Genomic DNA, 115343 nt, shown 5'->3' with positions numbered 1-115343 from the left:
TTGAGAAAGTGGCCGTTTTACCCGAGCAGAGCGTCTGGTTTAAAGACAGACTGCCCGGTAGCAGAAGAATGGGTATGATGGGCAGACGTGTTCCAAACGCGGTTCCCAAAAGAAGAGTCTGGCTTGTTACAGGTGAGCTTGGCAAGCCAAAATGCGTAATCAATCCTAAAGGGACTTTCTATACTGTAGATACCGAAGGTGTCGTAAAAGAGGTGGAGCCGAAAAAAAGAGGATGCATAAGTGTCAGTTTTGAAATGCCTAAAAGCGGTTACTACAGCGTCTATTATCTGCAGGATATAAAAACTCCTCGAAAAGAGTATATAAAAGTAGCCAAATACGAATTTAAAAGATTCGATCACAGCTCACACGCGGTTTACGACAAGAAAAAGATGGCGGCAAAAACGATAAAAGAGGTTCCCTTTGATATTTTGAGGCTGCGCCCAGAAAATGAAACTTTTTATTCCAGACTTCATACCGGCGAAGAGGTGAAATTCATGGTTTTGAAAGATGGCAGACCGCTTGAAGGGGCCAAAGTGGTACTCGTGACGCAGTTTGGCTGGCAAAAAAGCCAAAAGAGTGACGAAAACGGTATAGCGAAGTTCAAACTCATAAAAGATTACTACCCCGATTGGGAAAAATACAATAAAAGATTCAGGGAAAAATTTATTGTAGTTGCGAGTTTTGAGGAAGAGGGAAAAGAGTATGAGACAACCTATATAGGTACATATTCTCCCTCAAGAAATGAGTATCAGTCATATGCCTACGGGCTTTTGACAGCTATCATAATTCTAATCGCAGCAAGTGCCGGGATTTTTGTATACAGATACAGAACCCAAAAGCCGTTCAAAGAGGTAAAAATAGATGAGCAGGATTAAATATTTCATAAATCGGTCGGATATCCGCAAATTCAGGTTCTGGATACAACTGCTTACGTTTGTACTCTTTATTTACGGCGGATATCTGGCTATAGACCTTGGCAGAGAGATACCGGTCTTTTCTTGCGGCTACAATGATAAAACAGGTGGAATGTGCTATTTTATGCCTCTTCAGCATCAGTTGGCAAGACCTTGGGAGAGGCTTTTCAGTGCTGCAAGTATAGGTGTTTTGACAAGTTTTCTAGTCTTTTTGCTCTGGTTTATCATATTCAACAAGGCCTGGTGCGGATATGTATGTCCCCTTGGTACTATGCAGGACTGGATAACCGCTATAAGAAAAAAGTTGGCTATACCTTATGGAAGATACAGCCAAACGCAGTTTGAATCTCTGAAGAAAATAAAATATATATTTCTTGTTATTGTGATAATTTTTCCGTTACTGATAGGTGCGGGTCTTCTTGATACGGAATGGAGAGCCGCTTTTTGCAAGATGTGTCCCGGAAGGATCATAACGCCGATGTTTGTTGGTGATTTTAGCCAGTGGGCTATCGATTTTTCATCCAAAACGGCTGTTTTCCTCACCGCTTTCGGTATCGTTTTTACTGCACTGTTTTTTGTGGGCTCATTTATAAAAAAGAGATTTTTCTGCTTTTTTTGTCCGATGAGTGCGATGCACTATATTTTCAGTCCGTTTGCGTTTCTGAAACTGAAAAAAGATGGTGAAAAGTGTACCAGGTGCGGGGACTGTTACAGGGTCTGCGATATGCAGATAAAAGATATAGCCGATGATGTGGATAGCAGAAATATTTTGAGAGATGACTGCATATTCTGTATGAAATGCGTTGCGGCATGTCCCGAGGAGGATGCTTTGAAGGTGGATATTGTAAAATGGACGATTTTCAAATCTACAAAAGGGGGCTTTGCCAAAAGAATGGGGATAGATGATGAGAAAAATTGAAACAAATACTGCTGTTCAAAGAAAAAGAGAGATCGAAGATCCGCAAAAAAGGCATAGTAGGCATGAGGCTATGGAAGCCGTCCAGATGCTGGATAAGCTGAAATACGATTTTCCACACTCTTTGGAATCTATGAAATATTTTTACGATCTTTACGAGAGGGTCTACTGCAAAGGTGAAAAGATTCACAGCGATAAGCCGCTTGTAGGTACTTTATGTATACAGGTTCCCTATGAGATTATCTATGCAATGGATGCTGTGCCGGTGAGACTTTGTAACGGGTTTCATACCGACGAGCAGCTTGGTGGAGAATTTATGCCCACCAAGTCCTGTTCACTGGTCAAAGCTACGCTTGGAATGCTTCAGAGCAGAGATATTCCTGCTGCTGACAAACTCGATATCATTGTTCATCCTACCACTTGCGATCAGAAAACAAAGGCTATATCCATTATAGAGGATATGAGTTACGATATGTATCATATGGAGTTTCCAAGAGTAAAAGAGAGCGAAGAGAGCAGAGAGTATTGGAGGAGGACAGTCAGAAAGTTTACAAAAGATATCTCAAAAGAGCTTGGCAGAAAAGTGAGCAGGAGATCTTTGAAAGAGGCTATCAGAAAAGTTGGAAGAGCCCAGATGGCTTATCATAAGCTGAATGAGCTAAGAAGAGTCACTCCATCTCCGATACTCGGAAAAGATATGTTTCTTATAACCAATGCATTTTTCTTCGATGAGATAGAGCGCTGGACAGAGGCGGTGGAAAATGTCTACGAGGAGGTCAAAAAGAGAGTTCAAAGCGGTTTTAATGCAGCCGGAAAAAGGTCGCCCAGGATTTTGTATACCGGTTCTCCTCCCATTTTCCCAAATCTCAAACTTCCGGTAATGATAGAGGAGGCTGACGGCATAATAGTGGCTGATGAGAGCTGCTCAGCAAACAGGCTTTTAAATGATATGGTTTCGGTTGACGAGTGGTTTATGTATGATATGGTTGATGCCATTGCAGATAGGTATCTCAAGGGTTGTACATGCCCCATATTTACAAAAAATGAAGATAGAAAAAGAAGACTCAGAGAGCTTATTGAAGAGTATTGCGTTGACGGGGTGGTATATCAGTCTTTTGCCGGATGTCAGGTATATGAGATGGAACAAAGAAGCATTATGCAGGAGATGGAAAAAATCAACATACCGATGCTTTATGTGGAAACCGACTACAGCCCCGGGCAGGGCGGGCAACTTTCAACGAGAGTAGAAGCATTCATAGAATCTTTGAAAGTCAGAAGGAGAAAAAGATAATGGTCTATTTTGCAGGAATTGATATAGGATCGACTGCCATAAAGATAGTTGTAATAGATGAAAATGAGATCATAAAAGGGTATAAAGTATCAGGCAGCGGAAGTATGTTTTACAAATATGCAAAAGAGAGTTTTGAACTGCTTCTCAAAGATATAGGAATCTCTTCCCAGGATGTGGCATATATAACTTCGACGGGATACGGAAGAAAACTTTTTAAGGAAGCTGATGAGACAATAAGCGAGATTACCGCAAATGCAGTCGGTGCCAGAAAAGCCGGGGAAGAGTTCGGAACTATCAGAACAATAATCAATATCGGCGGTCAGGACTCAAAAGCCATTGCTCTTGATGAACACGGAAACGTTGTCAATTTTGCAATGAACGACAGATGTGCTGCCGGAACGGGCAAGTTTTTGGATGTTGCCGCTGCAAAACTTGAAATTGATGTAGAAGAGTTGGGCGATTATCATTTCAGATCCATCGGGACACCACTCTCCATAAACAGTACATGTGCTGTATTTGCAGAGTCGGAAATAATAGGACTTTTGGGAAATGAACATACAAAAGAAGATATTGTTGCCGGTATCCATTTCTCTATTGCGAAAAGAATCATACGTCTGGCAAAACGGGTGGGGCTGAATGAAGTTATCTATTTTGACGGAGGTCCCGCTTTAAACAAAGGGCTGGTTTCTGCCATAGAAGATGAGCTTGGGCGTGAGCTTGCTATTCCACGTTATCCTCAGATAACCACTGCTTTAGGTGCCGCACTGCTTGCGAAAGAGGCTTGGGAATATGAGTTGAAAAATGCAGATGCAGTTTGAAACAGCACCGAACAGGTGCTGTTTTTAAAATCTATATGCAAGTCCCACAGAGAGAACAGGCCACCATCTGTAATCTTCTATATCGTCGTTAAGCCTGGATTCTTCAACACTCACGTCATATTGAAGCTGTGCACACTCTGCCGAGGTGAGTCCCGGTCCGCAGACTGCGGTTAGATTGACTTTTGGTTTGCCCTGATACATAGCGCCTGCTTTTGCCGTAAAAAATATATTTCCCTCTTTAAATAAAGAGCTATCATACCCTATCCCTATATAAGGAGCGAATTTGTTTAGGTCGCTTTCTCCGTTTACGTAACCAATATCTGAAGCGTTGTATGTATTTCCGTTAAAGGTGTATGTTCCTGCACTTGGCGTAGCGTCAAATTTGAATTTGTTACCATTATAATATCCGCCCCCACTTAAGTAAAAACCTCCTGAAAAGGGATGATAATCGAGTGTTAATCCGACTCCCAGAAGTCTTAAATCGACATCATAATCTACATTGTCAACGGTTGTGGAGTAGTCGTATTTAAATCCGCCTGCACTCAATTTAACTGAAATCTTTTCGCCCACTTTCTTTTGATAGTCGAGTACCACTCCCATAGTGCCGGCCTGTATACCGACAGAAGTATCTTTTGTCAACCACTCTTCGGCTACAGCAAGATTGGCTGTAGCGGCAATTAATGCTATAGATATTAGTTTTTTTCTCATGGTAATCCTTTAAAAATATTTGGTTTGTCACACTTTTATTACAAGATTATAGGAGCAGTTTACTTAAGAAAAAATTATAATGTAAAGAAAACAAAAAAATTTGTTTAAGATCAATTATTATTGTTTAGTAGTTGCTATTTATATGCTAAAATATTTTATTATTGTGTTATATAAATTAAAGGAGAAGAGATGAGAGCTTTAAAAAGAGTGCTTGTAGGAATAGATCCCTTTTCGGATTATGAAGATATATTAAAAAGGGCTCTCATGATCGCAAAAAGTAATGGAGCTGTTCTGTATATTGTATGTGCAGTTAAAGTTCCCTGGTTGGAATTGCCGATATTTGAGAATAAAGAGATACTCAACAAAGAGATTCTGAAACAAGAAGTTGAAGAGAGACTGGAAAAACTTGAAAATAGTGCCGAAATCACATCTGCCATTGTAGTAGAAGAGGGCAATCCGGATGAGGTGATACTGCATGCAGCAGTGCAGGAGAGTGCAGATATGATTATTATGGGAACTAACAGGGAGTATAAAGTTTCAAAAAATATAATAGGAAGCACTGTGCAAAAGGTTGTTCACAAAAGCAGGCTTCCTGTTTTAATTGTGAAAAATAACGCTGATAAAAAATATAAAAATATTCTTGCACCGACTGATTTTGAAGAGGAATCAAAAAAAAGTATACTGTTTGCCAAAGAGATTTTTCCTGATGCCGATATAAAACTCCTTCATGTTTATGAGACATTAAGTGAGATAGCTTTGCACTTTTACTCTCTAAAAGACAAAGAGATTGAAGAGTACAACAAACTGGTGGCACATTATGCAAAAAATGAGATGGAAAAGTTTTTAAAAGAGGTTGGCTTGGAACAAGGAGAAGTGATTGACGGAAACAATACCCCAAAGAAGGTGCTTATAGATTATATAACCAAATGCGGTAATGATCTTACGGTAATAGGTTCAAAAGGGACGGCGGGTATAAATAAACTTTTAGGCAGTATGGCGCTTTATATAATGCGAGAATCACCTACAGATGTTTTGGTATATGTTTCATAACCGGTCTATTTTATTGAGTTGTTGTACTCTTTATAAAACTCCTCGAACTGTTTTGCAGGCAGAGGTCTGGAAAAAAAATATCCTTGCGCTATATCGCAGTTTATCTCTTTTAAAAAATCAAACTGTTCTTTTGTTTCCACTCCTTCTGCTATGGTTTTCTTTCCCAGACTTTTGGAGAGCGATATTATCGCTTTAGTTATGCTTGTATCATCTTCATCTGTAGGGAGATGTTTGATAAAAGTTTGATCAATCTTAAGTGCATGTACGGGCAGTTTTTTGAGATAATAGAGTGACGAATAACCTGTACCGAAATCGTCAATGGCGGATTTTATTCCGTATTCTTTTAAAAGTTGAAGACCTTTTTCAACCTTATCTATATTCTCCATAATTAGTGACTCTGTTATTTCAACGTGTAAAAGTTTTGGATTGATTCTGTTTTTTGCAACTATTTCTATCAAGTCTGAAAAGAAATTGTTATTTCTGGAAATCTGCTTGGCAGAAATATTTATTGAAACTGCGATAGGAATTTCAAGTTTTTGTTTTTGCCAAACAAGAATTTGTCTACACGCCTCCTCTATTACCCAAAGACCTATCTCTTCTATTAGATAGGACTCTTCTAGAATCGGAATAAACTGAGCAGGACTCACTAGACCTTTTTTTGGATGTCTCCATCTTATTAATGCCTCTGCACAGCAAATTTTCATTTTTACCAGATCGATTTGAGGCTGATAAAATAGTTCAAATTCACGGTTTTTGATAGCCTTTTTCAACTCATTTTGAAATCTTATTTTAGATTGTGCCATTGTATTCATCTCTTCGGAATAGAAGATATAAGTATTTCCGCCATGATTTTTGGCTGCATTGAGTGCAGTTTCGGCTATTGTTCTTAGATCATCGGCATTATGTGCATCTTTGGGAAAAAGCGAGACGCCGATGCTTAAAGTTATAAAAAGTTCTTCACCGTTTATTTCAATAGGGGTTGATGATAGTTTGTTGATTTTTTTGATAAAACGGATTATCTCCTCTTTGTTTTTTATATTGAAAAAGATAAGTGCAAACTCATCGCTACCGTAACGTGAAAGAATATCTTGTGGACGGATAATCTGTTTTAGATGTTCCGCAACTTTTAAAATAACTTTGTCGCCAAAACCGTAGCCGTAAGTGTCGTTTATCAGTTTAAACTGATCGATATCAATTAATACTACTGCAAATACCTCTTTTTGAAAATTTGCGCTATAGACTGCAGTTTCAAGTCTCTCTTCATAAAAATGGCGGTTTGGCAAGCGGGTTAAAAGATCGAAATTTGTAAGAAATTCTAAATGTTTTCTATTTTCTATTGTTGTAATTGCATAAGATATATCATCGGCTATCTCTTTAAACAGGTGTATCTCTTCATTACCGAAGGAGTCCACTTCATTTGAATAGATTTTGAGGATAGCGCGAATTTCTGTACCCTTATAGAGAGGAATTCCAACCTGTTCTTTTTCATGCCATATAGGTATAGTCAGCTTTTCATGGACGAATTTACCGTTTCCTGTTTGTGTTTTTGTATCATAGCCTTTAGTTTTGAGCTTTTCAATAATCTCTTTAATGTTTTCTTCTTCGGACAATTCACTCTCAGTTCCGCTCTCTTCATAAAAAAAAGCCATTTTTGAGTAGGCAACAGGATTGATAAACTCTTCATCTTCTATCTCCGCAAGCCAGGCAAATTTAAATCCTCCCTCTTCGACTATTATGCGACATATTGCCTGATAGAGCTCATCTTTTTTGGTAGAACGGATTATCTGTTCGTTAACAGCGCTTAAAACACGATATAATCGATTTAAACGGGAGAGCTTTTTCTGTATGGATAGACGATCTTTTATATCTCGCACTATTTTAACTATATAGTTTTCATCATCTAGTTCAAACTTTGCGTAAGTTACTTCAACCGGTTGATATTCGCCACTTTCTTGATTGACAATATATAGTTCCGGAATCAGTCCATACCGCTCTTTTTTAGCTTTTTCAAGGGATGTTTTAATAATTTTTTGAAATTCGGCCGGATGAAGTGTAAATATATCTTTTCCTATCAGATTTTTACGCTTTCTAGCGGTAAACTCTTCTATTCGGTGATTAACTTCAACTATTTTGAAAGTATCAGCGTCTATAACGACAACGCCGTCACGCATAGCATCAATAACGGTACTGTATTTGCGATAAAGTTTTTCGAATCTTTTTTTGTCTTCATGAAAATATGTTTCCATAAAAAGATTTGTATCTAACAGAAGCATTTTGTTCAAAACAGCCGTTACCGCACCCATGCGACCTTTAAAATATGGCTCTATTGCCGAAACAAGCGTACTGTAATATTCGGCGAATGCAGCTATATAACATTTTGGTTTTATATCTGCATGATAAAATATATATCCGATTTCCACACGGCTTTTGGCGTATTCTATATCGTATGGACCTTTGAGCATACGAGCAAAATAATCTTCTTGTTTAACATTTAGCTCTTTTTTTATACGATCGTAAGTTTTAGAAGATATCATCAATTTGAGTGTGTCTAAAAATGAGTATTTTACTTTATCTCTAATTTTGTCATATACTGAAAAAATCTCTTTTAAAAGATCTTTTTCCTTTTCTCCGATATGTAATGCTTCAAGTCGTCTCTGTATCTCTGCACTGTCGATTTTCAACTCTTTCATAATCACAACGTCTCCCTGGAGATTTAAACCGTAAAATTATAGGTTTAAACTAATGATTATTAGAAAATTGTAGCGTTTTAGTATTTTAAAAAATTTAAATATTGAGTCTTAATATTCCTTATTCTATAAACTATGTCTATAAATTATATATTTGCAATCTTTATAACAATTTTTATTTATTGTTATGATAAAGAGAATACAGTTTTTTCAGTCTAAAAAGATAATATGAGGATTCAATTTAAGAATAATCTGAAATTACACGACTGAAATCTTTCTTGATTTTAAATATGTTAAAATTAACTTATCAAAAATGCAGAGCGCAATATTTTTAAGAGGTGTCCCATTTTAAAAGATATCGTATTTATTATACTGGCTGCAGTCTTTATATATCTTGGCCTTTCAACGATTATTTACAATCCCGAATATATAGGCAGTGTAGGATATGAATTTGCCCGTGTAAACAGAGAATATTTCGGATATATCTCTTTTGTATATCTTTTTGCCCTGTTGCTGCCTCTTTATAAAATATATTCAAACTCCAAAGAAGTGAAAGAGGTATTTGAGACCGCCCTTTCATCTATGCTGCTTCTGCTTTCTCTTCTGATTTTACAGGCACTTCTTGTAGACGGTGAGTTTGCCGGGAAAATCGGCAGCAGTGTGGTTGTTTTTTTAAAACCGTATCTGGGAAGTGCGGGAGTATGGATATTTTGGCTTGTGACTTTCATTATCTCACTGGCAATCTTTTTCGATAAGAGGCTTGAAGAGTTTTTTAAAGATAAATTTTCAAAAAGCAATCCTTTACTTTTAAGACCATCTAAAAAAGTAAAAAAAGAGAAAACTTCTTTGCCTGCTAAAGAGGTTTTGTCATATGAAGAAAGTGTAAGAATCCCGCAAGAAAGTGTTGCCCCGGAAAATTTGCATAGCACCCGAATGGAGACAAAAGAAACTGAAAAAGCTCAGGAGAATCAAAATCTCGACGAACCTGTTACGCTTGACGAATCATCAAAAAAAGAGCAAAAAAGGTCGCTTATAACAGAAATAGTGGATGAGTTGGAAGAGAATAAAAAGCTTTTGGAAACCATAGAAAAAGGTGAACTTGAAAAACCTAAAGATTTCAGACTTCCCTCAACTTCCTTGCTGCAGAGACCTCCAAAAAGAAAAAATGAAATAAATGAATCGGAAATTGATGAAAAGATAAAAGAGCTTATCGAAAAACTCCAGAAGTTTAAAATAGAAGGAGATGTGGTCAGAACATACACCGGTCCCGTAGTAACGACTTTTGAGTTCAAGCCTGCACCACATATAAAAGTATCCAAAATATTAAATCTCCAAGATGACCTTGCAATGGCTCTAAAAGCCCAGACTATCAGGATACAGGCTCCGGTACCCGGCAAAGATGTGGTCGGTATAGAGATACCGAACAAGAAATTTGAAACCATATATTTAAGAGAGATACTAGAAGACGAACTTTTTGCAAAAGCGGCTTCACCTCTTACTATTGCTCTTGGTAAAGATATAGTGGGCAAACCGTTTGTAACTGACCTGAAAAAACTCCCGCATCTGCTTATAGCTGGAACTACCGGAAGCGGAAAGAGTGTAGGGATAAACTCTATAATTGTCAGTCTTCTTTATAGAAATTCACCCGAGAATCTGAGACTACTGATGATAGATCCGAAAATGCTGGAGTTTTCCATATATAACGATATTCCGCATCTATTAACACCAGTGATTACTAAGTCGAAGCAGGCAGTTGTTGCACTTAACAATATGGTATCGGAAATGGAGAGGCGATACCATATGATGAGCCAGACAAAGACGAAAAATATAGAAGGGTATAACAAAAAGGCAAAAAAAGAGGGGATGCCCATACTTCCGTATATAATTGTAACTATTGATGAGCTGGCAGATTTGATGATGACCAGCGGAAAAGAGGTGGAATTCTCCATTGCAAGACTTGCCCAGATGGCAAGAGCTGCGGGAATACATCTCATAGTTGCTACTCAGAGGCCAAGTGTTGATGTTGTTACCGGGCTTATCAAAGCAAATCTTCCTTCGAGAATAAGTTTCAAAGTCGGACAGAAAATCGACTCGAAAGTTATCCTTGACAGTATCGGAGCCGAAAGTCTGCTTGGACGCGGAGATATGCTCTTTACGCCTCCGGGAGCCACAGGCCTTATCAGGCTTCATGCCCCTTGGATTAGTGAAAATGAAGTTGAAAAGGTCGTAGAATTTCTAAAATCCCAAAAAGCACCAGAATATGATGAAAAATTTCTATTAGAAGAGAACAGTACATCAGGTTCTGTTGAAGGTGCAGGTGGCGAAGAGCTTGACGAGCTTTTTGAAGAGGCGAGAGATATAGTACTAAAAGAGAGAAAAACATCTATAAGCTATCTGCAAAGAAGACTGCAAATAGGCTACAACAGAGCTGCTAGAATAGTCGAACAGCTTGAACAGATCGGCGTTCTTTCTCCTCCAAATGCCAAAGGAAACAGAGATATTCTTGTTTGATGGGTATTGGTGGTATAATAGGGCAGAAGAGAAATTTTGATTAACGGGAGCCCTGAAAAATCGCCATGGAACTGGAGTTTGCAAAAGGTCTGAGCATTTCTGTTCTTCTTGGATTTATGATCGGTCTTCAAAGGGAAGTACAGGTATATCACGAAAAGTCGCAGGAATTTGCAGGAGCCAGAACTTTTGCAATAATCGCTTTGATAGGATATCTTAGTGCCTATCTGACTCAATACTCCCAGTGGCTTATGCCTCTTCTTCTTTTCGGATTTGTCATATTTCTTGCTTTGGGGTATATAAAAAATATAAAAATTACAAAAGATATTGGTACAACTACCGAATTTGCAGCAGTGGCTACTTTCCTAATAGCAGCACTTATCTATTTTAAAAATTATGAGATGGGTGTTTTTGCAGGAATTTTACTTCTTTTTCTTCTGGAACTGAAAGCCAGAGTAAGAGTAGTAAAAGGGCGAATAAGCAGAAAAGATATAGATGCTGCCGTTCTGTTTTTTATAATGACCTTCGTTGTTTTGCCGGTTTTGCCAAACAGACCTGTTGATCCGTTCGGTGTAATAAATCTGTATAAAATCTGGCTTATGGTTGTTTTGATTGTGGGGATATCTTTTGCCGGATATATAAGTGTTAAAAGTATCGGTTTGCAAAAAGGATTGCTGGTTACAGGATTTTTCGGCGGCATTGTATCCTCAACAGCTGTAGCAATAACACTTTCAAAGAAAGCAGTAGCTGACGAAAATATCTTAAAGTATCTTACTGTTGCCATAGGTCTTGCGTCAAGTACAATGTTTTTTAGAGTAGTAATCGAAGTTCTTTTTGTAAATGAGGCTCTTTTAAAACATGTATTGATGCCTTTTATTGGAGCTACAATAGCGGGGTATATCTATCTTTTTGTTGTATATAAAAAGAGCAGCTCCGTTGTCACTGTTCCTGCCGATTTTGGATTTAAAAATCCGCTTGAACTCAAAGAGGCCGTAAAAGTAGGTGTTTTATTCGGCATAGTTTTCGGGGCTATACATGTTGTTTATGAAAAATTTGGCGAAACAGGTATTTATGCACTATCTGTTATATCCGGTTTGACAGATGTGGATGCTATAACACTTTCTCTTGCAAGTATGAGCAGATCTGAAAACCTGACGGAGTATGCCGCATCACTGGGAATCATACTAGCATCAGTTTCAAACTCTTTGACAAAGCTCTTTATAGTCTACTTTCTTGGAGGCAGAAAACTTGGGCTATATATGGCCGGATTTTATATATTATCTCTTGCCGTTTTGGTTCTATTACTTTTTTTAAACAATTTCTTTTGAAACATTTATGTAACCTTATTACACATAAGCTAAATTTACCGTTACTTAAAGTAACTGTTTTGTGTATGCAAAGGGCTCTTTTGATAAAATTCATATATCGGTTACTGTAGCTTTTTGCAGTAACAAAACCTCATAAGGAGTTTAAATGGGATTTATAGAAGAGTATAAAAAACATGTGGAAGAGAGAAAAAAGCTGGGAGTTCCGCCACTTCCTTTGAATGCCGAGCAGGTAGCAGAAGTGATTGAACTTTTAAAGCAGATACCAATTATAGAAGAAGAGTTGTTGATGGATCTTCTTTTAAACAGAGTACCGCCCGGCGTTGATGATGCTGCGTATGTAAAAGCTGCATTTTTGAATGATATTGTTCAGGGCAAAGCCGAATCGGCTGCGATAAGCCCGAAGCGTGCAGTAGAGATTTTGGGTACTATGCTTGGAGGTTTTAACGTAAAACCTCTTATTGACGCTTTGAACCATAAAGATGAGGAAGTAGCACAGACGGCTGCGAATATGCTTAAAAATATCTTACTTGTTTATGATGCATTTAATGATGTTGTTGAACTTGCAAAATCAAACAAGTTTGCCAAAGAGGTTTTAGAGTCCTGGGCAAATGCCGAATGGTTCCTGAACAGAGAACCGCTTCCTGAAAAACTTGTAGTAACGGTTTTCAAAGTTCCGGGAGAGACAAACACAGACGATCTTTCTCCTGCAAGTGAAGCTTTTACAAGAAGCGATATACCACTGCATGCTCAGAGTATGCTAAAAGCTAAAATGCCGGATGCTCAGCAAACCATCGAAGAGTTGAAGAAAAAAGGACATCCTGTTGCATTTGTTGGTGATGTAGTGGGAACAGGAAGTTCCAGAAAATCCGGAATCAACTCTGTTCAGTGGTGGATAGGCGAAGATATTCCTCACGTTCCGAATAAAAGAACGGGCGGGGTTATCATAGGTGGTATCATAGCTCCTATTTTCTTCAATACTGCAGAAGACAGCGGAGCGCTTCCTATAGAAGCTCCTGTTGAAAATCTTGAAACAGGAGATGTGATAGAAATTTATCCGTATGAGGGTAAAATTGTTAAAAACGGTGAAGTTGTAAGCGAGTTTAAGTTAAAACCGAATACACTGCCGGATGAGTATAGAGCAGGCGGTAGAATACCTCTTATTATAGGAAGAGGTTTAACAAGAAAAGCCAGAGCCGCTTTGGGACTTCCTGAAGAAAACATTTTTGCAAGACCTGAACAGCCAGAAGGAAAAGAGGGTGTAGGCTATACTCTTGCACAGAAAATGGTAGGACGTGCATGCGGTATGGAAGGTGTTAGACCAGGTATGTATATAGAGCCTGAAACTCTGACTGTCGGTAGCCAAGACACTACAGGGGCTATGACAAGAGACGAGATAAAAGAGCTTGCGGCATTGAGTTTCGGTGCAGACTTCGTTCTGCAGTCTTTTTGTCACACAGCAGCTTATCCAAAACCTGCCGATATAAAACTTCAACATACTTTACCGGAATTCATAACTTCAAGAGGCGGTGTGAGTTTGAAACCGGGTGACGGGGTTATACACTCATGGTTAAACAGATTTGTTTTGCCTGATACTGTAGGTACCGGTGCCGATTCTCATACTAGATTTCCTATAGGTATCTCTTTCCCTGCAGGGTCCGGACTTGTTGCCTTCGCTGCGGTTACAGGAACGATGCCTCTTAATATGCCTGAATCTGTTCTTGTAAAATTCAAAGGAGAACTTCAGCCCGGAATTACCCTTAGAGACCTTGTTAACGCAATTCCATATTTTGCTATTAAACAGGGACTTTTGACTGTTGAGAAAAAAGGGAAGAAAAATATATTTGCTGGACGTGTTTTAGAGATAGAAGGGCTGCCTTTTCTAAAATGTGAGCAGGCATTTGAGCTCTCCGATGCGTCTGCGGAAAGAAGTGCGGCGGCATGTACCGTAAGACTTGACAAAGAGCCTGTTATTGAATATCTCAAATCGAACATTACGCTTATAGAAAAGATGATAGAAGCCGGATATGAAGATAAAAGAACACTTCAAAGAAGAAAAGAGAAGATGGAACAGTGGCTTGAAAATCCTGTACTTCTTGAGCCGGATGAAAATGCGGAATATGCTGCGGTTATTGAGATAGATCTAAATGAAATTACAGAACCTATAGTTGCGTGTCCGAATGATCCGGATGATGTTGCAACACTTAGTGAGGTGCTTGCCGATCCTAACAGACCGCATAAAATCGATGAAGTGTTTGTAGGTAGCTGTATGACAAATATCGGTCACTACAGAGCGCTTGCCGAAGTTCTTAAAGGAGAAGGACAGGTTCCAACAAGACTCTGGATAGCACCTCCTACAAAAATGGATGAAGAGAAACTCAGAGAAGAGGGGTATTACTCTGTTTTTGCGGCTGCAGGAGCGAGAATGGAGTTGCCAGGATGTAGCCTCTGTATGGGTAACCAGGCAAGAGTGAGAGACGGTGCAATAGTCTTCTCTACTTCTACAAGAAACTTTGACAACAGACTTGGAACCGGTGCAAAAGTCTATCTAGGAAGTGCAGAGCTTGCTGCTGTTACGGCTATGCTTGGAAGGATACCGACTAAAGAAGAGTATCTTGATATTGTTCCGAAAAAGCTTGCAGGCAAAGAAGAAGAGGTCTATTCATACCTTAATTTCAATGAGCTTGAAAAAGAGCTTCTTGATGAAATGATTCACAAATATCTATAATATAATCTCCCGCATTCGCGGGAGATTATTGATATATCACATCAAACGTCGGATCGATTCTGTATTCGAAAATTTTTTCATCTATATCAATGTTTTTTTTGGGATTTAAGAAGACTATTTCAACACTGTTTCCCAGCTTGTCTTCAAACTCTATTTTTTTAAGATTGCCGCTCTCATCGGTAAAGATTTCAAATTTCTGTTCATTATAACTGGCTTGATATCTGTTTTTGTCGATTTTCTTGGCGTTTTGTAAAATCTCTATAATATTGATAGCTTCTCTGAGTCTGCTTATTGTAACCTGTTCCAGTTCCGGTTCTATAATTACAACTTCATTTCTAAGTATATAAATCTCTTTTTTCAGAGGCTGTTTGTATATCCATAGAACTTTCATAGGTTTTTTGAAATAGAGTTTTCCTTTATATTCTATTATTTTTCCGCTTTCATCTTTTACCTTTTGAGAAAAGTCGCTTTTGAAAGTAAAAATATTAAGTGAAGCGAAGAGAAAATTCGCAAAGAGTATAATAAATAGAAAATATTTCATATTTTTGCCTTTATAATTGTTTAGATAATTCAAATCATAAATGAATTTTATTAAAGATGGATTAAAATTGTGATAAAATCTCATCCAGTATTTACATAGTCAAAGGAATTTTATGATCAAAGGCGTTTTGCAAAAAGTTTTCGGTACGAAAAACGAAAGAGAGCTAAAAAGATACCAAAAAGTTGTAAATCAGATCAACGCCCTGGAACCAAAATATGAAAAACTGACGGATGAAGAGTTAAAACAGGCTTTTTCTGAATTGAGAGAAAAGGTAAAAAACGGCGAAGCCAAAATGGATGATGTTTTAAAAGACTCTTTTGCAATTACGAGAGAGGCGAGCAAAAGAGTTCTCGGTATGAGGCATTACGATGTGCAGCTGATTGGAGGTATGGTCCTTCATGAAGGGAAGATAGCAGAGATGAAAACAGGGGAGGGTAAAACACTTGTTGCAACTCTGGCTGTTGTGCTGAATGCTATGACTGGTAAGGGTGTTCATGTGGTAACGGTCAACGACTATCTTGCCAGGCGTGACGCTCATGATATGGGAAAACTTTATAACTTTTTAGGATATAGCGTAGGTGTTGTTACAAGTGATATTCATGATGATTTTGAAAGAAAGAAGCAGTATGCGGCAGATATCACATACGGTACCAATAATGAGTTCGGATTTGACTATCTAAGAGACAATATGAAATATTCTCTCGAAGAGATCGTGCAAAGAGGACACAACTATGCGATAGTAGATGAAGTGGACTCTATACTTATAGATGAAGCGAGAACACCTCTGGTAATTTCAGGTCCTACAAACAGAAAACTGGATAACTATATAAAAGCCAATGAAGTTGCCAAACAGTTGATAAAAGATGAGGATTTTACAGTTGATGAAAAAAACCGGGTAATTATGATTACCGAAAAAGGTATAGAAAAAGCCGAGAAACTTTTTGGTGTAGACAATTTGTACAAACTTGAAAATGCAATACTTGCGCACCATCTTGATCAGGCTCTTAAAGCAAACTATCTATTTCAGAAAGATGTTGATTATGTGGTAAAAGACGGTGAAATCGTCATAGTTGACGAATTTACCGGAAGACTCAGTGAAGGAAGACGTTTCAGCGAAGGACTTCATCAGGCTCTCGAGGCAAAAGAGGGTGTGGAGATAAAAGAGGAGTCCCAGACACTAGCCGATATTACATTCCAGAACTATTTCAGGCTTTACAAAAAACTTGCCGGTATGACGGGTACCGCTCAGACTGAAGCTACAGAATTTGCTCAGATATACAACCTTGATGTTATATCTATCCCTACAAACAGACCTGTTATCAGAAAAGATATGGATGATCTTATATATAAAACGGAAAAAGAGAAATATGAAGCGGTAGTTAGGAAGATAAAAGAACTTCACAAGAAAGGGCAGCCTGTTCTTGTTGGAACAACTTCTATAGAAAAAAACGAACTGCTTCACAAACTTCTAAAAAAAGAGAAGATTCCTCATTCTGTTCTTAATGCAAAACAGCATGAAAAAGAGGCAGAGATCATTAAAAATGCCGGTAAAAAAGGAGCTGTGACCGTTGCAACAAACATGGCGGGACGCGGTGTAGATATAAAAATAGATGAGGAAGTAAAAGCTCTTGGCGGTCTTTTTATACTGGGAACCGAGAGACATGAATCCAGAAGGATAGACAATCAGCTAAGGGGCCGTGCCGGAAGACAGGGAGATCCAGGTGCCAGTCAGTTTTTCCTGAGCCTTGAAGACAACTTGCTCAGGATATTCGGCGGTGACAGGATAAAAAACATTATGAACAGGCTTGGAATCGAAGAGGGTGAACATATCGAATCCAAAATGGTGACAAGAGCCGTTGAAAAAGCTCAGAAAAAAGTGGAAAATCTCCATTTTGAATCGAGAAAACATATACTTGAATATGACGATGTGGCAAATGAACAGAGAAAGACTATATACACTTTTAGACAGGAGCTTTTAAACCCAGAGTTTGATATCGACAGTAAAATCAGAGCCAACAGAGAGGAGTATGTAGAAAATCTTCTCGCAAGATGCGAGATATTCCCGGGAATGCCAAAAGAGGACTACAATCTTGAAAAAGTGATCTCTATACTCAGAGAAGAGATGCACTCTATTTTTTCTCAGGATGAACTAAAAGATAAAGATTATGAAGATATCAAAGAGTATATACTAAAAAAACTTACCGAAGAGTACGATAAAAAGATGTCCGTAGTAGATGAAAAACAGAGACGTGAGATAGAGAGGATACTATATCTTCAGGTTCTTGACAGTGCCTGGAGAGATCATCTTTATCAGATGGATATTTTAAAGACAGGAATCGGACTCAGAGGTTACAACCAAAAAGATCCTCTGGTAGAGTATAAAAAAGAGAGTTATAACCTTTTTATGGAGCTTGTAAACAGTATAAAATTTGAAACACTCAAAACTCTTCATACAATTCAGCTTAGAAGCGAGGAAGAAGAAGCTGAGATAAAAGCTCTGGAAGAGCAGCTTGCCAAGATGGATGAGGAGATAAAAAGCCAGGCAGTTTTAAGTCATGGAGAAGAACAGAAAACCGTATCGGGCGTAAAGAAGAAAAAACCGGCCAGAAATGAACCTTGCCCATGCGGTAGCGGTAAAAAATACAAACATTGCTGCGGCAAGAGCGGACCTAAGAAAGGTATATTGGCTAGTTAAAGAGTGCAGCTGGTGAGAAGTTGGCTAGTCTTTGTGAAGCAAGATAAATGATGGATAAAAATTTTATTTTTTATATTGTAAAACGCTATCTTAGATTTGACAAAGAGCAGCCGTTTATATTTCTTTCCGCTCTACTCGCATTTTTGGGTATAGCTGTGGGCGTTATGGTTCTTATAGTCGCTATGGCTATAATGAACGGTTTTGACAAAGAGTTTGAGAAAAAACTCTTTACTATGAATTATCCTCTGACAATTTATCCAAAACTTCCCGGTGCTGTAAATAGTGAGCTTTTGCAAAAACTGGAAAAAAGTTTTCCTAATCTTAAATTCAGTCCCTATCTCTCATCCCAGGTTATTGTTAAAAAAGGTGATTCTATGGAGGGAGGGATACTTTTTGGTGTCGATTTTGAAAAAGAGGTGGAGATAAACGATGTTTTGCAAAAGGCTGTCAAAAACAAAAAAGTTGGCAAATTTGAAGCTATAGTAGGAGCGGAACTTTATAAAAATATGATGCTTGAAGAGAATGAAAAAGTCATTTTTATATTCACGAAAAGTGAGCCGGGCGGGCTTGTCTTAACTCCTATGATAAAAAGGTTTACAATAAAGGGATTTTTCAAATCAGGACTTATAGCATACGATAAAGCATATATATATACTACTATAGATTCACTCAAACCGATTTTGAGGACAGCAGAGGGGGAATTTAGTGGAATACATATATATTCCAAAACTCCTCAAAAAGATATAGAGAAACTTAAAAACTTTGTTCCTTCAAGTGTAGGAATTGTCGGCTGGTGGCAGCAAAACGGAAACTTTTTTGCAGCATTGCAGATGGAAAAAAGAGCACTTTTTATTGTTTTGATGCTAATTATTTTGATAGCTTCGCTGAACATAGTCAGTTCGCTTTTAATGACAGTTATGAACAGAAGAAAAGAGATAGCACTTCTTCTTTCTCTCGGTGCGTCCCGTAAAGAGGTGAAACATATATTTTTCTATCTGGGTTTCATCATAGGAGGATTTGGTGTAGCGGCTGGAGTTGCTCTCGGACTTTTTGGTATATATCTGCTAGGAACGTTTGATATAGTCTCTTTGCCGGCAGATGTGTACGGTACTTCCAAACTTCCGCTTGAACTGAGCATAATCGACTTTTGGTCTATAGTAACGGGAGCGATAGTTATTACACTCCTCTCTTCGTACTATCCGGCAAAAAAAGCTACAGAAGTAAATGTGATAGATGTTTTAAGAAACGAGTAAAACTTTAAAAAGTATACTAAAACCGTAATCTATTTAAAAAGTTTGAAGGGAAGTTCAAGAGTCCTTTTGATGATATTCAATGGGGCTTTTATAGTCTCTTCAGGAAGTTTCGACTCGATTTTCGGTTTCATAAGATCGCCTCTGATTTTTAGAACCGTGCTGATAGAGCCATCTTCTCCCAAAAGTATATAACCGGCAAGAGGGATTTTGCTTACAACTGTACTAATTCTTTTAAAAGTTTTCAATTTTAATCGCATATCGATAGTGTTTCTGTTAAGATCTAAAATTCCGGAACCTTCGATATTGGTACTTGAACCTTCAAATTTCAAAGAATCTATATATAAGACTTTGTTGACTAACCTGAAGTTCATAACCCCCTTTTTTACCTTGAAACCGTGTTGACTATATCCGGGATCAGAAAAAGTTATGAGTGCAGGTACGGTATTTAGAAATGCAAGAATATTATTTAAAAGGGCAAAATCTTTCAAAACCGCATTGTAAAAAGTTATTTTTCCGGTTAGATTTTTTGTGTTGCCATTTGCCTGTAAATTGTATAGTCCACCGTTTATACCATAAAAGTCAATAAATCTACTGACAAGCTCTTCTTTGAGATTTGAACCTGTTATTTTGAAATTTTTTGTTGTTCCTGTCAAAATAACTTTACCGCTTTTGTAGGTTGAAAGAAAATCTATAAGACTTCCCTTTTTTACAAGAATATAGTTTTCACATAGAAGAAGATGATTGTCTATAATGATGTTTGAATTTTTTCCGTTTAATCTTATATTTTTAAGGGCTGAGTCAGAACCGGTATCGTTTTGATCAAACATATCAGATTTTATGTGGATATCATAATCTTTAAGTGAAATATCCAATATATCTTTATAAAAGATTTTTATTTTTTCGTTTATATCTACAGTTGCGCTTTTTTCTAGGATTTTACCTTTAAAATAGAAATCACTAACATAGGCTCCTTTAAAAGTAAGGATTTCGTTTTTTTTGACCACAAAACCATCGATATCAAAACTTTTGAAATTTTGGGTAATGATATTTAGATGGCCTCTGTCTATTTTTATGTTTTTGAGAAAATCAGAATACTGCTCTAGTTTTTTCAGTTCTTTAATATAAATATATTTTTTTTCCGGCTTCATAACCATTTTTATTCCCATATTTTTAAATAGCAAAGTTGTAGTGTTTTGATCTTTAAAATCTATCAGCAGATTTTCTTTTATATTTTTTGCATAAAGAATATCTCTTTTCAAAGAAGAGATTTTTATCTCGTCTATTCCCAAATGAAATTCGGCTTTTTTGTTATCTGTATCTATAGCACCTTTGATTGAACTTTTCAGTATATCATCCAAAGCGATTTTTGAAGGCTCAACGGTAACTTTTGTTCCATCAAGCTTAACCGTAGCATCTTCCATATAAAAATCGATACCTTTTATACTCAAAACAGAATTTCGGGTTACAAAAACGCCTTTTATTTCGGGTTTGGGTTCTCTAAACAGAATATGTATTTTTAATACAGCTTTTATCTTCCCTTTTTTCTGATAGAGAGGAAGATCCACATCGTAGGTTTTCAGCAATGAGAGTATTTCATCATCAAGAGGGCTTTCGGTTTTTATAATGATATCAATATTTGCATTGCGATAAATGATATCGTTTATCTTGACACGGCTTCCGTCGAGATTTTTATTCAGGTATCTGGGTTTTTCTATATCAAAAGAGAGAGTACTCTTTTGGTACGTTGCAGTAACTTTTTTACATATAACGGGGGGTGTTTTTTCATTGAAAAATATTTTTGTATTGTATCCGTAAGCTATACCTTCGATAGAGTCAGGAACTACAAGATATTTGAGTTTCAGGTCTATAATCGCACTTAGATATTTTAGTCTATATTTTTTTGCAACGATATTTTTATAAATCCAACTTTTTATAATCTCTTCTAGATCGAACTTTTCTACCACTTTTTTCAAATCCTCATTTTTAAAATAGCCGCTATCGATTTTGGTGAAGATTTTATTTCCTCTTTTTTTTGCTAAAATCTTTCCTTCTATACCGTATATAAAATATTTTCCTTTGAATTTAGCGTTTTCCGTTTTTAGGTCGAGTTTCAGTAGACCTTCGAAAAAAAGATCAAATCCTTTTATTTCCAGTTGAGGAATATCTGCAAAGAGAGTATGGTCAACAATATTAAGTTTTGCGGCGAAACGGTATTTGTCGGTATCTATATAAAAAACGTCATCTTTGTATAGAAAAGTAACATGATAATTTAGGAAATTGACACGTTCTATCTCTATTTTTTGAAAAATAAGCGGCAGATAATGAAAAGAGTCGATAAATTTTTCTATATCTTTTTCTCTTTTCGCATGTTTCTCTTTTTTAATATTGAGTTCTTTGATATTGACAATTAGTTTTTTATCTAGTTTCAGATACAATTGCTTTGCGTTAATAAAAGGTAATTTTATTTCGTCGATTTTTATACCTTCTGTTAGAAGGAAATAGAAAAACCCGAAAAGCAGCAAAATGGCTATAAAAAAACTTAATATTATCTTATTTATTGCAGAAATCGTTTTAGTTATCATTACAGTTCTCGTCTATTATTTGGCAAATCCTATAAATTCTTCAAAAGTTGTCTATATTCCGAAAGGCCCTATTAACAAGATTATATCATACCTTGAGGATAAAAGTTTTTCGCTTAGCGGTATAGATTCATATATAGTTAGATTTATAGGAAAACCTCAGTCTGGCTGGATAGATATCGGGCAAAAGAAGCTTTCTCGTGGAGATTTTCTCTACAAGCTTACAACTGCAAAAGCTCCGTTGATAGAGATAACGCTTATTCCAGGTGAGACAACAACTCTTTTTTTAAAAGAGGTTGCCGAAAAACTCGGTCTTTCATATGAAAAACTAAAAAACGAATTTTTTATCCAGTCTCCTTTCAAAGAGGGTGTGATACTGCCCGAAACATATCATATACCAAAAGGTATAGATGAGAAACATCTAATATACTACCTTGTAAACAATTCACTGAAAAGACATAAAGAGATAGCGAACAAAATATTTGGCAGATATGAACAGGATAAATGGTTTGGAAAGTATATAACTATTGCTTCTATTATTCAGAAAGAGGCTGCAAACGAAAAGGAGATGCCGCTGATCTCCTCCGTAATTTATAATCGTCTGAAAAAAGGAATGCCTCTGCAAATGGACGGGGCATTGAATTATGGTGACTATTCGCATACTAAAATAACAAGAAAGAGGATACAATCCGATTTGACAAGATTCAATACCTACAAATTCAAAGGACTGCCACCGTATCCTGTATGCAATGTGAGTTTGAGCGCTATAAAGGCGGCTGTTTTCCCCGCAAAAACCGAATATCTATATTTTGTAAAGTCCGGAAAAAAGAGACACAAGTTTAGTAAAACTTATAAAAATCATATCAATAACATAAAATCTGTGAAAAAATGAAACATATTTCGACAATCGAAAGAAAGTTCTGTAAAGTTTGAGAAAAAATAAACTTATAGAGTGTTACTATTAGAATGTTAATTCAGGTAGTGAAAGGGTAAAGCCTGTTAAGAGACAAGACCTTTAAAGGGTCATTAACAGGCTATAGTCTATAAGGTATATCCTAGTAGATTCAAAGTTATTAAAGAAAATAGAAAGAGGAGAAAACATGGCACAAACACCAAAAATAGTCTGGACAAAAATAGATGAAGCTCCAGCATTGGCGACATATTCGCTTTTACCTGTGGTAAAGGCTTTTGTCAAGGAAGCGGGAGTAGATATCGAACTAAGGGATATCTCTTTGGCCGGAAGAATCATAGCAGAATTTTCCGATAAACTTCCGGAAGATAAAAAACAGTCTGACGAACTTGCTTATCTGGGTGAGCTAGTTTTGAAGCCGGAAGCCAATATTGTAAAACTTCCAAATATCTCAGCATCAATTCCTCAGTTGGTAGCGGCAATTAAAGAGTTACAGTCTCAGGGATATGATATACCCGATTTCCCTGAAGAGCCAAAAACTGCTGAAGAGGTTGCTCTTAGGGAGAGATTTTCAAAGCTTCTAGGAAGTGCTGTTAACCCTGTTCTAAGACAAGGTAACTCAGACAGAAGACTTTCTGAAGCTGTTAAGCAGTATGCGAAAAAGCATCCTCATAAAATGAGAGATGTAAGCCCTGACAGTAAAAGTTATGTAGCTCATATGGATAAAAACGATTTTTACCAAAATGAGCAATCTTTCATAGCTCCGAAAGATATGAAAATCAAAATGGTTTTTGAAGGCAATGACGGAAAGGTAGAAGAGCTTAAAGAGATTGATCTTCTTGAAGGTGAAGTATTTAGTGCAGCATCTCTTAACAGATGTGAACTAAAAGAGTTTTATCAAAACGTTATAGATGATGCTAAAAAGAAAGATATTCTTTTCTCGCTACACGTGAAAGCTACCATGATGAAAATCTCTGACCCTGTTTATATCGGAGATGCTATAAGAGTCTACTATAAAGAGCTTTTTGATAAATTCGGAAAAGAGCTTGAAGAGATAGGATTTGATCCAAACAACGGTCTTGTCGATCTTGAAAACAAAATGTCCAAACTTCCTGAAGGTGTTCAAAACGAGATCAAAGAGTGCATCAATGAAATCTATAAAAAACAGCCAAGAATGTATATGGTTGATTCAGATGCAGGTATTACAAACCTTCATGCGCCAAACGACGTTATCATAGACGCCTCTATTCCGGCAGTTATCAAAAACGGACTTAAAGGATGGGGACCAAGCGGTGAAGTAGAAGATTGTGTAATTACAGTTCCGGACAGAACATATGCAAGAATGTATAAAGAGATAGTTTCTGATATCGTTAAAAACGGACAGTTTGATCCTGCAAAAGTAGGAACAGTACAAAATATCGGTCTTATGGCCAAAAAGGCTGAAGAGTACGGAAGCCATGACAAAACTTTCTTCCCTCCAAGCGACGGAGTTATCAAAGTCGTAGATGAGGAAGGTAATACACTACTTTGCCACAGCGTACACGAAGGAGACATCTATAGAGGATACAGTGCTAAAGATGATGCTATCGTTGACTGGGTAAAACTTGCGGTAAGAAGATCTAAAGAGAGCGGATATCCAATCGTATTCTGGCTTGACAGCAACAGAGCACATGATGCGAACTTGATCAAAAAAGTTGTTGATGTACTTAAGGGCGAAGATCTCAATGGAGTAGAATATCATGTAATGGCTCCAGAACAGGCTATGAAGTTTACATTGAAAAGATTTAGAAGCGGACTTGGAACAATTGCTGCTACAGGTAACGTTTTAAGAGACTACCTCACTGACCTTTTCCCGATAATTGAAGTTGGAACAAGTGCAAGAACACTATCTATCGTTCCGTTGCTAAACGGTGGTGGTGTGTTTGAAACAGGTGCAGGCGGCTCGGCTCCAAAACATGTGGAGCAGTTCTTGAAAGAGGGACACCTAAGATGGGATAGCCTTGGAGAGTTTATGGCACTTGTCGAATCATTCAAACTTGCAAATAAACAGGGCGCAAGCGATAAAGCGGTAATAATAGCCGATGCACTTGATAGAGCCGTTGGCCAGTATCTTGATAAAGACATGACTCCGAAAAGAAAAGTTGGTGAGCTGGATAACAGAGGAAGCCACTACTATCTTGCCACTTTCTGGGCAGAAGAACTGGCCAAATGCGGTGATAGCGAATTAGAAGCGATTTTTGCACCTGTTGCCAAGTCTTTAAAAGAGAATGAGCAAAAAATTCTCGACGAGATAAGAGCAGCAGAAGGGAAACCTCAGGATGTTGGCGGATATTTCCATCCAGATGACGAGAAAGCTGAAAAAGCAATGCGTCCAAGTGCCACATTCAATGCGATTATAGACTCAATATAGTTTTAATATCCTAAACTTTGTTAAATAAAGAGGAGGTCTTCTCCTCCTCTATAAAATATTAAAGAAAGGAGTGTGATGATAGAGCAAAGTAAAGTTGCGATTATCGGAGCCGGCAATGTGGGAAGTACCGTTGCATATTCATTAGCGGTGCAAGGTGTATGCCATGAAATAGTATTGCTAGACAGAGACAAAGAGAGAGCAAAAGGGAAAGCTCTTGACATGAGTCAGGCTGCAGCCGCAATCAGAAGTCATACGGTTGTAAAATCGGCGGACTCATATGAAGATATCAGAGATTCCAGAGTTGTTGTGATAACAGCAGGGAGTCCTAGAAAACCTGGAATGAGCAGAGATGATCTGCTGATGATTAATGCGGAAATAACCAAGGAAGTAGCAACAGAGGTAAAAAAAGTTGCTCCTGATGCAATATTGGTTATGGTATCAAATCCCCTTGATGCTATGACTTATGTTGCATTGAAAACAGCCGGTTTTTCTACAAAACAGGTTGTTGGAATGGCGGGAATACTCGATAGCGCCAGAATGGCACACTTTATTCATGAAAAACTGGGATTTGGTGCAGGACAGATCAGAGCAAGTGTCATAGGTGGACATGGAGACGATATGGTTCCTCTTCCCAGATACTCCACAGTAGCTGGAATACCTCTGACAGACCTTCTTTCAGAAAAAGATATCGATGATGTTGTGGAAAGAACCAGACACGGAGGAGCGGAAATAGTTGGATATCTAAAAACAGGCTCTGCATTTTACGCACCTGGAAAATCTACAGCAATAATGGTGGAGGCAATTTTAAAGGATACAAAACAGATATATCCTTGTGCAGTCTATCTTGACGGAGAATACGGCTATAGAGATATTGTAAACGGAGTTCCCGTAATGCTTGGAAAAGAGGGTGTTGAGAAGATTATCGAGGTGACTCTCAACGAAAAAGAGAAAGAGATGTTTGCAAAAAGTATTGACTCTGTTGCGAGATTGATAGAGACACTAAAGAAGAATAACTTTTTCGAGGATACGAAATGAGAGAAGTTTTATATGAAGATGTAGTGAATGCTATAAAAAACATGATTATACATACTGCTACAAATCTTCCCGAAGATGCGTTAAAAGCTTTGAAAAAGGCAAAAGAAGAAGAAAAAAGTCCTGTGGCGAAAAAAGTTCTTGAGCAGATACTACTAAATGCTGAGATTGCTAAAACAGAAGAGAAACCTCTTTGCCAGGATACCGGTTTAGCAGTATTTTTCGTTAAAGTCGGAGAAGATGTAAAAGTTGTTGGCGGAACTCTTAAAGATGCTATAAATGAAGGTACGCAGAAAGGGTACAAAGAGGGGTATTTGAGAGCTTCGACTTGCGACTGTTTTACAAGAGAAAATCTAAAAGATAAAATCGGTTACAATCTTCCTGCAGTTATACATTTTGATCTTGTTGAAGGCGATAAAATAGAGATAGAGTATGCTGCAAAAGGTGGTGGCAGCGAAAATGTAAGTCGTGCGACAGTATTGGCACCTGCCCAGGGTAAAGAGGGAGTAATCGACTTTGTTAAAAAAGTCATATCTGATGCAGGTCCAAATCCATGCCCTCCTATAATTGTAGGTATAGGTATAGGAGGAACTTTTGAAAAAGCCGCTATATCGAGCAAACATGCACTTTTCAGGGAAGTTGGCACGGAAAACCCCGATCCGGATATGAGAGAATTTGAAAAAGAGATTCTTTATGAACTTAACAAACTAGGAATTGGGGCTATGGGTATGGGCGGTACCCAGACTGTTTTAGCGGTTCACATAGAAAAAAACCCATGTCATATTGCCAGTCTGCCTGTAAGTGTCAATGTTCAGTGCCATAGCAGCAGGCATACACATATTGTTATTTAAGGTTGGTTGTATGAGTAACGTATATTATATGAAAACACCGTTAAGTGAAGATGATGTAACAAAACTGAAGGCCGGTGATATTGTCTATCTTACCGGAACAATTTATACAGCAAGAGACGCTGCTCATAAGAGGCTCGTTGATCTTATAGAGAGAAAAGAGGAGTTGCCTTTTCCTCTCGAAGGAGCAGTAATTTATTTTGTAGGACCTACTCCTCCGAAGCCTGGAGAGCCAATAGGGAGTGCAGGACCCACTACAAGCTATAGAATGGACAAATACTCTCCTACTCTTATCAAACATGGGCTCAAAGGTATGATAGGAAAAGGAAAAAGAAATGAGGAAGTAAAAGAAGCCTGCAAAAAATATAAAGCGGTCTATTTTGGTGCTACCGGTGGAGCGGGGGCGCTTCTTAGCAAGACGATTACTGAATCGGTAATCATTGCTTATGAGGAGCTTGGTCCTGAAGCTATAAGGATGCTTAAAGTAGAAAATTTCCCCGTAACTGTTATAAACGATACTTACGGTAACGATCTTTACGAAGAGGGAAGAAAAAAATACGAAGTCAAAGAGTGAGAAATTTAAAATCAAGAAAGGATAGCTATGAATATACATGAATATCAAGCTAAAGAGATATTTAGAAGCTACGGTGTACCTGTTCCGAGAGGATATGTGGCATTTACGCCTGATGAAGCTGTAAAAGCGGCAGAAGAACTTGGTGGTAACCTATGGGTTGTCAAAGCGCAGATACATGCGGGCGGCAGAGGAAAAGCCGGCGGTGTGAAGCTTGCAAGGTCTTTGGATGAAGTCAGAGAGATCGCTTTGCAACTTTTGGGAATGACCCTTGTTACGCATCAGACAGGACCGGAAGGCAAAAAAGTTGAAAAAGTATATGTGGAAGAGGGCGCAGATATACAAAAAGAGTATTATCTAGGTATGGTTCTTGACAGAGCATCTGAGATGCCAGTTATGATGGCTTCTACGGAAGGTGGTATGGAGATTGAGGAGGTAGCGGCTAAAACTCCCGAAAAGATAATTAAAGTAGCCATTGATCCTGCTATTGGATTTCAGGGTTTCCACGGAAGAAAACTGGCCTTTGGACTTGGATTGCCGAAAGAAGAGATAGGAACTTTTATAAAGTTTGCAAAAGCTCTTTATGATGTATACATGGATAAAGATGCCAATATGATAGAGATAAATCCTCTTATTAAAACAGGAAGTGGAGAATTTATAGCTCTTGATGCAAAAATGGGATTTGATGATAACGCTCTTTACAGACATCCCGATATTCAGGAGATGAGAGACCTAAGCGAAGAAGATCCTGTAGAGGTAGAGGCGGCAAAATACGGTTTGAGTTATGTTAATCTTGACGGCAATGTAGGTTGTATGGTTAACGGTGCAGGTCTTGCGATGGCTACAATGGATATAATCAAACATGAGGGCGGTGAACCGGCAAACTTCCTTGATGTGGGAGGTGGAGCGAGTCCGGAAACTGTTGCCAAAGGATTTGAACTTATACTTCAGGATAAAAACGTAAAATCTATTTTTGTCAATATATTTGGCGGGATTGTCAGATGTGACAGAGTAGCAAACGGTATACTTGAAGCTACAAAAATAACTGAAGTTAATGTTCCTGTTGTAGTCAGACTTGACGGAACAAACGCAGATATAGCGGCTGATATTTTGAAAAATGCAGGTATCAAAAATATCATTTCTGCTACAGACCTTGAAGACGGTGCCAAAAAAGCGGTTGCGGCAGCAAAAGGAGAGCTATAATGAGTATTTTGGTAAATAAAGATACAAAAGTAATAGTACAAGGCTTTACAGGAAAAGAGGGAAGTTTTCATGCTGAACAGTGTATAGAATACGGTACTAAGATAGTAGGCGGTGTAACTCCCGGAAAAGGTGGTCAGACGCATCTTGACAGACCCGTTTTTAACACCGTAGAAGAAGCGGTAAAAGAGACCGGTGCGACAGTAAGTCTTATTTTTGTTCCTCCTGCATTTACCAGTGATGCAGTGATGGAGGCTGCAGATGCGGGTATTGAGCTTGCCGTCATTATAACGGAAGGCGCGCCTGTCAAAGATATGATGTATGCAAAAGCTTATGCAACTAAAAAAGGTATGATGACAATTGGTCCCAACTGTCCGGGTATTATCACTGCGGAAGAGTGTAAGATAGGTATCATGCCTGGATTTATATTCAAAAAAGGAAATGTAGGCCTGATAAGCAAGTCAGGTACACTTACATATGAGGCTTCGAATCAAGTTGTAAAACAGGGACTTGGAATCACCACTGCAGTCGGTATAGGCGGTGACCCTATCATTGGACTAAGTTATAAGCAGCTTCTGCCTATGTTTGAAAACGATCCTGAAACGGAAGCGATCGTTATGATAGGAGAGATAGGCGGAACTCTGGAGATTGAAGCTGCTGAATATATAAAAGAGAATATTACAAAACCTGTTATAGCATTTATTGCCGGTCAGACTGCGCCTAAGGGTAAAAGAATGGGTCATGCCGGTGCTATAATCTCTGGAGGACAGGGTACGGCAAAAGAGAAGATGGATGCATTGGCGGCTGCAGGCGTTCATGTGGTTGTTTCACCGGCTGATATCGGTAAAACAGTTGCTGAAGCACTGAAAAAATGAAGAAAAGTTTTGAAGTTTTAAATATTAGATGCGAAGGATGTGCAAACACCATTGATAAAAAACTCAGGGATAAATTTCCGGATATTAAGATTGATCTTGGATGTGAGCCCAGAATAGTAACAGTTGATATTAAAAGCGAAGAGGATGAAGAGTTTTTAAAGGAAACGTTAAGAACTCTTGGTTATCCTCTAAAAGATGATAAAAAAGATTTGCTTAGCAGTACTGGAATGTTTGCAAAAAGCCTTGTTTCATGTGCTGTTGGCAAAATAACTTTGGAGAAAAAAGTTCCTAATCAAACAAAGGAGTAGACATGGCGGCAAATGCACCCGTATGGGTAATTGAAGATAATTGTAAGGCATGTGATTTATGTGTTTCGGTTTGTCCTGCAGGCGTTTTGGCAATGGTTCCAGACCCTCACAGGGTTTTGGGTTCAATGGTAAAAGTTCTCTATCCTGAGAGCTGTATAGGTTGTAATGATTGCGAACTTGAGTGTCCTGATTTTGCAATTTATGTTGCTGACAAAAAAGAGTATAAATTTGCAAAATTGACAGAAGAGGCTAAACAAAGAGCGGAAGCAATCAAGAAAAATCATTTTAGAGCTTTAAGTGCTTAAGGAGAAAAAATGGCAAGAGAAGTAATATCAAGCGGTAATGAATTGGCGGCAATGGCTGCTATCGATGCCGGATGTAGATTTTTTGGAGGATATCCAATTACACCATCAAGTGAAGTTGCACATGAATTAAGCGTACTTCTTCCGAAAGTTGGCGGCAAATTTATACAGATGGAAGATGAAATAGGAGGTATTGCTGTTGCTCTTGGTGCTTCAATGAGCGGCGTTAAGTCGATGACAAATACCTCTGGACCTGGTATGTCGTTGAAGGCTGAGCAGATTGGTCTTGGATTTATGACCGAAACACCGATGGTCATAACAAACGTTATGAGAGGCGGCCCTTCAACCGGTCTTCCAACAAGAGTTCAGCAAGGTGATATTCTTCAGGCAAGAAACCCGACCCATGGTGATTATAAATCTATAGCTTTTTGTCCGGGAAGTCTTGAAGAGTGTTATACTGAAACTGTTAGAGCATTTAATGTTGCTGAAGAGCTTATGACAACTGTTATCGTTCTTCTTGATGAAACTCTTGGACACATGCACGGAAAAGCTGTTTTGCCAGACAAAGAAGAGATTGAAAAGTCTATTGTAAACAGAGCCAGATTTGATGGAGATCCGAAAGATTATAAACCTTTCGATGTTCCTGAAGACAAACCTGCTGTACTAAATCCATTTTTCCAAGGTTATAAATACCATCTAACAGGTTTACACCACGGTCCTACCGGTTTTCCAACAGAAGATGCAGAAGTGTGTCAAAGACTTATAGAGAGATTACATAGAAAGATAGAAGTTAGAAGAAAAGACCTTTTAGAAAGCAACGAAGAATATCTTCTTGATGATGCAGATTATCTTATAATTGCATACGGCTCTGTTTCTAGAGCTGCCAGGGAGGCTATAAACAGATTGAGAGCGGAAGGTAAAAAAATAGGAATGTTCAGACCTATCACTCTATGGCCTAGTCCGGAAGAGAAGATAAAAGAACTTGGCGAAAGATTCCCTGCTGAAAAGATTCTTATGCCGGAACTTAATATGGGGCAATATATTCTTGAAGTAGAGAGATTGATGGGCAAAAGACCTGAAAGTCTTAACAAAGCCAACGGAAGACCTATTAGTCCTGCAGAAATTATAGAAAAACTCAAGTCTATGGGCATATAAAAGGAGAAAACAATGGCATTTAATTATGATAAATATTTAAGAACTGATAAGATGCCCACACTATGGTGCTGGGGATGCGGTGACGGCATAATCTTGAAATCTGTTATCAGAGCTATCGATAAACTTGGCTGGGATATGAATGATGTGTGCGTAGTGTCCGGAATAGGATGTTCAGGAAGATTCTCTTCTTATCTTAACTGTAACACTGTTCATACTACGCACGGAAGAACTGTTGCGTATGCTACAGGTATCAAACTTGCAAATCCGGATAAACATGTTATTGTTGTAGCGGGCGACGGTGACGGTCTTGCAATAGGTGGTAATCATACTATTCACGGATGTAGAAGAAATATAGATCTTAACTTCATTCTCATCAACAACTTTATTTATGGTCTTACAAACTCTCAGACATCTCCTACTACTCCTGAGGGAATGTGGACAGTAACTGCGCAGTACGGAAATGTAGATCCGACTTTTGATGCTTGCAAACTTGCAGAAGGAAGCGGTGCAACATTTATAGCGAGAGAGACAGTAATTGATCCTAGAAAACTTGAAAAAATGTTTGTTAAAGGTTTCCAACATAAAGGTTTCAGTTTCTTTGACGTCTTCAGTAACTGTCATATTAACCTCGGTAGAAAGAACAAAATGGGTGAAGCTGTTCAGACTCAGGAATGGATAGACTCTATTACGGTTTCCAAGAAAAAATGGGAAGCTCTTCCAGAAGAAGAGAGAGTTGGTAAATTCCCGACTGGCATCCTTAAAGAGGACACATCAAAAATAGAGTATTGTGAAGCTTACGACAAAGTCATAGAAGCGGCACAAAATAAAACCAGAGTGCAACTATAGTAAAGTGAAAAATAGAAGATGAAAAGCAAAGGCAGGTTTTCTGCTTTTTGCTTCTCTCTTAATTTTCACTAGACTCATAGTTGTTATTCAAAGAAATAACACAACATACTCAAAGGAAGTAGACTATGAGACATCAATTGAGATTTACAGGCGTTGGCGGACAAGGTGTTTTGCTTGCGGGAGAGATTCTTGCGGCTGCGAAAATAAAAGAGGGCGGATACGGTGTTAAAGCTGCAACATATACTTCACAGGTCAGAGGTGGTCCTACAAAAGTTGACATAATTCTTGACGATGAAGAGATACTTTTTCCATATGCAAATGAGGGCGAGATAGAATTTATGCTTTCTACTGCACAGGTGAGCTATGACCAGTTCAAGGGCGGAGTAAAAGATGGCGGTATAATAGTATTTGAACCAAATCTAGTTACTCCTTCTGAAGAAGATAAAAAAAGATGGAAAATGTATTCAATTCCTATTATTACAATAGCAAAAGAAGAGGTCGGTAACGTTGTTACACAGTCTGTTGTAGCACTTGCCGTAACAGTTACTATGACAAAATGTGTTGACAGAGATCTTGTATATGATACTATGATTTCGAAAGTTCCTCCTAAATTTGTAGAACTTAACAAAACAGCATTTGAACTGGGCGAAAAATATGCAAATGAAGCTTTGCAACAAGGTCCAATAAGCTAATATTCTTGTTATCAGGTGTATTGGTTTTTTCCCAATACACCTTTAACATCTTTCTTTTCTCTACTTTACTTTCAGTAAAATTTAAGATATAATTACGCAGGTGCAGCAGGCGGATGCTTGAGAGAGTATCAAGAGGAAAGTCCGAGCTGCAATGAGGCAGGGTTCCGCCTAACGGGCGGCCGGCGAAAGCCGAGGGAAAGTGCAACAGAGAGCAGACCGCCGATGGCCGGCAATTGCCGGATCAGGCAAGGGTGAAACGGTGGTGTAAGAGACCACCAGCGCAGTGAGCAATCACAGCGGCTATGTAAACCCAACCCGCAGCAAGAAGAACCTGGTTGGCGCCTCATATTACGAGTTCTTCGCTTGAGCTTTGTCGCGAGACAGAGCCTAGATAAATATCCGCCAAATACAGAACTCGGCTTACAGCTGCACCTGACTTCTACTACTTTCTTCTATGCGGTTAATCATCAGATAAGTATCAAAAAGATATACTAAAATGTATTATTAAAAAGTTTGTAAGCCCTTGCAATTGCCGCAAATTGCGCTTATAAAACGTCATGTAAGAGGGGTACAATGAAAGATATTATATTTATAGGTGGCGGGCTTAATTATGCAGGTGCGATAGTTGCGGCAAAAAGAGGCTTTAATGTTGCACTCATAGAAAAAAATATAAATCATTTGGGAGGGGTGTGTCTGCATAACGGATGTATTCCTTCAAAACACTTTCTTCATCTATCAAAAATAAATCTTGAACTAAGAAACGAAGCTTTTAGAATAAAAAAAGACAAAATTAAACTGGATATTGTCCAAAAGCAGCTTGACAACCTTTTGTCAAAGGCGACAAAGTCCATAATTTTGCAATGCGAAAATGCAGGAGTAGAGCTGATTGAAGGTGATGGGTACGTTGTTGACGAGGGAAAGATAAAATTTAACAGTGAAATACTTGAAGCTGAACATATCGTTATAGGTACAGGTTCGTCTCCTTTTATACCGGAGGGGATAGAGTATAACGGTGAGAGTATCGTAACAAGTGATGAAATACTGAAACTAAAAAACTTTCCGGAATCTATTGCAATATACGGTTCAGGCGCTGTAGGGCTTGAGTTTGCCGGTTTTTTTGCCGCAAACGGTATAGATGTAACTCTTTTTTATATTGAAGAAAATATTTCAAATAAAATGCATCCTTTTATAAATAAAAATATAGAGAATGGACTTACCAAAATAGGTGTGAAACTCATGCCTTCCACAAGGATTTACGAGGCAAAAGATTTTGAAAGAAAAGCCAGAGTTACTACCGACAAAGGGATATATGAATTTGACAAACTGCTTGTAGCTACAGGTAGAAAACCCAATACTGAAGTGATAAAAACAGACAAAATAGAGGTATCAAATGCTATTGTTACGGATGATTTTTTTGAAACTACACTAAAAAAACATTTTGCCATCGGAGATTGTAATGCCAAACAGATGATTGCACACTCTGCAAGGGCACAGGTTTTAAATGTGATAGACAGGATTACGGAAAAAAAATCAAAAAAGCTCAGTTTGATAAATATACCAAAATTCATCTACTCTTTGCCTCTAGGATATGCTTCTGTAGGTTTGACAAAAAGTTATCTGGAGACTCAGGGTATCGTATATAAAGAGACAGTTTTTTCATTAAGCGCATTTTCACACTCCTACAGCCATAATGCAGCAGACGGAATGGTTATACTATATGCAGACGAGAAAGAGTCAATCAAAGGTGCTGAAATACTTGCTCCCAATGCGGAAGAGCTTATATCAGTAGCTACAACTGCCGTTACAGCAGGATTGGACAAGGAGAGTTTTTTGGATATCGTTTTTGCACATCCTACATTTTCAGAAGCTTTTGAGAGAGCTGCGAGAAGACTGTAAGGGAAGAGAGGATAACAGCAATGAAATATATAAAATGGTTCAAAGAGATAAGCGCGAAAGATGTGTCAAGTGTTGGCGGAAAAAATGCAAATTTAGGTGAAATGTACAGACATTTAGCACCGCTCGGCGTTAAAATACCGAATGGTTTTGCCGTAAATGCCGATGCCTATAGATATGTACTGAGCTATAACAATGCTTGGGAAAAACTTCATAAGATACTAGATCCTCTCAATCCGGAGGACGTGGAAGATCTTCAAAAAAGGGGAAAAGCTGCAAGAGAAGTAGTCTACAACTGTAAAATACCTGATGATCTTAAAAAAGAGATTTTAGAAGGCTATGAAAGTTTGAAAAAAGAGTACGGAAAAGATCTTAGTCTGGCTGTCAGAAGTTCTGCCACTTCGGAAGATTCGCCGGAAGCCTCTTTTGCCGGACAAAATGAAACATATCTCAATATAAAAGGTGAAGAGGCGCTTTTAGATGCTTATAAAAGATGTCTTGCCTCAAACTTTACAGATCGAAGCCTTCACTACAAATACGACAACGGATTTGACTATTTTAAAGTCTACTTGTGTGTTGTCGTTATGAAAATGGTTAGAAGCGATATAGGCTCAAGCGGTGTAATGTTCAGTATAGATACAGAAACCGGGTTTAAAGAGGCGGTTTTTATAAATGCTGCATACGGACTTGGAGAAAATGTTGTACAAGGGACTATTGATCCTGATAGTTTTTATGTGCATAAACCGACCTTTAAAAAAGGGTTTCGTGCTGTTTTGAAAAGAAGACTCGGAAGCAAAGAGTTGAAAATGGTATTTTCCGAAGAGATTTCAGTTGCTAATCTTGCCCAGGAATATACAAAAAATGTACCGGTATCAGAAGATGACAGAAAAAGATTTTGTATTAGTGACGATGATGTTATGGTTTTGGCCGATTATGCGATAAAGGTGGAAGATCACTATTCTAAACTTGCAGGGTATTTCAAACCGATGGATATGGAATGGGCAAAAGACGGTATAGACAACCAGATATATATGGTACAGGCAAGACCCGAGACGGTAGAAAGCCGTAAAAGAGGAGCTATCCTTGAGATATATCATCTTCTTGAAAAGAGCAGGGTTCTTGTAGAGGGACAGGCAGTTGGTATGAAAATAGGGGCCGGAAAAGTGCAGGTAATAAATTCAGTAGAGGAGCTTCCATCTTTTAGACCGGGTAATGTACTTGTAGCTGAGACAACAACGCCAGATTGGGAACCGGTCATGAAAACATCTGCAGCTATCGTTACAGCAAGGGGCGGCAGAACATGCCATGCGGCCATTGTTTCCAGAGAACTTGGAATCCCTGCCATTGTAGGTGCCGACAAAGCAACCGAAATACTTAAGGATGGAGAAGAAGTAACTGTAAGCTGCGCTGAAGGTGAAATAGGAAAAGTATATGAAGGCATTTTGAGATATGAGGTAAAAAAGATAGATTTGAGTTCTCTACCCAGACCTAAAACGAAAATCATGATGAATCTGGGCAATCCTGATATGGCTTTTTCACTCTCACATCTGCCGGTCGACGGTATAGGTCTTGCAAGAATGGAGTTTATCATAAACGAATATATAAAAGCTCATCCAATGGCGATAAAACATCCGGAGAAAACAGACGATTATACACGAAAAAAGCTTGATGAACTATCATATGCATATAAAAATTATGAAGATTTTTTTATAAAGACACTTAGTGAAGGAGTCGGGACCATTGCTGCCGCTTTTTATCCAAAACCGGTGGTTGTAAGGATGAGTGACTTCAAATCCAATGAATACGCTTCACTTCTGGGAGGGAAATTTTTCGAACCTAAAGAAGATAATCCTATGATTGGATTTAGAGGGGCTGCAAGATATTCTCACCCTCTTTATGAAGAGGGTTTTGGACTCGAATGTGCCGCGATGAAAAGAGTTAGAGAGGTTATGGGGCTTGAAAATGTAATATTGATGATTCCTTTTTGCAGACGGGTTGACGAAGGGAAAAAAGTTATAAAAACAATGGAAAAATATGGTCTTAAAAAAGGTGAAAAAGGCCTAAAAATATATGTTATGTGTGAAATACCGAATAATGTGGTTCTTGTAGATAGATTTGCCGAAATTTTTGACGGTTTCAGTATAGGTTCAAATGATCTGACACAGCTGACTCTGGGTGTAGATAGAGACAGCAGGATAGTTGCCTTTGACTATGATGAAAAGGATGAGGGAGTGCTGGAGATGATAAAGGCTGCAGTTGAAGGTGCAAAAAGAAATGGACGTCATAGCGGAATATGTGGTCAGGCACCCTCTGACTATCCTGAAATTGCAGAGTTTCTTGTCAAAATAGGTATAGATTCGATCAGTCTGAATCCAGACAGTGTTTTAAGAGTATTACAGTTTATAGTTGAGCTTGAAAAAAAACTTTAAAGCCGTTTTTTTAACTCGTATTTTGCAGGCTTCTACTTTAAAAAAAGGATTTTTGTGAACAAAAAGATAGAGTCAATAATAGATAAAATGAAACTCCTTGAAAAAGAACTTTTGGATGAGATAGAAAAGGAGGAGAAAAAATTTGGTTTCAAAGTTGAAACTGAAGGGATTGTCTTCAACAAAGAGATACGAAAAAGTCACAGAAAATATGCTAAAAATCTTTTCAGATATATTTTGGATGCGCCCTTTCTTTATATTCTTACTGCTCCTGTCATATACGGTGCAATTTTTCCGGCAATTTTTTTGGATCTTTATCTGTTTTTGTATCAGATGATAAATTTCAGAGTTTACGGTATAAAAAGAGTTAAAAGAAGCGATTACATAATTTTTGACAGGCAGTATCTGGAGTATCTAAATCCCATAGAAAAACTCAATTGTATGTACTGCTCATATTTTAACGGTCTTATGGCTTATGCAACGGAAGTATCTGCAAGAACCGAACTTTTCTGGTGTCCGATAAAACATGCCAAAAAAGTGCCTTATATTCATCGATACTATACTATGTTTATCTCATACGGCGATGCAAAAGAGTATAGAGAAAAACTGGAAAAACTCAGAAGGGCTATAAAAGAGGAGGGATGAGGTTTTTCTCAGCAGAGATTTATAAATCGAAGCCAATTTTTATCTTTTATCAGAGTTGTATTTATATCTGCGCTGTGAAGAGACCGGAACAAAAAGAGAAACGAACAAAAAATTCATGATTTTTATTATATCATTTGTAAATGAGATATTCAGATTTATAAACGGAAGGTATCGATATGAAAAGTATTGTAATAAGAAGCATCAAAGACGTTCTGAGTTGGGAAATTGTGAAATTCTCTTTGATGATCGGTATACCGCTTGCAATTTTATGGATATTTCTCGGTTATATTTTTTGGCCTGTGATGGTCTCTTTTGCATACAAAAGCATATCATGGATTCCCTTTTCGATTGTGAAGGCAAATGGAGCTTTTATAACCTTGTTTTTTATATGGTTTCAGGCAGTAACCGTCTCTTTCGCTCTTATAATGGCTTTTTTCAATGTTCCAATATACAGATATGTGAGCAAAAGACGGTATGAATATCTTATTATAAGTATTATTGCCGGACTTGCCGTTTTTTGGGCAATAGTGATTGTTTTGAACTGGCACACTCTTTTTGTGGGAATAGAGAAAATTCTCACCTGGTTTCCGTTTCAGACCGTAGATGAAGCTATATCCTGGCTATTGGCGATATTTCTTGTATACAACTTTTACATTCTCTCTTTTTTCCTGCTTGTTCTTGTCTATATAGATCCTTTTTTAGATGCGATGAGAGAGAAACATTATCCAGATTTGAAATCGGTACCCGAAAGCAGTCACATAGCAGTTTTGGGAACTGCCGTAAGGGATGCAGCTCTTTTTGCACTTTTTATATTGATTTTTCTTCCTTTTTTGTTTATACCTTTTTTGAATATAGCACTTCAGCTTTTTCTTTGGACATGGCTCTACAAAGAGTCTTATTTTCTTAGTGTATGTGCTAAGTTTTGTACAAAAGTTGAATATAAAAAGATAAAAAGTCATAAATTTTCTATATGGATGATAGCTCTTTTCGCCTCGCTTCTAAATTTTCTTCCGGTAGTTAATATTTTGGCGCCGTTTTTTGCTATAAATATGTATTTTCACTGGATTGTGAAGCAAAAAGAGAGGGATTAGCTCTCTTTTTTCTCTTTTGAGCACTCTTTGCAGATACCATATAAATTCATGTCATGCGAAACAATTTTGAATCCAAATTTTTTGGCGATTTTTTCCTGAAGTAGTTCAAGCTCTTCATCAAAGAATTCTATTATTTTTCCGCATTCAAGACATATCATATGGTCATGATGGGATCCTCTGTTGAGTTCATATTTTTTTCCTTCCACTCCAAAGGATATAGAGTTTATAAGCCCCTCTTTTTCCAAAAATGACAATGCCCTGTATACTGTCGCAAGTCCTATATTCTTTTGTGATTTTTTAACTTTATAGAGTATCTCTTCAGGAGAGAGATGCTCTTTGGCTTTATATAAGATTTTAAGTATCTCTTCTCTTTGCAGAGAGTATTTCAGTCCTCTCTTTTTGACAAGTGAATGCAGCTCGTTTTTATAATATTCAAAATTTCTGAAATCCTGAATGTTTTTGGACATTGTAATTCTCTTTTTCAGCATTCGGCAAGAGGATTGGCTTTGAGTTTTTCTATGGGGAGTTCTGTTCCGTCTTTACATTTTCCGAAGGTTCCGTTTTCTATCCTGACAAGGGCTTTTTTTATCTGTACGAGTTCCTCTTCGAGTCTTTTTAGAAGAGCAACGTCGTCCATATCAAGATTTTCTAGCTGTGCCATATCTTCCATATCATCAATTGCATCTTCGGCAATAAAACTTTCAAGTTCATTTCTAAGATTTTCTATCTCTTTTTCAACCTGAGCTTTCCTTTTTTCCAAAATCTCTTTAAATTCGTTTAACTGCTCTTTTGTCATATTATCTCCTTGCAATATTGTTTATACGGTAATTATAACTTATTTTGAACATATTTCTGTTTGGATATAATAAAATCAAAAAAAAACGAATGGCAAAAAGGGGTATTTATGTATCTTTTCACTTCCGAGTCCGTATCTGCCGGTCATCCTGATAAATGTGCCGATATTATAGCAGATTACATTGTCGATTCTTTGCTAGAGTTGGACCCGAATGCAAGGGTTGCAACTGAAGTTTTTGTAGTCGGAAAACATGTGATAATCGGAGGTGAGGTCAAAATCAACAGTACTCTTGAAAAAGAGTTTTATATAGATATAGCAAAAAAAGCTTTGAAAAAGATAGGATATCCTGAAAGCGGTTTTAAAATAGGTGAGACTTTAAATCCAGAGGAATGTATATATGAGGTGTATATAAGTCGTCAATCTCCCGACATAAGTATAGGTGTTGATAGAAACAACAAAGAGATTGGAGCGGGGGATCAGGGTATGATGTTTGGTTTTGCGACCATAGAGAGAGATGATTTTATGCCTTCTGCTTTGATGTTTGCAAGAGAGATAAGAGATATTCTTTATAAAAATGCAAAATCAAATCCTGATAAATTTGGTGTAGATTTGAAAACCCAGGTAACTCTTGATTATGGTACAAAAGAGAATTTTGATAATTGCAGACCGCAAAGAATAGACAAAATAGTAGTAGCACAGTCTCATACAGGTGATATTTTACCCGATGATGTCAGAAAAAGAGTAAAAGAACTAATTTTCCAGAAAGCCTCTTTTGCCGATAAATATCTTGATGAAAATACGCAGTTCCTTATAAACGGCACAGGCAGATTCGTTACACACGGTCCTATTGCAGACTCCGGACTTTCTGGCAGAAAAGTGGTTGTGGATACTTACGGAGGATATGCACCGATAGGCGGAGGGAGCCAAAGTTCAAAAGATTATACAAAAGTGGACAGAAGCGGACTGTACGCTGCAAGATGGATAGCCAAACATATAGTAGCTGCTGGACTTGCAAAGAAAGCTCTTGTAGAGATAGCATATGTGATAGGTGAACCAAAACCTGTGTCTGTTACGGTAAATACACTTGGATCGTCTTCTGAAAACATAAGTGATGAGGAGCTGAGCATAAAAATTGCCGAAAAATTTTCTTTGACACCCAAATGGATAACTGAAAAATTCGGTCTGGACAAACCATCTGCTGATAGTTTTTTGTATCATGAAATTGCCGCAAAAGGACAGATAGGATATGAAGAGTATCCTTGGGAGAAAATTGACGAGATAGAGTGGTTCAGAGCTCTTGTTTGAGCACGAGCCATAAAACCGGAAATTTTTATTAAAAAGGCTTCAAATCCTTTTTTTCGGGTTTGCAAAACTATTTTACAATATCACTGAAAGAGCATAAAACTGCTCCTTTTTGCATCATAGCATCTATTGCATTTTCGGTGTCGCCCGGATTTATGTCTACTCCTTTGATGCCATCTTTCAATAAAATTGTAAAATATCCCAGATTTACAGCTCCCAAAAGAGTATTTTTGACACAGTAGTCCGTTGCAACTCCGCATATAAAAACACGTTTTATTCCCTTCTCTTTTAATAGCTCATTCAAAACAGTTCCCTGAAAGCCGGAATAGGCATCAAACTCTTTTAAAACACCTTTTGATATGACAAATTTGTTATCAGCCGGAATATAGAGATTTTCATCAAACATTGCACCTTCACTATCCTGAATACAGTGTGGCGGCCAGATGCCACCTTGCCCTTTGAAAGAGATATGCTCTTTCGGATGCCAGTCCCTTGTAAAATATACTGGATTGGAATTTTCTTCGAAAAGTTTTATGTACATGTTGATATTTGGTATGATTTTATCGGCGCCGCTAACCGGCAGAGCACCGCCCGGTAAAAAATCTTTTTGCATATCGACAACTATAAGAGCATCGTGGTCTGTTATTTTTATCTTCATCTCTTATCCTTTAGGGGCTTTTTATAAAATTGTACTAAAATTTAACAATATCAGTTAATAAAAAGGAATAAAATGACTTTTGGATTTGTTAACAAGGAAAATATGAGTCTTCTTACAGATATGTACGAGCTAACTATGGCTCAGGTCTATTTCAATGAAAATATGAACAAAACAGCAATTTTTGATTTTTTTACGAGAGAGATAAAAAACAGATCGTATCTTTTGAATGCCGGACTTGAACAAGTGCTGTATTATCTTGAAAATATGAGATTTACACAAAAAGATATCGATTTTTTGAAAAGTACAGGCAAATTTTCTGACGATTTTTTAGATTTCCTGAAGGAATTCAGATTTGGTGGCAATGTGTATGCGATTGATGAAGGGGAGTTTGTTTTCCCGAACGAGCCTGTTATCCAGGTTGAAGCTCCTTTGATTGAAGCACAGATAATAGAGACATTTTTAATAAATACTATGCAGATATCCATGCTTACAGCTACTAAAGCCATAAGATGCTATAACGAAGCTAAAGGCACGGCACTTGTTGAGTTCGGGCTCAGGCGCTCACACGGTTCTGATGCAGGTATGAAAGCCGCAAGAAATTCGTATATAGGAGGTTTTTTAGGTACCTCAAACGTTTTGGCCGGCGAAAAATTCGGCATTCCGATTTTCGGAACAATGGCGCACTCTTTTATTTTGGCTCATGAGACGGAAGAGAAGGCTTTTGAAAATTTTGCCAAATACTATCCTAAAAACGCTATTTTGCTTGTAGATACTTTCGATACGATAAAAGGAGTTGAAAATGCTGTAAAAACTATCAAAAAGATGGGACTTGAAACTTTCAAAGGCATCAGACTCGACAGTGGAGATATTCTGAAACTTTCAATTGAAGCGAGAAAAATATTGGATGAAGCAGGTTTTAGTGAAGCAATGATATTTGTCAGCGGAAGTTTGAATGAGTATAAAATAAAAGAACTTCTAAAAAACGGGGCTCCCGTGAATGCCTGGGGTGTGGGTACGGAGCTTGCTGTTTCGGCTGATCTGCCGTATCTAGATTGTGCCTATAAACTGGTAGAGTATGACAATAAGCCGAAAATGAAATTCAGCCCCGGGAAAATCACTCTACCTTCGAAAAAGCAGGTTTTCAGAAAGTATGAAAACGGAGTGTTGACTGAGGACATAATAGGGTTCTATAACGAAAAAATCAAAGGGGAGCCTCTTTTAAAACTATATATGGAAAAGGGTAAAATCGTTTGTGATATGCCGTCTTTGAATGAAATTAAACAAAAAGCTCTTAAAAATTTTGCAAAACTTCCGGAAAATCTCAAAGATATAGAAAAAAACGAGAAATTTCTTCCAAAAATCAGCTCCAAACTTCAGGATATTACAAGAGAATTCATGAAAAAACACGGGATACTCAACCCTCCATTATTTTTTTGAGTTCAGCCCCGTCTATAATCTCTTTTTTTATAAGTTCTTCCGCAACTCTTTCTATTTTATCCCAGTATTTGTCGACTAACATCTTTGTTTTTGCGGTAGCTTCGGATATCCATCTTTGAATTCGTTCTTCTATTTTTTCTCTGAAAAAGTTTTTACTAACGTTCTGGTTTAATGTATCTGTATGCACATATCCTATCTCATCATCCATTCCAAGTGTTGCGATGGCATTGTAAACCTCCCATGTAGCCTGTTCCAGATCAGCCGAAGCTCCTGTATCAATACCTTCTGGACCAAATTTTTTTATCTTTGATATTCTTCCCGCAAGTAGAACGCATATGTCTCCCAAAATCTCATCCTTGGAGATGTTGCTGATATATTCCTGATTGCTGTATGATACAAAGCCCAATGATTCCGAACGAGGAGCTATGGTTACCTGTTCTATTTTGATATCCGGAAGTAGCAGATAGGATAGCACTGCGTGTCCTGCTTCATGATATGCGGTTTTTTTAAGATCCTTCTCAAGATTTCTTATTCTTTTTTTCTCCAATTTGTAGCCATATTTAATATTGTTGATCTGTTCGATGAGAATCTCTTCGGTGATATATTCCAAATTGTTTCTTATAACGTACAGAGCTGCTTCTTTGCCTATTCTTTGCAGCTCATATCCGCTCATTCCAGAAATATATCTGACAACTTTTTCGATATCTATTTTTCCGTCGTTGGGCTTTTCGAGAATTTTCCGTATAAAAAATCTTCTTGCTTCCATGTCCAGTTCGGGCACTTCTACAAATATATCGATTCTGCCCGGAGCTAGAAGGTTTTTGTTGATTTCATCTTTGGAGTTTGCTGTAGCTACGGTAAATACAAACTCTTCCGGCGACGAAGCTATAGAGTCGATTTCATTTATAAGCTCTTCTACAGGCATTGTTGTATATATGCCTTCTATTATTCCTTTTGTATCGATTTCATCAAGAAAAACGATACTCGGGGCGTACTCTCTGGCCTTCTGGTAAGCGAGTCTGATAAGATTCTGGTCAAAAAGATCACTTCCGGATAGATATATATAAGGTAGTCCTGACTCTTTTGCAAAGCCCTGTGCAAGCAGTGTTTTGCCAACTCCTTTTGGACCGTACAAAAGCATACCTTTAGGCATATCTATATCAAATTTTTTTACCAAGTCCGGATGTCTTAGAACGTGAATGATCTGTTTGAGTGTCTTTTTGACGTTGGATTGACCGGCTATCTCTTTGAAGGATGTAGTAGAATATCTTACTGCCGGTTTTTCTTTGGGCGAGATATACAAAGGAAGCTTTTTTATTGCAACATTTTTTATGCTGATTATTATAGAGTTTTTCTCTTTTTTTATTTCCCATGAAAGCTCGACCGTTTCGTTTTTTCTAAAGAGCTCTTCTAGAAACTCTTTTTTATCCTTTATTTGTTCGAGAAAATTCAGTGCATTTTTTTCAGCTCTAAAAACAATTTTTTCAGGTATAAAATCAGTTTTTGATATGCTTTGGCCTATTGTTTCTATTATCAGGTCAGGGAGTTTCTTGTTTATCCTTCTTGCATTTATATAAGGCGCAAATGAGAGTACTGCCAGTTTTATGAAATTTTTGAAATCTTCAAACTCTACATTGATACTGCTCTTCTTTTCAAATATCGATATAGCGTTTTTGAGAGATCGGCTTGCTATTTTTACGATGGAATCGAAAGAGAGCGTTTTGAAAAGAACTATCTGATGCTGTGCCATAACCGAGAGTAGTTTTGGATCGATTGCATTTTCTACGATATCGTATATAACTTTTTTTTCGTGAGATATAGCCTCTATGATTTTAGCCTGTGCTTTGAATTTTTCTTTTTTGTAGAAACTTAAAAAATCCCTTTTTTTGATATATTGACTGCCTAAAGATGTTGAAAAAATGATAACGCATGAAGAGAAATCGACTCCGCTCTCCTCTTTGGGAGTTTTTATATAATCAAGTATTGAGAGCTGTATCATGTTTTCGGCTTTTTCTATATCATCGAAAACGATTACAGAGCGTGGATGTTTTTTTACAAAAGCTGTTAATGAACCGTTTGCTCCTATAAGTTTTTTTTCATCACTCGGGTCTGTAAACTGGGCCATATCGAAGACTTTTACAGCCTCAAACATATCGGATAGTTCGGCAAGAAGTTTTGCAAGATACACTTTACCGCTGTTATGGGGGCCTAAAAATGTGAAAAGAGCTTTGAAGTTTTCAGATGTCGGGACCAGAGAGACTCTGGTCAAAGTATCTACAACTTCGTCTATGGCTTCGTTTTGTCCAAAAATTCTTTTTTTAAGCTCTCTTTTGAGTTTTTGGGCTTCATTGTAAATATTTCTCTCCATTTTTATGCCCTTTAAAGTAATTTTTTAGTCATTATAACGATTTTTTGCAAAAAATTTAAAAAGTCGGTTTATCTTTTTGAAAAGCGGTAAATAAAGCAAATAACGGTAAAATAATGGCTGATATTTGGCATCGGAGCGTTTTTGATGAGAAAACTTTTTATATTTTTTATAGTTTCTGTTTATCTAATTGCTGCAGAGCATATTGCCAGGATAGAACCCTATGAGATCTATTCTTTTAAATCTGCCGTCAGCGGAAAAGTTGTATTTGCTAATATCGATAAAGAGGGCAGTGTGGCCACTAAAGAGGCTATCATAAAAATTGATAGCTATCTTGACAAAGAACAGCTGAAAAAGAGCCTAAACAGGTTTAAAAATCTTGAAAAAATTTACAAAACAAACGTAGAGATAGAGAAAAATCTGGAAAAATTGGCAAAAATAAAAAAGAGCAATTTTGAGAGAATAAAAGATCTCAAAACAAAATCTAAATTTGAAAAAGATCTGAAGCTTGCCGAATATATTGCTGCCGACAATCAACTTCTATCACAAAGAGAGAAAATTGAAAACCTCAAAAACCAGATTGATGATGTTTTATATCAGATAGAGCAGCTAAAAGATTCGATTTCCAAAAAAAATGTAACGGCCGAAGGGCTTTATATATATAAAATCTATGTGAAAAAAAATGATTTTGTCAATCCTGGAGCAAAACTTTTCGATGCTGCCGATATTTCGAAAGGGAAAATCATCATCTATCTATCTGCAGAGGAGCTTGAAAATATCGAAAACAAAAAGATATATATAAACGGAAAAGAGACAAACTACAAAATTTCCAAAATATGGAGAGTCGCCGATAATGTTCATATTTCTGCATACAGAGCGGAAATAGTAGTCGCTACTCCAGAAGTTTTTTCCGTTTTAGCAAAAGTAGAACTCAAATAGAAAGGAAGAATTTTGGCTGAAAAAATCAAAACGGCTTGTCCATTGGACTGTTACGATGCATGTTCAGTGATATATATGGACGGGAAACTAAAAGGTGACAAAAACCATCCTGTTACTCGTGGTTTTCTCTGTCCCCATCTCAATAATTATCATAAATACAAAGTTTTAGAAAAACCGAAATTCCGAGGAAAAGAGATATCTCTCGAAAAGGCTGTAAGTATACTTGCGGAAAAACTCAAAAGCGTGAAGCCCGAAAATGTCCTTCATTTCAGAGGAAGCGGAAATCTCGGCAAGATGCAGGAGGTGACCGATCTCTTTTTCGCAAAATACGGCGCTGTGTTGACAAAAGGTTCACTTTGCGATGCAGCAGGACAATTGGGTATTGAAAACGGGCGCGGAAGAAATATAATCCTTCCCGTAGAACAGATAGAAAAGAGTGAGCTTGTCGTTGTCTGGGGAAGAAATATACCCGTAACCAATTCTCATATGCTACCCTTTTTAAAAGATAAGATTATTGCTGTTATAGACCCTATAAAAACAGATTTTGCAAAAAGGGCAAATATCCATCTACAGATAAATCCAGGCACCGACCTGGAGCTTGCCAATATGATGGCGAGATTTACCATAATGCAAAATGAAGAGGCGGAAGAGTTTGTTGAAGAGTTTTGTGAAGATTTCGACTATTATTATGATTATCTCAAATCTTTCAGAATTGTAAGGACGGTTGAGAAAATAGGTGTGGATATTTTAGAGATAATGACACTGCAAGAGCTCATGAAAGATCTTAAAACCGTTTTTCTTGTAGGAAACGGTGTTCAAAAATACTCAAACGGTACAGATACTATAAGAGCAATCGACTCTCTTGCCGCAACACTCGGACTTTTCGGAAAAGAGGGATGCGGAGTATCGTTTCTTGGAGACACATCGGCAGGGCTGGAAAACCCTTTCGCCGTAGAGGCAAAAAGAGTAAACAAGGCGGTAGTTGATTTTGGAAATTACGATCTTTGCTTCATACAGGGAGCAAATCCGGCAAACCAGAATCCTGCTTCAAAAGATGTAAGAGAAGGGCTTGAAAAGAGTTTTACAGTATATTTCGGTCTCTATGAGAATGAAACAAGCGAACTTTCCGACCTTGTAATACCTGCAAAGAACTTTTTGCAAAAAAGTGATATGAGGTTCAGTTACGGGCATGAGTATGTCTCTTTTTTGCCAAAAATCGAAGAGAATGAGAATGCTTTAAGCGAATATGAACTGACAAAAAAGCTTTTTGACATTTTTGGATTCGAGGGGCTTAAAAGCGAAGAGGAGTATCTGAATATTTTCAAATCGCAGCTTATCGAAGAGGAAGGACTTTACAAGATACCCGTTTATGAAAAAATTCCTTATAAAGAGGGTTTTTATACTGATGAAGAGAAATTTCTTTTCATAGAGGAGAGCGAAGAGGGTTCGCTTCATGAAAAAGAGGGGCTGTGGCTTATTACTCCAAAATCGAAAAAATCCCTGAACAGTCAGTTTGAAAGAGAAAAATATGCCTATCTTCACCCTTCACTCGGAATAAAAGAGGGCGAGAAAGTCAAAATATCCTCTGAATATGGAGAATATATATTTGAGACAAAAATTGATGACTCTTTGAAAGAAAACACTGTACTGATATACAGCGGAACTGCGGGAGTGAATTTTATTACCCCCAGAAAAACGGATGAGTATGGAAACGGTGCGGTTTTTCAGGAAGTCAAACTCAAAATCGAGAGAGTATAAAATAACGATAAACTATCAAAGGGGTGAAAATGAATTTAGAGCAAGTTGACAAAAAGTATCTGCTCCATACATATGCAAGAAACTATGTAAATTTCAAAAGAGGGACAAACGCTACTCTTTTTGACGAAAAAGGAGACGATTATATCGATTTTACGAGTGGTATTGGTGTTGTAAGTGTGGGACATGGAAACAGAAGACTTGCAGATACCATATGCGAACAGGCAAAAAACATTATTCATATTTCAAATCTATATCTTATAGAACCACAGGCACTTTTGGCTCGGAAACTTGTCGAGCTTTCAGGCTATGATATGAGACTCTTTTTTGCCAACAGCGGAGCCGAAGCGAACGAAGGGGCTATAAAGATAGCCAGAAAATATGGTGAAGTTGACGGTGAGGTAAAAAGATATAAGATAATCACCCTCAAATACTCATTTCACGGAAGGACAATAACGGCGCTCAAAGCAACCGGGCAGGAGGCGATGCATACCTATTTCGGCCCTTTTCCTGACGGTTTTGTTTATGCAGAGTCGATAGAAGAGATAGAGTCTCTGATAGACGACCATACGGTAGCGGTAATGATAGAGCTTGTTCAGGGAGAAGGCGGAGTAGAGCCACAGGATAAAGAGAAAGTCCAGGCTTTGTCTAAGATGCTTAAAGAAAAAGATGTTTTGCTTATAGTTGATGAGGTTCAAACAGGTATATACAGAACAGGTGAGCTTCTTGCATCAAATCTTTACGAAATCGAACCGGATATCATAACCCTCGCAAAAGGGCTTGGCGGCGGTGTTCCGATAGGGGCAATAATGACAAATCTGAAAGATATCTTCAAACCGGGCGACCATGGAAGCACATTTGGAGGAAACTATCTATCCTGTGCAGCGGCAAACGAGGTTATAGATATCCTGGAAGAGGAGAAATCGGACGGGACACTTGATGAAAGAATAATATATTTTGAGGAGAGACTCAAAGAGATAGAAAGAGACTATCCACATCTGTTTGAGAAAAGCGTAGGGCTCGGACTGATGAGAGGGCTTCGGGCAAGAAGCAGTGATATTTTGTCTGCTGTTGTCAAGAAATCTTTTGAAAAAAGAGTTTTGGTACTCAAAGCAGGAAGAAATACGGTCAGATTTCTGCCTCCTCTTACTATTTTCAAAGAGGAGATGGCTGAAGGCATAAAAAGGTTCAGAAGTGCGCTTGACGAGATTTAATGCTCTGTTTTTTTCTATTTTTGTCTCTTTGTATGCAACAGGGGAGAATATACTTTCCGATTTGAAAAAAGAGGGTTTCAAGCTGGAGTATGAGAAGAGCGAGGTAGAATCTAAGAAGCTCAGGGACAGCTGGATAAATCCGATCAATATGAGTTACATAAAATCAAAAAGCGACCAGTATGGACTTAATCAGGAAAACGATACATTCAGAATTTCAGTAGATCAGCCGATTTTTAAAAGCGGCGGTATCTATTTTGCCATCAAGTATGCCGAGGCGGCACGACAATTCAGCCATCTGTCCGTAAAAGAGCAGGAGAGGAGGCTGATAAAAGAGGCTATAAATATATTAATTAATATCAAGAAAGCTGACCTACAGATAGAGAAGCAGAAGCTTTTGATAAAAAACGCAAAGTTAGATGTGATAAGAAAAAAAGAGCAGTATCTGAGCGGTTTTCTTGACAGCGGTTTTCTTGATCAGGCTATTATCAACAAAAATGCACAAGAAATTGCTCTTATTGGACTTTTAAGTCAAAAAGAGGAATTGCTGAAAAGTTTTAAAAATATAAGCGATGCTGATCCGTATAAGCTGAAAATCCCTAAATTCAGCCTGATTGAAGAGGAGAGTTTTTTATCGAAAAATATCACTCTTTCAAAACTGGATGAAGATATCAAACAAAAAAATTATTTTAAAAAAATGACTGTTGCAAGATATCTGCCCTCATTTTCTCTGACAGGAAGCTATGTGGAGCAGAAAACCAAAGGTTCATTTTTTCTTCCGCCCGGGAAAGAGAGTTATAAAGAGTATGGATTTAAAATCACTATGCCGCTGTTTGATATTAACAGTTTCAGGAATATTGAGTCGACCAAGCTTGATTATCTCAAAGCAAAAATCTCCCTTAAAGATTCTGCTAGGGCGGAAAAAAATCTCTACTTTGCAACAGTAAAAAAACTGAAACTAATAGATAGAAAAATAGAGTTGAGTGATGAAGATTTCCGTCTTTACGACAGGCTGTTAAAAGAGACCCGCGAACAGTTTAATGCAGGTGAAAAGACAGAATATGACGTAATGACGATAAAAAATTCAAGAGATATAAAAGAGATCGACAAAAAGATATATCTGCTTGAAAAGCAGATTGAGCTTCTAAACCTTTATGAAAAGATGGAAAAATGACTAAATTTGGCGAATTTATGAAAGATTGGCTCTATGGGGCTGATGGATACTACCAAAAATACAAGGCGATAGGTAAAGAAGGGGATTTTTATACTGCGGTCAGTTCCAGCCGTTTTTTCGGAGGAAGCATAGCAAACTATCTTATAACCCTTATAGATGAAGGGACGGTGCCAGAAGATACACTTGTGTGCGAGATAGGGGCACATAAAGGGTACCTTTTGGCTGATATCGTGCAGTTTATATATACTTTGAGGCCCTCTTTGCTTGAGACTTTGAGATTCGGTATAGTAGAGCCGTTTGAAAACTTAAGGAAGGTGCAAAAAGAGTATTTTGAAAACTCTTTCGGTGAGACAATAGCTCTTGAACATTTTGAAAGCCTTGGGAGCATGAGTGAAAAAAGCGGTTTTGTTGTTGCAAACGAGATATTCGATGCGTTTGCCTGCGAACTTGTATATAAAGGGCAGATGGGCTATGTTAAGGATTTTACGATCAGGTTTGAAAAGATAGATACAGATATAAAAAGGATTGCCGAAAAATACGGCATCATAAAAGGCGAAATCGCTCTAGGATATGAAGAGTTTGCAAAAGAGCTATACAATGCATTTGAAAAAGTCGAGTTTGTGACATTTGACTACGGTGATCTTGAAGCAAGAAACGATTTTTCTATCAGAGTTTATAAAAAACATGAAGTCTATCCGCTTTTTGATGAAAAACTTGATATCAAAGAGGTGTATAAAAGAGCTGATATTACCTACGATGTAAACTTTTCTCATCTGATAGATGCTTTTATAGGGGCAGGTTTCAGTAAAAAAGCCTATAAAACACAACTTCTGGCACTGGTGGACTTTGGTTTGACAGAGCTTTTGGATATGCTTAAAAACAGAGTGCCTGAAAATGTCTATATTCGAGAGGCAAACAAGGTAAAAACTCTGATACATCCGGCAATGATGGGTGAGAGGTTCAAAATGCTGTCGGTTACAAAGTAGGAGAAAATTTTTATTATATGATAAGAGACTATGTAATATATTAAAAACAGTATCTAAAGAAAAAGCGGAAAATGTAAATGAAAAAAAGTATTATAATATTTTTGATTTCTGCTGTATGTATGATCGCGGATGTCAAAAACGGCTGGACACCGTTGCATGATGCTATTTTTGCAGGCAATCTTGAAAAGGCTCAGTCTCTGCTTGACAAAGGTGCGGACATTGATGCAAAAAGCAAAGCGGGGATTTCGGTACTGCATATTGCAGTGAAGCTGAGAAAACCAGACCTAGTAAAGTGGCTTGTAGAACACGATGCAGACATAGATATACAGGATAATAACGGACTTACTCCACTGCATTATGCGGTTGGACAAAAAAGGCTGAAAATTGTCAAATACCTTGTAAATCACGATGCAGATATAAATATAAAGAATATTTACGGTATAACTCCTCTGCACCAGGCAGCTTACAGCGGAGATATAGATATCATAGAATTTCTGATAGACAGAGGTGCAGACCCCAACACTTTGAACTCAAGCGGAAACAATCCTTGCCAGCTTGCATATGCAAAAAGAAGATGGGGAGTGGTGAGTATACTGAAACCTATAACCGAGGGAGAATGCGAATGAAAGTTGTAATAAACGGCGAAACAAAAAATTTTAATGATGAAAAAACATTACAGTCTATTATAGAAGAGCTTAAAGTGGCAGATAAGGTTATGGCTATAGCCGTAAATATGGAGATAGTCAAAAAAGAGAAATGGAACGAGTTTGTTCCCAAAGAGGGAGACAGGATAGAGATGCTGAATTTTGTAGCAGGAGGATAAGTTGTAATTATCTGATACAGAGGGTTACAAAGTATAATTGATTTTTTCTATAACAGCTACTGCCACAGCATACTCTCCATCATGTGAGATGGAGAGTGACGTGTCAGTTATCTGATGTTTTTCGGTAATTTTTGAAGATAACATAAAATTTGGAGCTCCGCTTTTTTCTTTGTAAATAGTTATATCGTGAAAAGAGAGCTCACTTCCTATACCTGTTTTAAGCGCTTTTGCGATCGCTTCTTTTGCTGCCCAGAAGCCTGCTGCAGTTACAGGTTTTTTGACAAGTTTTATCTCTTCATCTCTTAAAAATTTTTTTAGTGCTTTATCACCGTACTTTTCAATAAACTTTTCTATTCTCGATACTTTTACAAGATCTATTCCAATCACAGCAAAACCTTCATTTTATCTCATAAGATATGTTTAATTTTATCATTTTTTTGATAAAATCAACAGATAAAAACGGTAAAGGCGGTAAATGGAAAGTTTTTTGGCCGTTTTAGGTCATCCTTTTGTTCTGTTCTACAGAAGTCTTGAAAAATTTGGTGCATTTTTACTTTTTCAGATAAAACTTTTGCCACTTTTTCTTACTCCGCCCTATAGGATAAAAGAGACATTCAAACAGATAGAGATTATAGGTATAGGCTCCTTTTTTGTTATATTTCTTACAGCGCTTTTTACCGGCCTAGTTGAAGCGATACAGCTTTATCAGGGATTTCACAGATTTAATGCCGAAAATTTCATGGGTTATACTATATTTGTATCAATTTCAAAAGAGTTGGGTCCGGTTTTTGGCGCATTGATGCTGACAAGCCGTGCTATAAGCGCTATGGCTGCAGAGCTTGGAACTATGAGAGTGACAGAACAGATAGATGCGATAGATACTCTTGCAATCGATTCGAAAAAATTTCTTTTGATTCCACGTATTATTGCGACAACAATCTCTTTACCGATACTTGTTATCGTCTTTGTTTTTGTGGCAAATCTAAGTGCATACATAATAGCCACATACGCTTTGGGCGTAAACCCTACGGCGTATAAAAATACTGTTACTATGTATCTGGATTTCAGCGATATAGGTACAGGTATCATCAAGGCTTTCGTTTTCGGATATCTCATCAGTACAATAGGCTCTTATATCGGATATTTTACGAGAGGAGGAGCCAGAGGGGTGGGACTTTCCACTACAAGAGCGGTTGTGTTTTCAGCTATGACTATATTTGCTGCCAACTATTTCCTCTCTGCAGTTTTCTTGTATCTTGATTGGTAGAAAGAAGCAGCAAACTAAAACAGTACACTTTTTTTAAATTTTTTCAAAAAGTTCAATCACACTTCTCAATTCCAAGTTTTTTGAGCAGATCTTCGAAAAAACTGCCTGCTTTTTTATCATAGTCGTCGTGAAACTCTATGATATATTCTCCATGCTCCATATCCCTGGGACATACTGTTATCTGCGGAGAAACTTTATGTTTTGGAATCAGGTCATTGACAATATTGCATATTGCTTTTTTCTCATCTATATTTTCGTAATCTAGCTCAAGCCTTGAGTATCTCTCTTCCATTTGGATATGAGCTTTGCAATCTTTGGGCATATGGACTCCTTTTTATTTTCATTTACTAATTTTTTTGATTTTTTTTCCTATTCGGTGAATTGGCGTCTCACATCCAATCGATGATTTTTGATACTTCTTCTACCTTATAACATTTTATTCCTGCCGATTCAAGCGGTTTGGATGGAACTATTGCTTTTTTAAATCCCTGCATTGCAGCTTCTTTGAGGCGATTGTCGAGCATATGAATATCCCTGATGTCACCGGTTAGTCCAACTTCTCCCAAAAATATAGTCTCGCTTCCCAGCGGTCTGTTTCTAAAACTGCTCAAAATCGCTGCTATGACTGCAAGGTCAGCTGCGGTTTCTGTTATTTTTATGCCGCCGGCTATATTTATAAAGACGTCATATTGGTTAAAAGGCAGATCCAGTTTCTTTTCAAGAAGTGCCAGCAGCATTGTCAGGCGGTTCGTATCAAATCCGGTTGCGCTTCGTTTTGGATTTCCGTAGCTACTTTCACTCACAAGTGCCTGAACTTCAAGAAGCAGAGGTCGGCTCCCCTCCATAACTACTGTTATAGCTGAACCTGCCTGAAGTCTGTTTTTTGAAAAAAACTTCGAAGATATATCTTTTGCACTTACAAGACCCTCTTTTGTCATTTCAAAAATACCCACTTCGCTGATCGAGCCGAAACGATTTTTAAAACCTCTGAGGATTCTCAGATCTTTTGAACTCTCTCCTTCAAAATAAAGAACCGTATCTACCATATGTTCGAGTACCCTGGGACCTGCAATAGAACCCTCTTTTGTGATATGTCCTATAATAAAAACAGCTATTTTTGTTGCCTTTGCTATCCTCATCAGATCAAAGGTTACAGTTCTTACCTGTGAGACAGTCCCGGGAGCGGAGGCAACCTCTTCGGAAAATATTGTTTGAATAGAGTCGATGACTAAAAGCTCATACTTTTGATTTGAAAGTTCACTAAGTATATCTTCAAGTTTGATTTCAGGAAGAAGATAGAGATTGGGATGATTTGCGTCTATTCTGTTGGCTCGGATTTTTATCTGCCCTTCGGACTCTTCTGCGCTTACATAGAGCACTTTTTTCCCGCTTTTTGCAATATTTGCACACATTTTAAGAAGAAGAGTCGATTTGCCTACCCCAGGGCTTCCTCCTATAAGAACAAGACTCCCGGGGACTATACCCCCACCCAGAACAAGATCTAGTTCTCTGTCACCGGAGGGAAATCTACTGACAAGATCCTCTTTTATCTGGGTTATAGGACTGGCTTTTGTTTTTTTGCCTGACGAATCTATCTGCCTGCTTATCTTTATCTGCTCGTCACTGAGTTCTTCGAAAGAGTCCCAAGCACCGCAATTTACGCACTTGCCCATCCATTTTGAGCTTTTGTAGCCGCAGGCCTGACATTCGAAAACGCTTTTTTTCTTTGCCATATATCAGCTTGCTTCTTTTTCTTCTGGAGTGTAGATTTCATCAAGGATAGTCTTGACAAACTCTTTGGGACTGAACTCTATCAAATCCTCTTTTTTTTCTCCCACACCGACAAAAAGTATAGGAAGACCAAGTTCGTAGGATATGCTAAAAAGTGCGCCTCCTTTGGCTGTGCCGTCAAGTTTTGTTATGATGATACCGTCGATACCTACCATCTCGTTGAAGGCTTTTGCCTGGTTTATTGCCGAGTTTCCCTGTGTTCCGTCAAGAATCAATATTTTTCTGTGAGGAGCTTCCGGCATCGCTTTTGAGCATACTCTGACTATCTTTTTAAGTTCATTTGCAAGGTTTGTCTGGGTATGAAGTCTTCCTGCAGTATCTATAAGTACTCTGTCTATACCTCTGGCTTTTGCAGCCTCGATTGTATCGAATGCCACTGCGGAAGGATCGTGTCCCTGTTTTGTATAAACAATGGGAATATCCAATTTTTCTGCCCATCTTACAAGCTGTTCTATTGCAGCTGCTCTGAATGTATCCGCAGCACCCAAGATTACACTTTTCCCTTCCTTTTTATATCTATAGGCAAGCTTCGCTATAGTAGTTGTTTTTCCGGCACCGTTTACACCGAGGATCAGCTCCACAAAGGGTTTTGCATCTATTTTAGTTTCGGGAACCTCTTTGAAGAGTGATAGAAGTGCAGTTTCAAGTTGTTCTCTTTTTATCTCTTTTGGCAGAGAATCGAGAATCTTCTCTATCAGATCATACTCCATATCCGCTTCTATGAGTATCTCTTCAAGAGTCTCTTTGTCGATTTTCTCTTTTTTCTGAGGAGCTACCGATTTTATGGTTTCAAGTGTTTTTTTCAGCCCCTTTTTGATAAATCCTATCATCTATTCTCCCAAAGCCTTTTTGATATCGCTCTCTATCATCTCTTCGGGAACAGCTCCCAGATAGTGTGTTATATATTTGCCGTCTTTGAAAAGAGCCATAAGAGGAATAGGCATATTTTTCGGGGCCTGTACTGCAGCATATACAAGCTGTGCAAGGGCATGGTTTGTATTTGAGTCGTTGGAGACAAAATAGTTGATTTTGTACTGTTCAATAAAACTTTTCAACTCTTCCGGATTTTTGTTTTCTTCAAGAAGGACCCCTATAATCACCAGCTTATCTTTGTATTTGTTCTGAAGGTTTACCAGATGGGGTATGGAGGCTTTGCATGGGGGACACCAAGTGGCAAAAAAGTCAAGAAAAATTATTTTGTCTTTGAGCTGATCCGATTCGATGCCGTTATCTCCGGCTTTAAGTTCGATACTCTTTCCGTTTATATCTTTGAGTACAAACTTCATTTCGACACTTTTTCGGGTCTGTGTCTGTTGAGTTGTTGATTCTGTTTTTGGAGTTGCGACTAGTTTGCTTTCGTCTTCCTTCTTTTCGCACCCGCTTATAAAAGCTACAAGAGCCACTGCTGCCAATAAATTTACAAATTTCATTTTCTTCCTTTGAGATGTATTTTGATAAAATAGAGTAAAACAGCATTTACTCAATGAAAATATCCAACGTAAATTAAACTATTATTATAAATAAACAAGGCTTAAAAAATGAATCAAAAATCAAAAAAAGAGATTTACAGGCAAAAATGTATAGAAAAACTAAAAAAAAACAGAGGAGTGAAAAAACGTAAACTTGATAAAGAGTTGAATAAAAGACTTTCAAGTATTATAGATAAAATAAATCCGCAATCGCTGCTTCTTTATACTCCTTTGAGTTTTGAGCCGGATATTACAGAGATATTTAAAAGATATCGAGGCAAAAAAACTATTTTCGTTCCGTTTATGGAAGGAAAAAGTTTTAAAATGGTAAAATATCGATTGCCTCTTCATAAGAAAAGATTTGGTATAAAAGAGCCGTCCAACTCATTTTTCGGGTTGGCAAAAATAGATTTGGCCGTTGTTCCTGTCATCGGGGTAGACAGGGATTTTAGAAGGCTGGGATTTGGCAAAGGAATGTATGACAGGTTTTTTGCAAAACTAAATTACAGACCTGTCGTTATATTTGTCCAGATAAAAAAATGTTTTATAGATGAAAAAATCACAGATATTTACGATGTAAAAGGAGATTTTTTAATTACCCCGTTTGAAATAAAAAAGATAGGGGACCGTAATGTGGTTAGAAATACTGGTGGGAAGCTCTGCAGCCATTATTGGCGGTGCAGCAGGCTTTTTGATAGCAAAAAGAGCGGAAAGAAGCAAATATGAACTTTATGTCGAACAGGCAAAAGCAAAAGCAAAGGCGATAGAACACGAAGCTGAAATTATTCTTCAAAATGCCCAGATCAAAGTAAAAGAAGCTGAACTACAGGCAAAAAAAGAGTACGAAGACAAACTTTCTCAGATAAAAGAGGAGTATGATAAACGTTTTGCCGAACTTATGAAAAAAGAGGAGTCTTTGAAACAGATGTTCAAAGACGAGCTTAAACACATAACTCTTGAGAGACAGGATATCAAATCAGAAAGAGAAGAGGCGGAAAAACTCAAACAGGAAGTCGAGAACCTTAAACAGGAATATTTACAAAAGCTTCAAGAAACAATCAAAATTCTCGAAGAGCATGCAGGATTAACTATTGAAGAGGCAAAAGAGCTGGTTCTTCAAAAGGCGGAAGAAGAGGCTAGAGCGGATATAGCTCATATAGTCAGAAAATATGAGAATGAAGCAAAAAGTGAAGCAAAAAGAAGAGCCAACTATATTCTTGCACAGGCTACAACGAGATATGCCGGCGAGTTTGCTGCCGAAAGGCTTATCAATGTTGTAAATCTTCCAAGTGACGAGCTTAAAGGAAGAATTATCGGGAAAGAGGGTAGAAACATCAAAACTCTCGAAATGCTTTTAGGCGTTGATATAATCATTGACGATACGCCGAATGCAATAATATTGAGCAGCTTCAATCTCTACAGAAGGGCAATTGCCACAAAAACAATACAGCTTCTTGTAGAAGACGGCAGAATTCAGCCTGCCCGTATAGAAGAGATTTACGAAAAGGTAAAAGAAGAGTTTGAAGAGCAGCTTATCGAAGAGGGTGAAAATATAGTCATAGACCTTGGCATAGGGCATGTGCATCCGGAACTTGTAAAGTTGATAGGAAGACTCAAGTTCAGAGCAAGTTACGGACAAAATGCGCTTGGTCATTCGCTTGAAGTTGCATATTTGGCGGGTATAATGGCAGCCGAAATGGGAGGAGATGAAACTCTTGCCAAAAGAGCAGGTCTACTTCACGATATAGGAAAAGCTTTGACGCATGAGTATGCAGGCAGCCATGTTGATCTTGGCGGAGAGATATGCAAAAGATATAAAGAAGACCCTGTTGTAATAAATGCTATCTATGCACACCACGGACATGAAGAGCCTAAAAGTGTAGAAGCTGCGGCTGTTTGTGCGGCTGATACTCTTTCAGCAGCCAGACCCGGTGCAAGAAGAGAAGTTCTTGAAAGCTTCCTAAAACGTGTCCAGGAAGTCGAAGAGATAGCTATGAATAAACCCGGTGTAAAACAGGCATATGCTATAAACGCCGGACGGGAAGTCAGGGTAATAGTAAACGCTAGTCTTATCAATGATGACGAGGCCGTGCTTCTTGCAAAAGAGATAGCCAAAGATATTGAAGGAAATGTTCAATATCCAGGAGAAGTAAAAGTTAACGTTATAAGAGAGAGTAGGGCGGTAGATTTTGCCAGATAATCCAGTCGTTAGTCTTTTTTAGACTAGCGACTAAATTTAATCCACTTTTTTATCAATGATTCTGCTCATCTGCATGCATAATCGAATCATCATACGGATCAAGATGGATTGTTATGTGCCATTTTGCATTCGGATCTATCTTTTTTATCTCCTCTTCTATTTTGTCAGAAACTTTGTGAGCAGCAAGCAAAGGAATTTCAGGAGTAAAAACAAGATGAACGTCTACAAAATTGAAAGGTCCTGATTTTCTGGTTTTTAAATAGTGATAGTCTGTAATTTCAGGTTCCTCTTCTATGATTTTTCTGATTTTCTCTACAACCTCTTCTTCCAAAGATATATCCATAAGCATTAGAACTCCTTCTTTTATGAGACCAAATGCCGAATAGATTATGTATATAGCGATAAGAATACCGAATATTGCATCAATAATATGAAAATCTGTAAAATATACTATTGCAAGTGAAAGTAAAACAGCGGAGTTACTCAAAAGGTCTGTCTTATAGTGCAGAGCATCGGATTTTACAACCATATTTCCAGTCTTCTTATAAACATATGTGAGATATGCCACAAGACCACCCGTGAGTATTATCGATATGACCATTACCGCAATAGAGCTTCCAAGATATGACAACTCTTTTTGTTCGATGATATTTTTTACCGCTTCATAAAAGATAAAGAGGCCTGACATGGTTATGATTGTTCCCTCTATTACTGCGGCGAGGGCCTCTATCTTTCCAAGGCCGTAATTGAACTTTTCACTTGGCGGTTTTTCAGCATTGTGAAGTGCAAAATAGTTGAACATAGATACAAAAATATCCAAAATTGAATCAATTGCCGATGCCAAGACGGCGACTGAACCGCTCATAATACCGATAACAAGTTTTATAATTACAAGTATTCCCGCAACTATACTTGCTATTACCGTTGCACCTTTTTGCAGTGTCATTTAATGCCCTTTGCCGAGTTTAAAACCGCAATTCTAACAAAAATTTTCTTTAGAAGACTTTTTTTCAATTTTTACAATCTGAGGACGGAGTGTTATATCGGTAATAACTGTACCTTCTCTTGCCGTTAATATATACTCTACCGTGTCACTTATACATTTTGGAGTAATATAGCTTAGGGGATCTTTTGATGTTGAAAACCGAAGTTCGTCGTAAAAGGGAGTTTTTGTCATATCCGGATTTATGCTGACAACTTTTACGCCGCTTTTTCTGACCTCTTCAAACAGAGAAAGGCTAAAGTGTCTGAGTCCCGCTTTAGTTGCAGAATAAGCAGCGGAAAAACGGCTGTTTTTAATTGCTTCTATGGATGATATATTGATAATGAAGCCTTTTGTTTTTTTTAGATTTTTTAAAAGAAGTTTTGTAATGATCAAAGGGGCTTTGAGATTTGTATCTATAAGCTGCTCAAGACTTTCAACAGATATATCTTCATAAGGCCCGAACAGTCCGAACCCTGCGCTGTTTACAAGCACGTCGAAAAGGGTGTGTTTGTTTAGATCCGATATGACAGAATTCACTGTTTTTGTGCAGGATAGATCGAGTTCTACTTTTATAAAATTTTCATCTTCTATTGTTAATTTTTCGAAATCTCTTGCAACACCATATACTTTATAATTCATATCAAGCAGTTTCAAAGCAATCGCTTCGCCAATACCGGAAGTTGCTCCCGTTACCAAAGCTGTTTTCATAAGTATTCCTTTAAAAGCTTTTCAATAATATTCATATTTTTTAATATCAAATCAGAAACGCTCTCTTTCTTTATTTTTTCTGGTTCAAAATGGTCGGAAATGACTTTTAATAAAACAGGTTGGATTCTAAATTTTTTGGCAACTTCAACAATCGCACTTGCTTCCATATCCGCCAGATCATATTTTATTGTCTTTTTCATTTCAGTAGAAACAGTTATGCATGATGCTTTTTTTATTTTTGGTGTTGGCTTTAAATGAAAAACCTTATTTGAACAGCTATCTACCGATTTTTCAATACAAACTATTTCACCTATATCGAAAGATTCTCTGCCTGCGGCGATACCTATGTTGAAAATTTTGCCTTTTTCTGAAGGATAAATGGTCAATATATGTGCTACAGCCGCTGCGGCAGATATCTTGCCTATACCTGATACTACAAGAGCTATATTTTCAGTTGCAAAGAGTGCAAAGGGCTTTTTTTGAACAGGTTTTAGGGAAAACTTCTCAATGACGGGTACTGCTTCGGCATAAAGAGCAGTTACAATGTAGATCAAGATATATCCTTAAATATAACGGTTTTTTGATTTTAGAAAATATATTTATATGACAAAACGGTCAAAATTTTTTTGCTCAATTTTTCCATGCTTTCATAATATCTTTTCGTTGCAGTAGCTTTTTTATCATATCAAAAAACGATTTTGAAAATACTTTAGATCAGGGAACAGTTTATAGAAATATATAGGTTTTTATGAGACTTTTATAGAGCTTTCTAGTTTTAGAGTGTAAAGAAATTGTCAAGAAACTATCTATAAATTTTTGATTTTTTTCAGAGATAATTTTATTTAGCGACAGAAAGTTTAGAACTGAAATATAAGGAGGAAAAGATGAAGAAAGTTGCGACTCTTTTTGTCACTCTATTTTCATTTGCCGTAGCTTCGCCGATTGAGAGTTATATGCAAATGCTTGAAGAGATAGCAAAAAAGGAGAATCACAATTTTAAAGGTTTCGATGCAAAAAGAGGTGAAAAGATTTTCTTTTCAAAACATATTGGAAAAAGAGGTAAAGAGATTTCATGTGCCAGTTGTCATACGGATGATTTAACAAAGCCGGGTGAAAATATATTTACAGGGAAAAATTTAGAGCCTCTTTCTCCAAAGGTTAATCCAAAGCGACTTAGCAGTGTTAAAAAGGTGAAAAAGTGGCTTAAAAGAAATTTTAAAGATGTTTACAAAAGAGAGGGAACGGCGCAGGAAAAGGGCGATGTGCTTATGTTTATACTATCAAAATAAAAAAAGGAGGAGAAGATGAAAAAGTATCTGATATTTGTAATAGTTGCAGGGGTGTTTTTGGGCAGTGGTGTTTCAATCATAGCGGATGATGATGAATATAAAAGAGACAGGATAAAAAAAGAGCGTTCTATATATGAACAAAAACATGAATACAGACTGAAATCAAGGTATGCAGAAGACAACGAGCATGAAGATGATGAAAATGATGAAGATGATTATAAAGAATCAAAGAGAATAAAAAAGTATGAAAATGTAACTAAAACCAGTCAGGAATACAGACTTTATAAAGAAGAGTGCGGTTCGTGTCATATGGCGTATCAACCGGAATTTTTGTTAAAAAGATCCTGGGAAAAGATGATGCAAACTCTTGAAGATCACTTTGGAACGGACGCTTCTTTGGAAGGAGAAGAGTATAAAAAAGTTTATGAGTATCTAATGAAAAATGCTGCAGATTCTAAAAGGGTTAGAGGTGAGTTTAAGGAGATTGCAAAAAGTATCGCTGGATATGAGACTCCTCTAAGAATCAGCGAAACATACTATTTTAAAAAAGAGCATAGAAAAATACCGGCAGAACTCGTAACACAAAAAGAGGTAAAAAGTATAGCAAACTGTGGTGCATGCCATAAAAGGGCACAGGATGGCATCTATTCTGAAAGAGATATTTTTATTCCAAATTACGGAAAATGGGACGACTGATTTTTTTATTTTAAGGAGATGATTTGAGAGCGTATATCTGGACATTACCGACAAGGCTTTTCCATTGGATGCTTGCTTCATATATTGTATTCTCTTTTTTCTCTTCGGAGATTGAGAATCTATTGAAGATTCATGTAGCTTTTGGTTATGGTGTGGGTATACTTTTGTTTTTTCGATTTATTTGGGGATTTATAGGCCCAAAATACTCCAGGTTTTCCGACTGGCCTCTTGGCTTGAATGATTTAGTTGAGTTTATAAAAGCAACAGTACATTCTAAAAATACTTTTGCGGGACATAATCCCGCAGCCTCTTTTGTAATGGCAGCAATATTGATAACGGCTTTTTTATCTGTGACAAGCGGGATATTGGCATACGGGGTGCAGGAGGGACGAGGGATCTTTGCTTTTCTTAATAACTCTTTTTTCAAAGAGATGGATCTGTTTGAGGAAATACATGAATTTTTTGTAAATATACTTTTTATATTGATATCTATGCATCTTGTAGGTCTCTTTGTTGACTGGGTTTTACATAAAGAGACCGGGACGGTAAGCTCTATGATAAACGGATATAAAAATATAAGGGCCGAAGATTCTAAACTGAACGCTTTTCAGAAGCTTTTTGCTGCAGTTTTTTTAACTTTTTCTTTAATATTTCCGATTTATATTTTTTGGTCAGACTCGATCTTTACCAAAAGTCGTTTTTCAGTGATAGATTTTGAAAAAGAAAACTCTCTTTTTGTGGAAGAGTGTGCTTCGTGTCACACTCTGTATCCACCATTTTTACTTCCTTCTAATTCATGGAAAAAAGTAATGGCCGGTCTGGAAGACCATTTCGGCGATGATGCCTCTTTGGATAGAGAGGATAAAGAGAAAATAGAGTCTTTTTTAGTAGAAAATTCTGCAGATGTATCAACAAAAGAGGCTGCATTTTATATAAAGGAGTCATTAACGGGCAAAAAGGATATAATATCTATTACCGAGACATCTTACTGGAAAGAGAAACATAAAAATATTCCGGAACGTATATTCAGGTCAAAAAGTGTAAAAAAATCTTCAAATTGTAAGGCTTGTCATAAAAATATTGAAAGAGGTTTTATCGAAGATCATAATATAGAAATTCCAAAGGCTTGATATGAAATTTTTACTTATTATATTTATCTCGCTGGTCGTATCTGTTGCAGATCACGATAATGAGTATAAATATTATGAGACACATATGCCCAGAGATTTGGGTTTTTTGAATTTAAATGAAAAACAGAGAGAGGCTATAAGAGAAGTGTTATCAAAAAATGCAGAAAGTCTTGAAAAACTGCATGAAAGTGAAGAAAAAACGGAGAAAAGACTCAAAAAAATTTTTTTACAAAAAAAGTTTGATAGAGAAAAGTTCGAAAATGAGCTTTTAAAGCTTAAAAAAAGAGCAGTTAAAATAGAGGCTGAAATGTTTGAAAAAATTCATAAGATTTTGACACCTGAACAAAGAGAGCGTTTTATAGAGTATATGGAGGAGTGGGAAGTTGAGTAGAAGAGTGCTTTTGATTGAGGATGATAAACAGATGAAAGAGTTAATAACTGATTATCTAAGCGGTTACGGTTATGAAACTGTATCTTTTTCCGATCCTAAAGCTGCGCTTGAAAATTTTTCGAAACACTCGTATGATATAGTTATTCTGGATCTAATGCTTCCAAAGATGGATGGATTTGATGTATGTAAAAAGATCAAAGAGTTTTCCGATATTCCGGTTATTATCTCCTCAGCAAGAGGAGATATAGGAAACAAGATACATGGATTCGAACTTGGTGCAGATGATTATCTTGCAAAACCTTATGAACCGAGAGAACTGGTACTCAGAATAGAAGCGGTATTAAGAAGAGTTCAAAAAAGCGGAAGAGTGAAAATTTCCGATTTTGAAATTGATGAGTCCGGAAAAGAGCTTTATATGGATAATTATCCTATCGAGTTGACAAAAGTGGAGTTTCAAATCTTTTCTTATCTATTGAAAAACAGAAATAAAGTGGTCTCTAGAGAACAGATAATAAATGCTACGTCTCTTCCATACGATACCAAAAGCAGAACAGTCGATATGCATATTAGTAATATCAGGCACAAAATAGGAGATGATCCCAAAAAACCGAAATATATAAAATCGGTATGGGGAATAGGATATAAATTTATTGGATAAATCGAATGTCTATTAGAAAAAAAATTACTCTTCTTTTTATTTTCAGTCTGTTAGTTATGGTGTCAATTGCCTTCTGGGCGGAAATGACAACAGAAAGAAAAAATGAGACTATTCAAATAAACAGATATATGTCAGAGGCAAAAGAGATAATCTCACTAATTGCCAAAGGTAAAAGAAACAGACTTGAAAAAAGATTAAATGAACTAGGGTTGAGAATTATAGATAAAAAAAGTATGACAGATTATGAAACAGTCTTTAAAAAACCCCATACTTTCGGTGAAATAAAAATATTAAAAAGATCAAACAGATTTTATCTTTTTATAAGATACTTAGATGTTAATTTATTGCTTTATGATACGGCCCAAGAAGAGATACAAAAAGAGAGGCTTATAACAAATACTCTTATATTTTTGGATATTGCTGTTTTAGTATTTATATATACAATAATTATAAAAATTTTGTCTCCTATAAATGATATATCATCAAAAATGAGAGAGATTTCAAAAGGCGATTTTAATGCGAGAGTAGATGTAAAAAGTACAGATGAGATAGGAGATATGGCAAAAAGCTTCAATGAAATGGCTTCAAAGTTACAAAAGGTACTAAACTCCAAAGAAGAGTTGATAAGAGATGTGGGACATGAGCTGCGAACTCCTATAGCAAAAGGAAAATTTGCTCTTGAGATGATAGATGACAGTAAAGGAAAAGAGATAATAAAAAGAGCTTTTGAAGAGCTGGAGTCATTGACAGCCGAAATTTTGTATATACAGATGATGGAAGATAAAGATAGTCTAAAAAAAGAAAAGTTTAAAATAAGCACACTTATACTCGAAGCACTATCAAAGACAAATATAGAAAATGAAGAAGATATAACTGTAAAAGTTTTAGAAGATTTTGATGTTGAGGGAGATTTGCACTATCTATCCATTGCATTAAAAAATCTGATAGACAACGCTTTGAAATATTCTGAAAAAAAGCCGATTGTTATTGAGGCAGATTGTGGAAAAGTTAGCGTTTTAAATGATGGGAAAAGGCTTGATAAAAGTTTGAGTTATTATATTCAGCCTTTTGTTCGTGAAGAAAAAAGAGAAGAGGGGTTTGGTTTGGGACTAAATATTGTATATAAAGTGCTCAAAAAGCATAAATTTGTTTTGAAGTATGATTATCAAGAGGGGAAAAATAGGTTTACAATTGTTTTTTTTGATAATGAACGCGGGCAAATGCCCGCTAATGCTTAAGGAGCCAATTTACAAAATGGTGTGTAATTTCCCTTTTTGTCTTTGTATTTGACTATTATCTCTTTTTTTGAGTTTAGCCTTTCCGCCATTTTTTTAAAGGTCTCTTTTTTGCTCACATATACTTCATGTCCGCAAGCATTGAATTTTGCACAACTATCGCCTGAATCGATATTTTTCTCACAAAGAGATTGATCATGATATGCAGGTTTGAGTTCTCCACCTATATCTACCTGAAAATATGCGTCACTCGCAAACAAAAAACCGGAAATCCCAACTCCCAAAAGAGCAATTGCAAATTTTTTCATTACATTTCCTTTCTGTTTGATTGAAAAATGATACCAGATTATTTAAAATAAATCAAACAAAAAATTATAATAATTATAAACTTTGATTAACTATACGACTATGTTAAATCTTTTTCAAAAACTGAGTCTTTAAAACAATGGTGCTTTTCCCGATACGGCACTCTACTTCATTGGCTTTTGAGGTAAGTCTGATGTTTTTTATCTTCGTGCCTCTTTTGAGAGTTCCGGAGGTTCCTTTTATCTTTAGATCTTTTATAACCTGAACAGTATCGCCTTCATTTAGAATATTACCGTTGCTGTCTTTAGGCATATTCGCTCCTTTTTGGTTTAAAAGGGCTTATAATATCCTTTTATATAGAAAAATGTGCTTAAAGTGCTATAATTCGAATATAGATTTAAGAAGGAGTTGTTATGGCAAGAGTCCCCGAAGATGTAGGATGCAAAAACGAAATATGTATAAAAAAAGATGAGTGTAAAAGACAGGAGATTTATAAAAACAAAACAGCCAGAGAGGTAAAAAGCTTCGGAGGCAACGAAGAAAAAGGGTGCGGAAAATTTATACCAAAAAACGAAGGAAAATAATTTAGAGGTTCAACCTCTAAATTTTGAGGTGTGTTTTGGATATAGAAAAGATAAAAAGAGAGAGAGAAAACTGGCTGAAGTGGAAAAATATTGCGCCTCTCAGAGAGATGCTGGATGCTCTGCCGGATATAAAAGACGTGAAAGTTGAGATAGACGATGTAATCAAAATAGATGCTGATGTAACAGAAAAGCAAAGAGAAGCTGTAAAAGAAGCGGCCTGGGCTATGAGACCATGGAGAAAGGGACCTTTTGAGCTGTTCGGAACATTTATAGACAGTGAATGGAGAAGCTTTATAAAGTATAATCTACTCAAACCCCATTTCAGGTTAAAAGATAAAAGAGTTGCCGATATAGGCTGCAACAACGGATACTATATGTTCAGAATGCTTGCTGAAAAACCGGCTGAGATTGTGGGATTTGACCCTTCGCCTCTCTTTAAAACGCAGTTTGATCTGATAAATAGATATATAAAGAGTGATATAGTTTACGAACTTTTGGGAGTGGAGCATCTGCCGTATTACGGAAAAAAGTTTGATGTAATATTTTGTCTGGGGGTTATCTATCACAGAAGTGACCCTGTAAATATGTTAAAAGGCTTAAAAAAAGGACTTAACAAAAACGGTGAGGTTTTTCTGGATACATTCTATATAGATGGAGATGAGCCTGTAGCTCTCTGTCCTGCCAAAACATACTCAAAGATACCGAATGTGCATTTTGTTCCTACTATACCGGCACTTAAAAACTGGTGTGTAAAAGCGGGATTTGAAAAGTTTGAAGTACTTGAAAAGAAACCGACAACTTTCGAAGAGCAGAGAAAGACGGAGTGGATAACAGGAGAGAGTCTGAGTGACTTTTTGGACCCGAATGATCCGACCAAAACCGTGGAAGGATATCCCGCTCCGAAGAGAGTTTATGTTAAAATTTCGCTCTAAATATTCAATTGGGAGGGAGTATGAAAGTTTACGGTATCAAAACGTGCGGAAGTGTAAAAAAGGCACTGAAGTTTTTTGAGGAGAACGATATAAGGTATGAGTTTCATGACCTTAAAAAAGAGCCGATAGGATGCGAAAAAGTTGATGAATGGCTGAAAAAAGCCGATATTGAGACTCTTATGAACAAAAGAGGAACAAAATACAGAACCCTTAAACTAAAAGAGCTCAATCTTGATGAAAATGGCATGAGAGAGTGGCTCTGCAAAGAGAATCTTCTGATAAAGAGGCCCGTTGTAGAATTGGACAATGGAGATGTTGTCATTGGGTTTGATGAAGATAAATACAAAGAAATTTTCGGGATATAAAATGAAATTGAATACACATAAAAAGATAGACTCAAGATTTAGCGGAAAAGTAGTTGAACTTAAAGAGGGATATGCGAAAATTCTGCTTAAAACAGTTCCGGAAATGGCTGCAGACGAAGAGGGTCTGGTACATGGCGGTTTTACCTTCAGCGCTGCGGATTTTGCCGCAATGGCAGCTGTCAATCATCCATATGTGGTACTTACGGGAGCAGAAGTAAAATTTACCGCTCCCGTTAAAGTGGGCGATGAAGTGATGTTTGAGGCAAACGTAATAGAAAATGATGGGAAAAAATCAAAAGTTGAAGTTGTCGGAAGAGTAGGGGATAAAGAGGTATTCAAGGGGATTTTTAAAACTTACGTACTTGATAAACACGTACTTGGATAAATAAAGTCTGAAAAAATATTTTTGACAGAGCCTTATTTTTGGCCCAAAGGGCGATAACGCCCTGGGCATGATTGCTATTTTCTGTCAAAATGGTAGATAGAGTGCTGTGTTGCGCGCTCTGAATCTTTCCAGACTATATATGAAGATTTTAGGTGGTTGTTGTTATCTGAGAGTTCCAAAATTATTCTATGTACATGCGCTTCGTCAGAGTCACACACTTCGCTTCTTTCCGTGTCGCATTCAAAAACAAGCCTTTTTTTGCTGCTCTCTTTCGTATTGAAAATGAAACTTGGTTGATTTCTTTTGGCACAGTAATGAGTGGCCAAAAGTTCGTTACACTCCTTGAAATCGTCACAATGATACATAGTAACCATCTGTTTCATTGTATTTGGCAAAAGATCCTCTTGCAAAACGGAGTCTCTGGCGATAATCTTATATGCAACTCCCGTTTTGTCTGTTCCTAAAAGTCTCTTGACCGCAGGATGTTCATGGGCGCCTGTAGTACCGATCTGCTTCTCTTTAGGAGATAATTTCCACTCTCCTTTTAATATCTCTTTCATATACTCGAAAGCCTCTTTTGGTTTCATTTCTGCAAAAAGAGGTGCAGAGGCAATGAAACCGAAAGTAAGTATTCCTGTCATCAATCTTTTCATTTTAGACTCCTTTTATTTACAAAATGAACGGCTTCAATCATTTTATATCAAAAAAATTAATATCTAACTTTAAATATTTATATAAGATTTATTGATATCTTTGTTAAATAAAATATATAAAAAAGTAATATTTAATTTGAGGGTTGCAAACGATTTTGTTGGAATTAATGGAGAGTAAAAAAGAGGGCTATATAGCCCTCAGCCAGTAATCTACGTACTTTTGTTCATTTTTTATAGTAGTAGGTTCGCCGTGTCCGGGATAAACCGGTTTGTCGAAAGGGATTTTTTTAAACTTCTCCAGACTCCTTTTCATAGCCTCGGGATCGGAATACGGAAAATCAACTCTGCCGATCGAACCTTTGAATATAAAATCGCCGCTGAACCATGCGTTATCTATCTCTATAACGCAGCATCCAGGAGTATGTCCTGGAAAGTGAATGAATTTGAAAAGTATTCCTCCTGCAACGATCTCTTTGTCACCTTCTACCAGTATGTCGGCTCTACTTTTTGGCATTCCCATGTTGTACTGGTCTGTTTCAAGAAAAAAAGCGTCCTCTTTATGGATGATGATGGGGATTGCCAGTTTCTCTTTGAGCTCTGCGTTGCTCCAGACATGGTCGAAATGTCCATGTGTGTTCAGAATGGCAACAGGATTTTTCACATTGTCCAATACCCATTCGGCTGCACCGATGCCAGGGTCTACTATCAACTCTTTTTCTTCGATTTCAACTATATAGCAGTTGGTCATATAGTCGCCGAAAGGTCTGCTTTTTATCTGCATCTTCCCTCCAATAAAAAAGTTTATAAAATTGTACTCAAATTTGCCAAAAACCAAACTTCAATATCGCCCAAATTAAGAAAATCAGTTACATTTAAAAGAACTGCTTAAGTATTTTTTTATTATAATAATAGCTAATGATACTGATTTTTATATAAGTACAGGAGAAAATTATGAGTAAAAAAATTCCTTTTTATGTTCCGAGTATAAATGATACGGAATTAAAAGAGATAAAAGAGGTTCTAGCGCTTTGTGAAGAATCAAAAGTAGACAAACTTGAAAGAGATTTTGCCAAATATATAGGATGTGAATATGCTTTGACCACATCAAGTGGAACAGGCGCACTCCATCTTGCTATGACGGCTATAGATCTCAAAAGGGGAGACAAGATCATCTGCTCTGTAAACGCATTTCCCTCTGTTCCGGAAGTTGTGAGGCATTTTGACGCAGAGCCGATATTTGCGGATATCGATCCTGATGACTATAACATAGATCTTGATGCACTTGAAGATATACTTGCAAAGAACAAGTCAAAAAAACTCAAAGGTGCGATCATAAATCATGTAGGTGGGCAGCCGGTTGATCTTGACAGGTTGTACGATATAGCGGAAAAATACAATATTCTTATTATCGAAGATGCCAGTGAAGCCATGGGCGCCACATATGAGGGCAAAAAGATAGGCTCGACCGGTGCAGATATGACGGCATTCAGTTTCAATCCCCATATGAGAAGCTCCATCTCGAACGGCGGTATGCTTGTAACCGACAATGAAGAGTTAAACCAAAGAGCCGAACTTCTCAGAACCCATGCAATAGTAACCGATAAGTGGGACAGACAGGGAAATCTGGGATATATATACGATGTAATCGATATAGGACTCAAATATGACATGAGTGAACTCGATGCGGCATACTGTATTGCACAGCTTGGCAAAGTGGATAAACTTATTAAAAGAAGAATAGAGATAGCAAATATATACAATGAAGAGCTGAAAGATGTGCCTCATGTATCATTGCCTATCGTAAAAAGAGAACACAACTACCAGCTTTATATTATCAAGATAGACAAAAACAGAGACGGGTTTGCAAGAGAGCTTGTAAAAAGAGGCATATATGTTGGCTTGCATTATATTCCTCTGCATCTTCTGAGCTATTACAGACAAAAATACAATCTTAGAGTCAACGATTTTCCGAATGCTCTTAGAAACTATCAGCAGATACTCTCTATTCCTATTCATGCAAAAATGACAGATGACGACGTTTATTATGTCTGCGAACAGATAAAAGATATCGCCAAGAAGAGAAGTTGGTAAAAAAAAGTGATTTAACCGAGTGGGTTGAGGGATATTTCTACAACCCCTCGCTTTTTCAAAGAATTTTATCGTTTTTTCTTCTGCCCTTGACTCTTTTATACTGTCTTGGAGCCTACATAAGAAGGAGATTTTGCAAAGCCAAAGATTATGGTATAGCCGTTGTATCTGTAGGCAATCTTTTGGTAGGCGGCAGCGGCAAGACGCCTTTTGTTATAGAGCTTGCGAAGAGATATGGCGATTGTGCCGTAATTTTACGCGGATATGGACGAAAAAGCAGTGGAATGGTCGTAGTAAGCGAAAGAGGGCAAATAAAAACGGATGTGAAAACAAGCGGTGATGAGGCGATGCTCATCGCAAAGTCTCTCCCGCAGGCAAGCGTAATAGTTTCCGAAAAAAGAGAAGATGCCATCGGATATGCAAAAGAAAAGGGTATAAAGGTTGTTTTTCTTGATGACGGATTCGGAAAATGCCACATAAAAAAACTGGATATTCTTCTGAAACCGGAAACAGATCCGAAAAATGGCTTCTGCCTTCCCTCAGGTCCTTACAGAGAACCAAAAAGTTTTGAAAAATATGCCCATATCGTAGCACGTGAGGGAGAAGATTTCAGACGGATTGTCAATATAGAAAACAAAACTGAAAATATGGTTTTGATAACTGCTATTGCAAAACCTCAGAGACTGGATAGATATCTGCCTGAGAATATCGAAAAGTTCTATTTTGCCGATCATCACTATTTTGAAAAAGAGGAGATAGGGGAGATTGTAAAGAAAACCGGTGTGGACTCTATATTGACCACCCAAAAAGATGAGGTGAAACTGGAAAAATTTGGCTTTAAGCTTTCGGTAATGAGGCTTAAGATGGATATTGACGAAAAAATATTGGAAAAAGTTGATAAGTATATAAAGGAGAGAGATGCAAAGAAAGATACAGACAGTTCAGACCCTTCTTGACGCACTGCCGTTTATAAAAGAGTTTAGAAAACAGACTATTGTTATCAAATACGGCGGTTCGGCACAGACAAGCGCCAATCTAAAAGAGAAGTTTGCTCAAGATGTGCTGCTTATGTATCTGGTAGGTATCAAGCCGGTTATTGTACACGGCGGAGGCAAGAGAATAACCGAAATACTCGACAGACTCAAAATTCCTACAAATTTTATAGAGGGGCAGAGGGTGACGACGCCTGAAGTTATGGAGATAGTGGAGATGGTTCTGAGCGGAGATATAAACAAAGAGATAGTCTCTTTGTTGAACAACCATGGTGCAAAAGCGATAGGCATAAGCGGCAAAGATGCCCACTTCATCACTGCACGACCGAAAGATTTTGAAAAACTGGGTTATACCGGAAAGATAGAAAATATAGATCCGGAAGTGGTAAACAGACTGATTGACGAAAAGTTTGTTCCTGTTATAGCTCCTATCGCCGCAAGCGACGAACTATCTCATCCCGGATACAATATAAATGCCGATCTGGCGGCAAGCAAGATAGCCGTAGCTTTAAAAGCGAAAAAGATAATTTTTCTGACTGATACTCCCGGTGTTCTGGACAAAGAAAAAAATCTCATCTCCACTCTCGATGCCGAAAGTGTGGAAAAACTCAAACAAGAGGGTGTCATAAAAGGCGGAATGGTTCCTAAAGTTGATGCTTGTCTCGAAGCCATAAACGGCGGTGTGGAGAAAGCGCACATCATTGACGGAAGAGTTGAACACTCGATTCTGCTAGAACTGTTTACCAGCGCGGGTATAGGAACACAGATAGTAAAATAGACCGAAAGGATGAGTCATGAGCGGATATATCACACTTTTTTGTACGGTTCCGGACAAAAAGAGTGCAGAGGATATCTCCTATACTCTTGTGTCTGAAAAACTCGCGGCTTGTGTAAATATCATTGACGGTGTGGATTCGATATATTTCTGGGAAGGAAAAGTACAGGACGACAGCGAACTCCTTCTGGTAATAAAGACCAAAAAATCTCTATATGAGAAACTGGAAAAAAAGATAAAATCGATCCATCCTTATAAAGTGCCAGAAATAATCGCATTCGAGATATTCAGAGGCAGCGTAGAGTATCTGAATTGGATAGACGAAAGTGTCGAATAAGAGACATATTTTGATATAATCACAAAAAATTTTTACAGGATTTGAAATGAGATTTATCGAAACAAGAGGAAACGACGGCATAAAGCCCGAATATGTGAATTTCAGCGATGCTATTTTGAGTCCCGGTGCAAGTTACGGCGGTCTTTATGTGCCTGAATTTTTGCCTGAGCCCGGTATCCCTTTCTTGGAGAAACATCTGAAAAGCTCGTACAAAGAGTTGGCTTTCGATATTCTTAAAACCTTCGATATAGATATAGATGACGATGTTGTAAAAGAGGCACTTGATCTATATGACAAATTTGACGACCCAGATAATCCCGTACCAGTTGTAAAAGTAAAAGAGAGTCTGTTTGTAAGTGAGCTTTACCACGGACCTACGAGAGCTTTTAAAGATATGGCTCTTCAGCCATTCGGCTACATTCTCTCCAATCTGGCAAAACAAAGAGGAGAGAAGTATCTTATCCTCGCAGCTACAAGCGGCGATACCGGTCCTGCAACTCTGGAGACTTTCAAAAACAGACCGAACATAAAAGTCGCATGCCTCTATCCGGACGGAGGAACGAGTGACGTTCAGAGACTGCAGATGGTAACAGAAGACGGGAAAAACCTTAAAGTTATAGGAATCATTGGAGATTTCGACGATGCACAAAACGCTCTTAAAGAGCTTTTGGCCTCAGAAAATTTTAAAAGAAAACTGCAAGAGTCCGGAGTAAAACTCTCCGCAGCCAATTCCGTAAATTTTGGCCGGATTATTTTTCAGATCATTTATCATCTACACAGCTATTTGGAGCTTATCAGACAAAATGAGATATCTTTGGGAGAAAAAATCTATCTCATAGTTCCGAGTGGAAATTTCGGAAATGCCCTTGGCGCCTATTATGCAAAAAAGATGGGACTGCCAGTGAAGAAGATACTGATAGCTTCAAACGAAAACAATGTTTTGACCGATCTGATACAAAAAGGCGAATACGATCTTAGAAGTAGAACTCTTAAAAAGACGGCATCTCCGGCAATGGATATTTTGAAATCTTCGAATGTTGAAAGAGTACTTTTTGACAAATTCGGTGCAAAGAGGACAAAAGAGCTAATGGACTCTTTGACAAATGAAGGATATTACAAACTTACACCGCAAGAGCTTGAGAGACTTAGAGAAGATTTTGAGGCCGATTTTACAACGGATGAAGAGGCTAAAAATACGATTAGAGAGTATGCCCAAAACGGATATCTCATGGACCCTCATACAGCTACCTGTATAAAGCTTTTCGACAAAAGAGACAATAAAGAGTTAAAGTGTGTGGTATACTCTACCGCTGAATGGACAAAATTTGCGCCAACTGTACTAAACGCTCTTAACAATGACGATAAAAAGTACAAAGACCTTGAAGCCCTGGTGGAGATATCGAAAAGACTCGGTGTCAGAATTCCTCTCGTGATAGAAGAGCTTTTCAATAAACCTATCGTACACGATACGGTTATTGAAAAAGAGCAGATAGAAGAGGAGATACTCAAATTTATCTAACGGACTGTTGATGGAACCAATATATATATCGGTGGCTGCAGCTCTTTTGCTTTTGGCTGCAGTTGCCTTTGTCTACAAAGAGACAAAAGAGATTAGAAGAAGGAGTGAAGAGCTTATACGCTCTTTTGATGATAAGATAACCAGACTACTTTATGAGCAGAGTGAAAAGAGTGCAAGAAGATTCGAAGAGCAAAAAGAGTTTCTTCACGACAAGATTGAAAACATTAACGAAAAACTTCTGCAAAATGCCAAAGAGAACCAGCTTCAGATAGAAAAAAACATAGAGCTTTTCAAAAAGATAGAAGAGTCCACAAATCTTTTCAAAGCAGAGATATCGGAAAACCTGAGCAAACACTTCAACTCCTTTTCAAAAGCACTATTCGAGCAGAGCGAGAAGATAAACAGTGACTTTTCACAGCTCAACGAAAAACTCTCACTGTCACTGAAAAAAGGGTTTGAAGATGTGGACAAAACCCTAAAAGAGATAATGCAGGCAAACTCCAGACTCTTTACCGAGACCAAAGATGCCCAGAAAAATTTCAAAGAAGAGCTTGCGCACCATCTGAAAAAAAATTTCGACGAGCTTTCAAATATCGTAGCTCTCAAACTCGATCAGATAAACTCTAAAGTGGAAGAAAGACTCAAAGAGGGATTTGAAAATGTTGATAAAACTTTCAAAGAGATCATAACCGGAATAGCGAAAATTTCGGAAGCGCAGAAAAAGATAGAGCAGCTCTCAGGCGAAGTGGTTTCACTGCAAAATGTGCTCAGCGACAAGAAAAGCAGGGGGATATTCGGTGAAGTGCAGCTAAATTCGATACTAAAGTCTATATTTGGCGAAAACAAAGAGCTATATGATACGCAATACCCTCTGGTGGAGGAGGGCGAAAAGATGATAGCGGATGCTGTCATAAAAGCGCCCGAACCTGTAGGGCTCATAGCGATAGACTCCAAATTTCCGCTTGAAAATTATACGAATATGATCGAGGCAAAAGAAGAGGCTGAAAGAAAAAGGCATGAGAGCTCATTCAAACAGAACCTCAAAAAACATATAAATGACATATCCTCAAAATATATAGTAAAAGGTAAAACGGCCAATATGGCGATACTCTTTCTGCCTGCAGAGGCGATCTTCGCAGAGATAAACGCATACCATCAGGATATTATAGAGTATGCGAGGCAAAAGAGTGTCTGGATGGCCAGCCCCACAACACTTATGGCACTTCTTACCACCGTTCAGGCGATAGTAAGAGATGTAAAAACCCAGGAACAGGCCAAAAAGATACAAGAAGAGCTTTCCAAACTCTCGGTAAACTTCAGAAGATACAAAGAGCGCTGGGAAAAACTCTCCCGCCATATCGATACCGTCAGCAAAGACGTAAAAGAGATCCACACTACTACCAAAAAGATCTCCAGTGAATTTGAGAGGATAGAGAAAGTTGATTTTTCCGAGGGGTTGATTGGAGAGAAAGGCAATTATTAAACTTAAACATAGTATCTAAGGAAGCTTTTATAAATTTTACACGTGATTTTTGTAATATATTTTTTTAAATCGGCAATTGAATAAAATTTTATATTTATATTTGATTTGTAAAAGTATGGGACTCTGTTTGATATAGATTATATAAAGAATTGATATGGGAAAAAAAATGTGTTATGGAACAATAAAGTATTATGCAAAAACTCATGAAGAAAAACTGGATATTATATTTATTATGAAAAAAAAGTTTGATGAATCAAAAACTCAAAAATATAAATTTCATGTAAAGGTTATAAATTTTTTTGAAGAAGAGTTTGAGAGTGAAGAAATTGGATCAATTGAAGAAATAGAAAGGATCACAGAAAATAAAGCCGAAGAAATTATATGCAATATTATTTTTATAACTCAAAAAAATATAGAGAATCCAAAACTTCTTAAATATAGAATAGAAACTAAGAAGGGGGGGTTGCAAAATTCGTAATACGCATAAGTTAAAGTTGTGCATAAAAACAAAAGAAGAAGTTAATAAGGAAAAAATTGCTGAAATAAAACAACTGTGTATGTCTCCTGAATCTGGTTCTTTTTATATAAAACTTTTTAGTTTAGCTATCAGACAAAAAGACCCTGTTGCAAAATTTATTCTCTTGTATTTAATACTTCTTTCTATAACAGCAAAAGGAGATGAAAGGCAAATATATGTGGATAAATATATAAAGAGCAAACAGCCGGATGTAAAATTTTTTCAATACAATAAAAGAAGAGAAACAATATATACAAAACTGAGGAATGAAATAGCTCATAAAAGAGAAACAAAAGATCCAACTGAAATTATAAAAAATATTGAAAGTGTATTAGCAAAATTTCAAAGTATAGTTCAAACTTCTATTTTAGAGAATATAAATTAATAGTAATATTTATTTTCTAAAGCGTACTCCTAACCACTATTTTAATATTTGATTGAGTTATTTCATTAACTTTTTGTCTGATTTCATCAAGGAACTTTAATACCATTTGATACAATATTTTTTCATTATTTCTAAGTTACTAATCAAGAGTTGTTGTACTAAGTGAAAGATTGTTGGAGTAAATTCTTAATATTATAATGATATATTGGGAACTTTAAGATTAAAAAAGTAAATATAAAGATATCATAAAAGTAAGATATTATAATGATTAAAAATTGAAAATATTGATAAATATCAGTTTAAGTTTTAAGAAAAGTTCAATGAAAAAAGCATAAATGGAAAAGGAAAATTTTGTATGATTCGTTAAAATTTATTTTATTAAAAAAGGAAATATTGTGAAAAATCTTTTTATTTTATTATTATTTATTATATATGCTAATTCCTCAAATATTGATGAGGCAAAAAAGGCATTAAATGCTAATAATTACTCTAAAGCATTAAAGATTTTTAAAAAAGAATGTGAAAAAAATATAGAAGGATGTTTTTATTTAGGGCTTTTATACGAACATGGCATTGGTATAGAGAAAAATATTAATAAAGCAATTAATTTATTTGACCGTGCTTGTGGTGAGGGAGATTTAAATGCATGTTTTGAGCTAGGATATATATATTATAAAAATAAGAATTATGACAAAGCTGTAAATTTATATAAAAAATCATGTGGAGGTGGGAAAGAGAAAGCATGCTTTAATTTAGGTATTTTATATTTTTATGGGGAAGGAGTTAAGCAAAATTACGAAAAAGCTAAAAAGTTATTCGAAATTTCTTGTAATAAAACAGAAGTAAAAGGATGTGTTAGTCTTGGAATTTTGTATGAAAATGGTTTAGGAGTTGAACAAAATTATAAAAGAGCAAAACAATTATTTGAAAAAGCTTGTAATAGAAATGAAGCGAGTGGGTGTTTTAATTTAGGAGAGTTATATTTAACTGGTAAAGGCGTTAGGCAAAATAAATATAAAGCTAAAGAGTTATTTGGTCTAGCTTGTGACGGTGGCAAAGAGGTTGGATGCGAGATGTATTTAGAATTAAATGAGCAAGGATTTTAATTCTAGAATTGATATATAATATTATCAAGTTAATTAATATTTTTTATTTAAACAATTCTTGCTTCCAAATCTTTGTTTATTTAGATAGTAGGTATTTTCTGTGAGAAAACAATAAATATCTGAGTTGACGTTAGAAGAGTGCGATGGCGACGGCTGTTTTGGGAAAGAATCCTCACAAATTTGTAACTCTTTTCTACCATTGTAAAATTTTTCTTTATATATTTGCTTCTATTTGTTAGACTGCGGTATTTTGATGATATACTGATAAAAAATCAAAAATTTTATCGGTTTTGCCAGTGGGAAATTACTGCACTGGATTAGGAGGGTTGGAGTGAGAATAATAGAGGAGTTTATAAAAAAAGAGTCTTCTTCCGGAATTTTGCTAATAATAGTTACCATTTTGGCACTTATATTACAAAATAGCGCATTATCCGATATGTACAGCGCTTTTTTGCATACTCACGTTGAGATACGTTTTGGAGATTTTCAGATAGCCAAACCTCTGCTTTTATGGGTAAATGACGGTTTGATGGCTATCTTCTTTTTTCTAATAGGTTTGGAAGTCAAACGAGAGATAACCGAAGGGCATCTCTCCTCTGTAAATCAGATAACATTACCCGGCGTTGCGGCCTTAGGCGGTATGGTTATACCTGCACTGGTATTTATCGCATTCAATCAGGGTGAATCTTTTGCTATGAAGGGCTGGGCTATACCTACAGCTACCGATATCGCTTTTGCACTGGGAATTTTATCTCTGCTTGGGAAAAGAGTGCCTCTCTCTTTAAAAATATTTCTGATGGCTTTGGCTATTATGGATGACCTTGGTGCTATTATAATCATAGCTCTTTTTTACACGAGTGACCTTTCAACAACATCTATTATCGTCGCTTCGATATGTCTTATAATTTTGTTTATTATGAACAAAAGGGGAGTTTCTAAAAAGGCTGCTTATATAATTGTGGGTGTTGTTCTTTGGGTAAGTGTTTTAAAATCAGGTGTACATGCGACTTTGGCAGGGGTGGCACTCGCCTTTTTCATACCATTGAAATCAAAAAAGGAAGATGGTAAAGAGTTCTCTTTGCTTAAAGAGATGGAGCATGATTTACACTATTGGGTAGCTTTCTTCATTTTACCGCTTTTTGCCTTTGTAAATGCGGGAGTGGATTTGCGGGGAATCTCTATAGATGAAATGTTTGGAAGTGTCCCGATGGGTATAATGCTTGGGCTGTTTATTGGAAAACAACTGGGAGTGTTTGGATTTTCATATATAGCAATAAAGATGGGATTGGCAAAACTGCCAAAAGGCAGCAACTGGATGCAGTTTTACGGTGTCAGTGTACTTACGGGTATTGGGTTTACCATGAGTCTTTTTATAGATTCTTTGGCTTTCAACGATACGCAAATTTATCACTATGCCGATAAACTGGCTATTTTGCTGGGATCTTTTCTTTCGGGAATTGTAGGGTATCTAGTTCTGAGGATGGCTAAACCATCTGTAAAATACAAAAATAAAAATGATTAGAATAGAGGAGAAATTTTATTTTCTCTTCATTATTTTCCAGATAAGAGCTACAAACGGTACTTCGAAAGCCAGGAACAAAAGAGTCACTTTCAATGTGCCGTTTGCGTCTTCGGTCAGGGGCAGACCGCCGGTATTCATGCCGAAGAACCCTGTAACCAGAGTTAGCGGAAGGAAAACGGCGGAAATGATGGTAAGAATAAACATGATATTGTTCATTTTTTCGTCCATTTTTGCTCTGTAAAAGCTGTATAGATAGTCGAGTTTTTCATTTGCGTTTTTGGAGAGTCTGAAGGCTCTGACCATATGTTCCAGAAGGTCTTTAAAAGCCAGTTCGTCCAGCTTGTTTTTATAATATTTGATAAATCTTTCAAAAGCGATCAACGAGTGTTCCATGAGCCTTTCTATGAGAGCAAGCTCTTTTTTATAATAGAGCCATCTATTTACAAAACTTTTATCAATATCTCCTTCGTACAGTTTGTCTTCCATTTTTGCAATCTGCATATTCAGTTTCGATATTTTTGCAAGTATCTTGTCTACTCTGGTATCTAAAAATGTGTGCAGGTCTTGAAAAGTACCGAGTCTGTAAAACTCTTTTCTATCTCTGGAGTATCCGTAAACTTCATTGTCTTTGATTAAAAAGGCATATGAGACAGTGTCGACTGTATCTTTTTTGATATAAGGGAGTCTTAAAATAAATATGGAGTATTCGTCTGTGCGTTCGAAATCACTTGGGTGGTCACGATTTTCTATATCGTCTGTGAGATATCTGTTTATTTTGAATTTCATATGGACTCTGCTTCTATTTTTTCTCTTTTCTCTTCAAGCTCTATATAAATTTCAAGCAGTTTTTCATGCTCTTTTTCCAACTCTTCAAGTTCTGAGGCAAGTCTGTTTATACCTTTTTCTTCATAGCAGGAAGGATCTGCTAGGCATTCATTGATATGACTCATCTGCTCTTCGATGGCCTCTATTTTTGAAGGGAGCTCTTCAAGGAGTTTTTGCTCTTTGAAAGAGAGTTTTTCTTTTTTTACTCTCACTCTTTTTGGTTTTTCGTTTTCAAGCTCTCTTTCGAAATTTTTCAGATTCTCAAGCTCTTTTTCGATCTCAAGATATTCGGTATATGTCTGGTATGATTCCTCTATCTCTCCATTTCCTTTGAAGATAAAGAGTTTTTTTGCTATTTTGTCCACGAAATATCTGTCGTGGCTGACGAAGATGACGGAGCCGGGAAAATTCTGGATATATTCTTCAAGAATATTGATGGTAGGAATGTCCAGATCGTTTGTAGGTTCATCGAGTATGAGGCAGTCGACCTTTTTTGTAAAGAGCAGGGCAAGAGCCACTCTGTTTTTCTCTCCACCGCTCAGTACTCCTATCTTTTTATCTAAGAACTCTTTTGGAAACAGGAAGTTTTTGAGATAACCGAATACATGCATACTTCTACCCTGTACCTCTACGCGGTCTCCACCGTTGGGGCAGAATGTCTCTATGAGATTTTTGTCGTCATCGAGCATCTTCCTGTGCTGGTCAAAATAGCCTATCTTAAACTCTCCTCTTTTTATCACACCGCTATCTGGTTCTAGTTCTCCCAAAAGAAGTTTTAGAAGGGTCGATTTGCCGCTGCCGTTTTTTCCTACGATGGCGATTCGGTCTTTTTGCAGAATTCTTGTGGTAAAATCTTTGATAAGGAGGTTGTCCCCCAGTTTTTTAGTTACATTTTCAAGCTCATAGAGCATCTTTTTTCTATTTTGGCTCTCTTCGCGGTTGAAATGTTTTTTTTCCCGTTCAAGTTCGAGTTTTATTTTTTTGATAAGTGCCGGGTTCTTTTTTGCCTGCTCTCTTAGTTCCAATACTCTTTTTTTCCTGCCTTCGTTTCTTTTTATCCTGGCTCTTACTCCGCGTCTGAGCCACTCTTCTTCCTGCTTTAAAAGCCTGAGAAGATTTTCGTGTTCTTTTTGCATACTTTTAAGCAGTTCTTCTTTTTGGCTCAGATAGTCACTGTATCCGCCTTTGAAACTTCTCAGACGACAATCTTCGATTTCAACGGTTCTTGTGGCGATTCTATCTATAAAATATCTGTCATGGGAGATGAAAACTATGGTGAATTTATCTTTTAAAAGCATTTCTTCAAGAAAAGAGACCATATATACATCCAGATGGTTCGTCGGTTCGTCAAGAAGGAGAATATCGGGTTTTTTCAGAAGCAGCCCTGCAAGAGCGACTCTTCTTTGCTCACCCCCTGAAAGAAGGTTTATAAATCTATCTTCATATCTTTTCAGGTCGAATTCTTGCAGGACTCTCTCTATCTTGTCATCAAGGTTCCAGGCGTTGTGATAATCAAGAAAGTTTGCAAGTTTGTCAAGTTCATTCAAAAGTGTTCTGTTTTCAAAATCTTCCGCCAGTCTGACACTTATCTCTTCATATCTTTTTCTTGCCTCTTTCAGTTGGGTCAGTTCGTTTTCTATGGCTTCTCTGACTTTGAGATTGTCTTCAAACTTAGGGGCTTGCGAAAGCATCTGTATATTGATATTTTGCCTGGTTCTTCTCTCCCCGCTGTCAGGGTCCAGAGATCCCTGGATGATTTTCATCAGAGTCGATTTTCCGCTGCCGTTCTTTCCTACAATGGCAATTCTTTCAAATTCGTCCACATGAAAATCTACATCACATAAAATTTTTTGTGCTTCAAACTGTTTTGAAATCTCTTTCAGATCCACTAACGCCATACGCTGTAACTCCTCAAACCCTCTTTTACTGTTGCGGTTAAAATAGTAAATTAAAATTATTCTGAATGCAATTTTAACTTATCTTTGATACAATAGCAAACAATTTAAAAGTATAGGAACAAAGATGATAGAAGCTATCAGTATTTTGTATTTTATATATGTATTGGCAAAAATTTATATATCCGTTATGCAGGCGGGATTTGTAATAAAAGCAAAAAGACTGGAGCCTGTTTTGATGGTTCCTTCCAAATATCTCAAGTCGGCCAACTATGCTGTATCAAAAGAGCGGCTCGCTATGCTTGAGACACTGGCGGAGTATGCACTTTTTATCTTCTGGATAGGGAATGGACTGGTATGGCTTGAAAAGAGTATAAATATAGACAACATCGTTTTGAAATCTGTTGTTTATGTGGATATTTTCATTATTATAAACTATTTTGTAATGTTGCCTTTCGATCTTTATTCAAAGTTTGTCATTGACGAAAAATACGGATTCAATACCTCCTCTTTTTCTCTTTATATAAAAGACCAGATAAAGGGCGGAGTTCTATTTTTAGTTTTCGGTTCCGCCATAATTGCAGCAATAAGCTACATAATAGCCTATTTTGACAACTGGTGGATTTACGGCTTTGCGCTTGTTTTTTTTATAATAATATTGATAAATGCAATCTATCCTACGCTTATAGCGCCGATATTCAACAAATTTACTCCTCTCGAGGACGAAGAGCTTAGAAAAAGTATAGAAAATCTTATGCAGAAGTGTGATTTCAAAAGCAGCGGAATATTTGTTATGGATGCCAGCAAGCGCGACAGCAGACTCAATGCATATTTCGGGGGACTTGGAAAAACAAAAAGGGTAGTTCTTTTCGATACACTTATAAAAAAGCTGGATAAAAACGAACTTTTGGCTGTTTTGGGGCATGAACTGGGACATTTCAGACATAAAGATATACTGAAAAATATTTTTATGATGGCCGTTATGCTTTTTGCAATGTTTTATATATTTTCACATCTGCCGCAATCGCTTTTTACTCAAATCGGTGTAAAAAACGAGCCTTATACAGTTATCGCTCTCTTTTTGCTTTTGTCCCCGGTATTTACATTTTTCTTTATGCCGCTTATCAGTTTTGTCAGCAGAAAAAACGAGTATGCAGCAGACAGATTCGGTGCCCAGGTTACATCTCCGGCACATTTGAGGAACGCTCTTTTGAAGCTTGTGGAGGAGAACAGCTCTTTTCCTCTTTCTCATCCTCTATATGTGTTTTTCTACTATTCGCACCCTCCGATTTTGCAAAGACTAAAAGCGCTCGGCTTTGAAGAGCAAAGTAGTGCATCCGAAGATGCAGCAAAAGAGAGCTGTCTTGCCAAGGTGGAAGAGTCGAAATAGATATGTGCAAAAAGATCAGTATAAAAGAAGCGATAAAGACCGCTTCAAAGATGTTAAAAGATGCTGCCCAGAGGCCGCGTTTTGAGGCAGAACTGCTACTGTCGCACCTGCTTGAAAAAGAGAGGATCTGGCTGCATATACATGATGACAAAACTTTGGATGAAAATGAGTTTCAAGAGTATATAAATCTTATCAAAAGAAGAGCCGCTCATGAGCCTGTGGAGTATATAACAGGAAAGGTCAGTTTTTACAAAGAGACATTTTTCATACAAAGAGGCGTTTTGATACCGAGGCCCGAAACTGAGCTGCTGATAGATGAAGTTATAAAAAATTTAGATGCACAAAAAGAGACAAGAATAGCGGAAATTGGCGTAGGAAGCGGTGTAATATCTATAATGCTTGCCAAAAAACTCAAAAATATAAAAATAACGGCAACAGACATATCAAAAGAGGCGATTCAAACGGCCGAGCTAAATATAAAACTGCATAAAGTAGAAGAGAGAATTGAACTGATAGAGTGCAGTATGCTTGATAGTGTCGATGAAAATATCGATGTTATAGTATCAAATCCGCCGTATATAGCAAAGGATTACAAACTTCCGAAAAGTCTCAGATATGAGCCCGAAACTGCACTTTTTGGCGGACAAAAAGGGGATGAGCTTCTTGGAAAGATAATAGATCTGGCATTTGAGCGAAACATCAAAATGCTGGCATGTGAAATGGGTTATGATCAGAAAAGTTCGATAGAAAAGAAACTTTGCGGGAAAAAATACTTATCGCTCTGTTTTTATAAAGATCTTGCGGGCTTTGACAGGGGATTCGTTCTGAAAATACGTTAATAGAGGGAGGGGATATGAAGAGAAATAAGTATATAGATATCGCATATATTATAATAATTGGAATTACACTTGGAGCAGTGCTTGCTACCGGTATTTTCGTGGCTCCTGTTGTATTCAACTCGGCAAAATATCTTGGTGAAGAGATTTTGAGTCACTATCAGGAAGGTCTTTTGATGACCGCAATATTTTTGAAAATGAACTATTTATTGAATTTTACGGCCTTTTTGATTATCATAAGGGAGGCATATGCATTCAAACTGTTTGAAAGAGACAGGATAACAGTCGCTGCGGCTATAACTTCGGTATTTGCGATTTTTATGTTTACGCTTTACTATACTCCAGATATCGTTGCTATGCAGATGGCGGGTGAAGAGATGACCGGAAGCGAAACGTTTGATAAAGTGCATAAAGCATCTGAAATTGATTTTAAGCTGCTTGCCCTGTCACTGGCGGTTTTAATGGGAAGAAGAATTATAAACTTAAACAGGCGGTAAAAGTGAATATCATTTCCATAAAGAATCTGAAAAAAAGTTTCGGTCCCAAACAGGTTTTAAAAGGTGTCAACCTTGAGATTGTCAAAAACAAAACAACCGTGATACTGGGGCTATCAGGAAGCGGAAAGTCTACCATAATCAAACATATCGTGGGACTTTTGAAGCCTGATGAGGGTGAGATATGGCTTGATGGTGTGGATATTGCAAAAGCGGATGAGAAAACGATCTTTCAGATAAGAAAGAGGATAGGTTTTCTTTTTCAAAGCGGAGCTCTTTTTGACAGCATGAATGTTTACGAGAATGTCTCTTTTCCTCTAATAGAACACACAAGAATGTCAAAGAGGGAAATTGAAAAGAAAGTAAAAAAAAGTCTTGAAATGGTAGGTCTCAGGCCAAATGAGGTAATACGCCTTTTCCCTGATGAACTTAGCGGCGGTATGAGAAAGAGAGTGGGACTTGCAAGAACGATAGTGCTTGATCCGGAGATAATTCTTTATGATGAGCCTACGTCGGGACTCGATCCTATTACAAGTGATCTTATCAGCAAAATGATAATAAATCTTCAAAAAGAGCTCGGTGTTACTTCTGTCCTTATAAGCCACGATATAAAAGAGAGCTTTAAAGTCGGCGACTATTTTGCAATGTTGTATGATGGTAAGATTATAGAGTATGGAACAAAAGAGCAGTTTGAAAACTCATCAAACCCCTATGTTCAGCAGTTCCTTCAAGGAGAGAGTCAGGGGCCTATAAAACTAACTGTTACACAGTAGTTTGCCCCAGCAAGCGTAGAAGAGAGTCAGAAGGACTCGATCAGTCCATCTGATTTCTCAAAAATGTAGGGATATCAAGTATATCTTCGTTAGTTTCATAGCCTCCGCTGACTTTTCTTCTTTTTGTTTGAGAAGCTTCCTGTTTCGGAGTAATGAGTCTAAGCTCATCTTTTGGAGTCTCTTTTTCCTCTTCCTGTTCAAAGCCTGTAGCAACTATAGTTATCTTTACTCTGTCAGGCTCCATGTTTTCATCTGTTGTAGTTCCGAATATAACATGGGCGTCTTCGTCAGCACTCTCATATACAATATCCATAGCTTCGCTTATATCTACAAGCGGATAGTCAGGATGTATATTGAAGTGTACTAGAACACCCATAGCGCCGTTTATTGACATATTGTCAAGAAGAGGTGATTCTATGGCAGATTTTATAGCTTCGTATGCGGAATTTGAGCCTTGAGATTCGCCTACACCCATGAGAGCAAGTCCTCTATGGCTCATAACTGTTTTCACATCTGCAAAGTCGAGGTTTATATCGTTATGACCGTATGATAGAATTACACCGCTTATACCACTTACGGCACGTGCCAAGACATCGTCTACTATTTTGAAACTCTCTTTTATTCCTAGATTTTTTTCGACTATTGCAAGAAGTTTGTCATTTGGTATTACCACTATTGAATCACTCTCTTTTTTAAGTTCATTTAATCCTTCTTCGGCCAGTCTGGCTCTCTTTCTTCCTTCAAATTTAAAAGGTTTTGTAACAACGGATATGGTAAGAGCGCCTACCTCCTTTGCAGCCTGAGCTATAATAGGAGCTGCACCGGTTCCGGTCCCACCGCCCATACCTGAAGCTATAAATACTATATCTGCACCCACTAGTCTCTCTTTTATCTCATCATAACTTTCAAGTGCCGCTTCTTTTCCTTTATCTGGAATCATTCCGGCACCTAGTCCTCTTGTAGTTTTCTCTCCAAGCTGGATTTTTACATGTGCTTCTGAAGAAGCAAGAGCCTGAGCATCGGTGTTTGCAACTAAGAGCTCAATACCTTTTACTCCCTGGTTTATCATATGCCCGATCATATTGCCACCGCCGCCGCCTATGCCAATGGCTTTTATATTGGCACCCGTAATGTTTTTTGTCTCTTCTACGCTGTAGGGCTGCTCCATCTAAAAACTCCTTCCTGTAGTATTTAAAATAGTTGTGTAATCCATCTCCAAAATTTTGAAGCTTTTTCTTTAACGCTTTCGCTTTCGTTTTTTATATTTTCAAGATTTGTCAACTGTTCGGTTATCTCTGATGTATCATCTGTTTTTTGACTTTCATCTTTTGAAATATTTGTAGAAGTTATCTCTTCTTTGGATATGTTTTCACTTTTGTGTCTGAGTTTTTTGTTTGAATCAATCTCATAAGGTGTAAATTTGCCGGCACCGTACAAAACAAGACCTATAGCAGTGGAAAACGCAGGATTTTTCAGTTCGTCGAACATGCCTTCAAGTTCACGGGGTCTGGCTATCCTTACAGGTATGTTGTCAAATATAGCTACAGCTAGCTCTCTCATTCCGTCCATATTCGTCATTCCGCCTGTAAGAACAACACCGGCGCCGATCTGTTCCTTTAGACCGCTTTTTTCTATTGATTTTGCAAGTATCATCAAAGTCTCTTCGACTCTGGCGAAAATAACATTATAAACTATTTCCAAAGAGACTTCGTGCGTCGTGTTTTCATCACCTATAACGGGAATCTCTATCGTTCCGCTTTCTGAGGACTTCAAACTTCCCTGTTCTATTTTTATTTTTTCCGCAACTGAAAGAGGTGTATGCAGAGCCATAGAAAGATCATTTGTTATATGATTTGAGCCGACGCCCAAAAAATCGTTGTATATTATGGAGTTTCCTATATGGATAACAAGATTGCTGGTTGAACCCCCCATGTCTATTACAGCAACTCCGAGTTCCTTTTCGTCATTGTTTAAAACGGCTATTGAAGAAGCATATCCGCTTAGAACAACGTTTCCTACTTCTACGCCGGCATTTTTTACTGCTTTTTTCAGATTGTACAAATTCGATTTTTGTGTGGTTATGATATGAACGTCCACTTCAAGACGCCCCGCATTCATACCCAAAGGATCTTCCACAAACTCCTGATCATCTACTTTAAAGTTATATGGCAATACATGAAGAACTTCATATTCGTGAGGGATATTTGCATTGTACAGAGCTGTCTGCATAACTCTGTTTATCTCTTTTATAGTTATCTCTTTATTTGGAATATTTACAATACCGTTGCTATTGATACTTTTAGTGTAGGCGCCTGAAATTGAAACAACCGCTTTTTGAATATTTTTGCCTGCAACTCTTTTTGCATCGTTAAGAGCTGCTTTTATTGATTTTGATGCAAGGTCGATATTTGTAATCGTGCCTTTTTTTAGTCCCTGTGATTTTGTTATTCCTGTACCTATTATCTCAAGCTCGTCGTTCTCTTTCTTTTCGGCTATAATGGCACAAATTTTTGTGGAGCCAATATCAATAGCTAAAACGGAGTTTTGCAATTACTGTCCTTTGTAATATATTTCAATAGGATATTTTGTTCTTAGATAGTTGACAAGGTTTGTATTTAAAAGGGTGTCTTTTAGTTTAAGAGTATTCTCTTCTATAAAATTTTTATTTTTTTCGAGTTTTTTCGGAAGAAGGAGCTTTTGGCCAAGTATTTGATAAACAACCGCTTTATTATCTCCAACCATGACATAACCTTGTTCTTTTACGCTTGCGAAAAGCTCATTTAAAAACTCTGCAGCTTCGTAACTGTTCAGAGGTTTGAGCTTGTCTATATCGTCTCTGGCTATAAAGTCTGTCTCTTTTCCATCAAAAGAGGCGTACAACTTTTTGGCCGTCTCAATCAATGCCGCTCTTTTTTTCTCTGTTAAAAGATCCCTTGAAGCCTCGGCTTTAGCATCCTCGAAGCTCTTTGGACGGGATGGTACTTTTTTGTCTAATCTTATGATAGCATATTTTTCGTCAATTAGTTTGGGTTTTAAGTAACTTTTTTCATTTTTTTGTGCTATTTTGGCCATAATGTTACCCGGTATTATATTGTTTTGCATTTTCAAGAAGAGTTTTTCTACAGGTTCGATCTCTCCTTTTTTGAAAGCTATATACTTTTTCAGTGCCTCTTTTTTTGCCAGTTTAAGTTTCAGCTCTTTCTCGGCAAGCACTTTTGCCTTTTCAAAAGAGAGTACTTTTCCGTCTTTACCTTTAAATCTGCTTTTGTTCTCTTCATAAAATTTTTTTATTTTATCTTCCGAAACGGTGACAGTATCGGGTGTCACCCATATCAAAGAGAGTTCAAATATAGGTTCGGTCATATATCTTTCTTTGTTTTTTTCCCAAAACTCTTTTACCTCTTTTTCTGATATCGATACATTGATATCGTCAGATGACAATACTTTATACTTTATTTTGTCGCCCATAAACAAAGCGGCTCCTGCTGTTTCGCTTTCAAGTGGCACAAGTACTGGTTTTATGATGTTTTGCAGTTTTTGAAGAAGTATCTGCTTTTTTATATTTTTTTCGAAATCCTTCGGTTTGAGTCCCGCACTTTTTAAAACGGAGAGATAGATTTTTTTGTCGAATTTTCCGTCTTTTTGAAACTCTTTCATAGAAACTATCTCTTTTTGTATCTCTTCATCAAGCACAGTCAATCCAAGATCTTTTGCCAGATTGATCATTAGAGCTTCAGTAACCAAAGAACTTATTGCTTCTTGTTCCAGACCTATCTCTTTGGCTTTTTTCTGGTCAAGTTCTCCATTTAGAATTTTGTTGTAGTAGTTGTAAAGATTCGAATATCTGTTTTGCAGCTCTTTAATTGTTATTTTTACATCTCCCACCTGGGCTGCTTTTCCTGACGCACTTCCGTATTGGTATGCTCCCCAACCGACAAAACCGGCACCTACAAACGCTATAGTACTTATCCAGATTGTAATCACAAGATATTTTCTGTGTTTTTGCATCCAGCTTATCATAAGATTTCCTTCGTATAATTTGAACTACGGTCCAATATCAAAAATTTTTTAAATTGTATGAAAAATGTTATTAATTTACTATAAATTGGTGATTTTCGGAATATAATGGCAGTATATGACAAAATGTCCAAAGATGTCACAAGGATGGAAAATGGGAAACAGAGAGTTGATGTATCGAGACCTTGCGCATATCTGGCATCCATGCACCCAGATGAAAGACCACGAGTTTTTGCCTCTTATTCCTATAAAAAAAGGCAAAGGCGTCTATCTGTATGACTATGAGGGCAACGGTTATATTGATGCTATAAGCAGTTGGTGGGTAAATCTGTTCGGACATTCCAATGAAAAAATAAATAAAAAGATAGAAGAACAGCTCAAAAACCTTGAACACGTCATATTTGCAGGTTTCACACATGAACCTATTATAAAGTTGAGCGAAAGACTTACAAAAATAACACCTTCAGGGTTGAATAGGTGCTTTTATGCCGACAACGGTTCAAGTGCTGTGGAAGTAGCTTTGAAAATGAGTTTTCACTGTCATAAAAACAGAGGCAGAACAAAGCCGCTGTTTGTATCCTTGACCAACAGCTATCACGGGGAGACTATAGGGGCTCTTTCGGTTGGAGATGTGGAGCTTTATAAGGACACTTATGAAGAGATCCTGATACGCTCCATTCAGACTCCCGTGCCAAAAGATACCAGTGAAGATGCGGCATTTGAGGCTGCCGAAAAAATGGAAGAGCTTTTTGAAAAGAGAAATGAAGAGATATCGGCACTCATCATAGAGCCGCTCGTTCAGTGTGCAGGATATATGCATATGTATCATCCCGTTTTTATCAAAAAGGCGAGGGAACTTTGCGACAGATATGATATACATCTGATAGCCGACGAGATAGCGGTTGGGTTTGGCAGAACGGGAACTATGTTTGCATGCGAACAGGCAAACGTCAGTCCAGATTTTATGTGCCTCTCAAAAGGACTTACCGGAGGATATCTGCCTCTGGCTGTTGTTCTGACAAAAGATGAGATATATGATGCTTTTTACTGTGACTATAATGAGTATAAAGCCTTTCTTCATTCGCACAGTTATACGGGAAACCCGCTTGGATGTGCTGCTGCCAATGCGGTCCTGGATATTTTTGAAAAAGAAAACGTGCTGGAAAAAAACCTTGAAAAAATAGAGTATATTTCAAAAAAACTGGATGATTTCAAAAAGCTTCCCAATGTAAAAGAGGTAAGGCAGACAGGGATGATAGCAGCCGTAGAGTTGAAAGGATACAGTCCGAAGGAGAGGATAGGTCTCAGAATTTATGAATATGGGCTGAAAAACGGCGTAATTTTAAGGCCTCTGGGACATGTGATATATTTTATGCCTCCGTATGTGATAAATCATGAAGAGATTGACAAGATGTTGGAGACAGCTTATCAGGGGATAAAAAATGTAATAAGGAGTTAAAGAATTGAGGAGTATAGCAGAATTTTGCAACTGTTTTCCAAAATTGCTATCTTTTTGGCCATCTGGAAAACATCTCTGTCATATGTATAGATTCCGTAACCTTTTATCACCATAATAGAACACCTGTTTTTTTGAAAATGGTGTACTATTTCAGCAGGAGCTCTTTCGTACCAGTCATCATAATTTTTGGGGTCATATACTGTAATCTCTCCAAATCTTGTCTTTCCGAAAAAATCTTTGGGAGAAATTTTGTTGTAGTTCAATGAATATGATGTTATAAAAGGCGGCATTGAATATGAGATAAATTTTGCCTCGTTTATATGGTCATAAATATATTTATGAATTTCTGCATCAATGCTTGCGTCATGCCATCTATAATCTTTTTTGAAATATAGTTCAACAAGAGAGTTTTCGTCTATTTCGTCAAATATTGCTTCTTTTTTATTTATTATGAATTTGTTGGCTTCGATTTTGGCGGAAATTGAACCGTGATAGACACCGAAAAAGTTTTTTCTAAACAAAGACAGCGATATTTTTCTTAAAAGTTCTACTGTAGCACTGTTCACAATAACCCTTTTGAAAGTATGTTTTTGATATTATACCTGTAATTATACTCTAATATATGAAGTCAAAAGAAAGGGTCAGATTGCATATACCGCATATTCCGGTGCTTCGAGACGAAGTTGTAGAAATTTTCAGTGATTGTAAAGATGGATATTTCATAGATTGTACAGTGGGATATGGCGGACACAGCGAAGCACTTTTAAAAAGCAATGAAAATATAAAAATCATTGGAATCGACCGTGACGAAGAGGCTCTTGAGTTTTCACGCAAGCGACTTTTTGAATATAAAGAGAGAGTAAGACTGGTTAGGGGAAAATTTTCACAGAAAATCAGAGAGTATCTTCATCTGCCTCTTTGTGGCATACTTGCCGATATCGGCGTATCTTCTTTACAGCTTGACAAGATTGAGAGAGGATTTTCTTTCGAGAGTCCGGTTTTGGATATGAGAATGGACAAAAGTTCGGAACTTACCGCATATGATGTGCTTAATTTTTATGAAAGAGAAAAACTGGAGCAGATTTTCAAAGAGTATGCGGAAGTTCCATATTATAAAAAACTGGCCGACATAATAATAAAGACAAGAAGCAAAAAACCGATAGAAAGTGCCAGAGAGTTTGCACAGATAATTTCCCGCCATTTTCCAAAAAGCGGAAAAATACACCCGGCTACTTTGCCTTTTCAGGCAGTGAGGATAGAAGTAAATGATGAATTGGGCGAATTGAAAAGACTTTTGGATGCCTGTGAAGAAGCAAGACCAGCCGGAGCGAAACTCGCAATCATAACTTTTCATTCCCTTGAAGATAGAATGGTAAAAAACCGATTTAAAAAGTGGGCAAAAAGATGTATATGCCCTCCGGAAAGCTTAAGGTGCGAATGTGGCAAAGATAATGCTTTGGGTGAGATACTCACAAAAAAGCCCATAACAGCCACAAAAGAGGAGATAAGAGCAAATCCCAGAAGCAGAAGTGCAAAAATGAGAGTTTTCAGGTTTAGGGTTTAAGGATTGAAATGATTGGCAACAGTGAAAAAAAGGAGCTGTTAAGCGGTTTTGAAGAAACAAAAGAGAGTTATCAAAATCTGGATGCGAAATTTTTGATAACTGTTCTGCTGGCAATGGTAATAGTATTTGCTTTTTCCTTTCCGAAAATCTATCTTAGAAACCATATATACTACAAAAGTCGGGATTTAAACAGGCTTTTGAGGCAGTATGATTCGCTCAAAGAGGAAAACAGGCTTCTTAGACAACAGCTTGAGTCGTTGAAGTTTAAAAATCAAATACTTGATACTATGTTTTAATCTCTTTTTTAAAGTATAAAGAGACCCCGATGTAAAGCAGACAGTTTTTATAATTGTTTTTACAAATAAAGTACTTTACCTATAGGATAAAAAAGGCGGATAGTGATAAGAAAATTTATTGAATTTGCTATAGACAAACCGATACTCAATCATATTTTTCTGCTGTTTATATTTATTCTGTCAATTTTTTCATATATAAATATCCCAAAAGAGATATTTCCCCCTTCCTCTCTGGACAAAATTACCATAACCGGCTCATATCCAGGTGCAAGTGCCGATATACTGGACAAGATGGCTGTCAAAGAGATAGAAGAGAATCTAAAAAATCTCAGTGATATAAAAGAGCTGGATTCGGTTGTAAAAAACGGTATGTTTTCCATAACAGCCGATATAAAGCCCGGGGCTGACAAAATTCTTCTACTCAATGACGTAAAAGATGAGATTGCAAAAGTAAAACCAAATCTTCCCTCCGATATGAACGAGCCTGTTGCAAAAATTGCGCAACAGACATTCCCACTTGTTCTTGTGGCTATTGCAACAGAGAAAGGAAAAAAAGAGCTGCTTGAAGTTGCAGATAGACTTAAGTCAGAACTTTCCAATATAAAAAATCTCAGCGACATCATTATAAGAGGCGATGCGGATGAAGAGCTCTTCATAGCTTTTGACGAAAAAAAGATAGATGCCTACGGCCTTGCAATCGACTCGGTTGTAAATGCGGTCCGCTCACTTTCGTCAATATTTCCTATAGGGGATATCAAAGAAAAGGGCAATCATCTTTTTTTAAGCACCCAAAACGGAAAAAAGACAAAATCCGAACTTGAAAATACAATTATTAATGTAAACGGCAAAAAGATATATCTAAAAGATATAGCCAGAGTCGATTTTACTCTGAGCGATCCCGATCAGCTTTCCCATTTCAACGGAAAGCCAAATGTTTCCATAAATATAAACAAATCGAAAGAAGGTAATGCTATAGAGCTTGTAAAAGAGATAAAAAAACTTTTGGCAGAGTTTGGTGAAAAATATCCCGAATTTACATTTGAGATATATACCGATACCTCAATATGGATAAGAAACAGACTAAATACAGTAACTTCCAATCTTATATTCGGACTTTTTCTTGTATTTTCATCGCTGCTTCTAAGTGTAAATGCAAGGATAGCGGCAGTTGTAGGCATGGGAATACCTCTTAGTTTCATGATAGGCATTATTGCGGCAAAAATGATGGGATTCAGTCTCAATATGCTCTCTTTGCTAGGTGCGCTGATAGCCCTTGGTATGCTTGTTGATGAAGCGATTGTGGTTGCAGAAAATATTTACCGCCATCTTGAGATGGGAAAAGAGAGAAGACAAGCTGCTATTGACGGTGCAGTTGAGATGTTTCCAGCGGTACTTACGGCCACGGCTACCACAGTTTTTGCTTTTTTGCCTTTGTTGATTCTCAGTGGCGAAATGGGAATGTTTCTGAAGATTCTTCCCATAATGATTTCGATACTTCTTGTAAGCTCGCTTTTCGAAGCCTTTTATTTTCTTCCTCTGCATGCAAAGGATATACTCAAGGTTTCCGAAAAAAAAGAGAGAAGCAAAAGATTTTGGGACAAAATGGGAGATATATACGTATCTGTTTTGAACCGGCTTTTGAAAAGAAAGTATATCTCTTTTATTTCTATGGCTTTGATAATAATTCTTTCTACGATATATCTCTTCAAACAGTCCAAGTTTCAACTCTTTCCTGAATTTGACACAACGCAGATATATGTGTCGGGAAGGGTAAATATAAACAATGACATTTTCGATACCGAAAAAATAGTAACGGAAGTTGAAAAAGTGATACTCCGACATATCAAAAAAAATGAGATCTCATCCGTAACTTCCGTTATAGGAATGAAACTTGATGCAAAAAACCAGCCGGAAATGGGAGACAACTATTTTCATATATTTATCAATTTGCATGAACCAAAGCCAAAAAATTTTGTTGACAAATATATAAATCCCTATCTCTCTTTTGAGTATGATGATTCGGATATGATAAGAGAGCGCTCAGCCAGAGAGATTGCCGATGAAATCAAAAAGATAACAGAAAAATTTATCACAGACCGGCGTTTTGAAGAGTTCAATATCATAGTCCCGCAGGCCGGAATAGTAAAAAGCGATATAGAGGTATCTTTCAGCGCTTCAGATGATGAAAAGATTTTGTGGGCTGTCAAAAAGATGGAAGAGAAAATGAAAAAGATAAATGGGGTTTACAATATAAACGATGACGCGAAGGAGGGCAAAAAAGAGCTTAAATTTCTGATAAATGATTACGGAGAAAAATTAGGAATTACAGAGCAGTACCTATATACCGCACTAAAGCCGCTTTTTTTAAAAGGTGAATACGCCAAAATGTTCAAAGAGGGCAATCTTCTCAAAATAAAATTTGCTTCCATTGACAAAGACAGGTTTGATACTTTGAAAAATCTTGAAATTTCAGTTCCAGGAGGCCCAGAAAAGGTAAAGTTGACGGATGTCGCCGATTTTGAGTTTATAAAAAGATTTGATATATACTTTAAAGAGAACGGCGAAAAAATAAGAACAGTTTATGCCTCTTTGGATAAAAAAATTCTTACTTCGGGAGATTTTTATAAACAGGTTTCATCGGTTTTGGATGAGATAAAAAAAGAGGGTGTGAAAATAATTATAAAAGGCGAAGAGAAAGAAAATAAAAAAGTGCAACTTGAAATTGCAGAAGCGGCAATAATCGCTATTTTCCTTATTTTTCTTGCTCTTGTATGGATGTTTGACAGCGTGGTGCTGCCACTTATAGTTATAAGTTCTATTCCTCTTTCGTTACTGGGTGTTCTGATAGGTCACAAAATCATGGGTATCAATCTTACATTGCCGAGTATGATTGGGATTGTAGGACTTGCAGGGGTTGTTGTAAATGACGGCCTTATTATGCTTGACTTTATCAAAAGATGCAAAGATACAGAGTGTCTGCTTAAAAAGGCCAAAATGAGGTTAAGACCTATTTTGCTAACATCTTTGACAACTGTTCTGGGACTTTCCACATTGATGTTTTTTGCGTCAGGACAGTCTTTGATACTTCAGCCAATGGCTCTGACGCTTGGTTTTGGAATTGCATGGGCGACTATTTTAAACCTATATTTTGTTCCGCTTTTTTTCAGTATTGTATATAAAATAGAGGATAAAATCGGGTATAATAGAAACACAAAAAAATAACTGAGCAACTTTATAAATTTTTATTATCGTTTTTTTGATAATTTTCATTGTTGGTATGATATACTAAATCTCTAAAATTAAGAGGGGGTAAAAATGTTGTTCAATGATGAAGATGATTTTTTGATGGGGACGCCAAAAAGCAAATTTTTTGATATAGTTTTTCACGCAAACAGAAACATTGTACATAATGAACTTGAAAGATTGATGCGTAGAATGGCTGCACTTGAGCTCATAGTTGAAAAAGAGTTGGGAATCGAAGATGTAGAAAAGAAAATTGCATCATTTGAACCTGAAAATACAGAAGAGATTGAGAACAGAACAAACTCTTTATATATAGAATCTATGGGAAATATTCTAAGCGAAAGCGAATAAAACTTAAAATCTGAAAAAGGAACAGTTTGAATCTTGAGGCTGTAGAGACGGAACTTGTTTCTCTTGTAAAAGATCTTGATGATGAAACAAGTGTAAAACTTTTTGAAAAATTACCAAAAGGAAAGAGGTTAAGATCGAAACTTATACTCAAAATTGCGCCACAGAGCAAAGAAGCGGTCAAACTTTCTGCCATTATAGAGCTTATACATGCTGCAAGTCTGTTGCATGATGATGTTATCGACGATGCACTTACAAGAAGAGGAGCTCCCTCTTTAAATGCGCTATTCGGCAATAAAACTTCCATTATGCTTGGAGATATACTTTATTCAAAAGCTTTCTATGAGCTGGTCTCGATGGGAGAGGAGATAGCAAAAAGAGTTTCAAATGCTGTTACTCTTCTGAGTATCGGTGAGATGATGGATGTTGAACTTTCCAAAAGATTCAATCCGGATTTTGATCTCTATTTTGATATGATTTACAAAAAGACAGCCTCTTTGATAGAGGCAAGCGCAGCCTCAGCTGCAGTCATTGCAAACAAAAATCCTGAAAATTATGGTCTATACGGTAAAAATCTGGGGATTGCTTTTCAGATTGTTGATGATATTTTGGATATTGTTTCAGATGAAAAAACTCTTGGTAAACCGGCTTTAAACGATTATAAAGAGGGCAAAACTACCTTACCGTACATATATCTTTACAATGATATGACCGAAGAGGAAAAACAGAAACTTGTTTCATATCATGGAAAAGAGTTAAATGTAGATGAGTCGAAGTGGATAAAAGAGATGTTTGAAAAATATGATTCAGTTCAGAAATCACATAATTTTGCCAAAAAACTTGGACTCGAAGCGCTTAAAAGCATAGAGAGTGATGATAGAGGTGGCGATTTGACAGCAATTATGAAAAATCTAATAGAGAGGTCTTATTGATGCAGTACTTAGTTATAAGTTTTTCACACAAAAACTCCGATGTAACCGTTAGAGAGAAATTGGCATTAAGTGAACCCGAAATCAGAGAAAAAACCTATAAAAAACTTATGGAACACAGGGCAATAAACGAAGTTATAATTCTCTCTACATGTAACAGAGTGGAAGTAATTGCTAGTGTAAAAGACCCTTATAAAGCAACCGAATATATACTCTCTCTTCTGAGTTCAAATTCAGGGATTTCTCTTGAAGAGCTTGAAGGAAGAGCCGATATATACGAAGACAACGGCGCTATACACCATATATTCAGCGTTGCTTCCGCTCTTGACAGTCTTGTTATTGGCGAGACGCAGATATCGGGACAGCTCAAAGACGCTTACAAAGAGTCTTTTGAAAAAGGATATTGTTCACAAAAACTGAGTCGTGTTATGCACTATGCATTTAAGTGTGCGGCGGCCGTAAGAAACAGTACGGATATTTCCAAAAATCCCGTTTCCGTTGCAAGTGCCGCAGTAGCAAAAGCAAAGTCTATACTCGGTTCGCTTGGCGGATATACCGCTTTGATTTTGGGGACAGGCGAAATGGGCCTTTTAGCAGCAAAACATCTTATATCGAACGGATGCAACATTATCCTAATAGGAAGAGATCTCAAAAAAACGAAAGAGATTGTAAAAGAGCTCGGTTCTCAGGCTCAGGCGGAACCCTTTTCAAATATCAAAGACCTTCTCAACAGATACAGGCTGCTTTTTACCGCTACAGGTGCGCCACACCCAATAATTACACCGGACATGATTGAACCCAGAGAGTTTGAAAGGCACTGGTTTGATATGGCGGTTCCAAGAGATATAGAAGAGTGTTCATGTAAAAATGTAAATATATATAGTGTCGATGATCTGCAGGATATTGTCAATCAAAACCTCGCTTTGAGAGAAGAGCAGGCGTCAATTGCTTATAAGATAGTCGGCAGATTTACTATGGAGTTTTTTAAATGGCTACAGTCGCTATCTGTAGACCCAATTATAAAAGAGATAAGGAACAGAGCTAGAGAAGCGAGTCTTAAGGAGTTGAAAAAAGCGATAAAGAAGGGTTATCTTCCGGCAGAATACGAAGAAGAAGTGACAAAAATACTTCATAACGCTTTCAATACTTTTCTACATAGACCCACTGTCAATCTCAAAAAAGTTGCGGAAGAGCCATCAGGCGATACGATAGTAGAGTCAATAAAATACTTTTTTGATATAAACGGAGGCAAAGAGACCTCTCTTAACAGATACAAATGCGAATATCATATGGATGTCAGGAGTGAAGCGTGAGGTTTGGCAAAGCATTTATACCGACACAAAAAGAGGCACCTAAAGATGCTCTGCTTCCAAGCCATATTTTTCTGGTAAGAGGAGCTTTTATAAATCAGGTAGCAAGCGGAATCTATAATTTTCTGCCACTTGGTAAAAAGGTACTTGAAAAAATAGAAAATATTATAAAAAATGAGCTTGACAATGCAGGATGTCAGGAGGTTCAACTGGGTTTTGTTACTCCATGCGAACTTTGGGAAAAGAGCGGAAGGTTGGCTAAATACGGAAAAGAGTTGTTGAGATTTAAAGACAGGCGTGAGAACTGTTTTGTCTTAGGACCTACTCATGAGGAGATGATGGTCGAACTTGTCAAAAACAGAGCAAACAGCTATAAAGACCTTCCTTTGAATCTCTATCAGATAAATCTGAAATTCAGAGATGAGGCTAGACCAAGATTTGGACTCTTAAGAGGTCGTGAATTTATAATGAAAGACGGATACAGTTTTCATGCCGACCATGAAGACATGGTTAGAGAATTTAAACTTATGGAAGAGACATATAGAAAAATTTTTGAAAAAATGGGGCTAGATTTCAGAGTTGTGGAAGCTCACAGCGGGGCTATTGGGGGAAGCGGAAGCAAAGAGTTTATGGTTCTTGCAAACAGCGGTGAAGATACTATAGTAGTATGTGATTCTTGTGGATATGCTGCAAATATAGAAGCGGCAAAAAGGGCTCAACCAGAGGCTCCTTGTGAGCCTCCTGAAGCGGAGTTTTGCAAATTTTTTACCCCAGGGGTTAAAACTATTGGGGAACTTAGCGACTTTTTCAAAGTAAATCCCTACTATCTTGTTAAAGCCGTGGCAAAAAAAGCGATATATGACGACCATGAAGAGATAGTGGTATTTTTCTTAAGAGGCAGCGATGAACTTCAGGAAACCAAAGCACTCTCTGCTATAGGTGCAAACGATCTTGTTGATGTAAGCGAGGAAGAACTTGAAAATGCAGGCCTTGTACCAGGATATATAGGGCCTTTTGAAACAGAAGTGAGAGTTTTATTTGACAGCTCTTTAAAAAATGCGGCAAATATGATATGCGGAGCAAATGAGAAAGAGTATCATATGGTAGGTGCCGATCTTGGCAATATAGAAGCGGAATTTGCAGATATTATAGAGGTAAAAGAGGGAGATAAGTGTCCTGGTTGCGGAGGAAAGCTGCTATTGACAAAAGGGATAGAAGTCGGACATATTTTTCAGCTTGGAACAAGATATTCTGAACCTCTGGAGGCAAATTTTCTTGATGAGAACGGAAAGTCAAAACCGTTTGTTATGGGGACATACGGTATCGGCGTAAGTCGCCTTATTGCCGCTATAATCGAACAGAATCATGATGAAAAAGGGTGCATATGGCCAAAAAGCGTAGCCCCTTTTGAAGTTGATATCGTTGTATCGAATATAAAAGATGAAGAGCAGAAAAATTTTGCCGAAGAGTTGTATGATAGGCTTAGATCAGCTTCGGTAGAAGTTATACTCGATGACAGAAATGAGAGATTCGGATTTAAGATGAAAGATTTTGAACTTATAGGTTTTCCATATGCAGTTATCGTCGGAAAATCTCTGAAAGAGGGAAAAATAGAGATAGTTGATAGAAAAACTCTTGAAAAAACTGAAGTTGAAAAAGATAAAGTTTTCGAATATTTGACGGATATACTCAAATGATCTATTTTCTTCTCTACCTTTTTATTGAAGTTTTTGTTTCTGTCAATATAGCAAGTGTCATAGGTCCGATATGGACATTTGTAGAGATTATTGCATCTGCTATGCTCGGTTTTTTTATATTGGCAAGATTTCAATATAAATCCAGCGAGTATCTTATGGCTCTTGCAAGGAAAGAGATTACAATTGAAGAGTTTGAGTCATTGAATCTTTATACACTTCTTGGAGCTTTTTTGCTGATAATTCCAGGATTTTTTACGGATATCATAGGAATACTTTTACAGTTTGGAGTTTTTGCCAAATTTTTTGCCAGCAAAATACTGCATTTGAGAAAAAAACCACCCAAAGATGAAGGAGACGACAATGTCATCGATGTTGAAATTATTGAGCGTTAGTATTATAGCTGCAACCGCACTTTTTGGCGCAACAGATGCCCAGATAATCAAATTTGTAAAAAAAGGTCTTGGCAAAAATCCTTCGATTGAGGTAAAAAAAGTGGAGATAGTTGAAAAACAGCCGGTAGAAAAACCTGCTGGATGGGATGCTTATATAATAAGATTTGATCTAGTTCTCAAAAGAGGAAAAGAGAAAAGAGAGATAGCAGGCGGTGATGTTATTTTTGTAAAAGGTGATATGGTGTCTCCGGATTTCATAGACCTTAAAACCAACAGAAGTCTGAAAAAATCAATATCTCCAACTTTGAAACAGGAGTTCTATGATAATAAGAGGCTTTTATACGGGAAAAAAGATGCAGAGCATAAAATAGTCGTTTTCAGCGATCCTTTGTGCCCTTTCTGTAAAGATATAGTTCCTGTAATTATAGAAGATGTGAAAAAATACCCTGACAAATTTGCACTTTACTATTATCATCTTCCGTTAGCACAGCTTCATCCGGCTGCTCCAACTATTGCAAAAGCGATGATAATTTTTCAAAAAGAGGGCAGAAAAGATCTTATAAAAAAAATATACGAAACAGACTTTGATCCCACTTTGACTGATGAAAAAGATATTCTTCAGGAGCTTAACAAAAAACTCGGGACAAAGCTTAGTGTAAATGATATAAACCAAAAATGGGTTCTAGAACATCTCAAACATGATATGGAGTCGGCACAAAAACTGATGGTTAAAGGAACGCCGACAATTTTCCTTGACGGAAAAAAAGATATATCTTTGGACAAAGACGAATACAAAAAATATATCAAATAATGGAGAGATAGGTGAAAAAACTGGTAATTGCAACAAGAGGAAGTAAACTTGCCCTGTGGCAGTCGGAACATATAAAAGCAGAACTGAAAAACCATTTTCCCGAAATGGAGATAGAACTTCGTATCTTCAAGACAAAAGGTGACAAAATATTGGATACTCCTTTAGCTCTTATCGGTGGGAAAGGGCTTTTTACTAAAGAACTTGAAGATGCCATGCTAAAAGGCGATGCCCATATGGCCGTTCATAGTCTAAAAGATGTGCCTACCGAACTGCCTGAGGGTCTGGTGCTCAGTGCAATAACGAAGCGCGAAGACGTAAGAGATGCGATGCTCAGCGAAAAATACTCTTCTGTAGAAGAGCTACCCGGAGGTGCTGTTGTAGGGACTACTAGTCTCAGAAGAAGAATGCAGCTTCTTCATCTGAGACCAGATCTCAATATCAAAGATTTGAGAGGAAATGTTGATACCAGGATAAGAAAACTCAAAAACGGAGAGTTTGATGCCATCATACTTGCTGCTGCTGGTCTGAACAGATTGGGACTTACCGGTGAGGTCAGATACTTTTCTCCGATCGATACAGAGAAGATGATTCCCGCTATGGGACAGGCTGCGCTCGGTATAGAGAGTGTCAGTGACCCTGATGTTCTTAAAATCGTATCTGTGCTGAATGACGAGAAATCTATGATAGAGACAACGGTGGAGAGGACGTTTGTAGACAGGCTTCAAGGAGGCTGTCAGGTGCCGATAGGCGTGAGGGCTGAGCTTCTTGAGAACGGTGATGTAATAGCTAAAGCCGTTATAGGTCTTCCAAACGGCAGAGAGCTTTTGAAAGATAAAGTGATAGGAACAAAAGAGAACTATAAAGAGCTTGGAAATATACTTGCAGACTCTATGATAGAAAACGGAGCTAAAGAGCTTCTAAAGCGGGCTGAAGAGATTGCTTTTAAATAAATTCGATTAGGCAATTTGGGAAAGAGGCAAATCCCTGTGTGCCTCTTTCCCTTTGGAATTTTTATTTATCGCCAGTCACTAGTCACTAATTACGAGTTAAAATCATGAGGAACATCGATGATGAGGATAGATAATGTAATAGAGTTTTTAAAAGAGCAGGGTGGATTGAGAGTCATAGATGAAGAGTTGGATGTAAATCTGGAAATTCCTCATATTGCCTATATAGAGGTAAAAAAAACCGATTCAAAACCGCTTCTTTTCACAAACCCTATCGATAGAAAACTGAATATTAAATATAAAATGCCTGTTCTTATGAATATATTTGCAAACTTCGATCTGACTACAAAAATACTCGGAAAACATCCCGATTTGATTGCCAAAGAGATTGAAGAGCTTCTACACATGAAACCACCGAGAAGTTTTGGGGAAAAAATCGACCTTTTGACCAAACTTTTCAAAATCAAAAACGTTTTTCCAAAAAGAGTCAAAGGTCGGGGGGTATGTCAACAAAAAGAGATCGAAGATTTGACAAAGCTTCCCATACTTAAAACCTGGCCTATGGATGGGGGTAAGTTTATCACCACAGGACAGGTATATACCAAAACGCTCAATGGCGATATTCAAAATGTGGGAATGTACAGACTGCAGATGTATGACAGGCATAGACTTGGTATGCACTGGCAGATACACAAAGATGGTGCTCACTTTTTTCATGAGTATAGAGAAGCAGGACAAAAGATGCCTGTTACTGTCGCCGTGGGAGGCGATCCGCTGTATATCTGGTGCGGACAGGCACCAATGCCTCCAAAACTGTTCGAGCTACTTCTATATGGCTTTATAAGAGGCGAAAATCCGAAACTTGTTAAATCTTTGACCAACGATATTTGGATTCCGGAAGATGTTGATGTGGTGATAGAAGGTTTTGTAGATCCCCAGAAATTTGAGATAGAGGGTCCCTTTGGGGATCATACGGGATACTATACCCTTCCCGAACCTTTTCCCGTAATGGAAGTTACAAAAATAACATCCAAAGCAAATCCTGTGTTTACTGCTACTGTAGTAGGAAAACCGCCGCTGGAAGATAAATATATGGGATGGGGGACTGAGAGGATATTTCTGCCTCTATTAAAAACTACTGCTAGTGATCTGATTGACTACCATATGCCTGAAAACGGAGTTTTTCACAATCTCATTTTGGCAAAAATGAAAACTATGTATCCGGGACATGCCAAACAGTTTATGCATGCATTCTGGGGTGTTGGTCAGATGAGTTTTGTAAAACATGCGATATTTACGGGAGAAGATGCTCCTAAGCTAAGCGATTATGAAAATATTTCATCCTATATCTTGAACCGTATTTCACCTAAAAATATTTTGATAAGCGAAGGGGTGGTAGACCATCTTGATCATTCAAGCGATGTTCAATTTGTTGGCGGGAAACTTGGGGTCGATGCAACCGGTGAAGAGATAGATGAACTTGGAATAGAACTTTTAAGCGATGAAGAGCTTTTGGAGAAGTTCAGAAAGATAGATCCAAATGTAATAGGGCTCAGACAGTACAAACAGGATACCAAAAATCCGATAACCCTCATAAGCTATAACAAACAAAGATGTGTCAAAAAACTTTTTGAAGATATTGAAGCTCTTAAATATCATATAAAAATTCTGGTTGTAGTAGATTATGATGAAAATGATTTGAACAATCCGTATATGTTGATTTGGCGTGTTGTAAATAATATAGATGCCAAAAGAGATGTGCTGTTAGAGCCTTTTATCATGATCGATGGAACCAATAAAAACAGACTTGACGGTTTTGAAAGAGAGTGGCCGCCTGATACGGTATGTGACAAAGATGTAATAGAAAATCTAAAAAAGAGAGTTCTTATCGATGTTGATGAAGAGTTTTTGAGAAGGTTTCAGATAGTTTAAATGCATGTTTTCAAAGACTATTTCAAATGTTTTATAGGTTGTCTTGAGATTGTAGCAGACAATAAAGAGATTCTCAGAATCGATCTGGTTACAAAACCCGGAAATGTAAATGCCAACTATGTTACCGGACTGGCAAAGGAGTGGTTTGAACTCTATTTTGCGGGGAAAGAGCCCGGTTTTTTACCCCCTTTGGCAAATAGAAAAACGGATTTTTCACGGATTGTAACCGAGGAAGTTCTTAAAATCTCTTTTTCAAAATGTAAAAGTTACGGGGAAATAGCCCAAAATATAGGAAAACCCAGGGCTTACAGGGCAGTAGCGCAGGTGATGAAAAGCAATCCTTTTATGATTATTGTGCCGTGTCACAGAGTTGTATCAAAGTATGGGATAGGTGGATATAACGGAGGTATTCACATTAAGAAAAAACTTTTGGAGTTTGAAAAGTGCGCATCGATAAATTTATGAATGCGGTAAATATCGTAAAAAGAAGGGCGATTGCCCAGGATATGATTGAAAACAGAGTCGTTTTTTTAAATGATGTTTTAACAAAAGCATCCAAAGAGGTTAAAGTGGGTGATATTATAACCATAAAATATCTAAGCGGAGAAAAAAGATATCAGGTGTTGAAAATACCTGAAACAAAAACGATTCCCAAAAGCAAAAAAGATGAATATATTCAAGAGGTTACAAAGTAACGAGGCAAAAAACTGAAAAAGTTAAAGGGTTGATGGTATAATTTTAAAAATTTTCAGGAAGAAGACATGACTTTTCAAGAAGCAAAAGAGCAGTTTGAGAGACTATTTAGTAATCAGATGAGCGAAGATGAAGCAAGGTCTTTTTTGGTAGAGTTATATAAAAGAGGCGAGAGTGCCGAAGAGATAGCGGCCGCTGCAGAAGTTATGAGAGAGCACTCCGTAAAACTTCCTGTCAGTGAAGAGCTTAGAGGCAAACTTATCGACAACTGCGGCACGGGCGGAGATAAAAGCGGAAGTTTCAATATATCCACCACGGTCTCTTTGCTTCTGGCCGCCTGCGGTTGCTATGTTGCCAAGCACGGGAACAGAAGTATAACAAGCAAATCGGGCAGTGCTGATATGCTCGAGGCCTTGGGAATCAATCTAAATCTATCACCCGAAAAACAGGTTGAAATGCTGGAGAAGACCGGTTTTTGCTTCATTTTTGCAATAAATCACCATCCTGCAATGAAATTTATAATGCCTATCAGAAAATCTCTTCCTCACAGAACGATATTCAATATACTGGGTCCAATAACAAATCCGGCAGGAGTAAAAAAACAGCTTATCGGTGTCTTTTCTCCTTCGTATATAGATAAAATAGCCCAGGCTTTGAAACTGATAGGAACCAAAAGTGCGATGGTAGTAAGCAGTAAAGATGGCATGGATGAAATAAGCATTAGCGATATAACATACTGTTCCAGGCTTGAAAATGCGAAAATTGAGGATTTTGTGATAAAGCCGGAAGATTATGGTTTGGAAAGAGCGCCGTTTGATGCGGTAAAAGGCGGCGATGCCATTGAAAATGCCCAAATAACAAAAGATATTCTTGATGGAAGACTTACAGGCCCCAAGCTCGATATCGTTCTTCTCAATGCAGGAGCCGCTCTCGTAGTTGACGGCAAAACAGAAAATATCAAAGAGGGGATAGAGATAGCAAGAGAGGCTGTAAAAAGCGGTGCTGCTTCGGAGAAACTGGCCCAGATAATAGAGACATCCAAAAGATTGGGCAAATAATGGAAACATTCGAATCAGGCCTTGACTCCCTCACAAAAGTTGTCGATTATTTGAAAGAGTTGCTCAAAGAGGGAGGGGTAGTGATTTTAAGAGGAGATCTCGGCAGCGGAAAAACGACTCTGGTAAAAGAGTTTGCCAAAAGCTGCGGTGTTGAAAATGTAACCTCTCCCACATTTTCCATACAGCAGATATATGATAAAGATATCTATCATTATGACCTCTACAGAACGGACCTGAAAAAATTTATGGAACTCGGTCTTTTGGAAGAGTTGGCCAGACCGGGTATCCATTTTGTAGAATGGGGAGATGAAAAACTGGAGAATTTTTTGAAAAACGCCGGTTTTAAAACTGTTGTTGTAGAGATAGAACCAAAAAACGAAAAAAGAGTATACAGGGTTTATAATGCATAAACTGACAGCCAAAAACCTGAAAAAAGTGATAAAAGGTACGACAATAGTAGAAAATATATCCCTTGAAGTGAAAAGCAGGGAGGTTGTAGGACTTCTGGGGCCAAACGGTGCCGGAAAGACTACGACTTTTTATATGATATGCGGTCTTATCGATATGACCGAGGGTGAAGTGTTTTTTGACGACAAAGATATTTCAACTCTTCCTCTTCATAAAAGAGCGCATATCGGCATAGGATATCTTCCCCAGGAATCGAGTATTTTTAAAGATTTGACCGTAGAGGACAATCTCATGCTCGCAGCCGAAGTGGGAATTGAAAGCAGAAAAGAGCGTATAAAACGGGTGGATGAGCTTCTGGAGCTGTTCAATATCGAGCCTATCAGACATAGAAAAGGGATAAGCCTCAGCGGCGGCGAGAGAAGAAGAGCTGAAATTGCAAGAGCGCTTGTAAACAGCCCCAAATTTTTGTTGCTTGATGAGCCTTTTGCCGGAGTCGACCCGATTGCGGTAGTCGATATCCAAAATATTATAAAACAGCTTGTTGATATCGGTATAGGAGTTCTTATAACTGATCATAACGTACGCGAAACTCTGAGTACCTGTGACAGGGCATACGTTATAAGAAGCGGAAAACTTCTTGCTAAAGGCAGCAGTGAAGAGATAGCCAAAAATCCTGATGTAAGAGCTCATTATCTGGGTGAGCATTTCAAATTTTAAATTTGAAGAGAACGCGTCAAGCGCAGGGAGCTTGATAGCCTCCGCCGGTTTAACGAAACAGTGAATGAAGCGAACGGATTGATAAAGGGGTGAAGGTGGAAGGTGAAAGTGAAGATATAAAAAAACTGCTGGATGAAGAGGTTAAAAAAAGAGACAATTTTTTTGAAATCAGTTATGAAAATCCCGATCCTATTTTGGTTGCTAGAAGGTATAAAGATGAAAAAATTTCACTTATCTGCTCTCTTTTTGCCTATGGTAAAGCCTCTTTGATAGTGAGGTTTCTTGATTCGCTTGATTTTTCTCTTCTTGAAAGCAGTGAAGAAAAAATAAAAAAATCTCTTAAAAACAGCTATTACAGGTTCCAAAGTCCGGATGATATTGCAAATATATTTATAACGCTTAAAAGAGTAGCCTCAGAAGATAGCCTCGAAAACATCTTTTTAAAAGGATATAAGAAAGAGCAAAGCTGTGTTGACGGCCTAGTATCTTTGATATCGGCACTTGAAAAAGTCAACAGATATGATTCTTACGGATACCGTTTTTTGATAGGAAAAGCCCCTCTGAAAATATCGGGCTCATCAGCTCTGAAAAGATGGAATATGTATCTAAGATGGATGGTTCGGGAGGACAATATAGACTTTGGTCTATGGAAGAGGGTGGAAAAAAAAGATCTGATAATACCTCTTGATACCCATACATTTAAAGTTTCTGGGAAACTTGGCCTTTTGAAAAGAAAAAGCTGTGATCTCAAAGCTGCCATAGAGTTGACCGAGAAACTGAAAGAGTTTGACAAAAACGATCCTGTCAAGTATGACTTTGCACTCTACAGGATAGGGCAGGAGAAAAAGATATAAATATCTTTTATCCAGTGCATAAATTTAGTTACCATTAATTAAAAATTAGGTAAAATTCGCAAAGTTTAATTAATTACAGGAGAAAATATGGAAGGAATATTTACGTTTGTTGGTATGATTTCCCATGATCACTCGTTTGTATTTGTGGCACACACTATTCTAGCGGCGCTGATTGTGCTGATTTTGGCGAAGGCAGCTACAAAGTCGCTAAGAGTCGTTCCTCAAGGTATGCAAAACGTTATGGAGACCTATCTCGAAGGTGTAATCTCAATGGGAAGAGATGTAATAGGCGAAACAAATGCGAAAAAATATCTTCCGCTGATTGCAACTCTTGGTCTTTTTATATTCGTTTCCAATATAATAGGGATAATACCAGGCTTTGAGTCCCCTACAGGGAATATCAATTTTACACTTACACTTGCTTTGATAGTTTTTGTCTATTACAACTATGAAGGTATAAAGAAAAATGGTTTTGTACACTATTTCGCGCACTTCGCCGGACCGGTAAAATGGCTTGCTCCTTTAATGTTTCCTATAGAGATAGTTTCTCACATATCAAGAATAATCTCTCTTTCTTTCAGGCTTTTTGGTAATATCAAAGGTGACGACCTGTTCTTGTGGGTTCTTCTGATGCTTGCGCCGTGGCTTGTGCCTCTTCCTGCATTTGCTATTCTTCTATTTATGGCTTTTTTACAAACGTTTATATTTATGATACTTACATATGTATATCTTGCAGGAGCGATAATGCTTCACGAAGAGTCCCTGTAAGGTTCTTTGTGCGTAGAAGTGCTGTAGAAGTACTTATCAGTTTTCTGCTCGGCATTTCCTGGGCGCTGGCGCTTCTAAGCGCCCTTTTTGCATTTGACTTTTTTTATCCTTTCGGACTATTTACAGCTATCGCAGGTGCAATATTCGGAGCATTTTTCTGGCTTGTGCTTATAATATTCCTTGAGATAGCAAGTCTGCAGATAGACAAATACAGAGAGTTAAAGCAACAGACTAAGCTGCTGTCTGAAATAAAAGACAGGCTTTCAAATGAAAAGCTATCTGATATCTGATCCTGAATACTACGGAAAAACTCCTAAAAGTGTCAAAGAGAAAGCATATAAAATATTTTTGCAAAAAGAACCAGACTTTGTCTGTTTTAGAGATAAAAAAACTTCAAAATTCCAAGCCCTTGCATCTGCTTTTACCGATACGGCTCGCAAAGCAGGTATAGAAAAAATCATCATTCACAGCGATATAGAGACTGCTCTGGCTCTTGAAGCATACGGAGTTCATCTTTCAACTTCCGACTTTTTCAAAATACCAATTGCAAAGTCAAAAGGTTTATATGTAATAGCAAGCACCCATTCTTTGGAAGAGGCACAGGAAGCTTACAAAATGGGTGCCGATGCCGTAACTTTCAGTCCTGTTTTTTATACTCCTTTAAAAGGCCGCCCCCAAGGTTTAGAGAAGTTAAAAGAAATTGTTGATAAAATACCTATCGATGTTATTGCACTTGGCGGGATAATTACCGATAAAGAGGTAAAAAAAGTTGCCAAAACAGGATGTTTCGGTTTCGCCTCTATAAGATATTTTGTTAGTTAGCATGTTAGTGGACTGAAAAACTCATTATATTTTTGCAATCAGTCTACTATCGTTCTAATCAGATGATCCAATCAAGAAAATAAGGAATAGTATGGAATTTGAAGTAGTCATAGGTCTAGAAGTTCATGTGCAGTTGAATACAAAAACAAAAATGTTTTGTTCCTGTCCGACAAGTTTTGCCGAAAGACAGAATAAAAACACCTGTCCCACATGTCTTGCACTGCCTGGTGCTCTGCCTGTCATAAATGAAGAAGCGGTAAAAAAAGCTATGATGTTTGGATATGCCGTCAATGCACAAATAAACAAAAAATCGATTTTCAATAGAAAAAACTATTTTTATCCCGATCTTCCTAAAGGTTATCAGATAAGTCAGTTTGAAATACCTATCGTAGAAAAGGGAACTCTTGTTATCGATTTTGAAGACGGAAGCAAGAAAGAGATAGGTATCACAAGAGCCCATCTTGAAGAAGATGCTGGGAAAAATATTCATGAAGGCAATTACAGTAAAGTTGACCTTAACAGAGCCGGAACACCCTTGCTAGAAATTGTAAGCGAACCTGATATAAGAAGCAGTGAAGAAGCCGTTTTATATCTTAAGAAACTGCATGCGATTGTAAGATATCTGGGAATAAGCGATGCAAATATGCAGGAAGGCTCTTTCAGATGTGATGCTAACGTTTCTATAAGACCCAAAGGGGATGAAAAACTCTACACAAGAGTTGAAATAAAGAACCTAAATAGCTTCAGGTTTATTCAAAAAGCTATCGAATATGAAGTAGAAAGACAGATAGAGGCGTGGGAAGACGGGGTATATGAAGAAGAAGTTGTCCAGGAAACCAGACTTTTTGATTCAAATAAGGGCATCACGAAAAGTATGAGAGGCAAAGAAGAGAGTGCTGATTATAGATATTTTCCCGATCCTGATCTTCTGCCGGTCATTATTCCTGACAGCTTTTTTGATGAGACAAAAAACATTCCCGAACTTCCGGATCAGAAAAAAGAGCGTTTTATTGAAGAGTATGGTATCAGACCTTACGATGCGGCACTGATAACCTCATCAATGGAGACGGCTCAATTTTTTGAGGAGATGCTAAGACACGGAATATCAGCCAAAAATGCAGTTACGTGGCTGACAGTTGAACTTTCAGCAAGACTTAACAAAATAGGTCAAAGTATCGAAAAATCCCCTGTAAACGCTGATAAACTGGCACAGCTTGTTATGAGAATAGAAGATAAAACGATAAGCGGAAAAGCCGCAAAAGATGTCCTTGATTATCTTATGGAGAATGATATTTCTGTTGATGAGACAATTGAGAAGTTGGGCTTAAGACAGATAAGCGACGATTCCGCCATTCTTTCTATGATAGATGATATACTTGCAAAAAACGAAGCAAAAGTGGAAGAGTACAGATCCGGTAAAGAGAAACTTTTCGGCTTTTTCGTAGGACAGGTAATGAAAGCAAGCAAAGGTAAGGCGGATCCAAAAAAAGTAAACGAATTACTTAAAAAGAGACTCGGCACTTGAAAAGAATTTCAAAACTTTTGATTGACCTGGCCTTCTTTCTTGAGGGCTCCCCCCGTTATAAAAAAGCAAAAGCTTTTTTTTATAATCTGCTGGAAAATGAAGAGTATAAATATAAAAAATATTTTGACTATTTTATGATATTTCTGGTTCTTTCCAGTGTAGCTATCATTATAGAGGAAGTTACTCATCCTGTTGACAAATGGCTTGTAATATATGATGTCTATATAGTAACAGCAATTTTTATTGTGGAATATCTTCTTCGGTTATGGGTATATAACGATTCCAGAAAAATCATTATAGAAGAGTTTGAACAGTCTATCTTCCTCGAAAAAGAGTTTGATACAAAAAAGGTTTTAAAGGAGATTATCAAAAAGAAATTTGAATACATAATTTCCCCTTTGGCAATTATCGACTTGCTTGCAATTCTGCCAAGTTACAGGGAGCTGAGAATTTTAAGAATATTTGTGCTTTTCAGGGTTTTCAAACTTCTTAGATACTCCAGAAGCATAACACAGTTTCTACAGGTTCTTTCATCCAAAAAGATAGAACTTATCACGCTACTCTTTCTTGTAGCCTTTATCGTATTGATATCCGGTATAAGCATATACGTTTTTGAGGAGCATAAAAATCCTTCCATCAACTCTTTATTTGACGCCTTTTATTGGTCCTTGGTAACTATATCAACTGTGGGTTACGGTGATATTACTCCTGTTACGACAGAGGGCAGAAGTATAACACTTATAGTAATTTTAACTGGAATAGGGCTTATATCATTTGCAACCTCTATCATAGTTTCTGCATTTAGTGAAAAAATGAGTGAAATCAAAGAGCATAGAATTTTGTCAAATATAGAGAAACTTGAAAGCTACTATCTTCTTTGCGGATACAGTCATCTGTGTGAACTTCTAGCAAACAGATTAAAAAGGGAAAAAAAGAGTTTTGTCATTGTGGATAATGACGGTAAAAGAGTAAATAACGCATTGCAAAAAGAGTATCTTGCCATTAAGGGAGACGCATCAGATAGAGAATTCCTGATGAAATTGGGAATTGAAAAAAAAGTTTCAGCTGTAATCTCTCTTACGAGCGAAGATATGCATAATATTTTTATAACTTTGAATGTAAGAAGCATTAGTAAGAGTGTGCCGATTATCGTAAGAACTTTTGATAAAAATGCGTATAAAAAACTGAAGTTGGCAGGAGCCGACTATATTATTTCGCCATATGATGTTGCTGGACTTATCGCATCGAAAATTATAGAACAGCCGATTGCTATCGAGGCTATTACTAATATACTCTCTGAAAAGAAAAATGCAGTCTGCGATCAGGTGGAAGTACTAAAAGGATCGCTTCTGGAAAACAGAAAAGTTGGCGAAATAAATTTTGACAGATATAAGATACTTCTTCTTGGTATTGTGAGAGAGGATGAAAAGAACAGAATTCCACACAAGAAGAAATTTTTTTTCAATCCCGACGATGATTTTATTTTGAGGCAAAATGATATATTAATAATCATGGGATACAATATAAGCATTTCAAATTTTAAATCAATTGTTACTGAAAGCAGTTTGGAACATGTCAGAAAAAAAAGATAATATACTTCTATTCGGATATGGAAGATATGGCGAAAAAATCGCTAAATATTTAGCGGGAGACTATTCTCTTTATATTGCCGAAAACGACAGAAAAAGGCTTAAAAAAGCCAAAACAGACGGTTATGAAAAACTGTTTTTTGTTGATATAGAGAGTGACGAAGAGCTTGTTTCGCTTTTAAGGGAAAAAAATTTCGTAAAAATTTTCTGTGCGATGGATAATGAAGAGGAGAATGTATATCTGGCAATTACATTCAAAGCTCTGTTTGTAAAAATAGAGACTATAGCAATATGCGAATCCAAAGAGAGTGAAAGAAAACTGAAACTAGCAGGTGCAGATAAGATAATAGACACGATGGAGGCAAGTGCGAACAAGATATTTCATCTTCTTGAAAAACCTGCTATGTTTGAGGCGATAGAAGATATGCTATATATGGATTCTGATATAGGCTTTTATGAGATTGAGATACGAAAAAACTCTTTTTTGGATGGAAAATATATAAAACAGATCGATCTGAAAAAAAGTTTCAATCTGATTCTTGTTGGCGTAGTTGACAAGGAGATGGGAAACAAGTTTGTGTTTATAACCAGAGGAATAAATCATAAACTTGATGCAGGTGATATTCTTGTTGTTATAGGCAAAAAAAACGATATAGAGAAATTCAAAACCGAACTTAAAAAGAGTGCACAATGAAGATTGGAATTATAGGCGGAGGAAAATGGGGACAGGCGCTGGCATTCGCCCTTTCCCAAAAATGTAAAGTTTATATTACTTCCAGATCTAAAAAAGAGTTGAAAAATTTCCTTCCTTTAAGGGACATTCTTGAATTCGAATATCTGGTTTTTGCACTTCCGGCACAGATAACCGATGAATGGCTTAAAAATAATTTTTCTTTCAAAAACCAAAAAGTTCTTGTTGCTTCCAAAGGCATAGATGCAAAAACAGGAAGATTTTTAAACGAAATTTACGAAGAGTATCTACCTAAAGGAAATCTTTCATATCTTTCAGGGCCATCATTCGCAGCAGAGGTTTTGAAGTCCCTGCCGACGGCTTTAGTTGTAAATTCAACCAATCTTGAACTTGCACGCAGCTTTTCCTCATTTTTTCCGGATTTTATCAAAACATATATAAGTGATGATATAATAGGAGCAGAAACAGCTGGAGCCTATAAAAACGTAATAGCGATAGCATCTGGCATATGCGACGGTTTGGGGCTTGGAAACAATGCCAGAGCCTCCCTTTTGGCAAGAGGGCTGGTTGAGATGGAGAGATTTGGAAAATATTTCGGCGCCAAGGAAGAGACTTTTCTGGGGCTGAGC

General features: G+C 37.3%; 113 protein-coding genes and 1 other RNA gene (2 of these 114 only partly in view). 88 read left to right on the top strand and 26 right to left on the bottom strand.

The genetic code is table 11. From position 1 onward, the window contains the following. The 4 genes in view from EPR_RS05585 to EPR_RS05570 are tightly spaced (each overlapping or abutting the next) and all read left to right on the top strand, a layout consistent with a single transcriptional unit that may run on beyond the window. On the top strand, window positions 1-875 hold the 3' end of the coding sequence (locus EPR_RS05585; protein ID WP_200762270.1) for a 4Fe-4S binding protein. Its footprint begins 1435 nt before the window's first position; only the last 875 of its 2310 coding nucleotides appear in the window; the start codon falls outside the window, past its left edge; its stop codon occupies window positions 873-875. Continuing rightward, complete coding sequence (locus tag EPR_RS05580) at window positions 862-1833, top strand: 4Fe-4S binding protein (protein WP_200762269.1); 972 nt, start codon at window positions 862-864, stop codon at window positions 1831-1833. Before EPR_RS05585 ends, EPR_RS05580 begins: the two co-directional genes overlap by 14 nt. Continuing rightward, the gene (locus tag EPR_RS05575) at window positions 1817-3121 is read left to right on the top strand and encodes a double-cubane-cluster-containing anaerobic reductase (RefSeq protein WP_200762268.1); all 1305 of its coding nucleotides are present in this window, start codon (window positions 1817-1819) and stop codon (window positions 3119-3121) included. The genes EPR_RS05580 and EPR_RS05575 overlap by 17 nt, the downstream gene beginning before the upstream one ends. Continuing rightward, window positions 3121-3939: an acyl-CoA dehydratase activase gene (locus tag EPR_RS05570; protein ID WP_200762267.1), complete on the top strand. Its 819-nt coding sequence runs from the start codon at window positions 3121-3123 to the stop codon at window positions 3937-3939. The genes EPR_RS05575 and EPR_RS05570 overlap by 1 nt, the downstream gene beginning before the upstream one ends. Window positions 3940-3963: 24 nt before the next feature. Here the strand turns inward: EPR_RS05570 and EPR_RS05565 are convergent, their stop codons facing one another. Next, a complete protein-coding gene (locus EPR_RS05565) occupies window positions 3964-4647 on the bottom strand; it encodes a hypothetical protein (RefSeq protein WP_200762266.1) in 684 nt (227 codons plus the stop codon). Between the two features lie 189 nt (window positions 4648-4836). Here EPR_RS05565 and EPR_RS05560 point away from each other — a divergent pair, with 189 nt between their 5' ends. After that, a complete protein-coding gene (locus EPR_RS05560) occupies window positions 4837-5697 on the top strand; it encodes a universal stress protein (RefSeq protein WP_200762265.1) in 861 nt (286 codons plus the stop codon). Window positions 5698-5702: 5 nt separating this feature from the next. On the opposite strand, the gene EPR_RS05555 is transcribed toward EPR_RS05560, so the two are convergent. Then, window positions 5703-8387 carry an EAL domain-containing protein gene (locus EPR_RS05555; protein WP_200762264.1) on the bottom strand — a complete coding sequence of 895 codons (2685 nt, stop codon included), beginning with the start codon at window positions 8385-8387 and terminating at the stop codon, window positions 5703-5705. 366 nt (window positions 8388-8753) lie between these two features. On the opposite strand from EPR_RS05555, the gene EPR_RS05550 reads away from it, so the two are divergent. The 3 genes from EPR_RS05550 (at window position 8754) to acnB (ending at window position 14945) form a co-directional block, all read left to right on the top strand. After that, a complete protein-coding gene (locus tag EPR_RS05550) occupies window positions 8754-10895 on the top strand; it encodes a DNA translocase FtsK (protein ID WP_420827472.1) in 2142 nt (713 codons plus the stop codon). A gap of 65 nt (window positions 10896-10960) precedes the next feature. Beyond that, complete coding sequence (locus tag EPR_RS05545) at window positions 10961-12220, top strand: MgtC/SapB family protein (RefSeq protein WP_200762263.1); 1260 nt, start codon at window positions 10961-10963, stop codon at window positions 12218-12220. Window positions 12221-12365: 145 nt separating this feature from the next. Then, window positions 12366-14945, top strand: a complete 2580-nt coding sequence (acnB, locus tag EPR_RS05540; protein WP_200762262.1) for a bifunctional aconitate hydratase 2/2-methylisocitrate dehydratase — start codon at window positions 12366-12368, stop codon at window positions 14943-14945. 25 nt (window positions 14946-14970) lie between these two features. On the opposite strand, the gene lolA is transcribed toward acnB, so the two are convergent. Next, on the bottom strand, window positions 14971-15486 hold the full coding sequence (gene lolA / locus EPR_RS05535) for a LolA-like outer membrane lipoprotein chaperone (protein ID WP_200762261.1): 516 nt from the start codon (window positions 15484-15486) through the stop codon (window positions 14971-14973). Between the two features lie 112 nt (window positions 15487-15598). Between lolA and secA the strand changes: the two genes are divergently transcribed. Both secA and EPR_RS05525 read left to right on the top strand, forming a co-directional pair. Beyond that, window positions 15599-18181 carry a preprotein translocase subunit SecA gene (gene secA / locus EPR_RS05530; RefSeq protein WP_234697088.1) on the top strand — a complete coding sequence of 861 codons (2583 nt, stop codon included), beginning with the start codon at window positions 15599-15601 and terminating at the stop codon, window positions 18179-18181. Window positions 18182-18231: 50 nt separating this feature from the next. Next, window positions 18232-19434: an FtsX-like permease family protein gene (locus EPR_RS05525; RefSeq protein WP_200764176.1), complete on the top strand. Its 1203-nt coding sequence runs from the start codon at window positions 18232-18234 to the stop codon at window positions 19432-19434. A gap of 29 nt (window positions 19435-19463) precedes the next feature. On the opposite strand, the gene EPR_RS05520 is transcribed toward EPR_RS05525, so the two are convergent. Beyond that, window positions 19464-21869 (bottom strand): YhdP family protein, encoded by a 2406-nt coding sequence (locus EPR_RS05520; RefSeq protein ID WP_200762260.1) that lies wholly within the window; start codon window positions 21867-21869, stop codon window positions 19464-19466. Window positions 21870-21957: 88 nt separating this feature from the next. Here EPR_RS05520 and mltG point away from each other — a divergent pair, with 88 nt between their 5' ends. The 17 genes from mltG to EPR_RS05435 all read left to right on the top strand — a co-directional run bounded on the left by mltG (window position 21958) and on the right by EPR_RS05435 (window position 39217). After that, window positions 21958-22905 carry an endolytic transglycosylase MltG gene (gene mltG / locus EPR_RS05515; RefSeq protein ID WP_200762259.1) on the top strand — a complete coding sequence of 316 codons (948 nt, stop codon included), beginning with the start codon at window positions 21958-21960 and terminating at the stop codon, window positions 22903-22905. Window positions 22906-23113: 208 nt separating this feature from the next. Continuing rightward, window positions 23114-25333 (top strand): NADP-dependent isocitrate dehydrogenase, encoded by a 2220-nt coding sequence (locus tag EPR_RS05510; RefSeq protein ID WP_200762258.1) that lies wholly within the window; start codon window positions 23114-23116, stop codon window positions 25331-25333. Between the two features lie 75 nt (window positions 25334-25408). Continuing rightward, window positions 25409-26368, top strand: coding sequence for a malate dehydrogenase (gene mdh, locus EPR_RS05505; RefSeq protein ID WP_200762257.1), 960 nt, complete (start codon window positions 25409-25411; stop codon window positions 26366-26368). Then, complete coding sequence (locus EPR_RS05500; protein WP_200762256.1) at window positions 26365-27216, top strand: fumarate hydratase; 852 nt, start codon at window positions 26365-26367, stop codon at window positions 27214-27216. The genes mdh and EPR_RS05500 overlap by 4 nt, the downstream gene beginning before the upstream one ends. Before the next feature lie 10 nt (window positions 27217-27226). After that, the gene (locus tag EPR_RS05495; protein ID WP_200762255.1) at window positions 27227-27787 is read left to right on the top strand and encodes a Fe-S-containing hydro-lyase; all 561 of its coding nucleotides are present in this window, start codon (window positions 27227-27229) and stop codon (window positions 27785-27787) included. 27 nt (window positions 27788-27814) lie between these two features. Then, entirely contained in the window at window positions 27815-28987 is a 1173-nt protein-coding gene (gene sucC / locus EPR_RS05490; protein ID WP_200762254.1) for an ADP-forming succinate--CoA ligase subunit beta, read from the top strand. Beyond that, on the top strand, window positions 28987-29859 hold the full coding sequence (sucD, locus tag EPR_RS05485) for a succinate--CoA ligase subunit alpha (protein WP_200762253.1): 873 nt from the start codon (window positions 28987-28989) through the stop codon (window positions 29857-29859). The genes sucC and sucD overlap by 1 nt, the downstream gene beginning before the upstream one ends. Then, entirely contained in the window at window positions 29856-30167 is a 312-nt protein-coding gene (locus tag EPR_RS05480) for a heavy-metal-associated domain-containing protein (protein ID WP_200762252.1), read from the top strand. The genes sucD and EPR_RS05480 overlap by 4 nt, the downstream gene beginning before the upstream one ends. 2 nt (window positions 30168-30169) lie before the next feature. Beyond that, window positions 30170-30472, top strand: coding sequence for a 4Fe-4S dicluster domain-containing protein (locus EPR_RS05475; RefSeq protein WP_200762251.1), 303 nt, complete (start codon window positions 30170-30172; stop codon window positions 30470-30472). Window positions 30473-30481: 9 nt separating this feature from the next. After that, the gene (locus tag EPR_RS05470; RefSeq protein WP_200762250.1) at window positions 30482-31624 is read left to right on the top strand and encodes a 2-oxoglutarate synthase subunit alpha; all 1143 of its coding nucleotides are present in this window, start codon (window positions 30482-30484) and stop codon (window positions 31622-31624) included. Between the two features lie 12 nt (window positions 31625-31636). Further along, the gene (locus tag EPR_RS05465) at window positions 31637-32470 is read left to right on the top strand and encodes a 2-oxoglutarate ferredoxin oxidoreductase subunit beta (protein ID WP_200762249.1); all 834 of its coding nucleotides are present in this window, start codon (window positions 31637-31639) and stop codon (window positions 32468-32470) included. 125 nt (window positions 32471-32595) lie between these two features. Then, a complete protein-coding gene (locus EPR_RS05460) occupies window positions 32596-33162 on the top strand; it encodes a 2-oxoacid:acceptor oxidoreductase family protein (protein ID WP_200762248.1) in 567 nt (188 codons plus the stop codon). Window positions 33163-33259: 97 nt separating this feature from the next. Then, an RNA gene (rnpB, locus tag EPR_RS05455) (RNase P RNA component class A) lies at window positions 33260-33601 on the top strand. A 134-nt stretch (window positions 33602-33735) separates the two neighbouring features. Beyond that, window positions 33736-35058 carry a dihydrolipoyl dehydrogenase family protein gene (locus EPR_RS05450; protein WP_200762247.1) on the top strand — a complete coding sequence of 441 codons (1323 nt, stop codon included), beginning with the start codon at window positions 33736-33738 and terminating at the stop codon, window positions 35056-35058. A 20-nt stretch (window positions 35059-35078) separates the two neighbouring features. Further along, window positions 35079-37484, top strand: coding sequence for a phosphoenolpyruvate synthase (ppsA, locus tag EPR_RS05445; protein ID WP_200762246.1), 2406 nt, complete (start codon window positions 35079-35081; stop codon window positions 37482-37484). Between the two features lie 54 nt (window positions 37485-37538). Next, the gene (locus EPR_RS05440; RefSeq protein WP_200762245.1) at window positions 37539-38126 is read left to right on the top strand and encodes a hypothetical protein; all 588 of its coding nucleotides are present in this window, start codon (window positions 37539-37541) and stop codon (window positions 38124-38126) included. Between the two features lie 176 nt (window positions 38127-38302). Beyond that, entirely contained in the window at window positions 38303-39217 is a 915-nt protein-coding gene (locus EPR_RS05435) for an EI24 domain-containing protein (protein WP_200762244.1), read from the top strand. Here the strand turns inward: EPR_RS05435 and EPR_RS05430 are convergent. Continuing rightward, entirely contained in the window at window positions 39214-39684 is a 471-nt protein-coding gene (locus tag EPR_RS05430) for a Fur family transcriptional regulator (protein WP_200762243.1), read from the bottom strand. The two genes, EPR_RS05435 and EPR_RS05430, sit on opposite strands and share 4 nt — an antisense overlap. A gap of 14 nt (window positions 39685-39698) precedes the next feature. After that, entirely contained in the window at window positions 39699-40013 is a 315-nt protein-coding gene (locus tag EPR_RS05425; protein ID WP_200762242.1) for a TraR/DksA family transcriptional regulator, read from the bottom strand. A gap of 108 nt (window positions 40014-40121) precedes the next feature. Here EPR_RS05425 and metK point away from each other — a divergent pair, with 108 nt between their 5' ends. After that, window positions 40122-41318, top strand: coding sequence for a methionine adenosyltransferase (gene metK / locus EPR_RS05420; protein ID WP_200762241.1), 1197 nt, complete (start codon window positions 40122-40124; stop codon window positions 41316-41318). A gap of 67 nt (window positions 41319-41385) precedes the next feature. Here metK and EPR_RS05415 read toward each other — a convergent pair whose 3' ends face one another. Further along, window positions 41386-41973: a nicotinamidase gene (locus EPR_RS05415; protein WP_200762240.1), complete on the bottom strand. Its 588-nt coding sequence runs from the start codon at window positions 41971-41973 to the stop codon at window positions 41386-41388. A gap of 72 nt (window positions 41974-42045) precedes the next feature. Here EPR_RS05415 and EPR_RS05410 point away from each other — a divergent pair, with 72 nt between their 5' ends. Next, window positions 42046-43410 carry a nicotinate phosphoribosyltransferase gene (locus EPR_RS05410; RefSeq protein WP_200762239.1) on the top strand — a complete coding sequence of 455 codons (1365 nt, stop codon included), beginning with the start codon at window positions 42046-42048 and terminating at the stop codon, window positions 43408-43410. Here the strand turns inward: EPR_RS05410 and EPR_RS05405 are convergent. Then, window positions 43388-45778: an AAA family ATPase gene (locus EPR_RS05405; RefSeq protein ID WP_200762238.1), complete on the bottom strand. Its 2391-nt coding sequence runs from the start codon at window positions 45776-45778 to the stop codon at window positions 43388-43390. The two genes, EPR_RS05410 and EPR_RS05405, sit on opposite strands and share 23 nt — an antisense overlap. A gap of 144 nt (window positions 45779-45922) precedes the next feature. On the opposite strand from EPR_RS05405, the gene EPR_RS05400 reads away from it, so the two are divergent. From EPR_RS05400 to thiS, 7 genes are all read left to right on the top strand, one after another. Then, window positions 45923-46714, top strand: coding sequence for a hypothetical protein (locus tag EPR_RS05400; RefSeq protein WP_200762237.1), 792 nt, complete (start codon window positions 45923-45925; stop codon window positions 46712-46714). A gap of 12 nt (window positions 46715-46726) precedes the next feature. Next, window positions 46727-48472 carry a molybdopterin-containing oxidoreductase family protein gene (locus EPR_RS05395; RefSeq protein WP_200762236.1) on the top strand — a complete coding sequence of 582 codons (1746 nt, stop codon included), beginning with the start codon at window positions 46727-46729 and terminating at the stop codon, window positions 48470-48472. 29 nt (window positions 48473-48501) lie between these two features. Further along, complete coding sequence (locus tag EPR_RS05390) at window positions 48502-49683, top strand: aspartate aminotransferase family protein (RefSeq protein ID WP_200762235.1); 1182 nt, start codon at window positions 48502-48504, stop codon at window positions 49681-49683. Further along, on the top strand, window positions 49670-50854 hold the full coding sequence (locus tag EPR_RS05385; RefSeq protein ID WP_200762234.1) for a TolC family protein: 1185 nt from the start codon (window positions 49670-49672) through the stop codon (window positions 50852-50854). The genes EPR_RS05390 and EPR_RS05385 overlap by 14 nt, the downstream gene beginning before the upstream one ends. Beyond that, window positions 50851-51840 carry an SAM-dependent methyltransferase gene (locus tag EPR_RS05380; protein ID WP_200762233.1) on the top strand — a complete coding sequence of 330 codons (990 nt, stop codon included), beginning with the start codon at window positions 50851-50853 and terminating at the stop codon, window positions 51838-51840. The genes EPR_RS05385 and EPR_RS05380 overlap by 4 nt, the downstream gene beginning before the upstream one ends. A 77-nt stretch (window positions 51841-51917) precedes the next feature. Continuing rightward, entirely contained in the window at window positions 51918-52466 is a 549-nt protein-coding gene (locus EPR_RS05375; protein ID WP_200762232.1) for an ankyrin repeat domain-containing protein, read from the top strand. Beyond that, window positions 52463-52663 (top strand): sulfur carrier protein ThiS, encoded by a 201-nt coding sequence (thiS, locus tag EPR_RS05370; RefSeq protein WP_200762231.1) that lies wholly within the window; start codon window positions 52463-52465, stop codon window positions 52661-52663. The genes EPR_RS05375 and thiS overlap by 4 nt, the downstream gene beginning before the upstream one ends. Window positions 52664-52687: 24 nt before the next feature. On the opposite strand, the gene acpS is transcribed toward thiS, so the two are convergent. Further along, entirely contained in the window at window positions 52688-53050 is a 363-nt protein-coding gene (acpS, locus tag EPR_RS05365; RefSeq protein WP_200762230.1) for a holo-ACP synthase, read from the bottom strand. 88 nt (window positions 53051-53138) lie between these two features. Between acpS and EPR_RS05360 the strand changes: the two genes are divergently transcribed. After that, the gene (locus EPR_RS05360; protein ID WP_200762229.1) at window positions 53139-53930 is read left to right on the top strand and encodes an MlaE family ABC transporter permease; all 792 of its coding nucleotides are present in this window, start codon (window positions 53139-53141) and stop codon (window positions 53928-53930) included. Window positions 53931-53982: 52 nt separating this feature from the next. Here the strand turns inward: EPR_RS05360 and EPR_RS05355 are convergent, their stop codons facing one another. The 4 genes from EPR_RS05355 to EPR_RS05340 all read right to left on the bottom strand — a co-directional run bounded on the left by EPR_RS05355 (window position 53983) and on the right by EPR_RS05340 (window position 57151). Next, window positions 53983-54252: a hypothetical protein gene (locus tag EPR_RS05355; RefSeq protein WP_200762228.1), complete on the bottom strand. Its 270-nt coding sequence runs from the start codon at window positions 54250-54252 to the stop codon at window positions 53983-53985. Between the two features lie 67 nt (window positions 54253-54319). Then, on the bottom strand, window positions 54320-55663 hold the full coding sequence (gene radA, locus EPR_RS05350) for a DNA repair protein RadA (RefSeq protein WP_200762227.1): 1344 nt from the start codon (window positions 55661-55663) through the stop codon (window positions 54320-54322). A 3-nt stretch (window positions 55664-55666) separates the two neighbouring features. Further along, entirely contained in the window at window positions 55667-56551 is an 885-nt protein-coding gene (ftsY, locus tag EPR_RS05345) for a signal recognition particle-docking protein FtsY (RefSeq protein WP_200762226.1), read from the bottom strand. Then, on the bottom strand, window positions 56552-57151 hold the full coding sequence (locus EPR_RS05340; protein WP_200762225.1) for a TlpA family protein disulfide reductase: 600 nt from the start codon (window positions 57149-57151) through the stop codon (window positions 56552-56554). It lies immediately after the preceding gene. A 108-nt stretch (window positions 57152-57259) separates the two neighbouring features. Here EPR_RS05340 and EPR_RS05335 point away from each other — a divergent pair, with 108 nt between their 5' ends. Both EPR_RS05335 and rny read left to right on the top strand, forming a co-directional pair. Then, window positions 57260-57916 (top strand): 5-formyltetrahydrofolate cyclo-ligase, encoded by a 657-nt coding sequence (locus EPR_RS05335; RefSeq protein WP_200762224.1) that lies wholly within the window; start codon window positions 57260-57262, stop codon window positions 57914-57916. After that, window positions 57822-59390 carry a ribonuclease Y gene (rny, locus tag EPR_RS05330; protein ID WP_200762223.1) on the top strand — a complete coding sequence of 523 codons (1569 nt, stop codon included), beginning with the start codon at window positions 57822-57824 and terminating at the stop codon, window positions 59388-59390. Before EPR_RS05335 ends, rny begins: the two co-directional genes overlap by 95 nt. A gap of 52 nt (window positions 59391-59442) precedes the next feature. Here the strand turns inward: rny and EPR_RS05325 are convergent, their stop codons facing one another. Genes EPR_RS05325 through EPR_RS05315 form a run of 3 tightly spaced genes read right to left on the bottom strand, consistent with a single transcriptional unit; the run spans window position 59443 to window position 61637 of the window. Then, a complete protein-coding gene (locus EPR_RS05325; protein WP_200762222.1) occupies window positions 59443-60336 on the bottom strand; it encodes a cation diffusion facilitator family transporter in 894 nt (297 codons plus the stop codon). Window positions 60337-60369: 33 nt separating this feature from the next. After that, window positions 60370-61083 (bottom strand): SDR family oxidoreductase, encoded by a 714-nt coding sequence (locus EPR_RS05320; protein ID WP_200762221.1) that lies wholly within the window; start codon window positions 61081-61083, stop codon window positions 60370-60372. Further along, window positions 61080-61637 carry a 5'-methylthioadenosine/S-adenosylhomocysteine nucleosidase family protein gene (locus EPR_RS05315; protein ID WP_200762220.1) on the bottom strand — a complete coding sequence of 186 codons (558 nt, stop codon included), beginning with the start codon at window positions 61635-61637 and terminating at the stop codon, window positions 61080-61082. Before EPR_RS05315 ends, EPR_RS05320 begins: the two co-directional genes overlap by 4 nt. A gap of 330 nt (window positions 61638-61967) precedes the next feature. On the opposite strand from EPR_RS05315, the gene EPR_RS05310 reads away from it, so the two are divergent. From EPR_RS05310 to EPR_RS05285, 6 genes are read left to right on the top strand one after another with little or no spacing between them, the layout of a single operon-like run. Beyond that, window positions 61968-62372: a DUF1924 domain-containing protein gene (locus EPR_RS05310; RefSeq protein ID WP_200762219.1), complete on the top strand. Its 405-nt coding sequence runs from the start codon at window positions 61968-61970 to the stop codon at window positions 62370-62372. A 15-nt stretch (window positions 62373-62387) separates the two neighbouring features. Then, window positions 62388-63068: a diheme cytochrome c gene (locus tag EPR_RS05305; RefSeq protein ID WP_200762218.1), complete on the top strand. Its 681-nt coding sequence runs from the start codon at window positions 62388-62390 to the stop codon at window positions 63066-63068. A 23-nt stretch (window positions 63069-63091) separates the two neighbouring features. Continuing rightward, the gene (locus EPR_RS05300; protein ID WP_200762217.1) at window positions 63092-64198 is read left to right on the top strand and encodes a cytochrome b/b6 domain-containing protein; all 1107 of its coding nucleotides are present in this window, start codon (window positions 63092-63094) and stop codon (window positions 64196-64198) included. Between the two features lies 1 nt (window position 64199). Next, window positions 64200-64589 (top strand): Spy/CpxP family protein refolding chaperone, encoded by a 390-nt coding sequence (locus tag EPR_RS05295; protein ID WP_200762216.1) that lies wholly within the window; start codon window positions 64200-64202, stop codon window positions 64587-64589. After that, window positions 64582-65247 (top strand): response regulator transcription factor, encoded by a 666-nt coding sequence (locus EPR_RS05290; protein WP_234697086.1) that lies wholly within the window; start codon window positions 64582-64584, stop codon window positions 65245-65247. Before EPR_RS05295 ends, EPR_RS05290 begins: the two co-directional genes overlap by 8 nt. Before the next feature lie 5 nt (window positions 65248-65252). Then, the gene (locus EPR_RS05285; RefSeq protein ID WP_267905521.1) at window positions 65253-66485 is read left to right on the top strand and encodes an ArsS family sensor histidine kinase; all 1233 of its coding nucleotides are present in this window, start codon (window positions 65253-65255) and stop codon (window positions 66483-66485) included. Here the strand turns inward: EPR_RS05285 and EPR_RS05280 are convergent. Next, a complete protein-coding gene (locus EPR_RS05280; protein WP_200762214.1) occupies window positions 66482-66790 on the bottom strand; it encodes a hypothetical protein in 309 nt (102 codons plus the stop codon). The two genes, EPR_RS05285 and EPR_RS05280, sit on opposite strands and share 4 nt — an antisense overlap. Before the next feature lie 103 nt (window positions 66791-66893). Further along, window positions 66894-67100 carry an alkylphosphonate utilization protein gene (locus EPR_RS05275; RefSeq protein ID WP_200762213.1) on the bottom strand — a complete coding sequence of 69 codons (207 nt, stop codon included), beginning with the start codon at window positions 67098-67100 and terminating at the stop codon, window positions 66894-66896. 101 nt (window positions 67101-67201) lie between these two features. On the opposite strand from EPR_RS05275, the gene EPR_RS05270 reads away from it, so the two are divergent. The 4 genes from EPR_RS05270 to EPR_RS05255 are packed head-to-tail and all read left to right on the top strand — an operon-like array spanning window position 67202 to window position 69054. Continuing rightward, window positions 67202-67372, top strand: coding sequence for a hypothetical protein (locus EPR_RS05270; protein ID WP_200762212.1), 171 nt, complete (start codon window positions 67202-67204; stop codon window positions 67370-67372). A gap of 35 nt (window positions 67373-67407) precedes the next feature. Beyond that, the gene (gene cmoB / locus EPR_RS05265; RefSeq protein ID WP_200762211.1) at window positions 67408-68304 is read left to right on the top strand and encodes a tRNA 5-methoxyuridine(34)/uridine 5-oxyacetic acid(34) synthase CmoB; all 897 of its coding nucleotides are present in this window, start codon (window positions 67408-67410) and stop codon (window positions 68302-68304) included. A 20-nt stretch (window positions 68305-68324) separates the two neighbouring features. After that, window positions 68325-68669, top strand: a complete 345-nt coding sequence (locus EPR_RS05260) for an arsenate reductase family protein (protein WP_200762210.1) — start codon at window positions 68325-68327, stop codon at window positions 68667-68669. A gap of 1 nt (window position 68670) precedes the next feature. Continuing rightward, window positions 68671-69054, top strand: a complete 384-nt coding sequence (locus EPR_RS05255) for a thioesterase, FlK family (protein WP_200762209.1) — start codon at window positions 68671-68673, stop codon at window positions 69052-69054. Between the two features lie 74 nt (window positions 69055-69128). Here EPR_RS05255 and EPR_RS05250 read toward each other — a convergent pair whose 3' ends face one another. Together EPR_RS05250 and EPR_RS05245 are read right to left on the bottom strand one after the other, a co-directional pair. After that, window positions 69129-69707: a hypothetical protein gene (locus EPR_RS05250; protein ID WP_200762208.1), complete on the bottom strand. Its 579-nt coding sequence runs from the start codon at window positions 69705-69707 to the stop codon at window positions 69129-69131. A 187-nt stretch (window positions 69708-69894) separates the two neighbouring features. Then, window positions 69895-70488, bottom strand: a complete 594-nt coding sequence (locus EPR_RS05245; protein WP_200762207.1) for an MBL fold metallo-hydrolase — start codon at window positions 70486-70488, stop codon at window positions 69895-69897. 170 nt (window positions 70489-70658) lie between these two features. Here EPR_RS05245 and EPR_RS05240 point away from each other — a divergent pair, with 170 nt between their 5' ends. From EPR_RS05240 to nhaA, 10 genes are all read left to right on the top strand, one after another. Then, window positions 70659-71798, top strand: coding sequence for a DegT/DnrJ/EryC1/StrS family aminotransferase (locus tag EPR_RS05240; protein WP_200762206.1), 1140 nt, complete (start codon window positions 70659-70661; stop codon window positions 71796-71798). Continuing rightward, a complete protein-coding gene (locus tag EPR_RS05235; RefSeq protein ID WP_200762205.1) occupies window positions 71792-72751 on the top strand; it encodes a tetraacyldisaccharide 4'-kinase in 960 nt (319 codons plus the stop codon). The genes EPR_RS05240 and EPR_RS05235 overlap by 7 nt, the downstream gene beginning before the upstream one ends. Continuing rightward, on the top strand, window positions 72714-73565 hold the full coding sequence (gene argB / locus EPR_RS05230; RefSeq protein WP_200762204.1) for an acetylglutamate kinase: 852 nt from the start codon (window positions 72714-72716) through the stop codon (window positions 73563-73565). Before EPR_RS05235 ends, argB begins: the two co-directional genes overlap by 38 nt. A 16-nt stretch (window positions 73566-73581) precedes the next feature. Beyond that, window positions 73582-73899 (top strand): divalent-cation tolerance protein CutA, encoded by a 318-nt coding sequence (cutA, locus tag EPR_RS05225; protein ID WP_200762203.1) that lies wholly within the window; start codon window positions 73582-73584, stop codon window positions 73897-73899. Window positions 73900-73945: 46 nt separating this feature from the next. Then, window positions 73946-75418, top strand: coding sequence for a threonine synthase (gene thrC / locus EPR_RS05220; protein WP_200762202.1), 1473 nt, complete (start codon window positions 73946-73948; stop codon window positions 75416-75418). Between the two features lie 10 nt (window positions 75419-75428). Then, the gene (locus EPR_RS05215) at window positions 75429-76901 is read left to right on the top strand and encodes a DNA recombination protein RmuC (RefSeq protein ID WP_200762201.1); all 1473 of its coding nucleotides are present in this window, start codon (window positions 75429-75431) and stop codon (window positions 76899-76901) included. Window positions 76902-77055: 154 nt separating this feature from the next. Beyond that, window positions 77056-77379, top strand: coding sequence for a hypothetical protein (locus EPR_RS05210; protein WP_200762200.1), 324 nt, complete (start codon window positions 77056-77058; stop codon window positions 77377-77379). Window positions 77380-77395: 16 nt separating this feature from the next. After that, the gene (mauJ, locus tag EPR_RS05205; protein ID WP_200762199.1) at window positions 77396-77803 is read left to right on the top strand and encodes a methylamine utilization protein MauJ; all 408 of its coding nucleotides are present in this window, start codon (window positions 77396-77398) and stop codon (window positions 77801-77803) included. A 395-nt stretch (window positions 77804-78198) separates the two neighbouring features. Beyond that, window positions 78199-78909, top strand: coding sequence for a tetratricopeptide repeat protein (locus tag EPR_RS05200; RefSeq protein WP_200762198.1), 711 nt, complete (start codon window positions 78199-78201; stop codon window positions 78907-78909). A gap of 331 nt (window positions 78910-79240) precedes the next feature. Further along, the gene (gene nhaA, locus EPR_RS05195; protein ID WP_234697085.1) at window positions 79241-80431 is read left to right on the top strand and encodes a Na+/H+ antiporter NhaA; all 1191 of its coding nucleotides are present in this window, start codon (window positions 79241-79243) and stop codon (window positions 80429-80431) included. A gap of 15 nt (window positions 80432-80446) precedes the next feature. On the opposite strand, the gene EPR_RS05190 is transcribed toward nhaA, so the two are convergent. Both EPR_RS05190 and abc-f read right to left on the bottom strand, forming a co-directional pair. Then, window positions 80447-81217: a magnesium transporter CorA family protein gene (locus tag EPR_RS05190; protein WP_200762197.1), complete on the bottom strand. Its 771-nt coding sequence runs from the start codon at window positions 81215-81217 to the stop codon at window positions 80447-80449. Then, window positions 81214-83154, bottom strand: a complete 1941-nt coding sequence (gene abc-f / locus EPR_RS05185; RefSeq protein WP_200762196.1) for a ribosomal protection-like ABC-F family protein — start codon at window positions 83152-83154, stop codon at window positions 81214-81216. The genes EPR_RS05190 and abc-f overlap by 4 nt, the downstream gene beginning before the upstream one ends. A gap of 124 nt (window positions 83155-83278) precedes the next feature. Here abc-f and EPR_RS05180 point away from each other — a divergent pair, with 124 nt between their 5' ends. Genes EPR_RS05180 through EPR_RS05165 form a run of 4 tightly spaced genes read left to right on the top strand, consistent with a single transcriptional unit; the run spans window position 83279 to window position 86644 of the window. After that, window positions 83279-84541, top strand: coding sequence for a M48 family metallopeptidase (locus tag EPR_RS05180; protein ID WP_234697084.1), 1263 nt, complete (start codon window positions 83279-83281; stop codon window positions 84539-84541). A 2-nt stretch (window positions 84542-84543) separates the two neighbouring features. Next, a complete protein-coding gene (prmC, locus tag EPR_RS05175) occupies window positions 84544-85380 on the top strand; it encodes a peptide chain release factor N(5)-glutamine methyltransferase (protein ID WP_200762195.1) in 837 nt (278 codons plus the stop codon). A gap of 14 nt (window positions 85381-85394) precedes the next feature. Next, window positions 85395-85874: a DUF4149 domain-containing protein gene (locus EPR_RS05170; protein WP_200762194.1), complete on the top strand. Its 480-nt coding sequence runs from the start codon at window positions 85395-85397 to the stop codon at window positions 85872-85874. An 8-nt stretch (window positions 85875-85882) separates the two neighbouring features. Beyond that, a complete protein-coding gene (locus EPR_RS05165) occupies window positions 85883-86644 on the top strand; it encodes an ABC transporter ATP-binding protein (RefSeq protein WP_200764172.1) in 762 nt (253 codons plus the stop codon). A 40-nt stretch (window positions 86645-86684) separates the two neighbouring features. Here the strand turns inward: EPR_RS05165 and ftsZ are convergent, their stop codons facing one another. The 3 genes from ftsZ to EPR_RS05150 are packed head-to-tail and all read right to left on the bottom strand — an operon-like array spanning window position 86685 to window position 90664. Beyond that, window positions 86685-87812, bottom strand: coding sequence for a cell division protein FtsZ (ftsZ, locus tag EPR_RS05160; protein WP_200762193.1), 1128 nt, complete (start codon window positions 87810-87812; stop codon window positions 86685-86687). A gap of 23 nt (window positions 87813-87835) precedes the next feature. Beyond that, window positions 87836-89194, bottom strand: coding sequence for a cell division protein FtsA (ftsA, locus tag EPR_RS05155; protein WP_200762192.1), 1359 nt, complete (start codon window positions 89192-89194; stop codon window positions 87836-87838). Further along, on the bottom strand, window positions 89195-90664 hold the full coding sequence (locus EPR_RS05150; protein ID WP_200762191.1) for a peptidylprolyl isomerase: 1470 nt from the start codon (window positions 90662-90664) through the stop codon (window positions 89195-89197). 151 nt (window positions 90665-90815) lie between these two features. Between EPR_RS05150 and EPR_RS05145 the strand changes: the two genes are divergently transcribed. Next, the gene (locus tag EPR_RS05145) at window positions 90816-92120 is read left to right on the top strand and encodes an adenosylmethionine--8-amino-7-oxononanoate transaminase (protein WP_200762190.1); all 1305 of its coding nucleotides are present in this window, start codon (window positions 90816-90818) and stop codon (window positions 92118-92120) included. Here the strand turns inward: EPR_RS05145 and EPR_RS05140 are convergent. Further along, window positions 92117-92686, bottom strand: coding sequence for a class II aldolase and adducin N-terminal domain-containing protein (locus EPR_RS05140; RefSeq protein ID WP_200762189.1), 570 nt, complete (start codon window positions 92684-92686; stop codon window positions 92117-92119). The two genes, EPR_RS05145 and EPR_RS05140, sit on opposite strands and share 4 nt — an antisense overlap. Before the next feature lie 80 nt (window positions 92687-92766). Here EPR_RS05140 and rsmH point away from each other — a divergent pair, with 80 nt between their 5' ends. From rsmH to EPR_RS05020, 24 genes are all read left to right on the top strand, one after another. Further along, window positions 92767-93684, top strand: a complete 918-nt coding sequence (gene rsmH, locus EPR_RS05135; protein ID WP_200762188.1) for a 16S rRNA (cytosine(1402)-N(4))-methyltransferase RsmH — start codon at window positions 92767-92769, stop codon at window positions 93682-93684. Window positions 93685-93692: 8 nt separating this feature from the next. Continuing rightward, window positions 93693-93980 (top strand): hypothetical protein, encoded by a 288-nt coding sequence (locus tag EPR_RS05130; protein ID WP_234697082.1) that lies wholly within the window; start codon window positions 93693-93695, stop codon window positions 93978-93980. 102 nt (window positions 93981-94082) lie between these two features. Further along, complete coding sequence (locus EPR_RS05125; protein WP_234697081.1) at window positions 94083-97202, top strand: efflux RND transporter permease subunit; 3120 nt, start codon at window positions 94083-94085, stop codon at window positions 97200-97202. Window positions 97203-97295: 93 nt separating this feature from the next. Continuing rightward, window positions 97296-97574, top strand: coding sequence for a DUF2018 family protein (locus EPR_RS05120; protein ID WP_200762187.1), 279 nt, complete (start codon window positions 97296-97298; stop codon window positions 97572-97574). Between the two features lie 26 nt (window positions 97575-97600). Next, window positions 97601-98503, top strand: a complete 903-nt coding sequence (locus EPR_RS05115) for a polyprenyl synthetase family protein (protein WP_200762186.1) — start codon at window positions 97601-97603, stop codon at window positions 98501-98503. Then, entirely contained in the window at window positions 98503-99813 is a 1311-nt protein-coding gene (gene hemA, locus EPR_RS05110) for a glutamyl-tRNA reductase (protein WP_200762185.1), read from the top strand. The genes EPR_RS05115 and hemA overlap by 1 nt, the downstream gene beginning before the upstream one ends. Continuing rightward, window positions 99810-101507 carry a proline--tRNA ligase gene (locus tag EPR_RS05105; protein ID WP_200762184.1) on the top strand — a complete coding sequence of 566 codons (1698 nt, stop codon included), beginning with the start codon at window positions 99810-99812 and terminating at the stop codon, window positions 101505-101507. The genes hemA and EPR_RS05105 overlap by 4 nt, the downstream gene beginning before the upstream one ends. Next, window positions 101504-101899, top strand: coding sequence for an FxsA family protein (locus tag EPR_RS05100; RefSeq protein ID WP_200762183.1), 396 nt, complete (start codon window positions 101504-101506; stop codon window positions 101897-101899). The genes EPR_RS05105 and EPR_RS05100 overlap by 4 nt, the downstream gene beginning before the upstream one ends. Beyond that, on the top strand, window positions 101868-102710 hold the full coding sequence (locus tag EPR_RS05095) for a DsbA family protein (protein WP_200762182.1): 843 nt from the start codon (window positions 101868-101870) through the stop codon (window positions 102708-102710). The genes EPR_RS05100 and EPR_RS05095 overlap by 32 nt, the downstream gene beginning before the upstream one ends. 11 nt (window positions 102711-102721) lie before the next feature. Then, window positions 102722-103660 carry a hydroxymethylbilane synthase gene (hemC, locus tag EPR_RS05090; RefSeq protein WP_200762181.1) on the top strand — a complete coding sequence of 313 codons (939 nt, stop codon included), beginning with the start codon at window positions 102722-102724 and terminating at the stop codon, window positions 103658-103660. A gap of 126 nt (window positions 103661-103786) precedes the next feature. Next, complete coding sequence (locus EPR_RS05085) at window positions 103787-105589, top strand: menaquinone biosynthesis decarboxylase (RefSeq protein WP_420827471.1); 1803 nt, start codon at window positions 103787-103789, stop codon at window positions 105587-105589. Beyond that, on the top strand, window positions 105590-106054 hold the full coding sequence (locus tag EPR_RS05080) for a methylated-DNA--[protein]-cysteine S-methyltransferase (protein WP_200762180.1): 465 nt from the start codon (window positions 105590-105592) through the stop codon (window positions 106052-106054). Then, window positions 106033-106284 carry a S4 domain-containing protein gene (locus EPR_RS05075; protein WP_200762179.1) on the top strand — a complete coding sequence of 84 codons (252 nt, stop codon included), beginning with the start codon at window positions 106033-106035 and terminating at the stop codon, window positions 106282-106284. Before EPR_RS05080 ends, EPR_RS05075 begins: the two co-directional genes overlap by 22 nt. A 66-nt stretch (window positions 106285-106350) precedes the next feature. Further along, window positions 106351-107340 (top strand): anthranilate phosphoribosyltransferase, encoded by a 990-nt coding sequence (trpD, locus tag EPR_RS05070; RefSeq protein WP_200762178.1) that lies wholly within the window; start codon window positions 106351-106353, stop codon window positions 107338-107340. Then, window positions 107340-107750: a tRNA (adenosine(37)-N6)-threonylcarbamoyltransferase complex ATPase subunit type 1 TsaE gene (gene tsaE, locus EPR_RS05065; RefSeq protein ID WP_200762177.1), complete on the top strand. Its 411-nt coding sequence runs from the start codon at window positions 107340-107342 to the stop codon at window positions 107748-107750. The genes trpD and tsaE overlap by 1 nt, the downstream gene beginning before the upstream one ends. Continuing rightward, complete coding sequence (gene lptB, locus EPR_RS05060) at window positions 107743-108465, top strand: LPS export ABC transporter ATP-binding protein (RefSeq protein ID WP_200762176.1); 723 nt, start codon at window positions 107743-107745, stop codon at window positions 108463-108465. Before tsaE ends, lptB begins: the two co-directional genes overlap by 8 nt. Before the next feature lie 95 nt (window positions 108466-108560). Beyond that, window positions 108561-109319, top strand: a complete 759-nt coding sequence (locus EPR_RS05055) for a TIGR02757 family protein (protein WP_200762175.1) — start codon at window positions 108561-108563, stop codon at window positions 109317-109319. An 87-nt stretch (window positions 109320-109406) separates the two neighbouring features. Next, window positions 109407-110087 (top strand): F0F1 ATP synthase subunit A, encoded by a 681-nt coding sequence (locus EPR_RS05050; RefSeq protein ID WP_200762174.1) that lies wholly within the window; start codon window positions 109407-109409, stop codon window positions 110085-110087. Between the two features lie 8 nt (window positions 110088-110095). Beyond that, complete coding sequence (locus EPR_RS05045) at window positions 110096-110377, top strand: hypothetical protein (RefSeq protein ID WP_200762173.1); 282 nt, start codon at window positions 110096-110098, stop codon at window positions 110375-110377. Beyond that, window positions 110355-110909, top strand: a complete 555-nt coding sequence (locus EPR_RS05040; RefSeq protein ID WP_200762172.1) for a thiamine phosphate synthase — start codon at window positions 110355-110357, stop codon at window positions 110907-110909. The genes EPR_RS05045 and EPR_RS05040 overlap by 23 nt, the downstream gene beginning before the upstream one ends. 91 nt (window positions 110910-111000) lie before the next feature. Then, window positions 111001-112434, top strand: a complete 1434-nt coding sequence (gatB, locus tag EPR_RS05035) for an Asp-tRNA(Asn)/Glu-tRNA(Gln) amidotransferase subunit GatB (RefSeq protein ID WP_200762171.1) — start codon at window positions 111001-111003, stop codon at window positions 112432-112434. Further along, window positions 112431-114026, top strand: a complete 1596-nt coding sequence (locus tag EPR_RS05030; protein WP_200762170.1) for a potassium channel protein — start codon at window positions 112431-112433, stop codon at window positions 114024-114026. The genes gatB and EPR_RS05030 overlap by 4 nt, the downstream gene beginning before the upstream one ends. Continuing rightward, window positions 114007-114717: a potassium channel family protein gene (locus tag EPR_RS05025; protein ID WP_200762169.1), complete on the top strand. Its 711-nt coding sequence runs from the start codon at window positions 114007-114009 to the stop codon at window positions 114715-114717. Before EPR_RS05030 ends, EPR_RS05025 begins: the two co-directional genes overlap by 20 nt. Continuing rightward, a protein-coding gene (locus EPR_RS05020) for an NAD(P)H-dependent glycerol-3-phosphate dehydrogenase (protein WP_200762168.1) crosses the window boundary here: on the top strand, window positions 114714-115343 show its 5' portion. Its footprint extends 258 nt past the window's final position; 630 of the gene's 888 nt are visible here — the first part of the coding sequence; its start codon is at window positions 114714-114716; its stop codon lies beyond the right edge, outside the window. The genes EPR_RS05025 and EPR_RS05020 overlap by 4 nt, the downstream gene beginning before the upstream one ends.

The organism is Nitrosophilus alvini (assembly GCF_015100395.1).
Taxonomy (GTDB): Bacteria; Campylobacterota; Campylobacteria; order Campylobacterales; family Nitratiruptoraceae; genus Nitrosophilus; species Nitrosophilus alvini.
Note: the sequence above shows the minus strand (reverse complement) of the source record. Positions and strands in the feature narration are given on the sequence as shown.

Coding starts and splice junctions, on each gene's coding strand:
- EPR_RS05565 (WP_200762266.1), bottom strand. CDS start 4,647: ATGAGAAAAAAACTAATATCTATAGCATTAATTGCCGCTACAGCCAAT.
- acnB (WP_200762262.1), top strand. CDS start 12,366: ATGGGATTTATAGAAGAGTATAAAAAACATGTGGAAGAGAGAAAAAAG.
- EPR_RS05360 (WP_200762229.1), top strand. CDS start 53,139: ATGGAAAGTTTTTTGGCCGTTTTAGGTCATCCTTTTGTTCTGTTCTAC.
- lptB (WP_200762176.1), top strand. CDS start 107,743: ATGCATAAACTGACAGCCAAAAACCTGAAAAAAGTGATAAAAGGTACG.
- EPR_RS05525 (WP_200764176.1), top strand. CDS start 18,232: ATGGATAAAAATTTTATTTTTTATATTGTAAAACGCTATCTTAGATTT.
- EPR_RS05405 (WP_200762238.1), bottom strand. CDS start 45,778: ATGGAGAGAAATATTTACAATGAAGCCCAAAAACTCAAAAGAGAGCTT.
- EPR_RS05510 (WP_200762258.1), top strand. CDS start 23,114: ATGGCACAAACACCAAAAATAGTCTGGACAAAAATAGATGAAGCTCCA.
- EPR_RS05180 (WP_234697084.1), top strand. CDS start 83,279: ATGATAGAAGCTATCAGTATTTTGTATTTTATATATGTATTGGCAAAA.
- EPR_RS05120 (WP_200762187.1), top strand. CDS start 97,296: ATGTTGTTCAATGATGAAGATGATTTTTTGATGGGGACGCCAAAAAGC.
- mltG (WP_200762259.1), top strand. CDS start 21,958: ATGGCTATAAAAAAACTTAATATTATCTTATTTATTGCAGAAATCGTT.
- EPR_RS05480 (WP_200762252.1), top strand. CDS start 29,856: ATGAAGAAAAGTTTTGAAGTTTTAAATATTAGATGCGAAGGATGTGCA.
- EPR_RS05170 (WP_200762194.1), top strand. CDS start 85,395: ATGAAGAGAAATAAGTATATAGATATCGCATATATTATAATAATTGGA.
- EPR_RS05425 (WP_200762242.1), bottom strand. CDS start 40,013: ATGACAAAAGAGCAGTTAAACGAATTTAAAGAGATTTTGGAAAAAAGG.
- EPR_RS05570 (WP_200762267.1), top strand. CDS start 3,121: ATGGTCTATTTTGCAGGAATTGATATAGGATCGACTGCCATAAAGATA.
- EPR_RS05130 (WP_234697082.1), top strand. CDS start 93,693: ATGATTGGCAACAGTGAAAAAAAGGAGCTGTTAAGCGGTTTTGAAGAA.
- rny (WP_200762223.1), top strand. CDS start 57,822: ATGTGGTTAGAAATACTGGTGGGAAGCTCTGCAGCCATTATTGGCGGT.
- EPR_RS05555 (WP_200762264.1), bottom strand. CDS start 8,387: ATGAAAGAGTTGAAAATCGACAGTGCAGAGATACAGAGACGACTTGAA.
- EPR_RS05080 (WP_200762180.1), top strand. CDS start 105,590: ATGCATGTTTTCAAAGACTATTTCAAATGTTTTATAGGTTGTCTTGAG.
- ftsY (WP_200762226.1), bottom strand. CDS start 56,551: ATGATAGGATTTATCAAAAAGGGGCTGAAAAAAACACTTGAAACCATA.
- EPR_RS05335 (WP_200762224.1), top strand. CDS start 57,260: ATGAATCAAAAATCAAAAAAAGAGATTTACAGGCAAAAATGTATAGAA.
- thiS (WP_200762231.1), top strand. CDS start 52,463: ATGAAAGTTGTAATAAACGGCGAAACAAAAAATTTTAATGATGAAAAA.
- EPR_RS05435 (WP_200762244.1), top strand. CDS start 38,303: ATGAAAAGTATTGTAATAAGAAGCATCAAAGACGTTCTGAGTTGGGAA.
- lolA (WP_200762261.1), bottom strand. CDS start 15,486: ATGAAATATTTTCTATTTATTATACTCTTTGCGAATTTTCTCTTCGCT.
- EPR_RS05460 (WP_200762248.1), top strand. CDS start 32,596: ATGAGACATCAATTGAGATTTACAGGCGTTGGCGGACAAGGTGTTTTG.
- EPR_RS05210 (WP_200762200.1), top strand. CDS start 77,056: ATGGGAAAAAAAATGTGTTATGGAACAATAAAGTATTATGCAAAAACT.
- EPR_RS05325 (WP_200762222.1), bottom strand. CDS start 60,336: ATGACACTGCAAAAAGGTGCAACGGTAATAGCAAGTATAGTTGCGGGA.
- EPR_RS05355 (WP_200762228.1), bottom strand. CDS start 54,252: ATGCCCAAAGATTGCAAAGCTCATATCCAAATGGAAGAGAGATACTCA.
- thrC (WP_200762202.1), top strand. CDS start 73,946: ATGAGATTTATCGAAACAAGAGGAAACGACGGCATAAAGCCCGAATAT.
- EPR_RS05145 (WP_200762190.1), top strand. CDS start 90,816: ATGGGAAACAGAGAGTTGATGTATCGAGACCTTGCGCATATCTGGCAT.
- EPR_RS05295 (WP_200762216.1), top strand. CDS start 64,200: ATGAAATTTTTACTTATTATATTTATCTCGCTGGTCGTATCTGTTGCA.
- EPR_RS05255 (WP_200762209.1), top strand. CDS start 68,671: ATGAAATTGAATACACATAAAAAGATAGACTCAAGATTTAGCGGAAAA.
- radA (WP_200762227.1), bottom strand. CDS start 55,663: ATGGCAAAGAAAAAAAGCGTTTTCGAATGTCAGGCCTGCGGCTACAAA.
- EPR_RS05275 (WP_200762213.1), bottom strand. CDS start 67,100: ATGCCTAAAGACAGCAACGGTAATATTCTAAATGAAGGCGATACTGTT.
- secA (WP_234697088.1), top strand. CDS start 15,599: ATGATCAAAGGCGTTTTGCAAAAAGTTTTCGGTACGAAAAACGAAAGA.
- sucC (WP_200762254.1), top strand. CDS start 27,815: ATGAATATACATGAATATCAAGCTAAAGAGATATTTAGAAGCTACGGT.
- EPR_RS05320 (WP_200762221.1), bottom strand. CDS start 61,083: ATGAAAACAGCTTTGGTAACGGGAGCAACTTCCGGTATTGGCGAAGCG.
- EPR_RS05040 (WP_200762172.1), top strand. CDS start 110,355: ATGAAAAGCTATCTGATATCTGATCCTGAATACTACGGAAAAACTCCT.
- EPR_RS05475 (WP_200762251.1), top strand. CDS start 30,170: ATGGCGGCAAATGCACCCGTATGGGTAATTGAAGATAATTGTAAGGCA.
- EPR_RS05260 (WP_200762210.1), top strand. CDS start 68,325: ATGAAAGTTTACGGTATCAAAACGTGCGGAAGTGTAAAAAAGGCACTG.
- EPR_RS05560 (WP_200762265.1), top strand. CDS start 4,837: ATGAGAGCTTTAAAAAGAGTGCTTGTAGGAATAGATCCCTTTTCGGAT.
- hemA (WP_200762185.1), top strand. CDS start 98,503: ATGCAGTACTTAGTTATAAGTTTTTCACACAAAAACTCCGATGTAACC.
- EPR_RS05545 (WP_200762263.1), top strand. CDS start 10,961: ATGGAACTGGAGTTTGCAAAAGGTCTGAGCATTTCTGTTCTTCTTGGA.
- EPR_RS05400 (WP_200762237.1), top strand. CDS start 45,923: ATGAGAAAACTTTTTATATTTTTTATAGTTTCTGTTTATCTAATTGCT.
- metK (WP_200762241.1), top strand. CDS start 40,122: ATGTATCTTTTCACTTCCGAGTCCGTATCTGCCGGTCATCCTGATAAA.
- EPR_RS05280 (WP_200762214.1), bottom strand. CDS start 66,790: ATGAAAAAATTTGCAATTGCTCTTTTGGGAGTTGGGATTTCCGGTTTT.
- EPR_RS05095 (WP_200762182.1), top strand. CDS start 101,868: ATGTCATCGATGTTGAAATTATTGAGCGTTAGTATTATAGCTGCAACC.
- argB (WP_200762204.1), top strand. CDS start 72,714: ATGCAAAGAAAGATACAGACAGTTCAGACCCTTCTTGACGCACTGCCG.
- EPR_RS05450 (WP_200762247.1), top strand. CDS start 33,736: ATGAAAGATATTATATTTATAGGTGGCGGGCTTAATTATGCAGGTGCG.
- EPR_RS05465 (WP_200762249.1), top strand. CDS start 31,637: ATGGCATTTAATTATGATAAATATTTAAGAACTGATAAGATGCCCACA.
- EPR_RS05415 (WP_200762240.1), bottom strand. CDS start 41,973: ATGAAGATAAAAATAACAGACCACGATGCTCTTATAGTTGTCGATATG.
- EPR_RS05575 (WP_200762268.1), top strand. CDS start 1,817: ATGATGAGAAAAATTGAAACAAATACTGCTGTTCAAAGAAAAAGAGAG.
- EPR_RS05310 (WP_200762219.1), top strand. CDS start 61,968: ATGAAGAAAGTTGCGACTCTTTTTGTCACTCTATTTTCATTTGCCGTA.
- sucD (WP_200762253.1), top strand. CDS start 28,987: ATGAGTATTTTGGTAAATAAAGATACAAAAGTAATAGTACAAGGCTTT.
- EPR_RS05285 (WP_267905521.1), top strand. CDS start 65,253: ATGTCTATTAGAAAAAAAATTACTCTTCTTTTTATTTTCAGTCTGTTA.
- EPR_RS05100 (WP_200762183.1), top strand. CDS start 101,504: ATGATCTATTTTCTTCTCTACCTTTTTATTGAAGTTTTTGTTTCTGTC.
- cutA (WP_200762203.1), top strand. CDS start 73,582: ATGAGCGGATATATCACACTTTTTTGTACGGTTCCGGACAAAAAGAGT.
- EPR_RS05215 (WP_200762201.1), top strand. CDS start 75,429: ATGGAACCAATATATATATCGGTGGCTGCAGCTCTTTTGCTTTTGGCT.
- EPR_RS05375 (WP_200762232.1), top strand. CDS start 51,918: ATGAAAAAAAGTATTATAATATTTTTGATTTCTGCTGTATGTATGATC.
- EPR_RS05580 (WP_200762269.1), top strand. CDS start 862: ATGAGCAGGATTAAATATTTCATAAATCGGTCGGATATCCGCAAATTC.
- EPR_RS05050 (WP_200762174.1), top strand. CDS start 109,407: ATGGAAGGAATATTTACGTTTGTTGGTATGATTTCCCATGATCACTCG.
- EPR_RS05495 (WP_200762255.1), top strand. CDS start 27,227: ATGAGTAACGTATATTATATGAAAACACCGTTAAGTGAAGATGATGTA.
- EPR_RS05430 (WP_200762243.1), bottom strand. CDS start 39,684: ATGTCCAAAAACATTCAGGATTTCAGAAATTTTGAATATTATAAAAAC.
- abc-f (WP_200762196.1), bottom strand. CDS start 83,154: ATGGCGTTAGTGGATCTGAAAGAGATTTCAAAACAGTTTGAAGCACAA.
- gatB (WP_200762171.1), top strand. CDS start 111,001: ATGGAATTTGAAGTAGTCATAGGTCTAGAAGTTCATGTGCAGTTGAAT.
- EPR_RS05150 (WP_200762191.1), bottom strand. CDS start 90,664: ATGATAAGCTGGATGCAAAAACACAGAAAATATCTTGTGATTACAATC.
- prmC (WP_200762195.1), top strand. CDS start 84,544: ATGTGCAAAAAGATCAGTATAAAAGAAGCGATAAAGACCGCTTCAAAG.
- EPR_RS05190 (WP_200762197.1), bottom strand. CDS start 81,217: ATGAAATTCAAAATAAACAGATATCTCACAGACGATATAGAAAATCGT.
- ftsZ (WP_200762193.1), bottom strand. CDS start 87,812: ATGGAGCAGCCCTACAGCGTAGAAGAGACAAAAAACATTACGGGTGCC.
- EPR_RS05250 (WP_200762208.1), bottom strand. CDS start 69,707: ATGAAAAGATTGATGACAGGAATACTTACTTTCGGTTTCATTGCCTCT.
- mdh (WP_200762257.1), top strand. CDS start 25,409: ATGATAGAGCAAAGTAAAGTTGCGATTATCGGAGCCGGCAATGTGGGA.
- ppsA (WP_200762246.1), top strand. CDS start 35,079: ATGAAATATATAAAATGGTTCAAAGAGATAAGCGCGAAAGATGTGTCA.
- EPR_RS05245 (WP_200762207.1), bottom strand. CDS start 70,488: ATGCAGATAAAAAGCAGACCTTTCGGCGACTATATGACCAACTGCTAT.
- EPR_RS05500 (WP_200762256.1), top strand. CDS start 26,365: ATGAGAGAAGTTTTATATGAAGATGTAGTGAATGCTATAAAAAACATG.
- EPR_RS05305 (WP_200762218.1), top strand. CDS start 62,388: ATGAAAAAGTATCTGATATTTGTAATAGTTGCAGGGGTGTTTTTGGGC.
- tsaE (WP_200762177.1), top strand. CDS start 107,340: ATGGAAACATTCGAATCAGGCCTTGACTCCCTCACAAAAGTTGTCGAT.
- EPR_RS05390 (WP_200762235.1), top strand. CDS start 48,502: ATGAATTTAGAGCAAGTTGACAAAAAGTATCTGCTCCATACATATGCA.
- EPR_RS05025 (WP_200762169.1), top strand. CDS start 114,007: ATGTCAGAAAAAAAAGATAATATACTTCTATTCGGATATGGAAGATAT.
- EPR_RS05270 (WP_200762212.1), top strand. CDS start 67,202: ATGGCAAGAGTCCCCGAAGATGTAGGATGCAAAAACGAAATATGTATA.
- trpD (WP_200762178.1), top strand. CDS start 106,351: ATGACTTTTCAAGAAGCAAAAGAGCAGTTTGAGAGACTATTTAGTAAT.
- EPR_RS05240 (WP_200762206.1), top strand. CDS start 70,659: ATGAGTAAAAAAATTCCTTTTTATGTTCCGAGTATAAATGATACGGAA.
- EPR_RS05410 (WP_200762239.1), top strand. CDS start 42,046: ATGACTTTTGGATTTGTTAACAAGGAAAATATGAGTCTTCTTACAGAT.
- EPR_RS05340 (WP_200762225.1), bottom strand. CDS start 57,151: ATGAAATTTGTAAATTTATTGGCAGCAGTGGCTCTTGTAGCTTTTATA.
- EPR_RS05470 (WP_200762250.1), top strand. CDS start 30,482: ATGGCAAGAGAAGTAATATCAAGCGGTAATGAATTGGCGGCAATGGCT.
- EPR_RS05380 (WP_200762233.1), top strand. CDS start 50,851: ATGACTAAATTTGGCGAATTTATGAAAGATTGGCTCTATGGGGCTGAT.